A 107019-nucleotide genomic window follows, 5' to 3' on the forward strand; every position below is an offset into this window, starting at 1 on the left:
ACATGCCTGGCAAACATGCAGATCCAGTTTTGAAGGAATAAATCCTTCAACGTTCCTCGGTAGCTCAGTTGGTAGAGCAATCGGCTGTTAACCGATCGGTCGGCGGTTCGAGTCCGTCCCGAGGAGCCATATATGCGGAGAGTTACCCAAGAGGCCGAAGGGGACGGTTTGCTAAACCGTTAGTATGCGCAAGCGTAGCGAGGGTTCGAATCCCTCACTCTCCGCCATATCTTTTCAAACAAATAGTTTCATGGCGGTGTAGCTCAGCTGGTTAGAGCGTTCGGTTCATACCCGAAAGGTCGGGGGTTCGATTCCCTCCGCCGCTACCATACTAAACTGCGGTCGTGGTGGAATTGGCAGACACACCATCTTGAGGGGGTGGCGGGGCGACCCGTGCGAGTTCGAGTCTCGCCGACCGCACCATATCTTAATACTTTGGCCCGTTGGTGAAGCGGTTTAACACAGCAGCCTTTCACGCTGTCATACAGGGGTTCGAATCCCCTACGGGTCACCTATAACACCCAACTCGTTGTTGGGATACCCGCAAAGTATTCGGTGTTGCTACAACGCAACTTCACTTTGCGGGGACTATGGAGGCTTAGCTCAGCTGGGAGAGCATCTGCCTTACAAGCAGAGGGTCGGCGGTTCGATCCCGTCAGCCTCCACCACTTATCATATGGATGGTCAGCGAAAACATTACTTTTTAAGAGAGTGCTGACATTGATCGTCCGAATCGTCGCGGGATGGAGCAGCTCGGTAGCTCGTCGGGCTCATAACCCGAAGGTCGCAGGTTCAAATCCTGCTCCCGCAACCAATTTTTCTACTCGCACTGCTCCATAGTGAAGTAGAAGCGAACATATGGAGCTGTGGTGAAGTTGGAGTTCACGCCGGTCTGTCACACCGGAGGTCGCGGGTTCGAGTCCCGTCAGCTCCGCCATTTTTCAGATAGAGAAATGGCTGGGAAAATTTTAAGGCTCGGTAGCTCAGTCGGTAGAGCAGAGGACTGAAAATCCTCGTGTCGGCGGTTCGATTCCGTCCCGAGCCACCATTTACAGATGATAACTTGCCGGTATAGCTCAATTGGTAGAGCACCTGACTTGTAATCAGGGGGTTGTGGGTTCAAGTCCTATTGCCGGCACCACCATTGGGGTATAGCCAAGCGGTAAGGCAACGGACTTTGACTCCGTCATTCCTAGGTTCGAATCCTAGTACCCCAGCCACTTGCGAGCCATTAGCTCAGTTGGTAGAGCATCTGACTTTTAATCAGAGGGTCGAAGGTTCGAGTCCTTCATGGCTCACCAGTTTTTACAACTGAAGAAATAAACAGCACGATAGAAATATCGAGGCCTTTTCTGTTTTACATGCGGGTGTGGCGGAATGGCAGACGCACCAGATTTAGGTTCTGGCGGGCAACCGTGGGGGTTCAAGTCCCTTCACCCGCACCATAGGCGTCAAACCCTTGAGAAATCAAGGTTTTTTTATTTTCGCCAGAAGTTGGTGTGGGAGAAAATAGTCCCCGAAAGTGTCGTTGGGGACGAAATGGGGACGAACACCTCAAATCGACTGTTTTTTGGGGTCGAACTGGTCGAATTTGTCCGCGAGGTCCCGACTCACTTGTTTGGTAACGTGTGCGTAGATATCTGCCGTCGTTTGGTGTTGCTTATGCCCCAGACGCTCCTGGATCGCTTTCAAAGATGCACCCTGATGGATGAGCAATGTAGCTGAGCTGTGTCGTAGATCGTGGAACCTGATGTATCGCAGCCCGTGACGCTTTACGAATTTACTCCACCACTCGGAAGGGTAGGTAAAGTATAGCGGCTTTCCGTAGCCGGCGTGAAATACATATTCACGGTCACCCCCCTCCCATCTGTCCCGGATTTTCATCTTTTCTTCTCGCCATTGTAAATGGTATCGGCGCATTTCCTCCATATACCAACCTGGCATCTGTACGATGCGATCTTCACCGTTTTTCGGCTCTTTTTCATATACCTTACCATCTGCTGTAAGTGGAATACTCTTTTTGATATGGATCGCATTTTCAGCGAAAAGTACCTGCGGCCACTCTAGTGCAATCAATTCACCGCGTCTAAATCCACCGATTATTGCCCCGAGGATGAGTAGTCGCCACATCAATGGCTCTTCATTCAGCGCTTTGATCACCTCTTGTGCCTCATCAGCTTCGTAGAATTGAGCTTTTTTCTTTTCTGCCTTTGGTTTCTTAATTTCCTTTATCGGATTAGATTTAATGAGTTTCCAACTTTCCGCTTGGGCGAATATATTCCGCATGACCGAGTAGATGTATTGAATGGTACGTCCAGATAGCATTTGGCCGCGGTCGTCTTTCCTTGATCCAGGATTGGAGAGACGATCCAAAAGGGTGATGATGTGCATCGGTTTGATTTCATCAAGTCTTTTGTGTCCGAGTGCTGGCAGGATGTGATTCCGAATATGACCCAAGTACTCTTTTAAGGTTTTTGGGGCAAGCTGCTTTTCAGCGTACTTGGTTCTCCACTCTTCAATAAAGGCGGCGAAGGTCATCTTCTCAGGAGTGATGTACTCACCGGCCTCAACCTCAAGCTTGAATTTAAGCCACTCACTTTCCAGATACTCTCTAAGTTTCTTTTTTGTTTTCAATAACGCTGGATCTTCAACCTTAATGACTTTTCTTTCACGCAACCGTTCTCCATTAGGTCCATACCCCAATTCAACGGTTAAACGCCAAGAATTAGCGCCGCGCTTTTCAATACTTGCCATGTTTGGTTCACCTCCATGGATTCATCTGTAGGATTTCTTCGAGGTCTGCCACCTGCAACATCAGAAATTCGGCATCCCAATAATCTAGCATGTTTTCCGTCGCACGCCTACGGAGAGGGTCAAGCCGAATCCCGAACTTCCCTGGTTTATCTTCGCTCACGGTCAGATCTGCAAGCGTCACCGTTATCCCCATGCTGTCCGACGAGAAATCTTCCGCTCCCTGTCGTTGGAAGGGAGCAGCTATGGGGATATAGGCTATATCTTTGTTCCAATCAAGTTCCCCCTTCCGAAAATTGATGACGTACCAGAGCGGGGCCAGCTCCCCCTCGAAATAATCGTAAAAAACTGCAATTTTCATCGTATTACAACTCCTTGTCCTTTTTGAAATTTTCTTTTTATTGCAGTCAGAAAGAGCCTTTTTGTTTCGTCTGACCAGTTTGTGGGATCTGCTTTGCTGTACTGACTCTGAAGATAGGTAGCAATCCTCTGACTGTATTCTTCCTGGCTGATACGGCCTCTTATCTGATTGAATCGACGGGTCGCCAGAGAAACGGGAACATTGAACGTATGAGCCAAATACAAAGGAATTTCATTCTCGTAGACCGGCAAAACAAGTTCCTGGACCATGAAGAAGGGAATTGCTGCATACTGCTGGAACAGGGAGGCTTGCATCTCCTGTAGGTCCCGGAAAGTCTTGGGGAGAGTCCTCTGATCACCTACGTGACGGAGTGGATGGCATAACTCATGAAAAAATTCACTCCGCAAAGAAGGCTCGTCCAAACGAGAGTCGAGAATGATCATAAAGTCATTAGAGCCATCGTCAATCCAACGGGCATGTGATCTTGTCGGAAAATAGGAAATTTCACCCCCAAAAATGTTTGCAATCCGGTGAATGTCAAGGTCTTCTGGCGTGAAGATGGAATGTGCGAGGTATTTTTCAGCAATCCATTCCTCAAGTGGTGTCATTTTGTAGAGCGACAAATCCACACAAACCCCTCCATAAACAAACATTTGTTCGTAATTATGGGTGAAAATAATAGCCCAAAGGGCTATGAAGGCTAAACTAGAATAAAGGATTATTTTTCCCGTTCCTTCGCTCGTCTTTCTTTCATCCTACGGAACAGTTCCAAGCTTTCTTTCAAATACTCGGCTTCCTCTTCGGTAAGATCTTCCCCGCCAGTAATAAAGGCAAGTCCCATGCGTGCGTTTTTATCGTCCTTTTTGTCGGAAGGGGCAGGATCGTCAGTACGACCGAGGAGATAATCGACGGAAACCCCGAAGTAGTCGGCAATCTTTTCTAAGCGCTCACGCCTCGGAGTGTTATCATCAGACGATTCATAACGGCGGATCGTCGATTCCGGAATTTCTAAGGCTGCTGCAAGGGCCTCTTGTGTTAACCTTTTTTTTGACCGAAGTTCCTTAAGTCTATCTTTAAACCCCATTATTATCACGCTCATTTCTTGCCTCCATTCTACAAAATAACGTTCATAAAATAAACGCTCAATATTTGAACAAAAACCATTGACATGCTCATTTATCGAGCGTATATTATAATTGCAAGGTTCAAAAAATGAGCTTAACAAAGTGAGGTGAAAGGAAATGAAAAAACTCGCCCCTCGCCAGAATTTAATTAAGTCACGTAAAGATTGTGGGATGACCCAAGACGATCTGGCAGCCATGGCAAATCTTTCTCGTGCAATGCTTTCAAATATCGAGCGAGGGTATACATTACCGTCATTGCCAACTGCATATCGGATTGCAAAGGTTTTGAAACGTTCAATTGAGTATCTTTTTTTTGAAGATAACGCTCAAAAAATGAGCGAAGATAAATCCGCCTGATAGGTCAATCCATAAAGTAGGTGATACTCATGAATCAAGGAATACTGACCCCCGCTGAATGTGCGAAATACATCGGCGTCCACCGTGACACGATTTACGCGATGGTTCGCAAAAAGGAAATCCCGCATTTTCGGGTTCGCTCCCGCATTTTCTTCCGAGTTGAGAGCATCGACGCCTGGATGCGTGAACAGGAACAGAAAAACACCAAGTCTTCGGCCTAGTAACTCAACATCTTTTTGAATATTCTAGCTGTTTCTCTTTCTTAGTTCTATTCCTGCTTTTTCCTACTCGCTGTTTTCATTATCTCCACTTTACGCGATTGTCATACTGCACGGAGAAGTATGATGCCCGGTATTTGATCCAGATCTGTCACCCAACAACGGAATCCGAGGAGGGAGATCCATATGGAACGTTCCCTGGTAGAGGAGGCATTCATCGAGCTGCAAGATGCTCAGTCCAATTTGAAGGAAACAGGTTTCTCGTCACCCTTTTTGCTTACGGAACCTGGATTAAAAAAAGCTGAATCCATATGCACAGATACCAAAAAGTAGTGGTTACTCAGGGGAAGTTAGTCTTCCCTATCGTTTTTCTTACAAGTTGAAACTGAGTAGTAACAAAAGGACACGATCATAAAGGCGCTTGTCCATTTGTTAGTGGTCAGATTCGGAAAAAAGTGAGGAGGGGTCGTTATGCAATACGTTGAGCTGATGGTTTTGAGCGGTCGGGAACACAACGTTTTGAATCTTCTCAAGAAGAAAATTGAAATGCTGGCTGAGTCCGATGATTCATACGCGTTCCTGAAGGATGTGGTTGTATGCCACTTCCGGAAGGGGGTCTCTCAGGTTTCTCACCGCGTCAAATATAGCTATGAGAAGGGGGTGAAAAGCTACCTGTTTATCGGTGCCGATCTGATGAATTGGACCACCGATCAACTGGAGAAGTTGTATTACGTTTTAACAAGCGGCATCCCATTTGTGATCGGGTTGGTTCGGAAGTGGCAGCAGATTCAACAACGGCTGTTTACTTCTCAGGAAGAGATTGAACGTATGGCTCGTAACCTCGGGACAGAATTGGAGCCGGAGATTCGCCTGGTGTTACCTGAAAAAGAGACTGACACTGTTCAGGCGGTTGAGATCCAGGCTGCAGTTGAAGAAGCCAAGGCTGAAAACGTGGTTCGTAAGCGCGTGTCTTTCAAGGAGATGGTGGAGCGCTTCAAACAAAAAGTGAGTTCCATTGGGCAGAGGATAGAGGAAAGGGAGATCGGTCGGAAATCCAAGCGGGTTCTTTCTCTTTCTTACGACTTTGTTCTTGATTTGATTAAGCGACACTTGCCCCAGGCGATCCAACCCAACGTGTTCATCCCGACAGAATGGCTAATCAAGTGGCTGCCGGTACTCATTGAAGAAGAGATGAAACATCAAGGCTCAGTGGCTTAACGGCGGAAGTGAGAAGAAGAAGGAGTTGAGACAGTGAAAAACGGTAAAAACCTGACGCGAACGCAAAAACTCGTACTTCTTAGCCGCGACCTAAATCCGAAGGAATGGCTAATAAGCAAAAAGTTGCCCGATATGTGGCTGCTCGTTCATCGACGGACAAAACAAACATTAGCATTATCGCTCAATAGTAGTTCAGATGCGAGTTAAATTCCCCTGTAGACAACATTTCATCAGCTTGTTGGATATTCTCCTGACATTGTTTAATCTGTACAGCTTTTCGAGGTAAAAACAGTGGAGGGAAATAACAATGGATTCCTTTAAACCAGCGAAAATAATTGTTAGCATCCTTTGGCTTGTTACTGTGATCATTATGTTTTATTGGGGAGACAGATGAGGACATGTTGTTTGATCCATAGTGTAAGCCTGTAACCCGAGTTGATTTCGTTACCAAACTTAAAACTACTATATCAAAAAAGTGACACAACGAGGAGGTGTAACATTGAGTGGGAAAACCGGAACATTAGTCCGTTATAAGTTTCGGCAACCGAACAACGACTTCATTGTTGCCATTCTTAAGCAAGACGATGGCGAAGAAATTACCATCATCGGGACTATTTATGGGGTTGAGCCAAACGAGAAAATCACAGTATACGGCGATTGGTTCAAACATCCCCAGTTTGGCGATCAGTACCGTGTCGAGCGTTGGGAACGTCCGATTCCGAAAAGCAAGGAACAGGTAATTGCTTTCCTTTCATCGTCCTTGGTGAAAGGCTGCGGGGAGAAAAGAGCCAAGCAGATTGTTGATGTCCTGGGTGAGAACGCATTAGATATTATCATGAAAGAAGGAGAAGCTTGCTTGCTGCCGATCCGTGGAATTGGTCAGCAAAAGGCATCTTCTATTGTCTCCAGTGTCCGGGCATCGTTTGAGGTTCAACAGATCATGATGGAGCTGTCACAGTACGGGATAAGTACAAGTATTGTCGTGAAAGCCTACAAAGAGTTTGGCTCCAACACGTTGGACATTATCAAGCGGAATCCGTACCAGCTCACCAAACTGGATCTCATCGGTTTTCTTAAGGCGGACGAAATCGCAAAAAGAATAGGCATCATGCCCAATTCGATGTTCCGGATTGAATCCTGTGTGGATTATGTTCTGAAAAAGATGTGCTTCGATTTTGGCCATTGCTTCATTCCAGAAGCAGAGTTGATCGATGAGGTTCTGAAGGTTCTCAACCACAACACGGACGTTCACATTACGCGGGACGAGGTAGAACAGGGGATCTTTCAACTAGAGGAAAACGGTCGCCTCATCATTGAGGAAGAGGGAGTCTATCCTCCTTTTTTGTATCGCTCCGAAAAGAGACTGGCCCAACTCCTGCTCAAATTTATGCGCAGCGGCAGTAACAACGTAAACATGGCTACTATCGATACTGCCATCAAAGACTACCAGGTTCGTTCCAAAATCGTATTGGCAGAAGGACAACGTGAGGCGATCCGGAAGTTGTTCACGGAAAACCTGTTGATCTTAACCGGTGGTCCAGGATGCGGGAAAACCGCAAGCGTAAAAGCCGTCATTGATGTGTATCAACGGCTTAACCCAGTGGCAAGTATTGCTTTGGCTGCACCGACAGGACGGGCCAGCCGCAAACTGACGGAGGTAACCGGACTAGATGCGGCCACCATTCACAGACTCATTAACTTCCGACCAGGCGAAGAGCCAGAATTCAACGAAAGCAATCCGCTTGAAGCAGATTTACTTATCGTCGATGAAATATCCATGATGGACATACAGCTGGCCGATCTGTTGTTTAGAGCGATCAACCCGAACAAAACGAAAGTACTACTGGTAGGGGATCAGGATCAGCTCCCTTCCGTGAACCCAGGAAATGTACTAAAAGATATGTTGGACGCTGGCGTTCCGCACGTGCGGCTCACAGAAGTCTTTCGCCAGGCGCAAAACAGCCAGATTGTTACCAATGCTCACCGGATCAATAAAGGCGAGTCAATTGTCATTGATCCAGCGAAACAAGACTTTTACTTCATCCAGCGGGAAAAGCCGGAAGAGATCGCTGCAACGATTCGGAACAGCGTCGTGAGGTTTACGCAGCTTGGATACACCGCTGCAGATATTCTTGTCCTCAGTCCCATGAAAAAGGGACCGATCGGAACAGAAGAGCTGAATCGTGTGCTCCAGGAAACCCTCAATCCCTCTGCCCCCAATAAGGAAGAAATCGTGGTCGGGAAAACAGTCTTTCGAGTCGGGGACAAGATCATACAGACCAAGAACAACTACACAAAAGAGGTTTTCAACGGCGATATCGGTACAATAGATCGGATTGATTACCTGCTGGACAAAGAAGGGCACGTAACGGAAGAGAAAGGTCTGCATTGCACGATCAACGGCCAAGCGATGACATACACAAAGGAAGAATTACATGAGCTTCAACTGGCCTATAGTATCACCATACACAAGTCGCAGGGAGGGCAGGCTCCCATCGTCATCATACCGGTATCGACCAGTCATTACATCATGCTTGCGAGAAATCTCATTTACACGGGAATCACCCGAGCCGAATCCAAAGTAGTCTTGGTGGGAATCAAAAAAGCCTTGCAGATTGCGATTAAGAACAACAAGATTGTGGCACGTAATACGAGACTAACCAAACGAATCGTTGAGGACATTCAGTTATATGGACTGAACAAGGCAGCCCCGACTCTTCCTAATTGGGAGGAGAGAAGGGCTGTTGATTTTTCCTAGCTTATAAAGCTTGGGATGCCATTCATTACAAGAGAAAGTGGGTTAACTTGGATACCGCCGGCCAGCATTGCCGAACAACTCAAAGACGTGCCGGTAGAGTCGAACTTGCATGTCCGGGAAAACGAAGGCTACTTCGCCGGGATTCAGCTCTAGCCGGTCATCCTGCTCGATCACAAACGGGATGTCCATAGCGGCCAGGGCCTCACGAAGGTAGCTGACCTCAGACCAAGGGACCGGATAGTAAAACGACTTTTCCATACGATCACGCTCCTTGTGGTGAGCGTAGCATACCGGGTTGGGACAAAAAAGAAGCCCCCGCGCAGGGAGCCAAAGATGGTGTTGTCGAGAAAATTATACTACAGACAATGACGATCACGGTCCCAGTGGGAAAAGAGCCCGCCATGGTCCTGGTGGATCCGAAACAAGGGAAAGCCAAGATCGTACCACTGGTGCCACACGGCGAAACCGTGGTAAAATCAAGTCAAGTCAGGGAAAGATTGCAAAGGTGGACTATCGGGAAAGTGAGCTATTCTAACAGAAAGGATTCACTATGAGTAAGGGAAGAATTATATTTGGTTTACTCTGTTCCATATGGATGTTTTTTGCTGGAGCCATTAGTCTCTACTTATCATTGGAATCCGGCGGTCAAACAATAGGAATTCCTTACTTTTTACCAATTGTTCTTTTTATCGGTGGCATCTGTAACAGTAGTTACTTTGTATTGAAATACCGACAATTACTGCGAAACAAGAATTAGCTTGATACCGAGATACGGGAGGGCGTCAGATTCATACCTCAGCGGGTATGTTCTGGCATCCTCTTTTAGATTGGATACGCGCTGTGTGCATTGAGCGAAATGGGATGAGAATGCTATGTGCTAGCGCACGGAGAAAGTATTTTCTTACGAGGATATCGCAAAAATGTTCGGGATCACAAAAAGCAGTGATGCAACGCATACAATGTGCAAGCGAAAATATGCGAGCGACTGATGAACAGCTTATTCCTTATGGGATAAGTTGTTTTTGTCGATATAAGGGGTGGAAGGTGATCTCATGTCATTAGATTTAAGTGCAAATGCGCCGTGGATAACGACTGCGGCGGTTAAGTTTGGGGTGTTTGCGATAGGGCTTGCTGTTGCCCTGGCGCTAGTAAACACGCTGGCGCCAAGGTGGACGCGGGGGATTTTGAGCGCCGCCGTCATGTTGGGAGGAATCTACCTGTTTGCTATCTGGCTGAGCTGAACCGGACTTTTTTTGTCACACGAAAGCCACCTATAAGTGAAGGGAGCTTTTTCTTTCGCGAGAACCCCTTCCAAACCGCCCGGTTTCCCGGGCGGATTTTTAACTACTAGCTGCCGAATCTAATAAAGAAAAACAGAAATGCTACTGAAAAAGAAATTAATGTCGCCAATTGTTTGTTGATTCGTGGAAAAAGAATTACGATGCCGAACATGGTCACAATTAAAGGAACAAGAGTCCAAAGAGCAAAAGTTATTAGGCCTCCAACCAATTTGTCAGTAAATAGTTGAATTTCTGGCATATTGTCACTCTCCTTTGTTTTTTCTATCGGCAAAAACAGAATGGGTTTTGATTGCGGGAAAACATTGTCGACTAAGTGCGCAAGATCATCAATCAGTGACAAGCATTTGCCCTTAAGTGTAATTGATGGAGGGAGGTTTGTTTAATGAATAAAGTGAAATTAAGATATGCTATTTTAAAAGAGATTTATAACGGAAACACAACACTAACCGAAGCCGATCTATGTGTGGGTAGAGAAGAGTTTGATGAAGCAGTAAACTTTCTTTCAAGAGAGGGATATTTAACTGGTATTATATGGGCAGATGACAGACCTCATTTACCCAAAATAGGTCTTGTTCTAACCGAAAAAGGCGAAAAATATCTTGAAGAAAATAGTGTATTAGCTAAAACATATAAAGGCTTAAAAGAAATCAGAGAATGGATAAAATTTTAGCACCCACGCGGTGCTTTTTCTTTTGCTATGCATTACCATCTCTATCACGTTTGTTGATTGCTACAATGCTTATAGGTGATGGGGATGTTTCAAGAAGTAATGCTGCTTGAACAACGAGAAAAACCGTTTAACGACCCTAATTTCATATACGAGCCGAAGATTGACGGTCACAGATTGCAACTAAACTTTACCGACGGGAAGACAACCTTGTTTACCCGACATAATAACGATTGTACGCGCCAATATCCTGAGTTACATCATATTGAGGTTGACGGAGACGTAGTCCTCGATGGTGAGGTTTGCTGTATAAACCCCGAAACCGGAGCAATCGACTTTGAGTTAGTGATGAGTAGATTTCAGATCAAAGACCCGGCCAAGGTAGCTACAGCGATGAAGAAGCTGCCTGTATCCTATGTTGTTTTCGATATCCTGTTTTACAACGGACAGGACTTGCGCGGGCTACCACTGATGAAACGGAAGAAAATACTGCATAATGTGCTGCCGGATACGTTGCAGATACACAAGATACCGTTCATCGAAAAAGACGGAATCTCCCTGTTCAACGAGATTAAGAAGCTGGACATGGAGGGGATAGTCGCCAAGCGTAAGGATAGCTTGTACATCGGCAAACGATCTTCCGACTGGATAAAGGTGAGCAACTACCAGTACACAGATGTGTATCTCACCGGATACCGGAAAGGAGAATTTGGTTGGCTGGCGTCAGTCATGGAAATGGACGGCAAACTTAGACCAGTCTGAGTGATTGAATTAGGAGTGCCGCCAGTACACAAGCAGGCGTTTTACGGCGTCTGTGAGCAACTGGTTACTGGTGAGGACAAGGAGTGTGTCTATTTGGAACCAAGATTGCAGGCAACGGTGAAGTTCCGGAACTGGACAAAGGCGGGACTGTTACGGTCGCCGGTGTTCGTTGATTTCGTAATACAGAAAGCAGGTTGATCATGAGTCATCCGTTTTATAGGGTGGCTTTTTTGTTTCGGGAGGTGGGTGACGTGTAGTGCGGCAATTTGTAGACCCGGATACCGGGGAAGTGTTTTTCAAGGAACAAATTCTGCGTCGCCCTGACGAGATCGTCAAGGTGTTCAGGCCTGCCGGTCGCAGCGCAAAATTTGTGAAGATCAAAGCCAGCCAGAAGGCGAAGAGACGGCTCAGAAAACTGGCACTCGTCGAGCTGTTTTTTTGATGAAGGTGGTATGGAGAATAAAACAATAAGAACCATAAGAAAGGAGGAAAGAAAAAGGGACTAGATGCAGCTAGTCCCTTTTGAATCTCGATATGAACACAAACAAATTATACCAACTTTATGTGTATTTGGTCAACCATTCCTTTGTTCGTATCAGTGATGTTGCAGATGTTTTTGCAGTTCACAGAGCTACCGTTTGGAGGAATATACGGAAACTTGAAATTGCCAATCTGATCCAGACACAACGGACATGTGAAGGGGTCAAAATCGAAAAGGTGGGTGAGTGGCGGCAGGATGCTACCCAGGTTAAAGTAGTCCCAAGAAAAGCACGGGACAGTAATGTTGCATCCAAGACTGTCCTTAAAGAAAAGATTAGGATTCAGGAGGTGGGGGGCAGAGGAAACGCCAGAACGGAACAGGTCGTTCCTAATGTTGCAATGGAAATGGAAAGCAATGTTGCATTTGTCCCCAGCTGCAATTGCGTGGACAAAGCAGGCAATGTTGCATCCCAAGAACCGGCTGCTGCTAATGTAAGTTATATAAAGAATCATATAGTACCCCAGTTGGTTACGCGCGCGCGTGTGAATCCTGCAACATTGGTCAATCAGCAGTCGGGGGCCACGGCTCTAAAACCAATTGATTGTGAAAAGGGGGAAATCACGGCGGTCTCTCTCGCGAGTGCATTGATTTTACCCTCGAAAGTTTCCACGGACCGAGTTCGAGCTGCTGCAACATGGATACGAGAATGGATTGACCTCCCGGTATATTTCCGTCATCTTGGGATTACGGTTCAAAGAGAAAACCGGTCGGGTGAACATCCTTGCTTGTGCCCGCTACATGGGGATACCGAACCAAGTATGTATGCCAACAGCGAAAAAGGCATCTGGTACTGCCATGCCTGCTCCATTTCTGGCGATGCTGCGGAAATGGTCCGACACATGTACGGTATGCGTTTTGGAGATGCGGTACGGAAGGTGCTTAAGGACGTAAGACAGCTATTGTTCAAAGGCGAAACCCGAGTGCTTTTAGCAATACCAGGGGAGGCTTATCGGGCTTGGATTGATTTGGGAAAATACAAGAGACCCCGCAACCAATCTTCGCGTAAGCAGAAGACGACTACTGTTTCAAATAAACTTCTCAAAATGCAACGATGGGAGCTGGCGCATAAGTATGCTGCCGATCTTTGTCTCTCCCAAGATGCCAAGAACTATCTAAGAGAAAGGGGATTGGATGCTAATACCATCCGAACGTATGGCATTGGATGGGATCAGAAGACCAACAGTATCGTATTCTCCAACCGAGACGCAGTAACAGGGGATGTGCTTGGGTTTACGTACAGATCCATTGCACCCACTTCCAAAAAACGATATCGCAATACTCCTGACGACAGCCTCTTTCAAAAAGGGGCTGTTTTGTTTGGCCTTTATGAAGTGCTAAAAGAGGCAAAACGCAGCAAGACACTTTATTTGGTAGAGGGGGGATTTGATGCAATCTTAATGCGCCAAGAGCTTCGGGTACCAGCTGCGGCCATGCAAGCTTCACATCTATCAATCGAACAAGCGTGCCTGATAGAACGGGTTGTTGGGAAAGATGTGAAGATTTACGTTGTCCGAGATAATGACGAGGCGGGCGGAAAAGGGGTTGAACTGACCAAAAAAACGTTACAGAGTAAGGGTTTCGATTATGAGGTGTTGAGACCGAAGAATGTTTTTAAGGATATTGCCGAGCAACTTCAAACTGAAAAACAAGAGAGGATGAGGAAAATGGGCAAAATCAATACCATGAAAGATTTGCTGGGGAAACTCCCATTATCGGTAACTGTTCAGAAGGTGAATCAAATCCTCGAAAATATAGAGCCGAGCGTTTTATCTGCTGATGAGCGATTGGAATATCATCTGCTGAACAGAGTAACAGAACACTTGGAAGCAGCTTTGTATGATCTTAGCTATTTGAACAAGAAGGTTACCGCTCAGGGACGTTTGTACAAAAACAGCAGCGGCAGATATGCCATCAATGAGGATCATTACTTCACCTGCGGAGAGACCATCGAAATATTGGTGAACGAAGAAGAGGACGGTGGATATTGGGTACGAACCAGGATTGAACATAATGGGGAAGACTATTATGCGGTAGATCGGCCAAAGATCAGACTCCGAGGTACGATGGCGAGAGTTCGATATCTGCAAGGATGAAAAAAGGATGGTGCAGACAAGATGTATACAGGTTGCTTTGACATTACCCGAAACAAGAAGAATTTGTATGCTATTGCGTGGTTAATTTCTCCAGAAGGAGAAAGGGTGTGGCAATTTCAAGAGCGTGTTGAAGGGCTTGATCGGAACGAGGCGTACTATCATGCGCTCCAGGTGTTGCTTGAAGAAATACTCGCCCGTGGCATTACAGCGGTAAAGTTACTCGGTACAAATTCCCTTGTCATGAAACAGGCAAGTGGCCAATGGCAGGCCAAAAAAGCACGTCTGTTCAACTATTGTGTAAAGGTAAGAAGCATACTTGCAAATCTTCAACATTTTCGGTTTGAGCGGTTGGATCGAGAGCAGCAGGAAGAGGAACAGGGGATGTTATTCGATTCTGTTACTCGTGTAGGAGGGGGAAATGAGGCGGAACAATTTGTCATGGTGAGTTTCTGGTAAATTGGTACTTGAAAACATTCCCATGATGATTTATGCTATGTATTGACAATATGAAAGTGCTTGAATTATACGCACATTCGGAATCGCTTGGAAAAGCGATATTTTTATTCCTTTCGTCGCTTAAAATATCCATTTTTGTATGATGATTGGGGGTTTTGTGGTTGAAATTAATACCCGTTACCTTACGTGACTTTCCGTATCTACAGCCGGTGGAGTGGACGTTCAAGAAAAAGGGGTATCGAGGAAAGGTTACATTTCGCCGTGATACCCAAACTTACGTTATTGAGATTGAATCTCCAAAAAAGTATCGTTCATTGGATGACGGAAAGGAATTCACATCACTTGAGGAAGCAAGAAAAGCGGCAGAATCCAAAATTGACATGTTCGATACCGTATTTGGTCGGTTACTAGCTTTGAAGTAAGAGGCCCTGTTGCAAAGGGCTTTTTGTTTTGGGCACGTTTTGTGAAAGGAGGATTAAATTGATGGGAGTTCTGTTTGAAATCAACAACCATGTGCAACGATTGCTTGCTGAGCGAGCCAAGTTGAAACGAGAATTGCGTACATGCCCGCCCGAACGAGTGGCAATTCTACGAGAAAAGTTAGATGACATCAATAAACAGTTACTCAACCTGAAGGAGAGCCTTCAATGCTAGGACGCACACATATGACTGTTGCGGTTGCTGCGTACTGTACGTACAATCTACCGCGTCAATGGGATGAATTGCCGCTGTGGGCTATGGGACTGGGAACAGCGATTTTTTCGTCATTACTACCTGATATAACGGAGCCAAGAAGTCGAATGGGTGGGATGTTGATGCCCTTCATTCCTTCCTGGCTCCGTCCTGTTGTGTTATTGGTTTTAGGAGGGATGCTGGTCTATTACGGATGGGTGAATCGAGAACCGTTATTCATGGCTATTGGGGTTGTTCTGCTTTTGCTGGTGCTTGTAAAAAACCGGGAAAGCCCTACACATGGCTTTGTGGGGATCGGAGTTGTCGTAGCATGTGCATGGTTGTATCAACCGAACTTGTGGATGCCGGTCCTGATTGGGTACGGTTCCCATCTTGCCTTGGATTTTATATCTGAGAAGATCGCGCTGTTTTCGCCGTTGAGCTCAAGACGCTACGGTGTAACGCTTTTTCAAACAGGTTCAACCGCTGAACGGCTGCTTGTCCAATGGGGGGCCACTGTCTACACAGCGTGGATTATTATTCAGTCATATCTCCCTGGTTAGGAGCGCTACATTTTGAATGCCTGGTATCCAAACGATACCGGGCTTTTTCTATTAGTGAGAGGCTTAGCAATACATGCTTGAAGGGAGGGAGGAATTTTGAGCAGCTAGCCTCGACATTTTCCCAATTGCTGAAAAAGGAAAGGTGAATTAGCATGAGCTGGACTGTCAAATCAGTCAAGATCCTGATGCTTGTTGCCATTTTGTTCTCGTCACTGTTAGTCCCGATTACTCAGTCTCAAGTGGCGTATGCAAATGTAAACAGCAAGCCAAATTTTGACCCATTTGGACTTGCCGAAGGAAATCCCGAAAATGATTTTAGCCAGTTGATCAACAAAATCTTCAACTGGGTGATTGGGATATCATTGTCTGCATCCGTCATTTCCGGTGCATTGCTGGGGTTTTTTCTAAATTTCATTGCCTTCGGGCAAAACGCCAGACAGACGGCCAAAACATGGGGGTTTGGCATTATCATTGGACTGCTGTTGATTGCAAGCCTGGTTACGTTAGCCAAGGTGATCTACAACATGCTTTTGACATAATAAGGATGGTGTGAGTCATGCGTGCCCGAGTACCGAAAGGGATAAAAAATGACATCCCGCTTTTCGTTCTGTCCAACACACAATGGATCATATGCATTGTGTCGTTTACCGGATTGCTTGCCAGTGTTTCCATTGGATTCTACGAGATTGCCCCCTTGTTTCCCATCGCGGGGGGCTATCTCATGTTTCGAAAAATCAATGGGGAATCTCCATGGATCGTGTGGTGGCGACGGTTTTTGTTCCGGTTGAGACCGAAAAGAGTGACCCGAAGGGAAAGGAGAGGATACATTGGACTCCAGAAAGAGCATTAGTTGGCCGGAGTATCTGGAACTGGAAGATATTCAGGATGGACTTGTAATCTTATCAAACGGCCGTTATCGGAAGTATTTAGAGATTTTTCCCATTCCGTTGACCCACTGTTCGGAAAAAGAGATGCGGAATGTGTACTTTGGCTGGCAGGACTTTTTGCGGACGTTGGAGATTGAAATTGCTTTGTACATTCAAAGCCGTCAGGTCGATCTCGAAGAAGTCATGAAAAGACAAAAAGAAAATCGGTTCAACTTTATCCGTACCTATAACGCTTCCGGTTCAACAACGGAGGCGTTTTTGATGGAGCAAGAACACTTCAATCGGGAGTTGCTGGCATCGAGAAACCTGCCGGTTCGCCGAAACTTTCTTGTGTTTCCTTTAGATGACCCAACCCGCTCTCCGGAAAAAGCCAATGACTTTCTCAGTGATCGTATCGAGGAGTCTTTGGGGCGTATCCAACGGTTTGTACGGCGATACAAACGTCTGGAGACACCGGAAGTTTACGACATTCTGCATGCTTGGTGCAATAAAAAACAGTCCAAGTACATCTCGGGTGTTGATCTCTATGAAAAGGGGTTTGACAGCTTGTTTGTGAGAGGGGTGCCCGCGTTTGCTTAACCTGAAAACAAAAGTCAAGTTCACTTGGTCGGCCAAGAAGGAGAAGGATGATGAATATCGTCCGATCCACGATTTTATTGAAGTGTTGGCTCCAAACTTTGCTGATCTCTCACCTGCTACGTACATCCAGGTAGGAGAGAGGTACATCCAATCGTTTTTTGTAGACGGGTGGCCGTCTGAAATTGACTTTGGATATCTGCACCCACTTGTGAGTTTCCCTGGGGATATTGATTTCATCCAATATATCGCCCCTGTTGACAAAGACAGGATTTTGTCCTGGCTAACGACCCGTATTGAGGGAATCGAATCCAAACTTATTGATCGTGCCAAACAAGCGTCCAGCCGTGGTGTGCTGTCCAAACAAGAGGAACTGGCCATGCTTCAGCAATTACGTTCTGATATTGATAACAATCGAGATCGCATAATCTACTTCGATAACTTTATCATTCTGGCTGCCACAAGCCAGGAAGAGCTAGAAAAAAAGGCAGACCGCCTCATGTCAAAGTTCGGCGGGACCAAGGACTGCCTGAAGCCAGCAGACCATGAGCATGACCTGATGTTCAAAGCGGTCAGTCCTCTGGCCATCAAGCGAAAAGAAGCGTGGAAGGAGATGAATTTGGCTGCGGGAACCAACCTGTATCCCTTTACCGTATCGGATTGGCCGCATGAGGATGGCCCGATATTGGGATTAAACTACGACGTTGGTTCTCCGGTCCTTTTCGATGGTTTCAATAAACAGCACGTCAACAATTTTGGTATCTCCCTTATTGGTGTTTCGGGTACCGGTAAAACCGCTATGCTTCAAAAGATCATTACAGGAGAGGTTCCTTTCGGCGTTTACCATGCGGTGATCGATCAGGAAGGAGACCTGAAAAGAACCATTGAAACCTTGGGAGGTATCTATCTGCCGATCAGCCGTTACTCCGATTTACGGTTCAACCCAGCAGACATCGAAGTAGAACACCACAAGGAACGCGGCTTCATTGTAGACCTGCAGGGGAAGGTCGAAGATATGGTCAACCTGTCAGCTGCAATGGCGGGTCTGACAGAGAGTGCCGATCATAAAGTGATCGCAGCATATATGGATCGGGCGTGGCGCAGGGCTTATGAAAAGTGTGGGATTACGGAAGATCCACGCAGTTTGTATCATGACGCATATTTTGATCCTCAGAATAACCAATTCGTCACAAAGCAAAAAAAGAAACCGCCGCAATTTGGGAACTTTTATCATGAGTTTTGTTTGCTGGCGGAAGGGATCAGCGAGTTGCAAGGTACCGTATTAACCCTTGAACGATTCACGGATAAGGGAACCCTTGGGATTTTTGATTGTCAAACCAATGTGGAACTTGGAAAGGCACCTTGTGCAGGATTTGGTTTGAGGGATCTTCACAATTCGGAATTATTACCGATTGCCAACATTGTGGTTCTTTCTTATCTGGAGAACCGCTTTTTGAAAAAACGCGATTTGGATGATGGCTCGTTGTTCCGCGTTGATGCGGACGAGTGCCAGGAACTGTTCAAAAACCTGTATTCGGCCAAGGCGTTGGAAACCTATTTCCGGCGGTTCCGCAAGAGAAAGGGAGGGCCGATTGCGGCAACGCAGAACTTCCAAAAGTTTTATGAGAATGAGCACGGCAGGGCAGTCATTCAGAACAGCGACACGAAAATTATCTTTGCTCAACACGAAGGCGATCTGCAGAGATGTGCCGAGCTGTTCAAACTAACCGAAGGGGAACTGGAATTTTTGGGAATGGGATTAGCTCACCACGCGATCATCAAGCAGCCAAAATACAGTGTGCGTGTGGTGACGCAGTTCTCTCCCTGGGAACAGGAGATTTTCTTCCCAGAGCATGGGGGGTGAGCAAACATTGTGGAGACGAGTCGTAATCCTTACTGTGGCCATTGTCATGCTTACCGGTGTTGGCCTGACGACATTTGGTGTGTATAAAGCAGATGCCGGTAAAGGTGGAGCTGTAGGGAGCTGGATCGGAAATCTTTTCAAAGACGGTTGGTTTGGAAAAATTTCAGATAAGGCAACGAAAGTGGGGGAAAAAGCGAAGAAGGTTTATGACAAGGCAAAATGGGGAGCGATCCTCACCGGTATTGGTGTTTCAGCGTATGATATTGCCTTTAATGACGCCAACTTCCTGGGGAGTAGTGTAGGTTTCGTGGTTCAGAAGGTAGCCGCATGGCTCGAACTCTTGATTCCGCCGCCGGAGCGGCAAATCTTTAACTTTGAAATTGTGAAGAGCGAAGACGGTACAGAAGAGGTGCGATTTAAGGACAAAGACCGTTTTGCCTACTATCGCTTTAATGAAAGTACATGGCAGATCATCAAGTACATCTACTACTACATGATGGGAATCTTTTGGGCAGGAGCTGTCATTATCGTAGGGTATCAGGCAAATTACCTGATGTTTCCGAGCGGTGTTCAGGATCGCATTACTGCCCGAAGCATTATCTCCACCATGGTTCTTTCAGCGTTGGCAATCCTGTTTATCCCCTTTCTTGTCGGGATCTATTCCGATATTGCCATGCTATTTGTCGCCCTGTTCGCCAATTTGGTCGATCCAGAAATTGTCGTGCAGGGGTTATTGAATTACAGCATTGAGGACAAGTTGACGGAAGCATTGCTGAAGTTGATCTCTCTGGCTCAGCACGGGATGATCTTTTTTATTTACTTCATGCAGAAGATTGTCATCATGGGGTTATTGGTGCTGTTCCCGATCATTGCGATGCTGCAAAATTTTCCCTCCAAGCGTCACCTGTTTGGATTGTGGAATCGGGAAATGCTGACCAACCTGTTCACGCAGCCGGTTCATGCCTTGCTCTACTGTTTTGCCTTCAATCTCATGCAGGATGCCCCTGATGTGGAGAAGATTGCCTATTCAGTCGTATTATTGCTTGCGATTATTCCAGCTGGGGCTTTTGTGCGGGAAGTATTTCAAGGTGGTGGATTTGCTCAAGAGGGAGCAGGGTGGATGCGGAAGATGGCCTATCTGACTCTTTCGGGTCTTGGAATTGCGGGTGTCATGAACACAGGGAAGTTAGCCATGCAAAGCTTTCACGGGATGCGTGACGCTTATCAACAAAGCGGCTTGGCTCAACCCGGCGAAAGTCTAAGGCAGTCCATTGGAAATACCCTGCGGCGTGGATTCCAGTTTAGTGCAGGCGCTTTTGGAGGATTAGCGGGAATGGCATTGGCCGGTGCGCCCGGTATGTTAGCGGGAACGAAAGTGGGTACCAGACTGTCAGGATATGCAGCCAACCAAATCACCGCGGCAGCGTCGTCACCGGAAGTACGAAAGGGTCTCCACAGCGTAGCATCTCGTCTTCCGTTTTTGGATCGTGATTACCATCGCCAAAAGGCAGCAGCCTACCAGCAGATGATGGAATTACCACAAAAGTGGGCAGAAGCCCGTCAGCGTGAAGAGGAAGCAGCATTTGCTCTCCGTCAGGTTGACAGCCAGATTAGCCCGGTTTTTGCAGCGAAGCAGGATCACATGCAAGCCAAACGTAACCTTGATGCTTTGTATCAACAAATGGAGCCGGAAGAACGCGTAAAAGCAAGAAACCTGTTACAGCAGCATGAAGGGGCGTATCATCGTTCACGGACGCAGCTGATTCATGCCAACCAGACGGTTCAGGATGCCAAGCAAACGTACGAAAGGGCGTTGGCAGATTACCAAGCCATCAAACCAAATACACCGGAAAAGAACATGGCCCGCCAGCAGGTGGAACAAGCCTACAAGCAGTTACAGCAAACGAAACGGGCTGTAAATACCGTTTATCGGAGCGAAGATGTTCAATCAATCATGAAAGCCGGTTATCGCCCTGGTTCTTCCCTTGCTCAATATTTGGAAGCAGGCTATCAGGTGAATCAGGCTGCACAGAGAGTACAGCGAGCAGAATCTCATGCAGGTGCTCGATACGAGGAGTTGGAACGAACCTATCAAGGAGCAGCGGAAAACTATCAACAAGCGTTGGCTGGAAGGATGAACGCGGAGGGGCAGAAAATGCATCTTGAAAAAGTTACCGGGAAGCTGATTCCTTTAACCTCTTCTGGTCCATCCGTTCCTGTGAGGAAGTACCGCATTGAACCGGTATTTACGCCAGCGCCGCAGCAAACAGCACTCCGGCCCGTATCTCAAGGGAAAAGTTCACTCCAACATTCATCGGGAGAGGCATTTCGGCAGCCCTATCGACAAACGTCTGTGAACGTTGAACCCGCATGGTTCGCTGATCCGGTTACCGAAAAACAAGCGTACACACTAGAAAAATTGGGGGTTCCAGCAAGCACAGTAAAGAACAAGGGGGAGGCACACTTGATTATCAGCAGTTTCAGAAAAGGTGAAGAGGGATTGGAACTCCAAAGGAGATTCCGTAAAGAATGATGGAACGGTTGAAAAAGGTGGGCGCGCTCATGGCCCGCCTTCTTTTTCGTTATGTCAAACGAATGGTGTTCTCTCTCATTTTGAGCATGATACCACTGCTTTTTATTGTGCTTCTCGTGATGTTAACCCTAGACTCGATGTTCAATCTCACGGGGGGAATGCTGAACTTTACCGGAAGAGATGATTTTGATCCGAAAATCGGTCTGGAAATCAAAGCGGCGTATGAGCAGAAAGCAGCTACATGGAAAGAAGGATTGACAGAAGAGGAAATTGACCAAGTCTTCCAGCATGATCATCAACTTTCATGGGGCATCATGGCTGCTATCGACAAACTAGCCTACAACTTCGACGATCTATCCCAAATGGAAAAGTATCTGAACCAAACCTACGAGCTGGTCAAGCCGGAGTTTCGCTTCCGAATCGCTTGTGATGGCAAAACCCTTCTTGATTTTGCTCATACCTACATCGGGACCTATCAGTATCATTACCAACCCGTTTATGAGCAGCATTCGGACGGCACCCGAACATGCCGTGAGGAGTTAACACGCGTAGACACGAACTTCACGTATGGAAAGTTGAAACAGGCGCTTCGACACTATGGCTTGGAGGATAACCAGAATATCGACATCGTTATTTTCCAAGCCTATGGATTTGATCGGGATCTGAAAGATCCCCGCGTGAAATACCTGTTTCCTCCGGAAATGCAACAAGTGATTGCCCGATCGCCAATTGGTTCTGCCCCCAGAAATGAGGTGGGAGAAATCGATTTGTATGCTCTCCTGCCGGAACGAACGCCAAAAGAATTTATTGAATCCATGATTGCAAAAGTTCAGGTCTACGACAATTCGTGGCGTATCAATAAAGGCAGGACACCACTTGGTACACTGCCACGAAGAGGAAGTGATACACGGTTCGGAACGATTGCGGTTGCCGAAGATAACCCATACGGTCTTCAACTCGGCATGAAAGTGTATATTCCGAGGTACGGCTACGCGATTGTGGAAGAATACTCAGAAAACATCAATGATGACATTCTAGCGGATCGTTTTGTCGATGAGGTAGCCAAGTTTTTATTTATATCCTATGATCTCCTCACTTCCTGGATAGACGACATCACCAATCGAACCAAGAAAGAGGAAGTCGTTTACCTTTTCATGGGTGGAGAAGATACAGACGAGGAGAAGTTGGTCAAAGCTCAAGTTGCCCTAGGTAGTGGATTCACGTATTACTACCAATCAATCCCCATCTACATTCTCGACCCTGGCTTTCAAATTGAGCCGCCAAACTATGAAGTGAGGGAAAAAACATTTTGGGATGGCAGTACATGGCCCATTACCAGCTGTTTTTGTTACCGAGAACTATTTGGCAAGCGAGAGTTTCACGATGGGGTTGACTGGGGAGTACCCGAACAAGTTCCAGTTTTGGCGATTAACTCAGGGATCGTGCAGGTTGCGAAAAGTTCGGACTCGGCCGGAAATTACGTTGCGTTAAAACTGGATACACAAGTTCATGAAAAGAATCGTATACAGGACATTGTTGTACGGTATCTGCACCTAAGTAAGTTCGTGGTTTCTTCCGGTCAGAGAGTCCGGCAGGGAGAATTGATTGGGTATGTTGGCAGTACGGGGAGAAGTACCGGCGCCCACCTTCACATGGATGTCACCATTGGAGGGAAACGGCGGGACCCACTCAAGTGGATCGACTTTTTAAAAGCAGACGGTCTTCTGGATGTTTACGGGGAGCAACCTGATTTTGAAGGAGGCGATATTTCCAATCCTGATGATGAATAGAGAAAACGGGTCGGTATTCTAAATGCCCGAGCGAGATGCCTTTCATTTTGGAAGAAAAAAACGTCGGGTCTGGATCATCAAACATTAGGAGGGACATATGAAAAAGTGGGGATGGTTTCTCATGATTGTTTGGTTGCTGTTTAGCTCGGTCGCATACGCCGAGCAAGGACAGCAGCCCCAAAACGACGTCGCTAATCATATTTTATCTGGATTGGAGGAAAGTCAAAAAGGGACGTTTATCATTAAGGAGTCGTCCTCCTTGGAAAACGATGCGTTCCTGGATTGGTTGGAGAAAAAAACGGAAGTCATTCGGTCATGGTTAACAGAACTATCTCTGAAACTATCGGTTACATTTCTCTTGATGGTAGGACCGTTTCTCATTTTGGGATCGGTGCTGCTGTTTTTTTTAGGACTAAAAAAAATACTGGCATGGATTTGGTCCTTTCTTTTCTTTGTCGCACTAGGATTGTTTTTAACAATCCATGGCGTCCCATTATTACGCAAATTCATTGAATTCCTCCAGTGAGGTGATGGTCTTGAAAATTGTTTTTGCCACAGGGGATGAAGCGCTGGATGATTATGTGAGCAAAAAGGATGGCATTTTGGAAGTCGGCAGGGCATTGTATGCGGAACAGCTTGTCACCATGGTTCCTTCATTGAAACCAGACGTTGTATTGTTCTCGGAAACCATTCCGACTTCCCGTTTTGATCAGAATGCGGGACATGTGGGGGCGGAAGCAAACATTCTCAAAATAATGGAGTCAATTGTCGAGGAAGGGATTCGTGTTGTCATGATCCTCAATGAACGCCCGCCAGGTCATCCCTTTTTGGCAAGGCTGATTGGATTGGGAATCTACGATTTGATCATGGGGGATACCATCAAGGTGGATCAGGTGATTGCCGCTCTTCACCATCCTGGTACTCGTAAACAGGTGAAACACCTTCTTCGTCAGGAAGAGGAGCTTACATCGGAGGATACCTACCGAGCAAAAGAAATTAAGCTGGTAGCGACTGAAGAGAAAAATCAGGAAGGTTCTCAACGTCCGATAAACCAACGGGTATTCCGATTTTCCAAGTCTGTGACGGACGTAAGAGAAAAGCTAAGAGAGAAATGGGAAGCACGTGAGAAAGAAAACAAAACCGCTCCCGAAAGATCAGTGATGGCCGAGAAATCAGCTGTAGAGGCTCGTAATAAAGAACCAGAAGCGACTCCGGAGAAAATCATTGTGCTGTATTCACCTGAATCGACTGGAAAAACATATGTCGGCGTGAATACGGCTATTGCTGCAGCCAAACGATTACGTGTTCCCGTTCTATACAAGGATTGTACGCCGACATGCAAGACGAAACTGTGGTTTAACGCGCCAACGTTTCCGTTTACGCTATCCGACATCCCCCTTACGGTTGCAGGTAGGGATGCTAAGCCTTCTGCCAAGATTGGCGTACTGATTGTGGAAGCAGCAAAAAAGGATGATATCCCACCAGGGGCTGTTGTGTATGTAATCGTAGATTCAGATTACGCCCGGCAGGTGATCATCAGCAAGGCGCTGGATGGAATTCAACCCGCCGGAGTGATATGGAATATGGCATATGATGGGGCTTGTCACCCCCAAGAACTGATTCCTCTCCTCCTTGCGTTGGCGCTTCCGTATGACCATGCAGCCCATCTGGACATTGCGAACGGCATCCCCCGAGCGTTTTCAGATGAGGGGCTATGCGATCAATTGGTCAAGATCGTTCAAATGGACCCACTCCATCAGTACATGAGAAGTGGTATCGGATGAGGATGCACGAGATGCGTGTATGGCAGAAACGGGATTATCGGTTGTTCAATGGGATGATGGCAATCGCTGTCATCTGTTTTTTAACCCACTACTATGTAGGGATGTTTCTTTTGTGCCTGGCTGCAACTCTGTATGTGGGAGCCGTTGTTCTAGTTTTTTTCGGTGTCGCCAAACGGCAGGCGATCAAGAAGAAATACTATCGTGAAGCCAAGCAAATGGGCCTGGAGAGAACATTTGTGATCCCCTACAACGAGTCCGACGACGAAATTTGGTTTGAAATTCACTTGATAGAACCAGGTGTAAAGCGAAGAAGTACGCCTGTTCGGGTATTGAGACAGTACATCCGTGATTTGCAGCGGTTGTACAGCTTCGCTAAAACGTATCCGAAAAAGAGGGTGGTTTTCGTCGGAACCACCCATCAAACGTTGACGATTGCAGCCATGAAGGAAGCCAAACGGCTAGGTCTTGCTTATGAAGTAGCGCCCATCATACATGACCAATCAGCTCCGATGACAAAAAGAGAGTGGAGAGGTGTACTACGGAAGATGTATGGCGACGAACAAAACATACGAGCCCCGGCGAAAGGGGAGTGGCGCACACTCATTGTTCGTGTGGAAAATCCTTGATGACTGAAAAACGAAAGGAAGATGATTATGCTCGCTACTCAAACACAGCGTGTATTTTCTACAGTTCCCTTGAAAAATAAAGACGTAACAGTTGTTTCACCCGATCAGTTGCTGTCCCATGTGCAGGAAACTCCAAATGCCATCGTGTATCTTCTCTGGCCAGAGGATAAAGTTCTGCTCCCTCTTCTGCGGGATCATGCAAAGGTGTATGTCCTTGGGAATTTTAAGAGCGAACAATACGTCGAAGAAATGAAGGATGCCATGCGGAATGGTGCCCACGACTTCCTGGATCGTACGGATCATGTTTCCACAGCTTCATATGATACAAACGATTCGGAAACGGAAACGAAGCCTGTTGAACACGTCATTCGCTTGGTACCCAGGACAAGACCATCTTCTTCGGTTCCCCGGAGCAAAGAACAATCAAAGTTTTCGGAACCGATGGAACATGAAGAGCAGCAAAGGAAGGAAGAAAAACAAGAGTTCCATCCTCCGATTGACCAGCAACCTGAGACTGTATCCGTCAACTTCTCACGTCTGGATGAACTTCACATTCGGCCCATCGGGGGACGACAGATGTTTGTGGTTACCTCAACAAAGGGGGGAATCGGAAAAACAACCATCGCCATGAACGTGGCCCGGCTGTTGCATGATCATGCAAACGGTCGGGTCATTCTTGTTGACTTGATGCACCCACACGGCAACGTGACAACAAGAATGCGAATCAAGTCGGAAGTAAATGTGAAAACGTGGGAGCCGTACTTCGAGAACAACGCGCTTGTAACGGATCAAGTAATTCTCACCAAACTGGTGGTTAAGCACCCCAACGGCCTGTATGTACTGCCTGGTGTGAATGTAGGCCAATCTTGCTCTCCCGAGCTTGTCGGCTACATTTTGACCCATCTCACTCGGACATTTGACTACGTGGTGATTGATATCGGGCCAGAGCGGCAAGACCTTCTCAGTGTGGCGATGTCGATGGCAAACAGGACCCTGCTGGTCGTTGACTACGATTTGGCAACCATCAAGGATTCACAGGAATATCTGGATCTTTGGAGCAGACGGCAACTATTCTTAGAAAAAATCAGTGTGTTGGTCAACTTTGAGCCGACGAAGAAAGACCGGAATACCCTGACGAGGGAAAAATGCAAAGCCTACCTCAACGGGTTGTCCATCATCGGGTTTCTGCCGGAGGCGGCCGGCATGCGGGCCATTCACAATGAGGGGAAGGTGCTGGTACAAGAAGATAAATCCCATCCCTTCTCTGTTGCCCTCATCGGAGTTATGGAGTCGCTCGTATCCGGATTTACGCTTAAAGAGAAACGAGGGTTTTTTGCAAGGCTGTTTGGAGGGAAAAAATCATGAAGAAGTTTTTAGCAGTAATTTTGGCGCTTTCCCTTGTGGGAAGCGCCCACTCTTTTGCGTTCGCGGAAAAAAAGGCTACGGTATCCATTCCGGAAGGGACGAGCGCTTATAAAATCGTGGACAAGGAGGGGAATTTTGTAGATTTGGAGTTTACGTACAAAAAGGATGTAATAACGGTGGTGGTTACGGTTCCCAATACCGAAAACGATCCCCAAATTATAACGGTTCCTCTTGAAAATACTGAAAAAAGGGACGAAGACAGTGCTGACAGTACCGGCGGAGATCTGAAGAATGATTCGATATTCAGTGTACCCATGGATTCTGTAAACCATTGGGCGAGAAACGACATTTTGCTAATGAACCAACTCGGGTTACTGAAAGGTTATCCAGATGGAACGTTTAAGCCGGAAAAAACCATCACGAGAGCGGAATATGCTGCGCTCTTGGAGCGTGTGTTAAAAATGGCATCAACAGTTCCTAAGTCAGTGGAAACAACGGTCTTTTCTGATGTAAAACCAGATGATTGGTTTTTCGGGCCGGTTTCTTCTCTGGTAGTCCGTAAGAACATTAATCCGGAAGTATATTCGGAAGGGCATTTCTTCCCTAATGCTGCGATCCCGCGTGAAGAGATTGCCCTCTGGACAGCCGTAGATGTTCCTGAAATCTCTTCGCAAGATGTGAAGTTCAAGGACGAGAGTGCCATGAAGTATCCAGTTGACGTGAAGAAAGTGGCTGCTGCTGGGCTCTTAAAGGGCTTTCCTGATGGATCGTTTCGACCCAACGGTAACACCACTCGTGCAGAAGCCGCGACTATGATGGTTCGTTTTTTGAAGATGAAAGGAATCATCAATGAACAAAATGAGCGGAAGATGTAGAGAAGGGGAGTGAGACAATGAAAAAATGGATAAAGCAAGCTACGGCTGCAATTACCGCTGCAGTATTACTGTTCTCGTCTATGCCTCTGAAAACGGAAGCTGCAACGCAGACGATCAGTTTTCCTTCCAGCCCAAGTAGATCACAGTCAAAAACCATTACCATCCCTAACCTTAAGAGTGTTACCAGTATAAGCGTAGATACAGGGACAGTTTCATACACGGTCAATGGAAATAATGTAACCATTACCGTGAACAATGGGGCTCCGACTGGAAGCCACACACCGTCTAAGACGGTGACTGACTCATTGACGAATACAACTGGTTCGTTCCCTAGTAGCATCTCTTACAATTCAGGAGGGTACTCGGGAACACTTTATAAAAGCGGAAGTGTAACCCAAGTCCAAACAGGAGGGACTTATATTCCCGCGGACTCTTTTGTTGCGGAGGAAACGAGAAGCTTTTCAAGGAGCGGTGATCCGTGCAATTTACCTCCTTTTAATGCGCCAGATAATATCCCTTATAACTCGGGAGGCTACACGGGAACACTTAAATGGGTTGAGAAGACGAATTTCAATTATGTAAGATGTCCGGAAACTGATGGAACTGATACGTTATATGCAACATCTTTGACGATTAGGTACAAGGGAACAGTTACTAGACCTGAAATCGATACACGAACGTATTCCTATACGCAGAACTATAGTGGGACCGTATACGGATCAACAACATATTATTATTCCTACAATGTAACACTCACTTATGTAGATAACACGAAACCAACTCTTACGCTGACAACGGTGGACAATCTCACCTTATCTGAAGTTTCCGGGTTCAACACTTACACAATTTCCGGGCAAATGAATGATGCCGATGTTGGAGATGTGATCACGACGAAGTATCAAATTGACTCGAATCCCGCGCAAATCATTGCTACAAATCCTTCTACTGGATCACCACAGTCATTTAATAAAACCATCACGATTGACTCAACAATCCCGGAGGGAAACCATGTGTTGAAGGTGTGGGTTGAAGACGATAAGGGAGGAAATAGCAGTATTGAATCAAGGAATTTTGTGGTGGACAAAACCCCTCCAGCAGCACCAACTTTTTCGGAAGATCCGATCGGACAGGCAGTCTCCAAAACAGTCACGATCAACTTTCCATCGGATGCAAATGTAAAAGAGTACAAGATTGATAATGGGGACTGGACGACCTATACCGAACCGCTCACGCTGACAAAAAATGCAACCATCTACGCAAGAGCAATCGATATAGCGGGTAACGAGAGTGTCGCTTCACATTCCGTTACGTCGATCGGTCCGCCCAATCCAATTGTGAATGTCGTGGAGTTGTCGGAAGACAGCGTAAAAGTAACAGACACCCAAACATACCCTGACCCTGTAGAACGTCAGTTTAGCATTCTAAAAGATGGTCAGAATATCCAAACCTCAAGCTGGACAGACGAAGAGGAATATACCTTCTCAGGGCTTGCCCCTAACACCATATACGATGTTCAAGTCGATGTCAGATTCAAATGAGGAGTGTGGTTATTGTGAAAAAAGTACGTCAGATAGCAATTCTAACGCTGTTAGGTTGCTTTTCTTTTGCTCAACTTTCATTTGCTGCAAGTGCGGTTTCTACGACGATTGTTAACGTGGTAACTTTGGCAAAGACTCCTACTAACTTGACATTGGACACGGAGGCAGCGACAGACACGTCGCTGCCTTTGCGTTGGGATGCGAATGGAAACCCTTCAAATACCGGGTATACTCTCGAAATGTCTGAAGATCAAACCGACTGGACGGTTGTGCTGGACAAGGGCATTGACGATATGGAAGAAACGGTTACAGGGTTGGTGGGTAATAAGATGTATTATTTTCGGGTTTCGTCGTTCAACCAGGATTCGCCTCCAAAAACAAACGGAGAGTACCTGACCGGTCAATTCCTGACAAAACCTGCTAAACCTGCAACACCGACCGGAAGTGTCGATGGCCAAACCATCACGGTCAACTGGGAGAACGAGCCTGGTACGACGACCAAGCTGTTTGACAGCAACGATCAGCAGCTCACGATCAATGACGGGGACACAAGCAAAACATTGGCCGACTTAACACCGGATACCGCCTATGAGTTTTACATTGTTCATTCCAATGCAACAGGTGATTCAGTGCCATCAGATAAAGTGAAGATCTGGACGGATGCCAAGGAGCCAGCTAATTTACGAGTGACTGACAGCAGTGAAACGTCTTTGACCGTTGCGATTGATGCAAACGGGAATCCGTCTACAACCCAATACAAATATCGTATCAACACAATCGATGGTACGGCTATTGATGAAAGTGACTGGACTACAGACCTGACCTACAACTTTGGCTCTTTATCTCCCGGAAGGTATCGGGTATACGCAAAAGCCCGAAATAACCCGCAAAACCCGAATGCGAAAGAAACGGCCGAGATCGAGCTGGTGACGGGGACTGTACCAGCTGCACCTACGGTTAATACCGTTCCGACGGAAGACTCGATCACAGTAACGCTTACACCGAATTCAGATTCGACGAATGTTGAGTTCCGAATTGTCCTGCAGGATGAGAATGGCCAGGAGGTTGCGACTACAGATTGGGCTCAACAAGGTACGGGATGGGCTGCCTCCGAACTGACGTACACGTTTACCGGTTTGCAGCCCAATCGAAAATACAAGGTGCTTGGGGAAGCACGATATGCAGAGTAAGGAGGTTTCATGATGAAACAGCGCTGGAGAAAGGTTGGCTTGGCCCTTGTATTCCTTGCAGGCCAACCTGCTCATACGATTTTTGCGGCCAATCCGTCTGTAGTGGCTGAGCAAGAGGAATGGACACTGGCAACTGTACCTAAGTTGTCTGTAGCCGGGGTGTCTGGAAATACACACACTGTTCAAATTGACACGAATAACCCATCGGGAACGGAAATGAAAATGGAGAAGTCGGGATCTCCCGACTTCTCTGTTTTTGATGTCGTGCAAGATTGGACCCCACACAATGACGGAGATACGTTTACCCTTGACCTGCAAGATGCGGAAACCGTGTATATCCGTATCAAAGCACGAAATGGGAAAGGGCTTGAGACTTTGTACTCGGAGCCTCTAACACTCATTCAGGCTCCAGCCATGCCTACCTTGGCTTCTCAAGATAGTACGGATCGTAGTATAACCTTGGTTGTCAACCCTGTACAGGGGGCACATGTTTACAAAGTGAAACGCTCCGATTGGGATGAGGCGAAAGTGTTTACAGACACGACTTTTACAGATGACACGGTTTCACCAGGAAGGCCGTACACGTACGAGTTTTGGGCTGAAAATATTGTCATGAGCAACAAGAATATGATTACCATTTGGACCAAGCCGGCGCCGCCGATCTTGAAGGTCCAAAACGTGACCGCAACGAGCATTACGTTAAAAGTTGACCTCAATGGGAATCCGGATGATGTTTTAATAGAGGCTAAACGTGAAGGAGGAAATCCTGTTGTAAATGGAACCTTGATCGAAGAAACCGGACTCAAGGAGAATACGGAGTACACCTATGAGGCCCGAGTTGAGTCTTCCAATCACGAGTATTCCGAATGGGTTTCAGAAACATTCCGAACGGGAATGATTCCGGTTACTTCTGATCCCGATCAGGAATTTGACAAAGCAGCGGGGGACATCTTCTCCGAGGTTGTGTACCAGGTGGACGCTGACGATACAGGGGCATGGGTCGATGTAATTGTGAAAAACACACGTGGAATGGATGTTCAGGGGACAGTCAATGGGGTTACTCAATCCTTGGGTGACGAATCCGTTCGATTTGGTGATCTTGAGTGGAACAAGGATTATGTTCTGACAATTGTAGTCAGTGACGGTACCAGAAAGAGAGAAAGGCAATTTACAATAAAAACCCCGGAAAAACGTACATCAGAAGAGGAGACATTCAGGAAAGAAGCAGCACAGATTATTCAATCCATCAACCTGGTCGCCGATGGTCAGATCAACTCCGGAAAAGCCTGGATCGAAGTTGAGGTACCACAATCCAACTACGCTGTGGTCGCAACCATCGAAGGGGTTTCCCAAGAGATTACGAAGAAAGCACGCTTTGAAAATCTGAATGACAAAACCGCCTATGTCGTTTCTTTCGAGGTACGTAATGGCAAATACTCGTATCGTGCACAACGGGAGATCACCACTCCGAACCGGACAGCTCCAGAGGTGGTAAACATCTCGAAGAGCGGCGGTCATTTGCAGATTGAGGTTTTGACCCATTCAGAGCTGAAGAATTGATCGACAGCGCCCTTGTCAGAAAATGACAAGGGTATTTTTTAATCATTAAAAGAAAAAATGATTGCAAACATTGGTTGGATATGGTAATGTGGGTATTGACAATAAGTAAGTGCTTGAATTGCGCTTTTATATTGATTGTGGTGTCCACAACGAAAAGCTCTCAGGATCGTAAAAGCAGTTTACCCGGTATATCAGGTGGAAGGGTGATCTGCTTCTACTCTCGAGTGTTTTATGATATGCTAATTACAACAGTAATTGTACACACTAAAAAAGACCAACAGCGCGGCAACGCTGTCGGTCCTGCACAATAGTCGTTCCCCGCAAGGGGCGGCTCAATACTTGGTGTGAAATAGACCGCTGAGCTGCTAACTCAAGGGCGGTCTATTTCCTTTTGTGGAAAGACAGTATGGCTACGAGCAACATGCCAAAGGCAAGCATCAAAGAAAGAGCTTCGTATACTGTCATTGTCTCACCCCCTTCCCTGATGGGGTAGAGAGTGAGCCGACCACCCTTGAGGAGCCGTTTCTATTGTGCAAGAAAATTATACCATACCGGAACAAGAAAATGGCTTTATCTGGAACGTCAAAATGGACTTTTGCAGCAAAAAGAAGTATAATAACCACCAAAGAGGATCATACAATAACAAAGACCGCAGGTGCTAGCAACACCTACGGTCTTACACAATAGCCGCCCTCAAAGGCGTCGGCTCATATTCTGGGGAAGTAGATCACCATGCTGCCAAGCTCAAGGGTGATCTACTTTTTTCTTCCGATGTTCAGCAGTGTTACGACCAAAGCGATCAACGCAACAACAAATGTTCCAAACTGGATCATCAGATTCATTGCGTAGTGTGCTGACATCATGGATCTCACCCCCTTTCCCTGATGGGGTAGAGAGTGAGCCGACCACCCTTGAGGAGCCGATTCTATTGTGCAAGAAAATTATACCATACCGGAACAAGAAAATGGCTTTATCTGGAACGTCAAAATGGACTTTCATAGCAAAAAGAAGTATAATAACCACCAAAGAGGGTCATACAATAAAAATGACCGCAGGTGCTGGGAACACCTACGGTCCTGCACAATAGACGTCCCCCAACAAGGGGGCGGCTCAAATCGTTGGTGAGTAGACCTCCAGGCCTACCAAGCTCAAGGGAGGTCTACTTCTTTTTGTGGAATGACAGCACGGCTACGATCAGCAGACCGAAAGTAAGCATTAATGAAAGTGCTTCGTACACTGTCACGATCTCACCCCCTTTCCCTGATGGGGTAGAGAGTGAGCCGACCACCCTTGAGGAGCCATGCTATTGTACAATGAAGATTATACCATGGATTGAGATTTTGAGTACCAGCCTCTGGCAAAACGCCAGGGGCTTTTCATTTTTATAGAAAGAGTTTTCGCAACTTCCAGAGGAGGGAAAAGTATGAAATAATATAACGCTAGGAAAAATCGGGAGAGAACAAAAAAAATGAGGTGATTTCATATGAAAAAGATTCGTTTTGTTAAGTATCTCCTTGGAGCAGCTCTTATGACCGCTGCCATCAGTCCGGTCACAGTTCGCGCGGACAGTAAGGACATTCAGGTAAAGGTGGACAATGTCTCTGTCCATTTCCCAGACGCAAAGCCTTTCATTGATCCATCTACCAGTCGGACGATGATCCCGGTTCGCTTTGTTAGTGAAAAACTGGGCGCCTCAGTAGACTGGGATGGAGCAAAACAAACCGTCATTATGAACAAGGACGGAAAGCAAATCTCGCTCAAGATCGGGGAAAAGAAGGCAGTCGTAGCCGGTCAAGAGATCACTTTTGATGCAGCTGCCACGCTGCAAAACAATCGTACGTTTGTTCCGCTGCGATTTGTCAGTGAAGCCTACGGCGCAAAAGTAGACTGGTTGGCAACTGAACGACTTGTACTGATCACCACGAACCTGTCTGATGGGAATGGAACCCCAGATACAGCAACACCAGGCACCGGCCAACCAGGAACAGCCAATCCGGGAAGTGGGAATTCTTCAGTTACGCCCGGCAGTTCAGGTGTAGGGTCGAAAGTTGGTCTGGATGAGCAGTTTACGGTTGTAGCTCCTTCTTATCCTGACTTCCTTCTCCCCAAAGATTCTACAACTGAGCCGGCGGTTGAAGCCTTTCTTAACAGCTTGAAGTTCGAAAACGGAGTAATAACAGGTAAAATTCCTCAACTGCCGGAAGGGCATGTTATGGCGCTTACGTATACGGATGATAAAGACAAAAATCTGAATCAGAATTTAACGAAAACTAAAGAAGGTGAATCATTCTCTATTACGGTCAGTGAGAATGGTGGACAAATAAACTTTGCTATTTTCCAAGGGAATGTTGGGAAAAATGGAGTGTTTGTATATGTCCCGGAGATGAAAGTCGAATGGGGTGCTAAGAGATGAAACCACGAAGAATTATTTGTTTGGCACTTACTTTTATTTTCTTGACTTCGACGATGGTCTCGGCAGCTGCAACTTATCCCTATGGGAAACATTATTATGGGGAAAAAGACATTTACTTGCAAGGTGATTTATCTTCTTCCGGTCTATCAGGTGTCCAATGGAGGCCTTCGATCGCCTATCGGCACGATCTGAAAATCAGGAACGTTATTACCGGAGTGGAAACCCCAACTAGCGGTTACTTGCAAACGGTCCAATTCGACATCCAACCACTTCCTGGTATAGAACCAGAAGACAAGTTTAAAGACAAGTCTGGGTATCACTTAATTCCACTTGAGGAAGAACTCATTAAAGACCTGGTGGCTAAGGCGAATGGTAATGCCCAATGGGTATGGGAGCAAGTCAGCAAGTCTAATCCTCACCCGATTGTAAAACAATACTTGGTTAACAACGTCCCCTATATCGACATAGGGGCCGTTTTTTATTTATCCGGTGGTGGTTTGAACAATATAGCCCGAGTAGAAAATGGAGATGGAATTACATCGCCATTGTTCCAAACTCACTATGACAGCACACCATGGCCTTCCATTCCTATCCTGGAACAAAATTCGGATGGGAGTCTTCGTATTAAAGCGTTGGCCCACTCGATTTATGATACGGCGATCACTGGAGTAATCACCGTCAACGGAACGGATACGAAGGAGCTCTTTTCGAGAAATTCGCCGGTCAACAACTACACCGTTACCTATGAGGGGAATGTTCCCTTGTCTGAACTGCCCGGTTTAAAACAGGGGCAAAACCAAGTAACACTGACGGTCAGCGACAAGTTTGGAAGAACAGCTTCCAAATCGGTTGTTATCCAAAATGGAATCACACAGGGCTGCCAACCCGTTCTTGTGAAGATGAGGGATACGACGCAGAGAATTTACTTCCCGGATGTATCAGATGGATCGACTATCAAATACGGGGGGCCGCTCGTCTGGGGGATGCAGTATAACTCAGCAGTTTGCTCTGTACTTGAGTCGATTAACAAGAACAATGGGATCGGGGAAAAACTGAATCAACCGATTCGGGTGTCGGACATTCAAACCAGCATCTTTTTGAATCGTTGGGAATTTAAGATTGGCAAAAGCAACAATGGGGTCATCCTGGAAAATCTCTCGAAAGAGACGAGGCCATTGGTAGCCTACCTCGTTGAGACAAAGGGAGAAAAGTTCTTGAAACGATATGAGGTGAATAAAGGCCAATCGGTGGAGATCGTTCTTCCAGAGAAGAAGTACAAGGGTGAATATTCCATCCAGTTCCCGTCCCCATTGGTTGACAGCGGTTTTTGGGCTAAGGCCACCACAACGAGTGAAGGACTGCCAGCCAGCTACACTTATCCAGATGAGGTAAAGGGAGCCATTCAAGCGATTGTTAATTTCCAAAAGTGAGAGGTGGGATAGTTGAGGAACAGAAGGAAAATCCTGATCCCGTTAATCGTAATTGTGTTCCTGCTGGGTACGATTTTCCCCGCGTCAAGTTTTTCAACAAGTCGGCCTCCTGTGATCTACTCGCTGACGATCAATGGGCAAAATGATTCGACAGTATATGTAGACGTAGGGGAAGTTAGTTATTCAATTTTGTTGGAAAGCTTCTCAGCGAACAAGAAGGCGATAGTCTCCCTGGAGTACAGGAACACTGAGACCAATCAAACGACAACAGTTTTTGAAGAACAATGGCTTGAAGAAAAGGCAAACTCCGGGACTTTTTCTCTTCAAAAGGGAACGTATGAGGTCACGCTTCATGCGAAAGATGAAGAGGGGTATATAGCGCAACCTTATACGGTAACGGTTATTGCAGGCAGCGAAACGAACTTGAAGCTGCTTGAGGTGAGTCCCAATCCGATCCTGATCAAACGAGATAAGGAGACGCGAGATGTTTCGGTAATCGTGGAAAATCAATCACCAAGTCCGAAAACAACGAATGTAGCATGGAAATGGGAGGGTGATCCACAATGGCAGGAAGTCAAGCAAGTAACTTTGCTGGGGAGGTATGAGAATCTGGGGCGCCAAACCATACCGTTTTCCATCACGTTTGACATGCAGGGGAAAAAGGAAACAGCGATTGAATTCGTAGTGAATCCCGATCACAATCCTTTGGAACAAGACTACGGGGACAATCACGCGAACATGATCGTTCAGTTTGACTTCGCGGATTTAGAAATCGGGGAAGGCATTTTGACTGGTAAGACAGCCACTGGAATCACAGTCGAGTTTCCTGTGAAGCAAAAAGATTTGCCGGGACGTACTCAAACGCTGGTCACATCCATGGAATATGGATTGGGGGCAGAAGCAACAAGATTGGGCGAGGTATCGAATATCTCACTCGGGGTTGGAGAAGAAAAATTCATTTCGGCAACGTTTCCGCTGCAAAATACCGTATATGCTCGGCTCAATCCACATGAAAATGCGCCTCCGGTTGAGTTCTATGGGTTCCATAACAACTTGGAAGTCACTACGCTTGATTTGACGAAGAATGTGAATCTGTACGTCAAATCAGTCAAAGGTGGGGTCTATCGTCAGGGAGACAATGTTACGACGCTTGTACTGGTAGGGAACATACCAGATAGCGTTATGCCCGAAACAGTCGATCTCGTTCTGCGTTTCGATGGAAAGGAAGTTGGCCGACGAACTGTTCATCTGAATCCAGGCGAAGAGCGGGAAGTTCCTTTCGAGTGGAAGACGCCGGTAACTGGAAGATCTGATAGGGTGACATATAAACTGGAGGCCGAGATCCACCCTCAACCACGGAAATTTGACGAGATTACGTACACGGACAATATCAAATCAGCAAGTGTCGTATTGCTTCCTGAAGAAGTGGTCGGGGCTGCTTGTCGCGGGACAGTGATCCAGACGACAGCGGTATCAGGCACCTATGAATATTATTGCAATTGTACACCTGTTGGCTGCAGCATCTGCATCGGAGAGTATTATGAGTCCATTGTTGTTACACCAGAGTATCAGACGGCAACCGTAAAAGCGGGGATGGGTTTTGCCTACAAGTTGAAAACAGAATACCATAACTCCAATCCGCACAATGGAAGAAAACATGATTTCTCTCGGATCATGGCGGAATTCGATTCAGAGGAGCATCAGGGGGATACGGTTATCCTGCCGGCAGTCGAGTTGGTTCCTCAAAATCCACCACCTGAATCATCGAACATCTGGCAATTTCCACGGGCCAAGATTGAACGGGGACAGAAGGACATAGAGGCTATCGAATACTTTTACACACTCGATCCTTTGGCAGTCGATGAAAGTCAGTACGTGGATGGGCAAAACAAGTATTACACCAGCTTTTATCAAAAGGATGGCACGTATCCGTTTGCGGTGAAGGGGGAAGGGGCTGGAGTGACCTTTACTACTCATACGGATATTGAAGGCAATACGACGGTAACGCCTGTCTCACCACGTCTTTCTACATGCATCGACGAGCAATACAATATCCTTGGGAGTCCTCACGATGACTACATTTATCGACGAGTTGATCCAAACAATCCATATCCCCACAATATTCAACCGGGATGGGATTGGCAAGGATACGAATGGTACTTCGATGAACTGGCTCCCTGGTACAACAGCAATGGAAAGGACCATTCAAGCGGATTAGGGGTTGAGGAATTCTCCGTCTACCCATAAGAAGAACGAAGGTGATCACTTTGACTGGGATACCCAAGATGGTAGCCTTTTTTATTTGCTTGGCTTTTGTGATTGCGTACTTTCAAGACGTAACCATCGTTGTATTCGGAAAGGAAGACTTTCGAAGTGCGGCGATTGCGGCGGCACGGCAGGCCATTATCAAACATCAGGACTGGGCCGCTCTTCGAGTAGGTGATCCTCCTTATCTGATGCGGGAGGGGTTGGAGGATACCATAAGCCAGGTACTTCAAAACAACCTGAATGTGGGCGCGAAAGAACTACATGTGCGGATGAGTGCACAAACTTCACCCGCGCTTCTTTCTCTTGCCATAGATGCTGACTACAGCAGCTCTCTTCTCAAGCTGATGAAGGAGAATAACATATTGGTAAACGTCCCGGTGCAGACAACAGAGCTCATCGAATCGAAGTACGACGTAAAAAACTATGAGTAAACAGAAAAGGTGGTGAATGGGCGCGCTTCAAGCGCCTTTTTCTTATGCAAAGAACAGTGAGGATTGTCATCCTTCTTATGCTTACTGCTTTGGTTGGAGGGGGTGTTTACTTCGGATATACAGAGTATGAAAAACGACAAAATGCATTGGTTCCGGTATTGACTGTCTCACAAGAGATTCCTCCCCGCACCATGATTACCCAAAAGATGTTTGACGATGGGGTGATCAAGGTGAGTATGCACCCAGCGAAGATTGTTCCGCCAAATGTGTTCCGAAAACCGGAAGACGTCCTGAACAAGTTTACAGCCACCAACTATACGGTGCCTCCGAACAGCTATTTGTACGTCGGCAAGGTATTGACGGCGGAGGAAATGAAAGATGGAGCGGCAATGCTCCTCAACGAAGGGGAGAAGATGATTGCGATCAACACCAATTTGCGCTCTTCCTTAGCAGCCCAGATTACGGAAGGCAGTTACATTGACCTGTGGCTGTCAGCCGTGGCTAAAGAGGACAAAAAGCCAGTAATTGGTCCGTTCCTGGAAAAAGTAAGGGTGATCGGGACGTATGCGACCAGCTCTCAAAAGTCACGGCCAACGACAGATACTGTTACCCGAAACAGCAGTGATGAGCAGCAACCGGTGACCATCGGGGCAAATGTTGTGCCGCAAACGATTCTTCTCGCAGTCAAGAATGAACAGATCGCCTTGATTCAACTTGCTGAAAAACTCGGAACCATTCAAGTAGCCGGAGTGAGTTACAAGGACTATGGCAAAACAACATCAGCTACGGATAACGGGCTTTGGTCAGTCAAGGGTATGCGGGAATGGATGATGGCGGAATTGAGTAACACGTTTCAGGTTCATGAAACTACAAAGGGGGATGACCGATGATTATCAACGCAAGCAGCTATGAGCAGATTACTCTGCTCGCACGCGCTTATGGGATTGTGTGCGAAGAACGCTATGATCTTGGAGATGCACAATCACCTGTCATTCTGTCAGATACCACAGACCCGACCGGCGAAGTGGCGAATACGCTCGCGAGCCAAGGGGTTCCTGTTCTCTATTTGGCGTACGATCCTCCCGTCAACTTGTCTCCCTCGATCTCCATTTTGAAAGGAGGGGAAGTGAGATGGGAGCAAATTTACGCCTGGATTCAGTCTTCCAATCAAACCCAAGAGCAGAAGCAGCACATTGCCCATTTGAACGTGAAGCGAACGGTCGGGTTTTTTGGAATCCAACCGGGAGTAGGAGCTGGTTCGATTGCCCGGGCCTTGTCTTTTTATTCGGCCATGAATGGGAAGAAAACGCTGTACATCGACATGGACATCCGATTTCCCAAGGCTCCGTATCTGATCGGGTATAAAGATTCGCGATACACATTGGAAGGACTGTTGGAGGCACTTCAAAGCAAGGAACGGCCCAATATGGAACCCTACTTTTTGCATAAGTCCAAGATGGGGCAAGTCTCCAAACAACTGGCGGAACACTTCAAGAAGCTGCCGGATTTGTTGTACGTGCTGTCTCCGTCGGCAGACCTTGGGTTCGAGTATTTTCCAACCTTGGGGACGGACCTCAACGAGATTACCGACTACATGAAAAAAATCGTGGAAGGTGCCAAACCATTCTTTGAAAACATCATTTTTTCCATGGGAAGCGACCCGGATGAGCCGTTACACTTGGCTATACTCAGGGCTTGCGATCAACGTGTCTTTGTAACAGATACCAGTCCATCTACAGTTCGGCTGTTTCCACAACGAATCAAACTGCTGGAGAACACCGGTGTTCCAACGGACGGTGCACAGGTGATTCTCAACAAGCTTCCTGAAAAGATGGACATTGACGTATTCGAGGAGTTCCTGCAGCGCAGCGTCACCTATACTGTTCCGTATGATCCGCAGATGATTACCGAGATTCACAAATTAAACTTGCTCGGTGGAAAGTCATTTGAGTCAGCCATCGGTGAAATAGCAGAGGGGTTATTGGGACTAGAGAAGGAAGCGAAAAGACGGGAAGCCGGTTCAAAAAAGACAGGGCGTGTCAGCTTTCTTTCACAATTTTCCCTGTTTCGAGAAAAAACCGTGTGAGGAGGGTCAGCGATGCAAAATGAAAAAATCCTGTTAAATAGAGGACGGGTAAACCTGCAACAACTGCAAAGCCAGCAGGCTGCTACGAAGTCTTCTCGGCCAGACGAAGAACAAAGTGTGGAACACACCAGTTCCGACTACGAATTGGTGCGAAATGAAGTGCGAAACTTTCTCATGAACGAACATAACAAACTTGTCCAGGATGCGCTGTTCAATAAAAAACGAAAGCCGGAGGTAGAGCGGACTATCCGCAACTACCTGCAGATCGAACGGAAGTTTGTGGCCGGCATGAGCATTGACGATGTCGTTCTCCGAATTTGGAAAGACATTTTTTCATTGGGGCCGCTGGATGATGCGTTGGAGGACAACTCCATCACGGAGATCATGATTAACGGGTACGATCAGCCGTGGGTAAAGCAAAACGGAAAAGACCGCCCAGCAGGGGATCTGATTCAATTTGACAATCAGAAGCACCTGGAGACCATCATCGTCACCAAAATCCTGAATTCTTGCGGGAAGTCAGTATCGGATAAGAATCCGATTGTGGATGCGCGGATCGGTGAATGCAGGGTAAATGTGGTATGGCAACCCATCAGTCAAATGAAAGGGCCCATCTTGACCATCCGAAAGTTTCCTCCGATCACGTTGACGGAAACGGAATTTTTGGAAAAAGGAACAGCGTCGCCCGAGATGTTTGAGTTTATCAAACTAATTGTTCAAGGGGGCTGCTCCATTTGCATGGGCGGGAGTACCGGGTCCGGAAAAACCACAACCTTTAAGCTGATGGCAGGCTTCATCAAAAAAGGCGAACGAGTCGTTGTCATTGAAGACACCGCCGAAATGCGATTGGAAAAGTTGTATCCCTATGAGGAAGGCTATCACTTTATTTCGGAAGAGTGTCGGATCATGGAAGATGAGTCGTTGGACATTGTGATCCAAAAGTTGGTCGTTACCAGTTTGCGTCAGACACCAAAGCGGTTGATCATCGGGGAGATTCGCAAAGAGAAGGATCTCTTGGCGGCGATTGAGGCTGCCTTGATTGGGCACCCGTTGTGGTTTACCATGCATGGCCTCAGTGCTTCAGAATTGGCAGAACGGATTAGTATGCTTTTGGCACGGTTTATGGCCAAACAGGACGCCAATCGGCTGTTATCCAAGTCGCTTAACATTATCATGATGCAGAAGCATTTTGCTGAAGATGACCGCCGCCGCGTGTTTGAAATCGTGGAGATTGTTGGCGTTGACAAAGACGGAGAATTGATCCTCAACCCGATCTTCGAGTATGACTGGGATCATAAAAAGTTTGTTCGCAGCAACCCCATTTCTGAACGTCTGGTCAAAATGTTCCAACATGCAGAAATTCCAAGAACGAGATACGAAAAGTATCTCCAACCCGCTGGATGAGGTGGCAACGATGAGCATGGCGATTTTGTTAGCTGTGGGAGCCACGTTATTTTGCTTCCTTCTCTTGCTATGGTTTGAGTCCGGGAAAAGAGAGACGATCAAGTGGATTGAACTGCACAAGCCAACAAAAAGAGAGCGCAATAGTTTTTTTGCCGAGGGAGAAAGGCTGGGGGTTTCGGTTCAGAAACAAGTCATATGGTGGGGACTTGCTTTCGGAATCGGAGTTGGCTTGTCTTTTCTTTTTCTCAACCCATTTATTCCAATACTCGTTTTGGTCGCCAATTACTTCTCAATCAAGATGTTTTACTTAAATAAAGAACGCCATATTCGGGATCTGGCAAAAGAGCAGTTGGGACCGGCGCTTCAAAATTTGGGCGCCGCTTTTCGCATTCAAAAAAACTGGAAACGTGCATTGGAGACCACGATTCCGGGCCTGGACGAGCCGTTGAAAAGCGAGTTCATGCGTGTGTACCAGCTCCACAGCAGTGATGTTTTGATTGGGGAAGCCCTACAGGAGATGATGGAACGGCTCAAAGTACCCGAAATGAACTTGTTTGTGAAGATGGCCGAGATCAGTCAATCGGTTGGCGACAGCGCAGCCGAAGGCGTATTGGTTGCGGGTGCCTTCTTTCAAACCAAGCGATTGGCAAGAATGGAGCTGGCCAATGCCATGCTAAGTGCTGTTCGAGAGAATCGTTGGCTGTCCTATTTGTTCATTGCTGCAGTGGCATTTTTCCGGTTCTTTCAGCCAGAAATATTTGCAGTGTACACAAATAGTTTGGTAGGCCAATGCTTGTTAACCGTGTATCTGGGGATTGCTCTTTTTGTCCCCGTCGTGAGTTATTTCATTATCCGAAAAGAGGTGTGATCGTTGATCTTTCTCGTTTTTGGGGGAGGGTTACTGGCCTTCCTCCTTTTTCTAATCCTGTTTTACCTGTTTCAGCCCTCGTCAACCTATCGGGCATCGATCCTTTTGGAGGAAGTCAAACCCGATCAAACATGGCACCGGTCATTCGAGTTTCTTTTTCCTCTGACCAACAAGTACTTGCGGCGAACCAGAGCTGCGATTGAGCAAGAACTACTGGATGCTGATTCGAGGAAGACACCTGAGCAGATTGTCGTTGAACAATTTGTGTACATGGTCGGTGTGTTGTTGCTGTTTTTTATTGTTCACTTGTTCGTGAAATCTTGGTTCATACTCGTTCTGGGTATGCTTTTAGCCGTATACTTTTTCTTCGAGCCGAGGAGAGAGCTAAAAAACAAAGCGAAGAAATTGCGGGAAGAGATACGAAAGGAAACGCCCAACTTTGCATTGACGGTCAGACTCTTGCTCAAGGGGCAAAAGACCCCAGCAGATGCGCTGCGAATTGCTTGCGAACACGGAACAGGTAGTGGGCTGAGAGCGTATGCGGAAGTACTCAAACAAGACTTGGAGTTTCTGTCACCGCAGGAGGCAGTTCAAAAATTTGCCAGAAGTACAAAGGTGCCGGAATTGATTGAATTCAGTACAGCTCTTTCTCAATACATGACAGTAGGGCCCGGTAAAGATGGTCAGGAAATCTTGGGGCAAATGGAATCGACGTTTCGGGAGTTGGACAAAAAACTCATGGAGCGCGAAAAGCAAGTACGTCCTGCCAAGGTCAAGGCGATGAATATGATCATTGCCTTGGACGGTATCCTGTTTATTGCCACGCTGATGGCGTTGTATTTGGTGAGTATGCTGTCCAAAGGACCTGCCTTTTAAGGGGGGCGAGCAGTTTGAGAGATCCCCCTATGGAGTAGATGCAATCTCTAAGAAATCAAGCCAAAAAAATATGTAGGAGAGGATTACGATGTGGAAAAAAATGATTCAAAAAGGAAAAGTCCTGTTTAAACCGCTCCGCAACGATCGTGGTACGGTGCTGATGGAAAAGAAAATTCTGTTGGTCGTCATTGTCGTAGGTGTTTTTGGATTCAGTTCCCTTGGCTATACGTTCTTAAAAGACTATTGGAGCCAAACATCCGACAACATCAAAAACAACAGCCAAATAAACGAAGAAGTAAGCTGGTAAAAGGAGGCCGGGCAGAAATGCCCGGTTTTTCTATTTATGAAATCAATTCCGAAAGGAGAGGGTGCGAATGCGAAGGTTTCTCTGCCAGTGGTGCCTTGATGAATCGGGTACGGTCTTGATGGAAAAGAAAGTGATTTTGGTGGTCTCTGCAGTGATGATCTTTGGTTTGGCCTCCATGGCCTTACCTTGGATCAACTCGTATTTTTCCGACTATACCACCAGTGTACGACATGCCGGGAAAGTACATGAATTTCGGAGCGTGATCCTCCAATGAAAAAACTACGAAATCAAAATGGGTTTATCAGTATTGAGTATTTGATCATCTTCTCCCTGATTTTTCCGTTCTTCATCCTTATGGGTGATTTTGTTCAATGGGGAGGAAAATGGCTTAATGCTCAGGTTTGTATCAATGACACGGCTCAAAAGATGGGGGAGCATGGCGGGCTGTTGGATGGTACTATCCCCTATTTGCAACAGCGGTTTGCTGATGCCGGACTGGACCCTGCTGAATGGGATTTGACGGTTACAGCTGGTCCATTAGCAAAAGGGGAGGAAGGCGTGATTGCCGTTTCGTCCACCTACACATTTCAGTCTTTGAAGATCATCGGAATCACGGCTCAAGTTCCCTTACGAGCGTCGGCCACATTTACATCACAAATCTGGATGAGGTGAGGACGTGATACTCATTGGGTTCTCTCTCATTGTCCTGCTGATCGCTGCTTGGACGGATTGGAAATGGCGGATCATTCCGGATTGGTTGACCTATCCGTCTATGGTGGTTGCGCTCCTGTTCCATTACTTTCATGACCAATTGGGGCATTCCGTATTTGGTGGTCTTTTTGTGTTATCCATGCTGCTGGGACTCTCATTGTTCGTGCAAGACGGCATTGGGGGAGGGGATATGAAACTCCTTACCTTCTTGGGATTTGCGCTTGGGTTCCCGCTCGTAAATGGGGTGATCTTATTGTCTTTTTTGTCGGGGCTCATCTTTTCCAAAGTGATGAAACAGGTTCATGTACCGTTTGCACCGTTTATCACGTTTTCATTCATGATCCTGCTGCCGACGATTTCGGTAGGGTAATAAGGAGGAGGTGTCGATGGATCTGCCGGTAATCCAGCACGCCAAAGAAATATGCGAACAAGAATTACGAAAAGCGTTGGCAACGGGAAAGCAGGGAGGGATTGAGATTTTTTACCAACCATTTGTTCACGTTGGGACAGGTCAGGTTATTGGAGCGGAAGCTCTCACACGATGGGTACACCCATTGTTAGGGGAGATTTCGCCACGAATTTTTGTTCCCCTAGCTGAATCGAATGGTCTGGTTGCCGAATTGGACCGATTCGTATTAACAGTTGCTTGCAGACAGGCGAAGAGGTGGCTAAATACTTATGGGCCAATACGAATCGCTATCAACATTTCCCCGCATTCCTTCCAACATGCCGACTTTGTTGCGGTTATCTTGAATGTTTTGCAAGAAACTCGGTTGCCCCCAGAGTGTTTGGAGATTGAACTGACGGAGAACATTGCGCTTCGACAAGAACATACCCTTTCTACATTCGCCAGGTTGAAAGGGATTGGAATAAAGATCGCGATTGACGATTTTGGTACAGGATACTCTTCGCTTAATTACCTGCGCATGTTTCCAGTTGACACATTGAAAATCGACCAAGTATTTGTGCAAGATGTGGAAAACAGCCAGCAGGAAGTTCCGATTACTTCAGCCATCATTCGTCTCGCTCACGAATTGAATCTGCAGCTTGTAGCCGAGGGAGTTGAATCGGAAGAACAGAAGAATTATCTCATGCAGAAAGATTGTTTTGTCATGCAGGGCTTTTTGTTCAGTAAACCGCTGCCGGCTGATCAGTTTGAACAATTCTTACAAGCCGATGTGCATTCTGGATTAAGGAGGTGTTGACGATGACAGAAAACCAGTTGCTAGACAAATTGATGAACGGAGTTTCCGAAAAATATGGCCTAACTCCTCAAGAATCAAAAGTGCTGGCCATGCTGCTGCAAGGATACTCCATCCCGCAAGTTGCGGTTCATTTGGAGGTTTCTCCTTATACAGCGGAAAAACATAGCCAGACCGTGCTGAGAAAGCTAAACATTATGTACAAGCGAGAGTTACCATTTTGGCTTCTAAAAGAAATGGAGACAGTTAAAGGAATGGTGAAACTATGACCCGATTGTACGAGTCGAAACACTATGCTTTGTTCTCTGCCCGTTTGACTGAACCCATGAAGGAAGTTCTTTGCATTATCGGAGAGAGTGGAGAGATCAATAAACAATCGATCATTGACACGAGCAGATACAGCAAAACAGTCGTCCATGCTTGTGTTGAAGCGTTGTATTTTTCAGGACTTCTCATGTTGAGGACACCAAGACGAGAAACGCTCTACTCACTCTCCGAGGAAGGACAAACGTTTGTAGATTATTTGTTGCTGACTTCAAACGAGGGGGGATACCATGAGTCTGATGAACAGTAAGGAATTGGAGTTCATGACAAGCAACGGCCTCATCCAAGATGTGTCCTTGCGATTTGGTGTGATAGGCGCCGGTCAAAAGGGGAACAAGGATGCGGATATCTTTGCTGGTTATCGCTTTGCGGATGGGACACAATGTTACCCAACGTTGGCAATCAACTTTGCCCAGGCGGATATGATTCACCTGAAAAACATCCCGGAAAAGGATCGCATTCACTTTGACGGAATGAAAGGAGCTGCCCGTACTCCTTCTCTTGTGGTCGAGTTATTCGATCCGACGTTGAATCCCAAGGCGAATGAATTGAGAAGCCAGTTGGCTGCTGCCATGGAAAAGAAATTTGCAAATGTGGAGCATCTGATCATTTCACTTGGCGCTGGGGGTGGGGTGGGAACCGGTTGGGGCTCTTTAACCCTCAATTTGATCAAGGAAGGATTCTTTCCTGTTCCGATCACCTTACTCATTTCGCTGCCGATTGACGATCCTGATGAAATCGCAAATGCCTTGCTGCTGTTAAAGGAGATTCAGGATTTTCTCAAGATACAGGAAGATTTATTTGAATACTCTGACACAAAGCCATTAGCCAGCGTGATTTTAACCGACAACAAAAAGATTTACCATGATTTTGAATTGAAGAAGGGATCGCGGACACTCCAACATACGAACCTGTCCTGGAAAGACGAGGGGAATAATGCGGTCATTAGTACCATCCACGAAGCCAATCTCATCCCTGCCAATTTTGGAAGCGACAACGTAACCTATGACCCTTCAGACTTCATCAAGCTGATGCAGCTCTCCGGCAAGCTTCTTACGATAGCGAAAGCGCGGTTGGAACCGGATTTTACCATCGAAAAACTGGAAACAAAGATGAGATCGAGTATCGAGAAGGGATACTTTGCTTGCGGGCACCAGTACCAAACGGCGACGATGTACGGCGGTTTTATTTTGCGACCGTCCAATGCGGACTTTTTCAAGGATGTCATCACGGAACGGACGATCAAGAAAGTGATCAGTGACTACAATCCGATTACGCAAATGAGAGGTAAGTTTGGCGACCCGATCTGGAATGAAAATTACGCGGTCATCTACACTTTTTTTGCTGGGATGGGGATGCCAAGCCGTTTCGCCGAGCTGGCGACAGAACTTCAACAGATCAAGGAAAAACAAGAGCAGGTTCAACAAGAATCGGAACTGGATGTTGATGTGTCTGCCGCTATCAAAAATGTGAAACAGTCAACGTTCAACCCCTATCAGCCGAAAACGAACAAATTCGGAGGGGGTGGTTTTGGGGGAGGATTTCAGTCAGTGTTCAGTCGATCACAGTCAGCCGTCACCAAAGACGATGAGAATCAGAAGGAGAAGAAAGAGGAGCAGCCGAACCGCTTTGGCCAACGACCAGGAAACCGTTTCGATGCGCTGCGGAAGATTCGTCTGCATGAAAACCAGTAATAGCATACAACGGTATCCCTACGGATACTGTCGGTATCCTATACCAATTGCAACAGAGAGCCGAGAATACAGCATTTTAGGGTGAACGGTATGTATGCCGATAGTATCCCAACGGATGGTGACGGTATTCTCTGCCCAATTTATTGATAAGGTGGTTTTATGTGGGAACGTACAGGGGTGGAACAAGCCTATGAACTTCTCCTGCAAGCGCAGTATCAGCTAAAGGAATGGATGAAAGAAAGGAATCCTGTGGAAAATCCATGCTCTTTTCAACCGGTGTTGGAACCATTGGAAGACCATTGTTTTCGGTTGGTCTATCCGGAATTGGCTCCTGTGTTCAGTCGATTGAAGAACCACGCACCAGGGTTGCGAGAACAGATCAAGCAGGAGTGGTTGGTAGGAACAGAAGAAGCCTTGCGAGCATTCTGGCAGCCGGACCGCAGGAAGGCTTGGGATGGTTTTAATACGAGGGATGGAGTGGGAAGTTACTACTTCCAGGAGCCCGTGGCGGTCTGGATTCGGAACCATTATCCCGCCAATCTTCTCATTGACCTGGACAACCACGTGTACAAGTGGATGATCGATGCGTTGGTAAACGCCTATTTCATCCCCGACGACAACAAAAGTCGGGTGTCTCTTTTGTTTGACTATGAACCAAACGTCGATCACCCCCACACGGAAATGTACGTGCTGCCCAGACGAAAATTAATGGATTTCTTGGCGGTGTAAAACCCGAAAAACAGCGGTGGCATACGTATGGAATCAAAGCGCTCTTTCGTATTGAATCAAAAAAATCTACAGAAATTTCCATATGACGTTAGCGGCTATCCTATGGATTCAAATTAGAATCCATACGATACAGAGAGTGAAAACAGGGGTTCGTGAGAATCATTTGATTCCCTATGTTTAAACGGTGCTATTTAAGGAAAGCAAAATTCAGATGCCGGGTGTCGTGAAGATTCTTTGGTTCCATATCTGTCTTTCGGGGGTTAACTACAGGGAAGGAGTAAAAAGACAGATTCCATATGAAAAAAGTGTCCTTATCCCATGTCCTTCTAAGGGTTTTGGAGATTGGGGGTCGGGGTTGTGCAATCAAAGGGCAATTCCGGTGGGATTAGGGGCTAAGGCCGGAGGCTGAAGCCCCTAATCTGGCCATGTGACCAGCAGCCGGGAGAGGTCAAAATGCAGGTGGAAGAGCTGCAATTCCACGGGGATAGAAAGAGGGAATGTTGGCTGTTTGAAAGTTGATCGGTAAACGGAAACGGGCGAGCAAGTGAGAGAGTGCCCAGCACTCGACGGTTGCGAGCCGTACAGCAACGAAAAAGGGGGAACGCTTGTGAGAACACCAGAGATCACGTCAAATGACATTGCGCTGTTTCGGATGATATGGGCCTATCGTGGTTGCACCTCAGATGTGTTACGAGAACGTATTTTCGATGGCCGAAGATACGGGTATACACGAATCGCAACGTTACAAGAGCGCGGTTACATTGCCAAACGAGCAATCTACAACCGGGAGTGGCCGAGGGGATACTGCTGGTATCTACTGAAAAAAGGACTGGAAGTGTTGGCTGATGTAGAGGGGTGGAGCCTGGAACGGTTGGAGATTGAGATTCGCCGATGGGAAGAATGGCGGAATGACAGTAAAGTAGCGCAATGGAACCGCCTATGGATTATGAACGTAGCGGTAGCGTGCGAAAAAGCAGGATGGGTGTGGATACCAAAGTATGAATTTGTCGGTTGGGGCCGCCAAGATCGAGAGCAATCTCGTATTGGCGGCATCCTCATTTGGGAAGAGCAAAAGTATGGCTTGTTCGTGATCGAACCGCAGGGAGGGAGATTGCCGATCTACCGGGCGAAAGAAGAATCCCGTCGGGTACGAGGTGTCGTGGACGGCGTGATCGTTCTCAGTCGAAATGGGTGGTGCATGGAACAGTGGGGCCTTCCTGATTATTGGGAGTACGTTCTTCCCTACGATGAAGGAATTGCCATTTTGAGCCTTGGTGCAGGATGGGAAGCAGCCATGAGAGCAGCAGGGGGGAACGTCTGGAAAGCGGAGGGGGCCTTATGACGGGTGAAGGTAGAGTATCGTTTCTCGTCATCGTCGTAGCAGGTTTTGTTCTCGCGAACACCCTTCCGATGACCTGGATTCCTCTCTTGCTTTGGTTGGGGATTCTGTGGATACTGGGGATAACTCTGTGGGTATGGAAAAAACAGGAGACGTATTCCGGCTGGTGGATGGGCGCGGCCTATTGGATTCTTATGGGATGGAAGGGAGATGAAGTCCGTCTCGCCTTGTACCAGGTAGCCTTGGAGTATTGGAACGGGGATGGGGCGATGAACTGGTTGTTGATTACGTTAGCGGTGACCGTCTTATATGCCGTGGTCGGCATCAAGATGTGTCACCGCTTTGCGGTTGCCCTTCCCAAATGGGTAACGTCGTCCATGGGGACGTTGACCCGCTCGGTAAAGAAGGCCATGGGCCAAGATTGGGAGCTAATCGAATTCCAGCTGGGGGTAGATCGTACAAGCGAGATCACAAGCGAACCATTTCGTCCAGGTGGGGAATAAGGGGATGAGTTGATGCATTATCGGGGGAGAAGTTGAATCTCGGAAATGCTTATTAAACTTAAACCAATTTAGGACCTGAGACTAGCTATTTTCCTCTATGAATTAATGTGTCAGTTAATCTGCAACCATTGGATATTACTGGATACCTCAGTTATAATAGAAGAGAACATATAAAAAATGAAAAGATCGATAAGAAGACAGAGAAATCGGGGGCATTATGAGCAATTCAGTCGTAGCACGCATGCAAGGTGATGATTATCAAGCACTATACTTTTGGCTAATGGCTTGCCGCTTATTTCAAGAGCACACTCGGGTTAATTCGGTTGGCTATGAATATGATTTAGCAAAATCTTTTGATGACGTCGTGGTCATCTATGATCCACCTTCTATAGATGAGCAGGGTAATCCATTACATATGGATTTCTATCAGATCAAGTATCATGTAGCACAGGAAGGAACGATTACTTGGCAAAGTCTATGCGATCCTGCCTTCATCAATGCCACCTCCGTGTCCTTTTTGCAAAAATTAAAGAACGCGTACCAACTCATGAAGCAACAAGGGAAAAATTGTCGGTTTCATTTAGTAACCCCATGGATAATTAATCCGACTGATCCCCTGCGTATCCTTATTAGTAACACGGGTGGAGCACTTCGCCTCAGTAAGTTAATGGAGGGAAAAACAGACGCGAGCCAGATGGGTAAAATTAGAGCAGTTTGGCGAGAACACATGGGGTTAGCTAGTGATCAGGAATTACTAGAAGTACTCGCATCTTTGCGACTCATTCTAGGCTCAGGAACGATGGTCCAACTAACCGAGCGATTGAATGATCGCCTTCTTGCTGTCGGTCTCCAACCAATAAATGAAGCGGTAAATACACATACTTATGTGAATCTTATTCAAAATCTTTTTAAAAAAGGAAAAGTCTTATTCCAAAAGCAAGAACTATTGGAATGTTGTAAAAGAGAGGGGCTATGGAGAGGAGTAACGGCTAGTAGCACTTCAGCAATTGAAGTAGGAATAAGAAGTTTCTACAGGTGGGCAGAGAACATGGAAGACGAAACGGAAAATATGCTGCCGTTGGAAAAATATTTTGAAGGACGTTATTTGAAAGAGGGTTATAGTTGGCAAAACATCGCTTCGGAAATAGAAGAATTTATTAAAAGGTCATTTGTTCGGGGAAAACAGTATAATCTTCACCTGGATGCCCATGCCAGTATTGCTTTTGCTGCTGGGTACCATTTAAACGTTAGTTCAGGTGTTGATGTAGCGCCGGTTCAAAAAGTATTCAGAGGCGGAAAACAAATATGGCGCCCGGACGAACAAAATCAGCAAAAGGTCTATCCAGATTGGGAGTATGCCGAAACAACGCTATCTGGGAAAGGGCACGACGTAGCAATTGCCATAGGCGTCAAACATGACATAACTGAAGATGTGTTGGTTTATATAAATCAGGCCAATCTTCCCGTTGGTCGTATTATTACATGTTTGGTAGAAGGTGGTCCAAGTGCATTTGCTATTCAAGATGCAAATCATGCATTGTTCCTTGCCGACCGGATAACAGCGAAAGTGAAATCAAGAAACATACATGAACGAACAGGTCATTTGCATATATTTTACGCTGGTCCGAACGCACTATTGTTCTTTATCGGTAAACTTGCGAAATCTTTCGGAAAGTGTACGATATATGAATATGATTTCGATACTCAAATGCCTGGGAAGTACCAGCCAGGAATTACTTTTCCAAAATAAAAGGAGGATCCAATTATGAAGTTACCGACCTATTTCAGCGATTTTTTGCGAAACATTCGATTAACTCCGAGTCAAATTAATGATTTAATTACAGGGCATACAACTCTACGAGATAGATTAAACAAAGACGAAACATTATCTAAGATAATTGTGAGTACGTTTCTTCAAGGGAGTTACAGAAGATCGACTGCTATTCGACCAAAAAATGAGCAACGGTCTGATGTAGATGTAATCGTCGTAACAAGATTATCTCAAGATGAATATACCCCTGAACAAGCGATGAAGGTTTTTGAGCCATTTTTGGAAAAGTACTATGCAGGCAAATATCGCTATCAAGGGCGTTCCATTGGCATAGAACTTAGTTATGTTGACCTTGATCTCGTGATCACTTCAGCTCCATCTGAGGCTGAAGAAGGTATCCTACAGTCTGAAGATTTGTTAAACACATATTCTATTGAAGACTATGAAGAAATCTCCAAATCAGTAAGTACCCCCATCCCCTTTTTTTTAACAGAAAGTACTACTGAACCCGAATGGAAAACTTCTCCTTTATTTATTCCAGACCGGAATGTAGAGAAGTGGGTCAAAACACATCCTTTGGAACAAATACGTTGGACGTGGAATAAGAACGCAAAATGCAATAAGCACTATGTTAATGTAGTAAAAGCATTAAAGTGGTGGAAACGAATAAACGACCCGGAAAATAACCCTAAAAGTTACCCATTAGAGCACTTAATCGGACAGTCTTGCCCTGATGGAATTGAATCAGTAGCTGAAGGGGTTACCTTTACACTTGAATATATTGTTGACAACTATAAGGAAAAGCCTTTTTTAAGTGATCACGGTGTTCCCGAGCACGATGTTTTAGGAAGAGTAACTGATGAAGAATATGAAGCGTTTTACGAAAAAGTTAAGGATGCAGCTATTATTGCTCGTAAGGCACTTGATGCTGAAACAGTAGAGGAGAGTGCCGAGGAATGGCGTAAACTTTTCGGGAATAAATTCCCTGAACCGCCGAAGAGATCAACAAATTCAAGTAACTCTACTGGTTCTCAGGGAGGTTTTACTACAAGAACTGATAAAACAATTCCTGGTGGTGGGAGATTTGCTTAATTTGATTAGAAAAGAACCTTCAGAAGCTCTTTTGATAGGAAGAAGAGCTTTGGAAGCAGTGAATGGAGTAGAATTACTTCATGATTTTCGTTGGGACCCATTGTTTAATAAGTGGGTCCTTTTTGCCGCTTTAACAGTGGATACCGACCCACATGGCCGAATTCCAGTTCAGACGAAATGGTACATTCATGTTGATAACAGCTATCCACAAGGCGAAATAGAATTTTTCCCCGCTACAGATGACGGAATCTCATTAACCTTTCCACATCAAAACTATAATGGAGATACGGAGACGGACAGACCATGGCGAAAAGGGAAAATATGTCTTGATCCAGTCATTAGAGTATTTGGAAGGACGGGATATGATTTTGGACCACATGATGAAGAAAACCGTCTCGTTTGGCACTTTGAACGCGCAAAAGCATGGATACTTGCGGCTTCGAGAGATTCCCTGCAATCAAATGGAGATCCTTTTGAATTACCCCAGTTTAGAACTGATGCATCATCAATAATCGCCTTTTCAGAAAGCCCTACAACCTTCGACAAGTGGAATGAAAGTAGCTACACATACGGATTAGTTGAATTTGTAAGAATAAAAGACGATCCGAAAATATTTGTAACGAAAAGTTTTAAGACTCTAGGTGGAAGGGAAGTGTACAAGCCAAAGTGGGGGAAAGCTTTTTCGGTTGAGAATGCAAATACTAGAGGCTTATGGATTAAGCTCAATGCGGTACCTGTAATTGATCCTTGGCAAGCTCCGATGTCTTGGCATGAGTTGTGCCAAGTATGCAATTCACAAGGAATCGATCTTATGGAGATCATAAAAAATGCCGCACGTTTATTTCGGGACGGGAGACCTCATTATGTGCTGTTAGGATTCCCCATACCAGAAAAAGTCGGTGAATTACCTTGCATTAGATTTTGGCAAGCTTTTCAGCTTCCTGTATTGTCTAGTGGAAATCGAGTGCCTAACGGTTTTCGAAAAGGTGAAAAAGGTTACTGGTACAGAGATAGAACCCAAATTTTAAGGGGAAGCGAAACGATTACATGGATTCATTCAGAGAACTGGCACAGAAATGAGATTTTTAATCGTGGGAAACTACCCCCAGGCATAACCAATACATCGATATTACAAATTGGAGTGGGAGCGTTGGGTTCCGTTGTTGCAGAACAACTAGTGCGCGCTGATGTTCAAAATTTAACCTTAATGGATGGAGATAAACTGCACATAGGAAATTTAACACGCCATACACTTGGATTGTTGGATCTGAAAGATAATAAAGCCGAGGCGGTTGCAAAGCGTTTAAATCAATCAGTACCTCATAGCAATGTTAACTCGATTTCTGGGTACTTACCATGTGATTCTGCTGAGCTATTAAACCAATATCAGGTCATCTTAGATTGTACTGGGGAAGATGATGTGCTGTTTAAGTTGGAAAAAACCACGTGGAAAAAACCAAAAACTTTCATTTCAGCATCTCTGGGTTTTGCTGCCAAGCGTTTGTTCATATATTGTCAGAAAGGTGATGAGTTTTCAACGGCTGCATTTTTTCGTATCATGAAACCTTGGTTGGAAAGAGAAAGGGAAAGTTATGATATTGAAGAGATGCCTCGAGAAGGAATTGGATGCTGGCATCCTGTTTTTCCTGCGAGAATCGATGATATTTGGATGATGTCTGGAATTGTAATAAAGAGCATTGAAAAATTTATTCAGTCTCCACCGAAAAAACCAACGCTACTGGTTTATGAGCAAAAATGGCAAAATGGATTCTTCCATGGTGTAGAATTGGTCTACCAGGAGGATGAAAATGAGTAAAAGACTATACTGGAACGAGACCGCTGTTATCGGCTTATCTTTGGATGCAAACCACGAGCGAGAAATGTTACAAGAGTGTACAAAAAGTTTTCCTAATGAAACAGGGGGAATACTTATAGGGTTATACAAGCAAGATAATACCATTGCTGAAGTCACTAAGATTTCCGGACCACCTAAAGACTCTAAGCACGGAAGATATACGTTTTATAGAGGCACTCTCGGTCTCATTGAGCTGCTCGATGAATATTGGGAAAAACATCAGCAATACTACCTTGGAGAGTGGCACTTTCATCCCAATGGAAAACCAGTACCGAGTCATCAGGATATTTTGCAAATGAAACAAATAGCAAATTCTAAGCGATATAATTGTCCAGAGCCTACATTGCTGATCGTAGGCGGGCATCCAAAAAAACAATGGACCACAAGTGCATATGTTTTCCCAAAAGGAAAAGAGTGTATCACTCTACCTGTATGGGAGCTAGGTAAATAATGATTGCCCCAAGAAATGCAACTCTCTTTTCAAGAGGATTATTGAAATCTTATTAACCGGCATGGAAAGAATTGATACACTGTCGGTTACAGGACTATGTTTGAAAGTATAGTTAATTGTTATTCAACTTCCTCGGTCTATAGTGAACTAACAACGCAAGCAGTCTAAAACTTTGTCTTGTTTTAGACTGCTTTTTTAATGCGTGGGTCGTTCAAGTCTAAAACGAATTTTTTCAAGCGGTCGATATTGAAAGGAGGCGAAACAAACGAACATGGTTGTCACCTATGGCGGACTGGATGTGTTTTTGCACACCTTAGTTGTGGGACCAACCGGGAGCGGGAAAACAAGTTACTTGCTCTCTCCCATGGCCATGCAAATCTTGGAGTCGTATAAGCGTGGAAACCGTGTCGGGATGCTGATTTTGGAGCCAAGCGGCGACTTTGTGGAGGATATTTACCAAGGGTGCCTTGCCTACGGTATCCCGGTTTGGCGAATCGATCCAACGTGGGACGGAAGCGATGGTTTAAACCCGCTTTTGGGCGAACCTCAAGTCGTCGCGGAAATGACGAGGACCGTATTGAAAAGGCTTTTTGGCAAACAAGAAGCCTTTTTTGCATTGGTGCAGGAAATGGCTGCACGAAATGCGGTCTTGCTTTTGAAGCGTCTGTACGGAGACGATGCCGATCTGCTGCATATTGTCCGCGCGCTCCGAAATCTCAAAACGCTGAAGGAACACATCACGGATTATGAACGAAAATACAGGAGAGATGACCTTGTGGAGTTTTTTCAGGTTGAGGTTTTCGACAGTGAAAACTTCACCAAAATCTCTACGGGCCTTCGGATGCAGCTGGAAGACTTGGTTGGGAACGAGCTGGTGTTGAAACTGCTGACGAAAAAGAAGGACGAGAGTGTCCGGTTTGAGGATCATTTGGCAAACGGAGGGGTGGTTCTCATTAACTCCGCGTTGGGAGAGTTGGGGAATCTCAGCAGCATTTTCGGCCAGTTTGCCATTATGACATTTCAAAACGCTGTTTTTCGTCGGCCGGGGAACCAATGGACGAGGCGCCCACATTACACCTTCATTGACGAGCTGCCGGAATATCTCAATCCGGATTTTCGCCGACTATTGACGTTGGGGCGGAAATATCGAAACGCGTGTACGATCGCCATCCAGAATATTTCCCAGCTGAAGGTAGACGGATATCCCGGCTTGGAGGATACCATTATGACCAACTGCCGGAACAAATTGATTTTCGCCTGTGAACACGAAGCGGATGCAAAAAAGTTCAGCGCCTTGTTTGGGACGGAAAAGCGCGTTAATCAGACCAAAATGTACGACACCCATATGGGAATAAAAGCAATCACGGCGGACAAAGTGACCCAGACGGAAAAGGAAGTACCGCGGTTTACTCCGACACAGCTCATGGAATTGCCTGCCTATCACTTTGTCGCCAGGCTCGTAAAGAACGGGCAGTTGCAGGTACCCAAGCTCGTGAAGGGGGAACTGGTTCGAATACCAGAAGGGAAGGAGGAAGAAGAAAAACGGAAGCCATTCGCGTGGTTAGAAACAGTGAAAAGAAAACGAAAGGAGGAGATGATCTCGACAGATGTTCCGAGTGAATCAGAGGAGGAAAAAGCAGCAGTCTCACAAGAGGGGGGAGATCAGCCGACAAAGAAGATCACGATTGTGTTTCCAGAACAGTCCAATGTTTCCGGGGAAGTGAAATGGTTTACGTTACGAAAAGCCAAACGAAAAACGGGATAACGTGGCTTCCCTTAAGTGAAGTGGGGTATCCAAAGAATGAAATGGCGATTTTGGTCCCTGGTTTTGGCAGGAATCACGATAGGATCGGGTTTAACCCTTTGGGAAGCGTTCTCCTAGCGGGGGCTTCCAGCATATTTGGTAAAGGTGGGTATGACATGGCAAGACAAGCGGCTGTCAACGAGCAACGGATGGTGGCTACCAAGAAGCCAACAACCCGGAAGCAGAGATCAACAAAAGTCAGCGAGGAGGTTCCGTTCGTTCCATTTCTCCGAGTGGACATAAAAACGGGAGCATTCATTCTGGACGAGCGAGAAGAAAGATATTGGAAGATATGATCAATAGCTACTCTCCCATAAGGAAGAGGGCTATTTTTATTTTCTCAAATTCAAAAGAGGAGGAATTACTCATGTTGGCAAACATTTTCGAGCGCAAAGGGGATCAGAAAAACTTCTGGGCGGAGCTGTTCGCTGCCAAACAAAACAACATGGCCATTCAGGCAAATGTTGTCGGCTTGGAAACACACAAATTGAACGGAGAATCGGTTCGCTGCTGGGTATTGGAAGTAGAGCCAACTGGGACTGTGAAAGGCATCGTTCCGCGAATGGAAACAGGCGTAGAAAAATCATCCGAGATGAATGAATTCCTGGGGCAGACCATTCCGGTCATGATCCTGCACATTGACCAGGACGCCGAACAAGTGCTGTGCAGCCGTATCCGTGCCATCGAACTGATGCAGGAAATTGCCTTACGGCGGGTGAAGGTAGGGGATCAATACACGGCTACGGTGACAAAAGTATCGCAGAACCGTATCGTGGCAGAAACCTCCGGGTTTTCATTTACGTTTACCAATTCCGACTTGAAATTGCCATTTAAGGATTTGCGAGACGTGTATCAGGTAGGCCATACAATCACCGTTGAAGTCAAGGAGATCGTCAGGGATGGGCAAGCTTTACAACAGAGTGAAGCGGCAGCCGGGGAAGATCAAGGCGAGAAAGTGCCTGCTTCGTCCATTCGGCTTGTCGTGGTACCTGTTCTCCAGGATAAATGGGATTTGATTGGCACAAAGTTCAATCTCCGTGGTGTGTACAAAGGCGTGATTAAACGCCAATTCGACGCTGGGTATTGGGTCGAACTGGTTCCTGGATTGGATGTGTATTGCCTGCATCCGAAGCGAAGCCTGCACAAAGGCTTGCTCAAAGAGGGACAAGTAGTGTTCATCCAGCTGCAGCGGATCAACAACAAAGAGCGGCGGTTGAGCGGCGAAATTACCCGTGTGATCGGGTGAGAAAACATGTTCGGGAAATCATGGACATTCAACTGGGAACCTACGCAAACCTCATCTCTGGAGGTTCAGTCTCCGCTGCTGGAATGGGTGAGAACCATCGGGATCATCACGGCCACTTCCGCAGACTGGTTTCATGCCACCAAGAGGGAAACACGGGAAACGATCAAGCAGCTTTTATCCGCTGGCATCATTATGCGCGGCCAAGCCCAATCCGAGGATAACCAAAAGCTCACCGTTTACGCTATCGAACCTCTTGCCGGAGACGCGGCCGTAAAAAAACTGATCCTGGAGCGAGTCTTGGATCACTGGCTGGACTACGTGGAGCCCATTGATATTCAGACAAACCCAAGCGGGGGCACGATCCGGATTGGAGACGAACTGGTGGACATTCGGATTTTGTATGGGGATGTCCACCCTCCCGAACGGGAGCGGGTCTTATGGTTCGGAGGAAATTGGGACGAGTTTCGATCTGTCATTCAGCCGGGACACTTTGCAGCGACCCTGGACGTATGGGAAAAGGGAATGGTGATGAAGTGGGAACACAATTGGACGCCCGTTCCTCTGTCCCTCTTGACGAAGGGATAGAGCATTAGGTAAAATATGGGCAAACCAAGTCCAATATACGAATCATCAGAGGCTTTTTCCGTGAAGCGGATAGGGGTTCGTATACAATCCACCATGTTGAGCATGGGAGATTGCGAAGAAACGGGATACCTCATACCGTTGGGTAGTTGGCAATACCTTTTCCCTATGAGGTGAATGGTCTGTGTTGAGCGCAGTACCTGATGGACTATGTGAGGCTTTGACCCATGGTGCGCCTCTTCCAATCCTGCGAAGGGAAGCAGATTGGACAACATGGGCGGAAAAGATGTCGTGTTTGTCATTACCTGGCAAAGACAAGACGACATGGTGGTTACGAGAGAGCTAGGCACGGACTCGTAACTGGCGCAAACTGCGGACGTGTTGGGCATGACCGTGGAACTTGGCGCAAGAAGATTTTTGTATTGAAGCATAGGCGTAGTGCGCTTTTTGCAGGATTGTTTCGTGCAAAAAGAGGTACTACGCCTTTTTGCGTTTTCAGGACATCTCCTCTGAGATACAATGGGTAGAAAGACGTTGTATCGAAGGAGGTGGAATACACATGCAAAAGGAGAGGGATGACATGGACACTCTTGAAAAAGAACTGGAAGAGTGCTGGAAAGAGGCTGCAAACACGAAGCCATTAAGCGATGAGGAACTGGATGCGATCATTAAAGACGTTCGCAGATCCATCCGTAAGGTGGTGGAACAATGAACGTGGTAATCGACACCAGCACAATCATTCGCGCGACGTTGGAACAAAATAGGATGGCTCAAAGGGCTCTTTCGTTGTCCATTCGGGAACATCAGGTACTACTGACGGATGAGATGGCGAAAGAGCTTGCTGCCACGATTGTCATCGTCGCAGAAAAGAAAGGGCAAAACCCGAAACCACCATTGAGAGTAGCGGCGACTTATTTGCTTCGGGCCAATAGGGTACGCTCAACAACCGTGTATTCCTGGTGCTACGATCCGGATGACTCCATGTTTATTGAGTGCGCAATTGATGGTGGTGCACAAGCGGTCGTCTCCAATGACCGGAGTTTAACGACACTCCATGAGTACGTCACCGATGAAGAGGGGAAAAGACTCATCCAAGAGATTGAGTTTTTGACCCCGGAGGAGTTTGTAAGTAAATACAGCCTGTCATGAGTTTTTTCATCAGGCACAGGAAACCAAGACTTTTCAACCGCTAAGGTTAGGAAGTCTTTTTTTATTTTGTCCCTCGTGCGGGCGTACCAAAAGCACGGGCCGAGAAATCGGCGGAAAGGAGAAGAAATGAATCGAGTCGTCTTGATTGGTCGGCTGACGAAAGATCCAGAGATGCGCTACACGACAAACGGGATCGCTGTTACGACGTTTACGTTGGCTGTGAATCGCCCGTTTGCCAATCAAGAAGGAGAAAGGCAAGCGGATTTTATCAACATCGTAACCTGGCAGAAACTTGCCGATCTGTGCGCAACCTACTTACGCAAGGGCCGACAAGTTGGGGTGGAAGGAAGGCTGCAAACTCGGTCATACGAAAACCAGGAAGGACGAAAGGTATACGTGACGGAGGTTGTGGCGGACCGTGCTTATTTCCTTGAGAAAGCAGAGGAGACTCGTACGGGCAATCAGCAACCAAGCCATGATCCCTTTGCCCCTGGAGATCCATTTGCCGATCCGTTCGGTGGCTCAGGAAAACCAATCAATATTACGGATGACGATTTGCCGTTCTAGGGAATGGGTCATCGCAGGACAAAAAAGACTTCTCTCTGATGGTTCGGGAGAAGTCTTTTTGTATACACAAAATCCCTCGTGCGGGAGAAAACAATAGCACGTTGGCCGAGAGGCGAAGAAAGGAGATGCTATGAATAACCAACTGACGGTCATCGATGGACAGGAAACTCGCTTGATGGAGGGCTACAGTTCCCAAGAGATGCACGCTGTCTTGCAGGAGATGAAACAAAAACTCAATCTGACGCAGCAATTCTTCAAGGAAGTCATGATTGAGGGGCAAGATTACGGCGTTCTGGAAGGTACTGCGAAACCAACGCTATTGAAAGCGGGTGCCGAAAAACTATGCGAACTGTATGGGTTCTCACCGATCGTAAAGATGATCGAAGAAACGGCGGAAAGAGATACCGGCTACTATCGGGCTCGGGTAACGATTAGCCTGATTCATCGTCGCAGCGGTGTAACCATTGCTGATGGTGTTGGGGAAGCCAATACCATGGAAAGTCGATATCGCTGGCGTTGGGTCTTCGAAAACGAGTTGCCGAGGGGGATTGATAAAAACTCCTTGGTACAGAAGAGTTTTCCGAAAAAGAACGGAAACGGAACCTATATCAAATACCGGATCGAAAATGAGGATCTCCACTCATTGTGGAACACTGTTCTGAAGATGGCCAAGAAGCGCGGCCTAATTGACGCTGTACTTTCTGCAACCCGTTCTTCAGGTATCTTTACCCAGGATGTTGAGGACTTGAAGGATTGGGCTGAAGCGGCTCCATCAGATGAACCCAACCAACGACGTGAGAATGGAACGCCCGGTCACAACAGGAACGAAAGCAGAAGGACGTCAAACCGGCCGCAAGGACAAGAAGGGAAGCCGGCGCCACAAAATCAATCCGGTACTCATAAGGAACATGCTGCCATCACTCCGTCCGATACGCCCCGTTGGATTACAGGTACTGTAACGGATGTGCAAGGAACAGCCATCAACGACACCCCTTGCTTTATTTTGTTCCTGCATAACGGCAGCAAAGTCCTGATTCCGGAAGATCATCCGGTGGCCCAACAAGACTTAAACAACTTGATGGGAGGACAATTGTTAAAGTTCCTTACTCGCACGATGGGGGATTTTGAGGCAATTGCCGGCCGCAGCGGCCAAGAGATTCAGGAGGTGCGCAGTGCATGAGCATTTTTCCTGAAATCCTTGACGTTGCTGATCGTTTTAATCTCTTGGCACAGCAAAAGGCTGCGCCGAGAGGTGAGATTCGCGTCCATTGCCCGTTCTGCGCTGAGATTGTCGGTATAGCGGATCGCGGGTTCCATCTTTACCTGAATCCGGTCAAGAATACGTATCACTGCTTTCGCTGCCAGGAAAAAGGGGGCGTGGCCAAATTCATCGGTCTTCTGGAAGGAAAAGGCGAACAAGAAGTGATCGATGAATACAAGGCCAAACATGAAGCCGCCCGAAGGAAAAAGCGGAAGAAAAAGACATGGGAAGATCATCCTGCAATGAAGCTTTCCGCACACCAATGGAAATTGATGGGCTTTCTCGGGAAGATCGACGGGAAAATGTTTCACACCAGCCCGAATTATGCACGTGCTGTTCTTCAGTGGGCATGGCGGGAGTGGCAACTATTCACGTCTGAGAAATCAAAGGAAGCGTTCCATGTCCTTCTGCTTGGCAAATACCTGGCGAATGAAAAAGCCGCGGAGGATTTCGTCAGGAAAACCGAGAGAGATACCGGCATTGAAAGCCTTTGGGAGCGAGCCGTGAAGATGCATCAGCTCCCCAAGGATTTGTGGGCGGAATGGGCCAAACGAGCGGATGTCATCGTTCGCGAACTTGTAGAAGCAATTCGGAACGAAGAGAAAGCGGCGGATTTGGAAGGGACCATTCAGCGAGAGTTGCAAAAAATGAAGGAGAGAACGGCGTGACCTGGAAATGGAGTTATAGCCGACTCTTCAAATATGACTCCTGCCCCCACGCGTACTATTTCCGGTACGTGTTGGGGAGGCCGGAGAAGGAAACGGAAGCAATGGCGATCGGGAAGCAATTCCACGAAGTCATTGCTTCTTCTGTTTTACGGCAGCCTCCGCCGGCGGGAATTCCGAAAGACGTGCAGGAGTTGGCGATAAAGGCGTATCGACTGTTGCAGACCCACATTTTCAAAGGGGAAATTGTCGCGGTCGAGCGTGAAATCATCACTCCCATTACGGAGACGGATCTGTTCCATGTGGTGATTGATCTCATTGTCCAATACGATATGTTTTCCCTCTCAATTTACGACTGGAAAACATCCTGGGCAGTTTATGAGGTCATGCAGAAGCCCAAGCAACTGCTTCTCTATGCTTGGAGCGCATGGCAATCCGACCTTTACGCTTCGGAGGTCGCTTATCTGTTTCCGAGAAAGTATGAAATCAAAACAGCACAGGTAACGCCTGAAGCGATTGCGGAAACCCTTGATTGGGCCAAGACGCAGATTCATCAGGCGAGACACGCTTATCAGGAACTAAAAAAAGGGACCCCACCGGAGATAGCATTCCCGCCCAAATTAGGAAGTGGCTGCACCAACTGCAGCTATATCCGCGAATGTCCCATGACGAAAAAATACCAAGTTCATTGAGGAGGAATGAATCATGAATTACATGCACAATGCAGGAGAAAATTTCAAGCGGATTTTAGACGAACTGAACCGTCAAGCACAGCTAAAAGAAGATTTCGTTGTACCGGCCAATCAGATTCGGATGCGTGACGATGGACACTTTACGTTCCAGACACTCTTTACGAATGAGGCCGCCAGCCCGGCAACCGAATGGGCCGAAAACCAGATGTATCAAAAACTGGAGCTGCCGGCTCGCTTCATGCGCCGCTGCCCAAGTTATTTGAGGGCAACGAACTTTAACTACTTCACAGAGCGGCTGCCAGCGGACGAGGAATGGCTGTTACGTACGTATCGGTCACGGGCCAATCAACTGGGCCACATGATTCGTGGTGCCTTGTCCAAGGATTATAGCCGGTTCGATGATGAACAGTTCTTGGGCATGATCGAATCCATGATCGGGACAGAAGAAGACCATCGGATTTCGTACTGGTACCGCGATGAGCGCGGCATGCACCTGCGGATCGTGTTCCCTGATCTGACAAGAAACATCGGTAGGACGCTGGAGGGACGACCGGATGTCCACATGGTGGGGGTTCACTTGTCCAACTCCGAGGTGGGCGCCCGTTCGGTTACGATTCAGCCGATGGTATACCGCCTGGTTTGCTCGAATGGCTTGATGCGCTGGACCAACGATGGGGAAGTGTTCAAGCAGCGTCACATTCACCTGCGGGAGCGCGAGATGTACTCTCGGGTGGCCGAAGCGTTTACGGCTGCCGTCAAAGCCGGGGATGACATGTTGGAACGGGCTTTGGCCGCCAAAGAGGTGAAGGTGGAAAACCCGCTGGATTTCATCAAAACGCTGGCCAAGGACAAAAAATACAGTCAGTCCATGACAGATACCATCACCAGCACCTACATGGCAGAACCCGGTGACAGCCTGTTCTACGTGATGCAGGCCATGACCCGCGCCGCCCAAACCCTTCAAGGGGATGCTCGGGTGGAGTTGGAACAAGACGCCGGCGAACTGCTTGCTAAGGTGGCTGTCTAACAGAACCAAAACGAAGAAGCCGATCTACATGGGTCGGCTTCTCCCATGATCAAAATGAAGGAGGAATATTGTATGAACGGTCAAACAGTGATATTTCCATGGGATGAACCAATGGATATCGAAGCGGCAGCTTTGATTGATGAAGGAGCAATCCCGAAGGATCTCCCGGAAGAAAATAAAGAAGAAGAGTATAAACAGGCTCAACAATTGGCGGCTGAGATTCTTCATCTGGAAGCGATATTAAAGGCCAAGAAGGAAGAGTTGAAGCAATATGTTGAGCAGAACGGAAAAGTCGTGGTGGGAGACACCCAGTTTGATTTTGTCCCGTCGTATTCGTGGGAGGGGAATTGGGAAGCTCTTGCCCGACATATCCGGGAAAAAGGGTTGAATCCGTTTGATTTCTTCAAGCTGGGATCAACTGAGGCAACGAAGCTCATGAAAAAGACGGGATGGGACGAAGAGCAGATGAAAGAACACGGTGTCTTTCGTGTCATGTCCGGTAAGCAATTCCGCTCCTCCAAGGTGAAATAACGGAGAAGGGAATATTAGAAGCTTGTATGTTAATTGCAGCGGAAACTGCAAAGGACCGTAAGCCAGTATCTCAAATGAGGTGCTGGCTTCTTTTATTTATCCGAGGGGAGGATTGCCAGTCATGAAATTGGAAACGTTTGAGGATTTCCAACAAGCCATCTCCGAAGGAAGATTAGTCGACGTATCGGATACGGCTAAAGAGATTGGGATCAGTATTCCGGTAGCGGTCTCTTCTGCCTTATGGAAGACCTATATTGAACCGGAAGAGTCGATTACAGTAGGACAAACGAAAAACGAACGAATCTGGAATGTGATTAGTTTGCTGCTTTCAACCCTAAAAAGCGGGATGAAACCGTTCGACGATAGCTCTTCTCTCATGGTTCGGTACCAGGTTCATTTCGTAATCAATGGAATCCTTACCATGTCAACACTTAAGGCGATCATTCGGAAAACCGCAGAAAGGAAGTCATTCATTCAGATCATGTTGGAGGATGAAGCTGAACAAAACAATCCTGACAGAAAATACTTTTGCAGGGAGTGTAGGTTTACATTGTATCTCGAAACAAAGCCAGAAAGTTACATCGAATGTAGATGAGCTAACTGGTATGAAAAAACATTACATTTCGCCTACCACCGAGGCGATAAAACGTGTGGCTCAAACTTTGGGCCACACGGCCCGGTTTGAGTAGGGAGGTAATGGTGAAGCAAATCGAAATGTTTCAATACGATTTCATCGTAACTGAATTTGTCAAAAAAGCCAAAGAAAGCATCACGTTCTACGGGACGAAGGAAGCGAATTTGAACGATCTGTTGACGATCATTATTGGAAACGAAGCAGATGCTGCAAACATTCAAAAGTTAACTGGCATCGGGATTCAACAACTCGCTTCGATGTCTGCCCAAGAAATCATGGAACTTGTGTCTATCAGTGAAATGGCAGCACAGCGGATCGTCGCCTCCTTTGGTTTGGCACACAAATATGTAACCAGTCCAAGAGAGAAAAGGATAGCCATTCGTCTCCCGCGTGATGTAGCGGAACTAATGATGCCTGAAATGAGGTACTTAACGCAGGAACATTTTATATGTCTGTTTCTGAATACAAAAAATCGTGTAATCGGTAAGCAGACGATCTTTATAGGAAGTTTGGATTCATCGGTTGTGCATCCCCGTGAGATTTTTAAAGAAGCAATCAAGAGGAGCGCGGCATCGATTATTTGTCTGCACAATCATCCGAGCGGAGATCCAACCCCAAGTAAGGAAGACATTTCGATCACGCAAATTTTGCGGCAAGCAGGAGAGGTGGTTGGTATTAGCCTGCTTGATCACGTCATTATCGGGGATGGAAAGTATATTAGTTTAAAAGAACAGAGGTACTTTTAGTACGGTAAGGTAACGTATTTGCCGAAAAGATTCTACCTATCACCGGGGTAAGAAAACGAGTGGCTCGAACTATGGGGCCACTCGGCCCCGGTTCGAGTAGGAGGAAGCATGAAGACGAAAATCGTGATTAAGGATTCAGAACGTTTAGTTGCTGATCTGTCGAAAGCATACCGAGCAGTTGCAAAACAGACGACGATTCCGATTCTAACCGGTTTTCATCTCCAATTCACGGGAGAATCTTTGACCATTACCGGTTCTGATACGGATAACACCATCCAGATTACGGAGGATGACAATTGCTCATCGTCTCAACCATGTGCGGTAGTCGTACCGGCAAGAATATTCCTGGACATTGTGCGTAAGTTGCCAGCGGGTGAGATCCAACTGAAAATTGGGGAAAATGAGATCTCCATTACCGCGGGGAAATCGACTTTCGAGCTAAAGACGATGAAAGCTGATGAGTACCCATCCTTTTCGTTGGACGATACCGGCGTTTGTGTTGAGATACAAGCATCTGATTTGGCTAACGGGTTACGTTTGGAGTATGCCTGCTCGGTATCTGCTATGCGCCCTACCCTACAGGGCATCCATATCGTTAGCAAGGAAAAGGCAGTAACGTTCGTCGCAACGGATTCTCATAGGCTGGGATCTTGGACCGTTCAGCTGGATCAAGAACTGAAGTTACCGAAGATGATTTTGCCTGCCACGGCTGCAGAAGAGATGGTAAAGCTAATTGAGGACACGACCGATAAGGTCACCATCCACTGCACAGAGAACTCGTTACGACTCACTTGCAAGAACGTAACGTATGCTTCTAGGCTAATTTCCGGTACTTACCCGGAAATATCCAGGGTAATCCCAACAATTATTTCGACAACATTTGTGGCAAATCGGGATGAGTTAGTCAAGGTACTGGAGCGGGTGAGCATCGTCTCCAAGGAAGGAAAAGCCAATATGTGTCGCTTACAGGTGATACAATCCGCAATGCCTTCTCTTCTCATTTCGGCCAGTCAGGAAGGGATGGGAAAAGTACAGGAGGAAGTGTTTGTCTCGGATCTCGAAGGCGATACTTTTGAGATGAAGTTCAGTACGAAGTATCTCCTGGAGGCACTACGACATATGAAGGCAAAAGAAGTCATGTTTCAAGCATCTGGTGCAAATGCACCGTTAATCATACGACCGACAGGTGATGAAACAGGGTTTGCCTTAATATTGCCTGTGCGATCAGCATAATTTGCAGAGCAGAAGGGGATCTCATTCCCCTTCTGTTTCTTTGAAAGGATGCATTAGCGATGAAGAAAAGGAGATTTTCAACCAATGAGTTCCTAAAACAACTTCAGGTTCGCAGCATCTCATCAAATAGTCCACGTAGGCAAACTCCAGGTATGTTTCGCATCGTCGAATACCTGTATGCCGGCGCCGATGCATCGGAAGTCGATTTCGACAGCTTTACATTGGACGAACTGGATTACGTGTACAATGAAGCCCATTCTCTTTATTCGATGGAAGACATCTATGATGAAGAAACTGAGCGGGCCAATTGGTACAACGTAATCTATGAGTATGTCAGGAGCACGCAGAACATTTACACACTGCTTCATTCTAGGAAGAAACAGTATGCAGAAGAAGACGATTTTATCTGAGGGAGAGCATTGATATGTTTAGTATCGAGGATTGCCAAGTCATTCAGTCGTCCTTGGATAATTTGCTTTCGTTAAAGCTCCTTCACGATGCTGGGTATCGGGTATCCGACATGGGGTGCTGGGTAACGGATTATGCGTTTGAAAACATGGGGGGAGATATCTTTATGAAGGCAACGGAGCGACTGTTTGGTGCTTGCGCTGAGGAAGAAGAGGAAGACGGGTCATATGACATCCGGAAGTTTGTCATCCTATGTCCAGACGTCGAAGAACTTCTTGGGGTGTTTACAAAAGAATGGGTCGAAAGACAGCTCCGATGGAATAAGAGAGTTGTCTGCGACTGGACGGGAGCTGAGATGATCATCGAACTGAAGAAAATGGGCTTTATCATCGAGATCCACGAAAGTCCGTCCTATTTCAATCAGTTCATTCAAGAGCTCATCCAGATCAGGAAGTTACTCGATAGGTTGTTGGTGTATGCCCAATACTTAAAAGGAAATAGAGGTGCGAGGTATGCTGCATTTTACTGTGAAGTTTAGTGATGATTTTACGCAGCACACACCATACTGTACTGTCCAGGTTACCTCATCGGAGGGCGTAAAGGTAGACGAATACGTGATGAGTTTTGATGATTTTGTCGAGTCCATCCGAAATTCTGAATCGGAGAATTTAAAGCCAATGAGAATCCTGGGGGTTCAGAAACGGAAACGACTACGAAAAATCATCGGAAGAAAACGGATGAAAAATCCGGCGATACGTATCGAGACTCCTACCTTGCCCGTCAACTGTGTCAAACACATTTGGATTAATCGAGCGCAGAAGATCCAGATGGTATTTATCGAGGTGCCTAAAGGAAAATGGGACATTGCCTATTACAACACCACTTTTGAACAGGTGGGATTCCCGCGGATGTTGTTTGGGTACCGAATCCGGGATGGTCGCATTCAACAGCTGCACATCTTGGCCGTCAAGGACAAGGGGAGGATTCGCGAGGACACCGAACTATACAAGTTTCCTTACGCGAATGTATCGAATGGTGTGGTTTGTATGGGGGGAAATACGTTGCCGGTTATCAAAGACTTGGCTCAACTTGCTACTATGCACCAGGTCTTTTTTGCGGCTCCCAGTTCTACCTGCTATTACAACACGAACCGGAACGAATCCGGGATCAGTGATTTGCGGGAGCTATACAATCGCATGCAAGGGCAGGATTTTCCAGAGGAATGGTTAACATCCAAGCAACGAACGTTTGGACAATACTGCCAAGAACTGTAGATCAAAGACTTTAGCGAAAGCTATAGTCTTTATTTTTTTTTTGAAATGAATCCAAGAGGAGGCATGGAAAGCATGACTGACAAACTGTTTCAAGAAACTTTGTTCAGCTTTTTAGGAGAAGAGGAACCGGAGGCCATCCAGGACACAGGAAAAGGCAAAAAGACGACGGCATCCACGAAATCACGGGTAGCTTCCAAGGACCAAAAGAAAACGGCTGTATCTGTCACGAAAAGTGAACCGGAAACATGGGAACTAAACACCGAGACGATCATCCGGTATGGCGGGGAGAACATTCCTCTGACCGATTACTTTACACCGGAAGAAATCACGAATGGTCTTCCAGACAGTTCTCCAACTGATGAACAAACTACAGGAGACAACGCCGAAGTGAAATTGAGGAACATTACTGGTGAAGACGTGCGGAAGCGGTTGGAGAACGACTTTGGCGAACTAACTGAAGAGTTAACAACGATGACATTCATTAAGGAAAAGAATATGATTATCCCTGTTCTAACCGCACGAAAGAAAGGAAGCGGCATGATCTTGGATCGCCGACATGGTGTTTATCTGAAGTTGGAGGATGCTGTGGCAAATCGCCGGTCCAACATGTATGTTCCCGGAGCTGATGGTCATATGTACCATATCCGCGAAACAGAAGCGTTAACGATCTGCAAAAGGGCTCGGAAGGTTCCTAGTGTTCCGGCGTTGGTAGAAGGTGTGCGTCTAAAATTCCCCAGGATTCCCTGGGGGATTCTGACGCAGTTTTTGATTGTTGCCCGTTACTTCGCCCGGACACATGGCGCTGAGGTTCATGGCGAGATTTACTGGGGAGAAGAAGGGTACCAACTAGTGATTCCGGCACAGATTGTGAGCAGAGACATGTGTGAACCAACTGAGCAAGTTGCTTACGTGGAAAACGTCGTGAAAGTGATGGAAATCCACTCTCACCATACGATGGAAGCCTACTTTTCTTCCCAAGATGATCGATCTGAGCAGGCGCCGATCCTCTATGCGGTTGTGGGAAGGGTGCTGGATTTCTTCCCACAAATTCTGGTGAGGACGTGTCTGGACGGGGAGTATCTGATCATCAATCCCCATATTGTCTTTGAATCACCATTGGAGTCTCCGACGAACCTGGACTTTCCTCAAGTGTTCGTGAAAGGAGCAGGAGACGATGATACGGTTTAACGAACGGAAGAAGATCTTTTACTATATTGTTCAGATCGGCGCAGGCGCAAATGGCGGATATATTCTGCAGCAATGCGCTCAAATGATGAACATATTCAAGGTACAGGGGTTTTACCTGGTGGCCGATCCGGATACGGTAGAACAAAAGAATTTGGCCAATCAACTCTTTATACCAAAGGATGTCGGACAGAAGAAAGCTGCGGTACTGGCTAACCGGTACCGCAGCCATTATCAAGTGCCGATCGCTGCGTTTGATGAACGGTACATTGAGGATGAAAGAACGTTAGAACGACTGTTTCAGTTCACGGATTATCGCGGGTGTTACAGTTGGGACACGTTTTTTCTTCCGATATTGATCGGCGCAGTGGATAACAACTACACACGCCAGGTCATGCACAGTTACTTTCTAAGTCAAGAAAAGTTGCTCTACATCGATGTGGGAGTGGAAGCTGCATGGGTTCCTCGTGACGGCCGGCTACGAGAAGTGTGGACGGAGGAGGAGAAGCAGCGTCACGCGAATACTGGATGGACAGGACAAGTAGTAGCCGGATTGAGATTGAACGGAAAAACGTTTCTGGAACCGGTGGCCGGCAGCTTTCCGGACATATTGGAGGATGAGGACGAGATCGCTCCTTCTGAAATGGCGTGCTCACAGGTAATCTCGTCCGAGCCGCAGCGGTTAATTACCAACAGGTTCGCGGCGCAAGCAGTGGCAGGTTATCTAAATGAACTGTTTGGGGAGAGAACCTTGTCTACGCACGTGACATTCTTTCACGCAAAGAAAATGTATATGCGTGGGGAAAGGATTCAAGATGGGTGAGAGTGTCCAGAAATGGGCACTCTTTTTTTGTGTTTGTAAAGAAAATGTAGTACTTGTGGGAAATTGTTTCGGTTCATCTGGATGTTACGCGGTAGTGTTAATGAGGTCTGCAGCGGTAAGAATTGCAGGAAAAAATATTGAAGATATCAAATTACTCAAAAAAACAATCATAAAGGAGTCGAGTATGTCCACAACATATAACGAACGTCAGGCACTACATATGACATTGCAATCTCTGCTTGAGCAACGACTATCTCTAAGAAGAGAGTATATGGAACGAGACAAAGAACTGGGGGAGGAGATCAAGCAGCTTTTGCACCGAATCCGTGAGTTGGACGAGCAGTATGGTGTACCTTCCAGCAAGGATGATCGGCAAGGAGAAACAACAAGTGGATCGGCGGTTCTCCATGAGATACCGACAAAGCGAGCGAGTAAAGCTCGAAAGCCGTATCAGCATCATGATTATCCGGGAATAGCTAGGAAGGTAGAAACGATTTTGGAGGAAGCGGCGGAACCGCTGACACTGACAGAACTATACGGGGAGCTGCAAAAACGCCAGGGAGTGGAATGGCCGAATCTGTACATCATCATACAAAAGGCGCTGAAGCATTCAGAGAAAGTCAAGATCGAGAAGGAAGGCAGAAAACTGGTGTTTTCGATTCGGTAAATTCTCTGATATGAGGCCTTGCCAGGGCACCGGAAAGACTGCATGTAGTTCGTCGCCTGGATGACAGTTGCGGGCGGATCGCTGGTAACGGAAACGGGCGACGCAGGACCCGAGGAATGAAGAAGGGCGTCTGCTCTTTGATCGGTTGATAACGACAGCGCGTGGCAACCAATAAAAGGCGACCTCGGCCAGATCGAGACGGAGTGGTGTCCTTCTCGTTGCCGAAAGCGGCCCAGACTGGAAAGCAGACAGCTGCGCCGGATGAGTTCAATTCGATTGGGGAGAAAGAGGCACGCCGATGTTTCTTGACGGTGGACCTGGATGGTCTCCAAAACTGTTAGACCCCAGGGAAAATAACTTACCGATGCTCCACTAATGTGGAGATTTTTTATTTGCATGTTCGTCCTTGTTCGCATATAATACAAACAAATGTTCGTATAATTGGGAGTGAGCTTCCATGCTGTCTGACATCGAGCGAAAGGTTTTGCGCATTATCGCCAACTTTTCCGTTGGTCGTCGGCGCACGCCGACAGTGGATGAGCTGTGAGTAAAAACCGGGCGCAGTCGTAGCGGCGTGATGGAGGTACTGGCCGCGTTGGCTCGGGAAAAGAGTATCGAGTGGATGCGATCCAGCCCCGGACGACATCACATTGCTGGAGGCGTGGGAAAGAAGGGAGTCAATAAGCTGGAGAGTAAGATAGGATAGATAACATGTTTGCTGCAAGTCGATTTGTTCTGCCTATATCTTGATGAGATTGTACATAATTCACTTAAAAGTAATTAGATGCTGTTAGGTAAATCCTAACAGCTTCAGACTGAAGACAAACCTATTGCATCGAAGGAGAAGCATGTTTCCAGGCAGAGCAACTTGTGAGCCCTACCGAGCGGAGCAGCGATTTGCGGGGAACAGGATCGCCACCTTTGAATGGGCTGCGCAGCGATGCGGCTTTGGCGATCCCCCGCAAATCGCTGCGGAGCGTGCAGTCTATTCTTCCCGGCTGGGCGAGCACGGAGCGGATGCCGGAAACGTGCTTCTCCCCCCAGCAGTTACTTTGTCTATCCCGAAAATAATGCCCTGAAAAAGGCGCTACGGCCTGACTTTCGCTTGTCGGCACTTTCGTGATTACCTGGAGCTAGTCCCGCCCACGAACACAGGTGGGCGGCGGAAGGAAACTGGGTCATATCCGTACCGATTTCCGCCAAATTGTGTTCGGCAGTGCGCCTAGCCACTCCGGGAATTCAACGAAAAAAAGCGTGTAGACCTTGTACCTCTCGGTACTTTGTCTACACGCTGATGCTGTTAGGTAAATCCTAACAGCTTTTTAATTTATGCACACATACATTCAAAAGTTCATTTGAATGTATAAGGAGTTGAGTCCGTATAATTGTGTAAAAATGGAGTCTCTTAAAAATAAGAGAGCCATTTCAAAAACCCTCGGTTAGAATGAAGTTTGCAGACACCATTCTTAAGAGAGGAGTTTTCGTTATGGCTCAATACCAGATTAGCGTAGATTCCAAGCTTTTGCATCAGCTTTTTTTAGGGAATTCTCAGGATGCGGGAGTGGCCAAACTGCTGGAATCCGTATTGAACCAAGTGCTGGAAGCCCAGGCTACAGAACAACTGAGGGCGGAACCCTACGAACGGACGGAAAATCGCCAAGGTTATCGGAACGGCTCATATCCCCACCAGTTGACGACTCGCGTAGGAACGATTACGCTTCGAGTCCCCCGGATTCGCGGTGGGAAGTTCTCGACAGAGTTGTTTGCCCGTTACCAACGCAGCGAACAGGCTTTGGTGCTCGCCTTGATGGAGATGGTGGTCAACGGAGTGTCGACCCGTAAGGTGGCCCAGATCACCGAGGAGTTGTGTGGCACGGAGTTTTCGAAATCCACGGTGTCAGAACTGTGCAAACAGCTCGATCCTGTCGTAACGGCATGGAACAACCGTCCGCTTCATGACACTTCGTTTCTCTTTGTCATCGTTGATGCCTTGGTACTCAAGGTGCGCGAAGACGGTCGGGTGCGGTCACGAGGTGCTCTCATTGGCATGGGTGTCAACACCGATGGCTACCGGGAGGTATTGGGTGTGATGCTTGGTGACAGTGAGTCAGAAGCCAGTTGGAGTGAGTTTTTTGGCTGGCTGAAAAGCCGCGGGTTGCGAGGCGTTGATCTCGTGGTGTCCGATGACCATGGTGGATTGGTTCGAGCCATTCGCAAGCAATTCCAAGGAGTCACCTGGCAGCGGTGCCAAACGCACTTCCTGCGCAATATTTTGGACGCCACGCCGAAAGCACTGCAAGACGAGGTGTATAGTCGGGTTCGGGCCATGTTGGATGCCCCGGATATGGATACAGCACGGTTGCTCCTAAACCAGACGATTGAAATGTACGAAACGAAAGCACCAAAAGCGATGGCCGTTCTGGAGGCGGGCTTCGAAGATGCTACGGCTGTATTGCTGCTGCCCCAACCATATCGGAAACGGCTTCGCACGACAAACGGCCTGGAGCGTCTGAACGAGGAAATCCGTCGCCGTGAACGAGTGATTCGGATTTTTCCGAACCGTGAATCGGCTCTGCGGCTGATCGGCGCTTTGCTCATGGAAATCGATGAGAAGTGGGCTAGCGGCAGAAAGTATTTGGATATGGTCGAATATCTGAAGTGTCGTGAATCACAGGCCGCTAACATAAGTGCCAAAGTCACGCGCATCGGCTAACGGACGCCTATCGCAGCCTGTCAAGGCCGCGAAGCGTTCCATGTAGCCTTGACAGGCTCTTTTCAACAAACTTTTGATAGGCCCAGCAATCCGTTGCTGGGGCTGCCACACGGCGAGTGACGGGGTGCAGGGGGCGTGCCCCCTGCGTCTCCCCCCTCCGGGGGACGGAAGGGGGCTCATTCTAACCAAGGGCGAATTTACACACAAATATGGACTTGATCTGTATAAGGATAATGGTTTATGATAATAATGATCAAACGATGGTTTGATTGTCGGAGGTGATTTCATGAAAGAAAAAGATACATGTGAAATTTATTGTTATGACGAATCCAAGGTTCGTCGTGTCCAAGAGACTCTTGGTCAACAAGACATCCCAACTATGGCAAAGATGTTTAAGGTATTAGCGGATGAAACACGCATGAAGATAGCGTTCGCGTTATGCCAAGAAGATGAACTCTGCGTATGTGATGTAGCCAACATCATCGGGTCTTCGATGGCAACGGCTTCCCATCATTTGCGGATGTTAAAAGAATTGGGATTAGCAAAATATCGCAAGGAAGGGAAATTGGTTTTCTACTCGTTGGAAGATGAACATGTACGACAGCTTGTTCAAATTGCTTCGACACATAGTCAGGAGGTCGTGACCCATGGGAAGTAATGCAGAGCAAAAAAAGGTCTATCGGGTTCAAGGTTTTACCTGCACCAACTGTGCAGCCATCTTCGAGAAGAACGTCAAAAACCTGCCTGGCGTTCAAGAGGCACAAGTGAACTTTGGAGCTTCGAAGGTAACTGTTTTTGGAGAAGCAACTGTCGAGGAACTAGAAAAAGCAGGGGCATTTGAAAATCTGAAGATTATATCCGAAAGTGAACGGGTTGAAGAAAAGAAAGAACCGTTCTGGAAAGCGCACGGTAAAGTAGTGCTTTCAGCTGTCCTTCTACTCTTTGGATACCTGTTGGGTCAGCAATTCGGGGAAGAACATGTCCTTACTGCTGTAGTCTATGCTGCTTCCATTCTCATCGGCGGCTATGAGCTTTTCATTAAAGGGATTAAAAACTTGTTCCGTCTCCAGTTCGATATGAACACTCTCATGACCGTAGCCATATTAGGGGCGGCGGCGATTGGTGAATGGGGTGAAGGAGCAACAGTAGTCATCCTCTTTGCGATCAGTGAAGTATTGGAGCGTTACTCCATGGAAAAAGCTCGACAATCCATTCGTTCGTTGATGGACATCGCTCCGAAAGAAGCGTTAATCCGTCGTGGTAGCGAAGAGCTAATGGTTCATGTGGACGACATCCAAGTGGGCGACATTATGATCGTCAAACCAGGGCAGAAACTTGCCATGGATGGGGTTGTAATCAAAGGAACATCCACCATCAATCAAGCTGCTATTACAGGGGAATCTGTACCTGTCACAAAAACCGTTGGTGATGAAGTGTTCGCAGGTACGCTAAACGAAGAGGGGCTTCTTGAAGTCAAAGTAACAAAACGGGTTGAGGATACGACGATCTCCAAGATTATTCATTTGGTGGAAGAAGCGCAAGCGGAACGCGCTCCGTCTCAAGCATTCGTTGACCGATTTGCAAAGTATTACACGCCAGCGATTATGATCTTAGCACTGGGCATTGCTGTTGTTCCTCCGCTTCTACTTGGAGGCGGTTGGGGTGAGTGGATCTACCGAGGATTGGCGTTACTAGTGGTAGGATGTCCGTGCGCGCTGGTGATCTCCACACCTGTATCGATTGTCACTGCCATTGGGAATGCCGCAAAGAACGGTGTCTTGATTAAGGGTGGCATTCATTTGGAGGAAGCAGGACGATTGTCTGCAATCGCTTTTGATAAAACAGGAACTTTGACGAAAGGGGTACCAGTGGTTACGGACTTTATCACCTATGGTGGTCAAGAGAAAAATGAATTGTTGGCTATTGCAGCCGTCATCGAAAAAGGGTCCCAACATCCACTGGCTTCAGCAATTATCCGCAAAGCTGAAAACGAAAACGTCGATTTGTCATCCGAAGTAGAAGAGTTCCGATCCATTACTGGTAAAGGGGTAAAGGCAAAAGTAAAAGGGGAACTGTACTACATCGGCAGTCCGAATTTGTTTTCCGAGTTGAATACGTCGAACCTAACCGAAAAAATAAAAGCCGAAATCGAAGGTTTGCAAAAACAAGGAAAAACGGTTATGGTACTCGGAACGGAAAATGAGATACTTGCCCTAATTGCCGTTGCCGACGAAGTCCGGGAAAGCAGTAAAAACGTAATTCAAAAACTTCGAGAGTTGGGTATAACGAAAACCGTTATGCTTACAGGGGATAACCGTGCAACCGGGGAGGCAATTGGAAAACGGATTGGAATTCATGAGGTAAAGGCGGAACTGATGCCTGAGCATAAGCTGGAGGCCATTAAACAGCTGAAAGCACATGGGAAAGTAGCAATGGTGGGCGATGGTGTCAACGACGCGCCGGCACTTGCCACTGCTGATGTAGGGATCGCCATGGGTGGTGCCGGAACCGATACGGCTCTAGAAACAGCCGATATCGCACTAATGGCCGACGACTTGACCAAACTGCCGTTTACAATTAATTTGAGTCGAAAAACACTCAGTATCATCAAACAAAACATTGCTTTCTCGCTTTTAATTAAGCTGGTAGCACTACTGTTAATTGTTCCAGGATGGCTCACACTGTGGCTTGCCATCTTTGCCGACATGGGAGCGACTCTTATCGTTACGTTGAACGGATTACGCTTACTAAGGGTAAAAGAATAACTGTGTAAAGTGACTAAGAGGTTACGTCGGGACAATGAGTTTGATCCGAAGGGTAACCTCTTTTTGTTTGGAACGATGGTTGCAGAAAAGATGGGGTTGAAGAAAAGTAAAAGGGAATGGTAAAAAGCGCCCTTATTTCAAGGCGATTCAGCGTGTAGACCTTGATATCCGGACTTGCATGTTATTATTGGGGGGATGTTTTTGATACGAAACTTCTAACTGGAAAATTTCTATCCATTTGATTAGTAAAAAAAGAAGGCTCCTCAACATGAAGAGCCGATAGCATTAGGAGCTATAAGATTTTTTCCATCGCCATCACGTCAACGAACTGGCCGTCCAGAATGCCCTGCTTTTCAAACACGCCGACTTCCCGGAAGCCCCTCTTTCGATATAGTCCCTGCCCGAGGCCATTGAAGGGGAATGTAAAGAGAACGATTTTATAGAATCCGTTGTTTTTCGCCTCTGTTTCTAATGCTTCGAGTAAATGGTTACCCACCCCACGGCCTCGTACACGGCGATCTACATAGACGGAAAGGTCAGCTACGCCGTTATAGGCACAACGATGAGAATAACGGTTCAAGGAGGCCCATCCTACAACTGATCCCTCCACTTAAGCAACAAGTACGGTATATCGACCTTGATGTTCTTGAAACCAGTTGTCCATATAAGTTAAGTCTTTTGTATCCAACTCCAACGTGGCAATCCGGTCCTCAATTCCCTGGTTATAGATGTGAAGGATGGACCCCAGATCGTGATGCTGAGCTTTCCGAATCGTAACCTGTTTCATGGCCTTTCCCCCAAAATCCTGTTTCTTTATTTTTGATCACAGCAGTTCTCTTTGTCGTTCTTCACTTCTTCAATATTTACATTACAGCACGATTCTTTGTCGCTTTTCACTTCTTCAATCTTCACATCGCAGCAAGATCCTTGCTTACCAAAGATTTTTTTCAACAAACCCATAGATATCACCTCTTTTAAATGAAGTAAAACAGGAAGCCGGATAGGGTAGCCATCATCATAACAGAAGCCACGAAAGCGACAACCAATCGCTTCTGAAAGATGGTATTCAACAGTGTTACTTCAGGCAAACTGGCTCCGGCAGAACTGATCATCAAGGCCATGACCGGTGCAATTGCCATGCCTTTGGCAATCAGGATCTGGGACATGGGAATCATCATCGACAGACGAACGTATAACGGAATTCCAATGGCTGCAGCCACAGGAACCAACCACCACTGGTTACCGCCAAACATAGAGGAGATCCATTCAGTTGGAACCACGCCATGAATGACCGATCCAATAGCCGCGCCAATGATCAGATAGGGGTAGACGGTTTTCATTAGCCCTACCGTCTCCGACCAAGCTGCTTTCCAACTGAATGTGTTCGTTTTTTCTTCAAAACCGGTCATAACCACTCGCTTCACAGCCTTTTCGAATCCAAGCTTTTCAAGGGTAAAACCGATCATGACCGACAATACAGAGGTAATCACGGTATAGGCTACAGCTACTTTGACACCCAGCATGGCGCCCATCAGCGTGATAATGGTCGGGTCAAGGACAGGGGAGGAGAACAAAAACACCATCACGATGCCAAAACGAATTTTCTTATTCAATAGGTTCACGACAACGGGAATGGTGGAGCAAGAGCAAAACGGCGTGACAAAAGCAAAGAGCAGAGCTGCCAGCGCGCCCAAGACAGTGTTTTTGCCTGATAAGTACTGATTCAATTTGTCATAAGGAATAAATCCTTGAATCAGATTAATCAGGAGCGAAATTGCCACAAATAAAAGGGTTAACTCAATGGCAATCGAGAAGAAACTTTCCAATACATCCCAAAACATGATCATCACCCCTGTCTTTTTATTTGCAAAATGCAAGTATTAAGTTGAAAAGAAACTACCCCAAGGGAGTAGTACAACACTTGTCGGTTTTGGCCATCGCCTCATTCAACAACTTAATGGAACGAATGACAGTCTCTTTTTCAAACTCGTTCATATGCGAAAAGATTTCATCCAAGTAAGCGTTCATCTGCTGATCGATTGTCGCGGCCACTTCTTTTCCCTCTGGTGTAAGGGAAAGGATATGTACCCGTCGATCTTCCGGATCGGGTGTTTTTTTCACCAGATTCATTTTCATCAACGTTTGGATCTGCCGGCTAAACGTTGTAATGTCTGTCCCCAACGCTTCTGATACTTGTTGCATGGATGGTTTGTGCTGCCGTTCGATTTCATATAATATGTGGCTTTGAATTAAGGAAATCTCCCGGCCGCCTGAGATGCAGCAGTATTTATTGAGAAATCCGAAACGGCGGGTCATGATTTGGAATAGTTCTCGAAGGTTTTCCATGGAAAAACACCTCTGCTACAGTTATATACGTTTTATTTGCAAAATGCAACTAAAAAATTATCACGAAAAAAATTTGATCGATATCACATAATAAAGTGAACTTGGAATCAAAAATGCCCAAATGTGGGGGAAAGCCATTTTTTATATTGAAATAACCATATGGTTATAATAATATGATGTCGAGAGAGGAGGGTGTGGAATTGGACATGGACACAAAGCAATTAGTCAATGCATTGAAAGCATTAGCTGACCCGACAAGGCTAAAAATCATCGCCTTGTTAAATACCCGCAGCTGTTGTGTCTGCGAACTGGTCCCCATCTTTGGGATTTCCCAACCGGCTGTGTCTAAACACTTGAGCCGTCTAAAAAGTGCAGACCTGGTGATTGAAACAAGAAAGGGGCAATGGGTCTTTTATTCTATCAACCAAGAACGGTATGAACAAGTATGTCATGCATTGGGCAACCTGCCCGATTATTCCCATGAATTTGAGAAACTGGGAGAGCAGGGATTGTTGGTGACCTGCGAATAGAAAAAAGATGGGAGAGAGATCATGTTTGCCATCTGGAGTGCCTTTCTGATCTTCGCCGTGACGTTGACCTTCGTCATTTGGCAGCCGAAGGGACTGAACATTGGTTGGTCCGCAACGGGCGGAGCGATCTTGGCTTTGTTGTTTGGCGTTGTAAGCGTTACAGATGTTGTTACGGTAACCGGCATTGTATGGAACGCGACACTTGCCTTTGTGGCTATTATCTTGATTTCTTTGATTTTAGACGACATCGGCTTTTTTGAGTGGTCAGCCTTGCATATGGCTCGCTTAGCAAAAGGAAACGGCCGACTGATGTTCGTGTATGTGGTTCTCTTGGGAGCCGCCGTTGCAGCCTTTTTCGCCAATGATGGAGCAGCGCTGATTCTTACGCCGATTGTTCTTGCGCAAGTGAGGGCATTGAAGTTTCCAGACAAGATGATTCTTCCCTTTATCATGGCCAGTGGGTTTATTGCGGATACCACTTCGTTACCGCTTATCGTCAGCAATCTGGTCAACATCGTTTCTGCCGATTACTTTGACATTGGATTCATTGAATATGCGTCACGCATGATTGTTCCTAACTTCTTCTCACTGGGAGCCAGTTTACTTGTCTTGTACTTGTACTTCCGAAAAGATATTCCCAAGCAGTACGATCTATCCCAGCTGAAACAACCCCATGAAGCGTTAAAAGACGTTCGCCTGTTCCGGTTGTCCTGGGTCATTCTGGCTATTCTACTTGCAGGCTACCTAATGAACGAAATCGTCGCCATTCCGGTTTCGGTTACAGCAGGAGTGGCAGCCATCATCTTTATGTTGGCTGCACAAAGGAGTAAGGCCATTGAGACAAAACGTATCATTAAAGAAGCCCCCTGGGCGATTGTTGTTTTTTCCATTGGGATGTACGTTGTCGTGTATGGCTTGCGTAATGTCGGTCTGACCGACATGTTGGGGCAGTTGATCCAAACTTTTGCCAATCAGGGACTGTTTGCCGCAACGGTTGGCATGGGTTTCTTGTCCGCAGTCCTGTCTTCCATCATGAACAACATGCCCACCGTCATGATTGACGCGCTGGCCATTCAGGGGACACAGACGTCCGGCGTCATCCGGGAAGCATTGGTGTACGCCAACGTAATCGGCAGCGACTTGGGTCCGAAAATTACCCCCATTGGCTCACTGGCGACACTGCTCTGGTTGCATGTCTTATCCCGTAAAGATGTAACCATTACATGGGGAAAATACTTCAAAACCGGAATCGTTCTGACGATCCCGACGCTGTTTATCACGCTGGTGGGACTCTATTTGTGGTTGCAAATTGTTGCCTAATAACCGACATCGATAACATCGTAAAGGAGATTGAAACACATGGAAAAAAAACCACTCGTGTACTTTCTGTGCACCGGAAACTCTTGCCGCAGTCAGATTGCAGAAGGCTTCCTGAAAGCATTAGGCAGTGACCGTTATGAAGTAAAAAGTGCCGGTCTGGAAGCACATGGGCTGAATCCCCGCGCCGTACAGGTAATGAAAGAAGCCGGTGTAGACATCAGCAGTCAAACATCCGATGTGATTGATCCAGAAACCCTCGCTCGTGCTGATTATGTGATTACGCTTTGCGGTCATGCCGATGAGCATTGCCCGATGATCCCCAACAAGAACGCAGTAAAATGGCACTGGGGTTTTGATGATCCCGCGAAAGCTACGGGAACCGAGGATGAAATCATGGCAAAATTCCGTACCGTTCGTGATTCCATTAAAGCCCGAATCGAACAGTTCCTTGCTGAAGGCAAATAAGGAGGAACAACATTAGAAGCATCATTATAGTTTTAACGTATCTTCTTCAGTGCGGAACCGACAAAGGTAAAAGAGAACTACGCCAAATTTGAACTGGACTCGCCAGCCCTGCATTTTTTCCTGAATGTACGTCCTTTTTGAGAAATAAGGTGTACTAAACCACTTGGGCTTCCAAGTAGATAACACAGAAGATGTGGTTGCAATGGGGCAAAAGGCTCCGTCAGGAAAAGCTTCTTACCATCGATGAAATGAATACGACTTGCTTCTATACCGTGCAGGATAAAGTGCGGGTGTATGATCCTGATTGAAATGCATGGGAGATATTCTACACGAAGGAAGATTCCGAGACCGGGATTTATCTCTATGCTGTGCACCACCATCTACATCAGCACCAATTGAACCTAGTTCAATCACATACCCCTCTAGCATGAGGGGTATTTTACTAAACACCTCAGGAGGAATAATCATGCAAAAAGTCGTTGTCCTTGGAACTGGTCCTGCAGGACTTACTGCCGCAATTTATCTTGCTCGTGCAAACATGAATCCGCTTGTCATTGAGGGAAATGAACCAGGAGGTCAATTGACCCTGACAACGGAAGTAGAAAACTTCCCTGGGTTTCCTGAAGGAATTATGGGACCTGAACTTATGCAAAACATGCGTAAGCAAGCGGAACGGTTTGGAGCGACATTTCAAAGAGGTTGGGTAACGAAGGCAGACCTTACGAAACGCCCTTTCACGCTAACGATAGATGGATCGGAACAAATTCAAACGGAAACCTTGATCGTCTCAACGGGTGCCTCTGCAAAGTTGCTCGAAATTCCAGGTGAGAAGGAGAATATCGGACGTGGTGTAAGCACATGTGCTACCTGCGATGGTTTCTTCTTCAGAGGGAAAAAGGTCATCATTGTCGGTGGTGGTGACTCTGCGATGGAGGAAGCCAACTTCTTGACGAGATTTGCAACAGAGGTAAGAGTTGTTCATCGTAGAAGCGAACTTCGAGCCTCAAAAATTATGCAAGATCGAGCTCGTAAAAACCCCAAAATTACCTGGAGTTTGAATTGTACTCCCATCGAGGTTATTGCAGGAGAAAAGGGAGTAACGGGTCTCAAAGTAAAACATAACGACACTGGCACTGAAGAAATCATCGAGACTGAGGGTATTTTTGTTGCGATCGGGCATCGACCAAACACTGCTTTCCTCCAAGGTCAAATCAAAACGGACGAAACAGGCTATATTGTCGTAACCCCTGGTACAACGGAAACCAATATCCCTGGAGTATTTGCGTGTGGTGACGTCCAAGACCATCGTTATCGCCAAGCGATTACTGCAGCTGGAACGGGATGTATGGCAGCACTTGATTGTGAGAAATTTCTCGAAGAAAATGCCGTTCACGATTGGAGCATGCCCGAACCGAAATCATATCAAGCATTGGTGGATGATAATATTTTCTTTGGTGGGGCAGCGGATGTTGAGTCCATGATTAAACAAGAGGGAGTGGAAGTGGTAGTAGATCTACGTGGAGAAGCAGAGAAACCCGCATTTTCAAATCCTGATGTTCAGTGGATACAGATTGTACTCGGTGATAATGCCATCACGAATCAGGATGTTCTCTTTAAACAAGCGATCGACGAAGTAGTGAATGCCTATAAAAGTGGAAAGAAGGTTGCGTTCCATTGTAATGGTGGGCGCGGTAGAACGGGAGCAGTAGCAGCGGGAGTGCATCTCACTCTTGGCTTAAGCACAACACTCCAGGAGGCAGAGGAAAAAGTAAAAGATATTCGTCCCGCAGTCAACATCAAACCTGCACAAAGAGAAGCTTTGGAAAAGTTGTTTGAAGCATGACGGGGTTCTCTTCATGTTGGGAAACAAGAAAATCATATATTTTCTTTGTACCTGTAATTCGTGCCGCAGTCAGATGGCAGAGGGTTTTACACGTCATTATTTTGGCGAAGATTTTGCCATTTATAGTGGTGGATTATATGCGAAGGGAGTCCATCCTCTTTCGATAAAGGTTATGCAGAGAGAGGGATAGACATCTCCCAGCAAACATCTGGCAGCATTAACTCAGAAATTCTGATGAGAGCATCGCTAAGCGGAACGCTCCTGTCCGACACTTCCAAATTCGATCTACACGTTTCATTGGGGAATCGAAGACCGGACAATGTGGGTCTGTCAAGGTTTTTGTGTAAACTCGATCAACCGATATATGAAATGGTTTCATCCCCCTAATTGGGACATCTTTTTCGAAGCCAATAAAGTCAAGGGCGTAAGGCGTAGCGGACCCTTGACATATTGGTAGAGAGAAAGATAATCCCTTCGGGGATGAAGCCTTTCATTTGTTAGCGGATGTACGGCTGTACTCGATCCTCAAAGAAAACAGATAGCTGCAAGAGAATCTGGCCCCAGTTCTGGACTCGTCCCGTCCACTTTCGCAGAACATCCATGGTTACGAGATATAACATCTTCAGAAGGGCCTCGTCTGTGGGAAACATGGCTTTTCCCTTTGTAACTTTTCGAAGCTGTCGATGATAACTTTCTATGACGTTGGTTGTATAGATCAGCTTTCGAATCTCAGGAGGGTATTTAAAGAAAGTGGCAATCTCGTCCCAATTATTCCGCCAGGAACGAACCATCAAGGGATATTTACTGCCCCAGGTTTGTTCAAACTGCTCAAGTTCTTCCAAAGCAGCTTGCTCCGTTGGAGCTTTATAGATAGGTTTCAGCTCGGACGTAATCTTTTTTAGATCCTTATAGGAGACATACTTGATGGAGTTTCGGATTTGATGGATTACACATTTCTGAATCTCCGTCTTCGGATAACATGCCGAAATTGCCTCCGTAAAACCGCGAAGGTTATCGACGCTCGTAATGAGAATATCCTGGACTCCACGATTTTTCAGTTCATTGAGTACATGTAGCCAGAATTTGGCCGATTCATTCTCCCCAATCCAGATTCCAAGCACATCTTTATGACCGTCAAGGTCAATACCAATTACCATATAGGCGGCTTTATTGACGATAGCTCCGTCTTGCTTTACCTTAAAGTGAATTGCGTCTAGGAAAACAACAGCATAAACCGATTGCAACGGGCGATTTTGCCACTCTTTGATCATCGGAACGACCTTATTCGTTACATTGGAAATGAGTGTTGGTGAGACGTCGATGCCATAGAGCTGCTGCAGATGGTCTTGGATATCGCGTGTAGATATTTTTCGCTTTGATCCACTGCTTGATTTGCTCTTTTGACATCATAAGAATCTCCCAACCTTTCTACTCATAATTGTAGTTTAGAGGTTGAGAGTTTACACAAATTATTTTACAGACTCGACAATGTTTGTTGGATGTGACGAAGAGGTCACTTCAAAATTTCGGGAAATTCGCGATGAAATTGCAGAGAAAGTGAAGGCTTTAGAGAGAATCCTAAATCGTATAAAAACAGCTGAGGAGTAATCCTCAGCTGTTTCATTATCCGCAGCAAGAAGAGTTGTTTTCTTGTACATTAGTTGTGCAGCAGGAAGAGTTGCTCTCATTTGTTTCGTTACCGCAGCAAGATTCAGAATCTTTTTCTTGGTTTTCATTAGTCACTTCTGTAATATCAACACCACAGCAGTTTCCTTGCCCTTTCGCAGAATGACCATTTACTAATTTTTTAATGAAGTTTGTCATAATAAATTCCTCCTAAACGTTTTTATTTGATTCCCGTAAGAAAGGGGGAATCAACAAGTTGATTAACAATGTCAAATACAACCGCGAATCCTTTTTCGATTGGCTTGACATGAAGATTGTCCGGGTTATCGTTTAAGGTGTGAATGTTCGTCGAATCAGGTAATGTAGGTTTTTGACCTAATCCGATAGTGGGAATTCCCTTTTGAATAAAAGCTACAGAATCATCTCCACCTGCGATCCAACGAACGTCAATACCGTGATTCTTGATTACATCAGAAGCTAGTTCGGTTAACCAGTCAATGGAAGCTTTATGACCGGTTCGAAGTGCAAAAAGCTCTGGCTCAAAGCCCAAACAATCGAGATTTATGACTGCAGATAAGGGTACAGGTGGGTTCGATGCAAGATGCTTTGCACCCCACAAACCAGACTCTTCCCCTGTTAAAAAAGCTACCAGAATGGTAAAGGGGAGTGGTTGTTCACGCTTAGCAAGCATTCTAGCAACCTCAAGCATGACCGCAACACCGGAAGCATTATCAATAGTTCCAGGGAAACGAACTCCTTTTGGATCATCACCAAGGTGATCGTAATGGGCGGTTAAGGCAAGGGTGTATCTTGTATCAACACCTGGAAGGATCCCAAGCACGTTTTTGCAGGGAAGCGTGTTCATTTCCAGGGGGATCTCAATCGAAACCTGAAGCCCCTGTTTCCTAGAAAATTCCTGTGCAAGAGATCGCCGGATGCGAAGTACGGGAAGTTTGTTTTTATTCGAGCCATGAACGGTTTTGTGAAAGGACTCCGGTTCTCCCGATTCGATCAGAAGGGCAGCAACGCCCAGACTAGCCGCATAATCAATCGTTCCCCTTACATCAAAATCGTTGGGACGCTCAGGTATTAAGACAATTTTTCCAGCCAGATCTTTGGGCGAAACGTCATCTCCATCGCGAATGGTGATTAACTCTCCAGTTACGGACCCTCCGGATGAGAAGGGAGAGTATTCAGCAAAGTCAATTCGATGGTGCAATCCTTTCCCGCCAATGGTAACAAATGCAGGAGCCATCAGTCTGGAAGCCGGAACATTTACCTTTGAAAAGTAACCGTCTTCCCCAGCAGGGGAGAAGCCAGCGCTTTGTAATGAAGAGGCAAGGAATTCTGCTGCCTTACGAGCTCCTTCCGTCCCCGAAATACGACCAGAAAATTCTGCGCTACTAAGAACGTACATGTCATGTATAATCCGATCCATCATGGGTATCTCCCTAGCACACATCTTCTGGCAGTATCCCAGTGGAAGTTTACTTTGCACCGGAGGATAACCCGATTCAACAGCTTATTAATATCGTTAACAATGCGCAGCACAATGTGTATTTTGACTATTTCTCATTTACTGATGACAATTTACGCACAGCGTTGATAAATGCAAAAAATCGTGGAGTGAACGTGGAAGGAATCTTTGATATCAGTCAATATGGATCAAACGGTCCCTACGGAGAATTTGCCTACCTTGCTCATGCAGAAATTCCGGTGAGTATTGCTGATGTTCCATATGGCGGGAAAATGCACAGTAAGGTGTTGATTGCAGACAAAGGCTATACGAGTGCCGTTGTCGCAACTGGCTCTTTCAACGCGAGTGAAAATGCGAATGATTCAAACAGCGAAAATTTAATGATCATCCGAGATAAAGCGACTGCAGATAAATATTACAACGAGTTTTTACGGATTCGTGGTTCTTATGGACGCGGAACAGCTTCAATCGATAAAGCAAGTGTACCGGCGGGCTCGACACAGACCATTAAGGTCACGTTGCGCGCTCCATCAACATACCCAATCAATAAGGTAAAAGTCATGGCGCCTCCAAAATGGCCAGATCCTACGGCATCGACAGTTACTGCAGTTAAGAGTGACGGGACTGATCTCACCAGCAAGTTAACTTTCTCCGGTAATAATGTTTATTTGAATAACGCGGGATTACTAGGGAATCAAAGTGTCACCTTCACCTTTAGTAACTGGACGGCACCAACCATCGCAGGAGATTATACCTGGTATGTTGAGACCGTTACGAGCCGTGCATCCGACCAGTATGATTATCTGCCAGTAAATTATCAAGCTGCCACGTTGACCGTGCAGTGAGCAATTGTCCCTCGCTACAACGAGGGATTTTTCTTGCGTTAAATGGATAAATCAGGTGCTGTCAGGCAAAAAATATGTTCGGTTATAAAACATGAAGTGAGGTTGAATGTAGTGAAGAACCAGATGTTTATACAAAGCTTAATTGAAGCCAGCAACAGAAGGGCAAGAGAAGAAAAATCATTGGAGGAATTATTCAAACGACCGATTCTACACAGGCAAATCAACGGTAACGAGGTGTATGTGCCTTTAGACTTGGTGCGGTTAGGTTGGAAAGTTGAATCATAGAGGGAAATCACGATCTTCTATGGCCATGATGTAGTTGGCCTTCTGCTCACTAATCTTCTTCTGGCTGCCTGCTCCTTGTTTATCTTGATCCTCTAACTGACGTGCACCTTCTTGTGTGAACTGCTCTTTCTGGGTAGGTGGAGTTGTTTCGCTTTGACTATGAACCGTTCGAACATGCACTAAGAAGCAGCGCAAAGTAGTATAACTAAGGGAAAGTGGTGGACGGCTCATGCCAATTAACCCCTTCCATACCCCGAAGACTTTGATTAACCAGTTTATTTTTACACCGCGGGAAATCGCAGCGATGAAGACTGTTAATACAATGGATGAAAGGTAATTTTAGCGGTCCGTGAGATAACAAAGGAGTTCATGGGACGAATACAAAATTTCAGATAAACATCTAACGAAAATGGGCCAGAGGCTGAGCCTCCGGTTTTTCTTATTGAATAAGCCTAATCATCATGGACAAGATACTACTGCTAAGTCAATTAGGAGGTGATTATATGATAAACCAGCAGCAAATGTTAGCGGCGCACGAGTCGCTTGAAATACATGAGGTGCTCAACTTCAAGACGCTTTGTTTAGCTAAGTCCAAATTAATGCAAGGCTTAGTGTTCGACCAGGAACTTAAAGACTTGATGCAGAAGGACGTACAGCAGTCCATTCAAGCTATTGCCGATCTACAAGCTGTGTATGCCAAAGCTCCATTCCAAGCGCCGGTCCCTGAATTCCGACCGACACCAATCTTGAAATGAGGTGGCAATTATGACATTGGATCGGGTAGATTCCATTAAGATGGATTATGTTGATCCCGCTAACTCGCTAAATATGCCAGAGATGGCGGATATGACGTTTGCGATGGACTTTCTTATCCGCGTCAAAGAAGGGGTTCGAAACACGGCGACGGCTTTAACGGAAACCGTCTCCCCTGATGCCAGAGCCCTGCTGCGCACTCAGCTCCATCAGAGCATCGCGCTGCACCAGGAAATTACGGACCTTATGGTCCGCAAGAAATGGTTTCATCCTTACGATCTCCGAGAACAGTACCAATTGGATCAGTTGTCGGCTGAAAACACGGTGGAGATCGGCAAGCTGAAACTGTTCCCGGACGACACGAGACGCAAAAGCATGTTCGATCGCACGCCGGACGAGCATATTGGAGGAAACATGGCATGAAGGCAGTTACGTACCAAGGCATCAAGAATGTCGTAGTGAAAGAGGTCCCAGATCCGAAGATTCAGAAGGCCGACGATGCGATCATCAGACTGACAACTACAGCGATTTGCGGCTCGGACTTGCACCTCTTTCATGGGATGATCCCGAATTTGCAGGAGGATTATGTCATCGGGCACGAGCCGATGGGTGTCGTAGAGGAGGTCGGTCCCAGCGTTACGAAATTGAAAAAAGGCGACCGCGTGATCATCCCGTTCAACATCGCTTGCGGTGAATGCTTTTACTGTAAGAATCACTTGGAAAGCCAGTGTGATAATTCGAACGAGAATGGGGAGATGGGCGCCTATTTCGGCTATTCCGGAACGACTGGCGGGTATCCTGGCGGACAAGCCGAGTATTTGAGGGTCCCTTATGCGAACTTCACACATTTCAAAATTCCGGAGAGCTGTGAGCATCCCGACGAGAAACTGTGCCTAATTGCCGATGCGATGACGACCGCGTTCTGGAGTGTTGATAATGCCGGCGTGAAGGAAGGGGACACAGTCATCGTAATCGGCTGCGGTCCGGTTGGGCTGCTGGTGCAGAAGTTTGCTTGGTTCAAAGGTGCAAAGCGGGTGATCGCGGCTGACTACCTCGACTACCGTCTTCAGCATGCGAAACGGACGAACAACGTGGAGACAGTAAACGTAGAGTCGGAGGAGAACATCGGTAACCATCTGAAGGAAATGACTAAAGGTGGTGCGGACGTCGTCATCGACTGCTCGGGAATGAGCGGCAAGATGTCTCCGCTGGAGGCCTTGGCTTCCGGCCTTAAGCTTCACGGTGGCGCTATGGGCGGTCTCGTTATTGCTTCGCAGGCTGTACGCAAAGGCGGCACGATTCAGGTAACAGGTGTATACGGCGGACGGTACAATGCATTCCCGTTAGGCGACATCTTTCAGCGGAACGTCAATCTTCGCATGGGCCAGGCGCCAGTTATCCACTACATGCCGTATATGTACGAACTGATCGATACCGGCAAGGTTGATCCGGGCGACGTCATTACGCACGTAATCCCGCTGAGCGAGGCAAAGCGTGGATATGAGATTTTTGACACGAGACAAGACAATTGCATCAAAGTAGTGCTCAAGCCATAATTTTATGATTGGAGGTACGCGTGCCATGGTTTATGCTATGCACGAAACGCTCGAAGTTCACGAAATGGCGGCGTTCAAAACCGTATGTATAACCAAGTCCAAAACGATGCATGCATTGGTTTCGGACCCGGCGTTAAAGGCTATTCTGCAGCAAGACGTTGAGATCTCGACTCGCCAGCTGCAGGAGCTCGGTGCGATTCTAGCTAAAGCAACCCAATAGGAGATGACAGCATGAACACACTTCTTGAGCATTTGACCGGTCTGCATACGATGACCGATCAAGTTATTGCGATGGACTTTCTGATCGCTGCGAAGAGCGGCGTGAGAAACTACGCTATGGCGGTAACGGAGGCCTACACTCCAGAAATTAAGGCGATGCTCATTAAGCAATTAGAGGAAGCAATCGACATGCACGAGCGAATCTCGATGTATCTGATGGAGCGTGGCTGGTACCACCCGTGGAACGTGAAAGAGCAATACCAGTTCGACCTGCAGAACATCCAGACCGCTTTGAATGCACCTACGCTATAGCACTGGGAAGGCGGTGTATTGAGGACGCTGTCTGGTAAGCACCCAAGAGGGTGCTTTTTTACGCTAACGAGGATCGATAGTGAAATAATTGGTGGTATTGGACTCAAATAAGGATTCATCTTTGGAAGATTCTGGGCTGTCGTTCTGTTTCAGTTGTCCATTCAGTTTCCAGAGCGAGTTTAACCATATCTCCGCTGAACCTAACGACTATTGGAGTTTACACAAAATCATTGACAGACCCCTAGTTTCCACGCCCACACGTGTTTGTAACGATGGCCGTTACCACGTTACAGCTTTGGCTATTCATCCTTTTCTGACCAAACTAAGTAACCTATGCCAAGGGCTAATGCCAGAATGCTAAGGATTAATGGTGTGTTTCCAATATAATCGAGCCACTTATTGAATTCTGTGGAACCAAATGAGCTAGGAGTATTTGCAGAGCTGATACTGTAAATTGCCGCACAAATATATCGAGTTGAAAATAACAAAGCGGATATTAAACAAAACCCTATACCCACAATTTTTTTTGCCATGTGATCTAATCCCACCCTTTAATCACATTAAGTAGGGAAGCCTTTCTAGTTATTCATGTCTAATTAGCATAACATAAATTTTTACATAAAACAAAAAAGGGGGAATTCCCCTTTTTTAATCGAAAACAGCGAAGCAAACACCAATCGGTTTCCATGCTTCACCACTACCAAGATAGTTATCTGATCCGAAGGTCGCCTCATCATATACGTCAAAGTACTTGATTCTATAATACGGATAAGCAACCAGCTCTGTAAATCTTCCGTTCGTGTCTACCGTATTAGAATCTGTTACAGTATATTCACTTGTAACGTTAAACCCTACTCCAGCAGAAACAATTTCTGCACTGACCGAAACGTTTGCACTAAAGGTAGCCGCAACCTTTTCTGAAACTGTCAAAGTTAAGGTACCTTTGGAACCGCTTACTCTTTGAATTTCTTCAACGCCGCACGCATACGAAGTATCTGTCACAGTCACATAATCCGGTTTTAGATCTAAGTCCTGTGTGGTAACTTCGCCTTCACGATTGTTTTTGCCATCACGACTGTCTTTGTTGTATTGGTAGACTTTTTCGTCATTACTTTCTTCGAGAGGTACTCTAATTATCACACTTTTGGCCTTGAGTTTAGGGTCAGGTTTTTTTAATCCTGCTTTTTTAACAAACTCTTCCGGATTTTTAATAACAAACTCTTTATACCCTTTGTCTTTAAACACCTTAGCCTCGTACGCATCAGATGCTAAAAACTCATCGACACTCTTGCAGTTTTCAGAATCCTTCCCCTTTTTTGTTTCAGCTGCATAACCTTTTTCGATTCCGCCTCCCAATAATACACTAAAAGTTAGAGTCATGATGCCAAGCAATGAAAAAGCTTTTTTGATTACTGCTTCTTTGATCATTGTTTCTACCTCCCAACATATACAAATTTACGAAATTATAATAAAATACTGGAAATATATTTGTCATTACTTAGAAATTATGGTTTTATAAGGAAAATATTTTGATTACTGCTATCCTCTTTTTGTTTGAAACGATTACCGGACAGGGGCGATGGCTTTCTATACGAATCGAGACTTGAAAGTTTCGTGTCGAATCAGATTTCCGATAGTCAATTAGGATGGAGTCCTGATATAGTAATCATGTGTTAAAAAGCACGTTTGATTAAAGTGAGACAGGGAAGGTGTGTTGCTTTGGGGATTGTAGATTTGTCTAACTTAACTTGGGAACAGTTTTGGATTGGTGTTGCCTACCTTTTGACTACCGGTTCGCTTGCCAGTTTAGGAGTTGTTCGACTGTTTCAACAGTATACACGAACCGGAATCATGTTATTAGGAGCCGCTGGAGTTTGTACTGTCATATTCTTTGTGTTTATTTCCGATAACCATTTTAAGTTGGGCTAATAGTGATGCTACGGAAAAGACGATCACAGTGGAACGATGATCGTTTTATGATTTGTATTATACAAGCAACCTATAATGGACTATAATGGACTATAATGTACATAGCTTGTTTGACAATTGAATATAGTGGAAAAAAGGTGAAACGCTGCAGCGTTTCTTAAAAGGGAAGAACGGTGCAAATCCGTCGCGGTCCCGCCACTGTTATTGGAGAGCACGCTTAGGTCACTGTGTCCTAACGGGAAGGCTTAAGCAAGCTGGATGTAGTTATTCAGCTACGTGCGTTTGATCCATGAGCCAGGAGACCTACCTTTTTTCTTGATCACAACAGTACCTACGAGGATAGGGAGGTGTGTATAGATGACGCTTGTTTTGTCGCGTCTATAGGCACTTTCTGCACATTTGTAGAAAGTGCTTTTTTGTTCGGGTTCGCCATCATAAGAAAAGGAGTAGAAAGACATGACGAAGGTGACTTTTCTAGGAATCATCGCTATCATTTTCGCTTTGATGTTTTCGAACTCACCTGTAACAGCCGGAGAATCGATAATCGCAAACGTACAGAATGAACAAGGGGGAGACGTACGCCCAGATTTGGATACCGCAGAGGTAGAACTTATGTTTGCCAATATCCAGAACGGTACTGCTCATATCTTCCTTCGTAGTCCTGAACGCAAATTCTTTTCGCCAACGGATTTTCCCATTGTGGAAGGAACGGATTTAATTGACGCGACTTTGCCGATAGAAAACGGGAAGGCAACCTTTCAGTACATGTTTCCCATTCGGGGCGATTATCATCTAAAAGTAGACGTAGTGGATGGTGAAGGAAAAGCTGCAGGAACTCACGAGCTTGTCATTACCATCAATGAGAATCCGGAAGAAGTAAAAAATGCTGTTATTTTTATTGCGATATTGGTTGCTTTTGGCTTTGTTGTCGGCTATGTCTTATCGAGAGGGAGGAAACGTGTCCATGCGGTTTAGGGTTGTACTCCTAGTTAGTGTACTGCTTATGTCAATGACAAGCTCCACTGTTTTTGCACATGGATCCGATCAAGGGGGTGGCGACCATCATGCTCGGGTCGGGGAACTGGCCTATTTTGAAGGGAAACTCGAAACGTCAGGTCAAGAAAGAGGCCCGTATGAAGTTCAGTTCCATGCGATCCGATTGGAGGACAAAGCCGAAATCATGTCAATGAAAAGCAGTTCCCCCGATGGATCATATAAATTTGCTATGCAATTCTTTGATGGAGCAGAACATGAGGTAACCATTTCGCTTGTCGATCCAGCCACAAAATCTATTCTTGCAGAGAAGAAAGTAACCGTAGAGGTAGAGGGGTTTCATCCTCCTTTTGCTGTTAAAGTCAAAACCATGGTGTTTCTACTGTCAGTTATCGCTTTTGGAATGGTTGTGGGGGTAAGTGTTACACGATGGGGAAAAACAAATCGAAAATGGAAGGGAGAGTACCCTGATGTCGCATAAGTTCGAACATGCAAAAAAATACAACGTGAAAAACATGTTCTTTTCTTTGCCGGCCCAGTTAGCCGCAGTTCTTTTTCTCGCCGGAATTGTCCTATATACCACCCTGTTCTCTGGTTATGCTCCCGTACACGATTCCCTTCATGAATTACGACATGCTCTGATGTTTATTCCATGCCATTAAGGTGGTAGAACCATTGAACACCGTCATTGTACAGCTTTTTTCAATGGCCATGCACAGGTTTGCTCAGAGGCGACAAGTTAGATTGCTTGAACAAACGATTTCAATGTTCATTCGCTTATGGGAGAGGGATCCAGAGAGGTTGTTTGTCAACTTGATACAATTCAGTAAGGATTCACGCTGGGTGCTTCGCTACATAGCCGGAAGGGAACTCTATAGATTTTTGCAAGCTGGTGGAAAGAAGGCAGCGGAAATCTGGTTTACTCTGGCGGATGATGACAATTTGTATGTCCGAGAAGGGGCTGCAAAGGGTATTGTGGCAGCATCAGCCGTTAGCTTTGACGAAGTATGGTCCTTCTGGGAAAAAGCTTTCTCTCATCCTTCCGACAAGGTACGTCAAACGGCCGCCCTGACTTTTATCAAGCTTTGGGAAATTCCGTTTGTACGGGAGCGGCTTCTGTCTGTGTACTCTCATCTCCAATCTGATTCATCGGCAAAAGTAAACACAATCGTCAAGACACACATCGCCCCTCTGTTGGGAAAGAACGACAAACCTGTTGTGTTGACAAAACATTATGTCACTACGGAAGAGCTTCCTGTGCCCTCCAGGTTAATCGATCAAGTCATTGGACAAGAGCGGGCCGTAGACATTATCAAATTGGCCGCTCGACAAAAACGTTCGGTACTTCTTATTGGCGAGCCAGGCACAGGAAAAAGCATGCTGGCGAAGGCCATGTCTGAATTACTTCCCGCTTCTTCGTTGGAAGATATCATTGTGGAGTTGAACGAAGAGGAGAGAAATGTTCCACGAGTAAGAAGACTCCCGGCAGGTGAAGCGGAGAGAATTATTAAGCAACGGGAAAAGGATGTTTACACCAGTGTCTTAACTCTTCGTTGGATTGTAGGGTTTGCCTGTACTGTGTCTCTGTTTGTTTCTGTATTTTACTCCGTTACCCGAGATAATCCCATTTACATCATGGGTGGACTGTTTGCAATCCCATTGTTCTATTGGTTCGGGAAAACCATAAAAGCCAAATCCACAAGTCAATTGCCAAAATTCCTGGTAAACCATCGAAACACATCACGAGCTCCGTTCATTGATGCGACAGGACTCCACGCTGGGGCCTTACTCGGAGATGTACGTCATGACCCTTATCAATCCGGAGGATTAGAGGCAATGCCACATCACTTGGTTGAACCCGGTGCAATCCATTTGGCACACAATGGCGTACTTTTTATTGATGAAGTCTCCACTCTCTCGCTGGAATCCCAGCAGTCCCTGCTTACCGCTTTTCAGGAAAAGAAACTGAGCATCACAGGGCTTTCGCCGGGGTCAAGCGGAACAATGATTCGAACAGAACCTGTACCGTGTGACTTCCTGATGGTTCTGGCTGGTAATCTGTCGGACGTTGACAAAATTCATCCTGCTTTACGGTCAAGGATCCGCGGATACGGGTACGAAATCTACATGAAGACAACCATGGATGATACCGAAGAAAATCGCTATAAATTGGCTCTGTTTGTAGCACAGGAAGTACGCAGGGACGGAAAAATCCCGCATTTCACCCGTGAAGCAGTCGAAGCTGTGATAAATAAAGCGAAGGAGATGTCCGGTTATCCAGATAAACTGACGACCCGTCTTCGAGAACTGGGAGGACTTATTCGTGCAGCAGGAGACATTGCTGTACAAGCAGATTCTCCCGTTGTTCTAGAGGAACATGTACAACAAGCACTAATCATCTGCAAGTCAATAGAAGAGCAAATGGATTCAAACCAGACATCCTCCTCCTCGTCGTTACAGGTCAGTTGCAAAGTGTAATTTCACAAACCCTTGGTCTTGTAGTAGGGAGACCAAGGGTTTTGTTTGTTTTCTTAACCTCCTTAAACTTTCGACCAGTAGAATCTATTTAAACTAATCAGCATTCCCCGAAATACCTCCATATTTTCTACACATCTTTTTCGTAAACTGTTCTTGTTCTATTAACTCTTTAATAACATTAGGAGTTACACATGAAAACAAGGGCATTTATTGCTGCACTAGCATTCTTCATTTCATGGAGCTTGATTCCGTACTCAGAAGGCTTAGCACAACAAGAGTCCGTTTCCAAGATTCAAAAGCAACTTGATGAAATTCGCGCTCAAAAGCGGAAGAAAGTCCAATCTATGAAAAACATTGATTCACAAATTCAGACGATACAAAAACAAAGCAAACAATTGGACGATGAGCTGATGGTGATTGACCTAAGAAGAAACGAGCTCCAAACCAAAATAGACCGTTTGGAAAATAGAATAGCACTGACAAAACAACAGATGGTGCAGATACATAAGGAACTGGATCAAGTTTCCAAACGGATTGCAAAACGGGAGTCGGTACTGCGGGCAAGAGTCAAAGCCATGTATGAGCAGGGATCGACAACCTATTTGGATGTAATTTTTGGTTCGAAGAGTTTTAGTGATTTTCTCCTTCGTTGGAAGATAATCCAAATGATTGTTGAACAAGACACAACAATATTGGAGGCTCACCAAAAAGACAAAGCGCTTCTCCGGCAACAGGAAGAAAAAATAAGAGCTTCGTTGTCGGTAATTGAGTCGTTGGTGGAAGAATCTGAGAATCTGAAGATCTCTCTTGATCAACAGTACAAAAAGAGTATGTTGGTAAAAGCAGCATTGAAAGAACAGCAGGCAAAACTCTCTGACATAAGGGAAGAGGAAGAACAAAACTTGCTGCAATTGATCACCGCTGAATCCAAAAAGATCGCGGAAACAAGACAAAAGAATAAGAACGTATACTCTAGTACTTATTCTGGAGGTCAACTTTTTCTCCCGTTGCCACCAAGCAGTTACCGTCTGACGTCTTCCTTTGGTTTAAGAAAAGATCCGATTACCGGGAAGTCGTCAGGGCATAATGGTCTTGATATGGCTGCTCCCAAAGGGACCGATATCTATGCCGCCGAAGACGGCGTTGTAACTGTCGCCAGTTATTTGCGCGGTTACGGAAACGTAATTGCTATCAAACATAATGAAGAAATCACCACGTTGTATGCTCACATCCGCGAAGGAGGCATTATGGTAAAAGTCGGGCAAACGGTAAAACGTGGTGAGAAAATTGCCGAGGTTGGTTCTACTGGGCGTTCTACAGGGAACCATCTCCATTTTACCGTTTACAAAAACGAGCAGGCCGTAGATCCCGACGGCTTTCTGAAGTAAGTAAGACATAAGAAGGAGGAAGTACCGAGTTGAGAATAAAGGCTATTTTGATTTGTATCGTTTTTTTATTTGTATGGACGATTACCATCCCAGGCGTGAAGGCAGATGTTGAAAACGGGTGGTATATAACCGGTATCTCGTATGATGGACCAATAATCGCACAAACGGATACCGTATTTTATGTTGGTGTCGTAGAGGCAAAGGTAAAGAATGGTGAGATGGGAGAACTCGAAAGTGCCACAGCAGTTACCGACGCACAAGTTACAGCAGTTTTCACGAAAGGCCAAGAAAAGATTGAGGCTACTCTTATTCATGAACAGAATGGCGAGTATAAGGGTGTAGTCGCATTGCCTACTGCCGGAGAATGGATCGTAAAGATAAAAGCCGTCCGCGGTCACTCTGAACAAAGGCAAGTAAATCCAACCGATCAAAAATATGAGGCTGAATTCACAACCCCGTTAAAGGCTAAAGATCCGGAAAACAATTGGATGCCCGTGTATTTGTTCATACTCGTGTTTGTAGTAGCAGGAATATTGATGTTGATGTGGGTAAGAAAACGGAACCCATGACAACTAGGATGGCACGGATGATTCGTGACCATCTTTTTCTTTCCGGCGCTCCATAATTCCTACATATTTTGATTCTATACTTACCTTACAAGAAACGGATAGACGGGTTAGGAGGTCACTGTGGATTGGATTACAAACGTAGAAGCGATCGCGGAATGGTTACGGTCCTGGGGAGTGATCGCTATTGCAGGCAGTATACTGCTCAATGTGGTCATCAGTATAACGGGAGTGCTGCCTTCCATTTTTTTATCGGGAGCAAATGCAATCGTATTTGGTCTGATGGGAGGTTTTCTCGTTTCTTTGGTGGGTGAAGTGACGGGAGCAGTACTGGCATTCCAGCTCTATCGTTGGGGAGTAGGTAAGTCAAGAAAACTGAGGAAATGGTCGGAAAGCAATTGGGTACAAAGAGTCAACCAAGCTTCCCGGCTAAAGCAAATGGCAGGCATAGTCCTACTGCGGGTTAACCCCCTTTTGCCGTCCGGATTTGTCAACTTCGGTGCCTCTCTGACAAGGATATCTCTTTTGGATTTTCTGTTGGCTACATTGATCGGGAAAATTCCTTCCTTGGTTTTCGAGACGTTTGTTGGGCATGATATCGTATTTCTCTCGGAAAACAAATCCCGTTTGGCCGTATCGCTGATATTGGGAAGCCTTGTCTTCTTGATATTCTGGTCAAGACGTAAAAAGGGGGAGCATTTATGAAAAAAAGTATTGCGATTCTGTTTATTATCATGTTGGCGGTAATTGCCATCTACAACAATAACCAGACAAAAAACGGTTCACCTGACCAGATTCCCAAGATAGGATTTACAGCTCCTCATTTTTCACTGTCGTCACTGGATAACCAAACCTACCAAGTTGCCGGGAAACGCGATAAGCCGGTTATTCTGAACTTCTGGGCGTCCTGGTGTGGTCCCTGCCGGGAAGAGGCGCCATACTTAAAAGAGTTATACGAGAAGTACAAAGATCGTTTGGATTTCTACGCGATTAATCTTACAGCCAATGATGATGTTGAATCTGCAAAAGCGTTTGTAAAAGAATTTGGACTCTCGTTTCCTATTCTGCTGGATGAAACGGGTAAGATAGCAAATCTGTATCAGGTGATTTCCATTCCGACCACATACTTTATTAACACAAATGGCATCATCACACAAAAAATCATTGGTGCAACGGATCCTGGATCGTTTGAACAATACATGAAAGAGTTGGTTCGGTAACATGATGATTCGTTTATTACATCAGCTCACAAATGTCGAATGGCTTTCCATGACCTTTTCCGGATTGGTCGCTTATTTCGTGATATCGAGGCTGTTAAAAGGGGAACCGTCTCGAGAACCCATAACAGACGCTCTATTCAAAAGCGGTTTAATTGTTTTAGCCATTTGGAAGCTATCCCCACTCGTTTTACAGCCTACGTTGCTGTTGGACGAAACCTTGAACCTATTTAGTTTTTTGCTTTCCACCGGTACGGATCCAGGATTATACCTAGGTGTTGCTGCAGGAGTATGGTTTATAACCTACAAAATTCGAAAAGACAGCATACCGGCAGAAAAAATAACGGAAGTATTGCCATTCGGACTATTAAGTGGATTTGTGGTGTTTTTCCTTCTGAACCGAAGTGTCGGAACGGTGACTGAAATGCCCTGGGGAATAGCAGTTGATCAATCTTCGTACCGATATCATCCATTAGGTCTGTATCAACTCATTTTTGGAATTGCTACTGGACTGTTGATGATATGGGCGAAAAGAAGAGGAAAGTCTGTATCATTTGGTTCATTTCTGTTGTACTTTAGTTTGTTTCAGATGACGTTGACATTCTTCCAGTATACAACACCATATTTTCTCGGTCTGTCTCTTCAGCAGCTTTTCTTCATTGTAGTTGCCGCTTTAAGCATTATATTCAACACGCATAAAAAAGAAGGGAAGGATATAACATGAAAGTCGTTCTGTTTTATCTTGGCGATTATCCAGTCCGTTCCTACGGACTCGTGGTCGTCCTAGCCATCCTCTTAGCTGTCGGGATCGCGCGATATCTGGCCAGAGATACCGTATATCGTGATCATATATCCCCGTTTGCAGTTACAGCGGTCATTTCTGCTTTAATCGGGGCAAGATTGTGGGAGGTTCTGTTTTTTCAATGGGCGTATTATTCGACTCACCCGCTGGAGATAATCGCAATTTGGAACGGTGGTTTATCCATACAGGGAGCGATTATCGGCGGTATTGCTTCCGCGATTTATTATACGTGGCGACATAAGTTGTCCTTTTGGGACTTTGTTGATACGTTGGCCCCTGCAGTTGTCTTTGGACAAGGAATAGGGCGGATTGCTTGTTTTTTGAATGGCGATGCATTTGGATCGCCGACCGGGAGTAATTTTGGAATCGTCTATCCGGAAGGGACGATTGCCTATGAACGCTACGGATCGCAACCGTTGTGGCCGGCTGAAATTTGGGAAGGACAATGGGATTTTATTATTTTTGGTATCTTGATCGCAATGAAAACAAAAAAACTTCCGAAAGGCATTCTCTTTGTTACGTACCAATCCCTGTACGCATTAGGCAGATTTGCTCTTGAATTTTTAAGAGGAGACACACCTAGGTATTTGCTCGACTGGACGGCTGCGCAATGGACTAGTTTCGCAATAATCGTATTGATGATAATGTTTGCCATCGCCATAGTTTTTCGTGAAAAAAGGGGCGACGTCTCGTAACGTATGAACGGGATAGACTGTAATAGGGAGGTGTCTTGAATGTCTTCCACTATACTCATTGTAGATGATGAACCACAGGTTCTTGAGATCCTCTCCTCATATTTAAAAAAGGACGGGTATCACGTCATAACATCAGAAAACGGGAAGGAAGCAATCGAGTTAGCATTAACATACCCTATTGGATTACTTGTTTTGGATCTGATGCTCCCAGATATTAACGGCGAAGAGGTATGTAAAGAGATCCGAAAACATTCTCGGGTTCCCATCTTGATGTTAACGGCGAAAAGCGGTGAATCAGACCGAATCAAAGGATTGGAACTTGGTGCAGACGATTATCTGGTAAAGCCATTTAGCCCACGTGAGTTAGTTGCTCGAGTTAGAGCCATTTTAAGGAGGAGCGGAGAATACCAAACCCTTAGTGATCACATCCAAATTGGTGAGTTGGCAATTTCACTAACCTACAAAACTGTCACGAAGAATGGGATACCTGTAGAATTAACTCCTAATGAATTTCGTTTACTCACAACATTAATCCGGCACCCTGGACGCACTTGGAGCAGGGAAGAACTAGTTTCGGAGGTTTTAGGGCTTGATTTTCATGGTAGTGATCGAACGATCGACACCCATGTCAAAAACCTGCGGCAAAAAATCGAGGATGATCCGAAACAACCTGTATATTTGAAGACCGTATACGGTTTAGGCTATCGGTTTGAGGATCCTACAAAGAATTGAGGGTAGCAGATGCGAAAAATTTGGGTCAAGCTAGCTCTCGTACTAATGATTGTAAGTGCAAGTGGTATTCTGGTATCGATGTTATTGTCCATTAAAGAAATGGATTATCACTTTTCCTTTTATCTGCAGGATTTAAGCAAAAAGCATCGTGAGGAAATTATCTCACTTGTGCGTGAGGAATATCAAAAAGAAAACGGATGGGGAAACGGCGTCTTTTCAAAATTGGCAGCCTTGGCAAAGGTACTGGACCTTGAAATCACACTTTATGACAAGAATCATCAAATCCTTAGAATGGTAGGTAATCATCGAGAAGGTAATGCTCAACCTTATTCGAATGCAAATACGATTCCTATAACGCTTGGTAATGAAAGTATTGGGTACATCTATATTTTACACAATGCTGATAATTCGGCCATGTCGTTGGAAGAACATTTTCAGATTGCTCATACAAAAGCAATGCAATGGACAATGTTGGTATTACTATTAATCGCATCGATCACTAGCATCATCATAGCACGTCGAATTGTACAGCCTATCGTACACATGAGTAAGGCAGCGGTATCAGTTGCAAATGGTAATTATTCTGTTAGGGTACCGATTCCGCAGGACCAGAATGAACTGTCTGAGTTAGTGTACACATTTAATCAACTGATTACGAGTTTACAAAAACAAGAAGAGCTAAGAAAAAGATTGACTTCAGACATTGCCCATGAATTGCGCACGCCATTAAATACATTGTTGGCCCAAATTGAGGGAATGATCGACGGTGTATGGGAGGCAAGTCCAGAACATCTGGAATCCACTAGATCCGAAGTACTTCGTTTGACGAGGCTAGTAAGCGATCTAGATCAAGTCGTTCAAACGGAAGCAGGTGCCTTCCGCATATCTAAGGAAGAACTGGATGTTAGCGATGTCGCGAAAGAGATTGTGGAATCCATGAAGTCTTCGTTTCAGCGAAAAAATATTCTGTTGATTCCCAGGCTGGAACGGTTGGCGTTAGTTGTGGGTGATAAACAAAGGTTAGCACAAGTTTTTTCCAATCTGCTCACCAATTCGCTCAAACATACGGAGCCAAATGGAGAGGTAGTTGTTTCCGTCGAAAAAGATCGTGAGACGGTGCTGATAACAATACAGGACAATGGTATCGGTATTCCCGAAGAAGATCTTCCGCATGTCTTTGAAAGGTTTTATCGTGGCGATCGGTCACGCAACAGGGAACGGGGTGGATCCGGACTTGGACTAACCATCGCAAAGGGAATCGTGGAAGCCCATCAAGGAGAAATTAATATTGAAAGTGAGTTGGGGAAAGGAACTATAGTAACGATCCGATTACCATCTTTACGCAAGTGATAAATGCGAATTGCCTAGTTTTCGCGTGCTTGATGATTTAGCAAGTGAAATTCGACAAGCAGTCAATCAAGAATTATTCCAACAAGTATTGAACCGGTTGTCCAGCGATCAAATACATACATTGAACGAATTGCTAATAAGAAGCGAAAACCAGCATTACAGCGAATTTAACCGATTTAAAAAACTTCCCAAAAAGCCAACCTTGAAAAACCTAAAGGACCACATTAATCATTTCATTTGGCTTCAATCCCATGGTGATATGACCCCATTTTTGAATGGGATCGCACCATCCAAGATCAAATACTTTGCGGCTGAAGCCAAGTCATTAAGTGCATCGGAACTGAAAGATTACTCTGAGCCGAAGCGCATTACTCTTCTCATTTGCTTAATTCATCAGGCTCAAGTCAAAACCAAAGATCATTTGGCTGAAATGTTTCAAAAACGGGTTGGGAACATACATAAGGCCAGTAAACAAGATCACCAGGACATGAAGGAACAGAAGCAAAACGAGCTGGAAGACCTGGTTTCGATCTTTAATGATGTTTTACTTGTCATGGCCAGCGGAAATGATGACACAGCCAGTCATGAAAAAGTAAAAGAAACGATCGCCTCTTATGGAACTATCCAGGCATTGTTGGATAAATGCGAAGCAGTGGCTTCAATTAAGGGAAATAATTACTATCCATTCATCCAGAAACATTATCAAAAAAGTCGATCCACTCTTTTCAGTTTCGCTGATCTATTGCAATTTACATCCACTTCTCAAGATCAAACCTTGGTGCATGCACTTGAATTCGTGATGGAAAACAGGCACAAGCGCACGGATTGGCTGCCCGATGAAGTGGATCTTTCCTTTGCTCCTGATCAATGGCGCAGGATGATTCGCGTAAAACAAAGGGTTGGCGGTTGGCTCATTCATCGTCGGCATTTGGAGGCTTGTGTCTTCTCTTGCATTGCCACAGAACTAAAATCTGGTGATATATGTGTCCCGGGGTCCGAATCGTATGCTGACTATCGGGAACAATTGCTTCCTTGGGAAGAATGCGAACCTTTAATCCCAGAATACTGCCGGGAGTTAGGTTTCCCTGAGAATGAAGTGAACTTCGTAAAAGGATTAAAATCATGGATGATCCAAGTCTCAAAACAAATTGACCAGGAATTCCCTGATAATGAGCATGTTAGCATCAACGAAGACGGTGAACCCGTGTTAAGGAAAGTGCAGAAACGCGAATATAAAAAGTCATTGAAGGAATTAGAGGAGCTTATTAAAGAACGTCTCCCTGAAAGAAATCTAATTGACATCCTATGCAATGTTGAACACTGGGTCAACTGGACACGCCATTTCGGACCATCTTCCGGCTCCGATCCAAAGCTAAAAAATCCGCGTGAGCGATACATCTTAACCACTTTTGCTTATGGGTGCAATTTAGGCCCCGTCCAAGCCGCCCGTCATATGCGAGGGGATGTCACTTGGAATGTCCTGTCTTATGCGAATCAAAAGCACATCACGGCAAAAAAGATTGACCAAGCTATGAAGGACATCATTAACCATTACCATCATGAGTTTGATCTACCCAAGCTGTGGGGAACAGGCGAATCCGCCGCGGCCGATGGAACCCCATACGACATTTATGAAGAAAACCTCTTGGCCTAATATCATATTCGCTATGGGAGCTATGGAGGGATTGCGTACCATCACATAGCAGACAATTACATCGCTCTTTTCAGTCACTTCATCCCCTGTGAGGTTTGGGAAGCCGTTTATATTCTTGATGGTTTACTGAAAAACAAATCCGATGTGCAACCAGACACCATTCATGCCGACACACAGGGGCAATCTACGCCTGTATTTGGCTTATCCCATCTGTTGGGTATCAAACTGATGCCACGGATTCGGAATTTCAAAAAGCTTACTTTCTTCCGCCCCAGTCCTGCAATGAAATATACGCACATTGATTCTCTCTTTAGCGATTCGATCGACTGGGATTTAATCCAATTGCATTGGAAGGACCTTTTACAAGTAGTCTTGTCAATTAAGCATGGGAAAATCTCTTCTGCTATGTTGTTAAGAAAGCTGGGGAATTACAGCCAAAAAAACAAACTGTATCAGGCATTTAGGGAACTGGGCCGCGTCGTACGCACGGTTTTCTTGCTCCAATACATTGCCGATATTGATCTCCGCAGGAAAATCACAGCCACTACAAACAAAGTAGAGGCTTACAACGGATTTTCCAAGTGGCTGTTCTTTGGTGGAGATGGCATTATTGCCGACAACGATCCTGAACAACAGGAAAAGTCCATTAAATATGGAGATCTGGTTGCAAACGCGGTTATTTTCCAAAACGTCGTTGATTTGACCGCGGTGGTACGTCAATTGAGGCGAGAAGGGTATTACGTAGACTCAGACGATCTGAGTGCACTCAGCCCTTATCTAACAGAGCATATCAAACGGTTTGGTGATTATGTTATTGATTTGGATAAACCGCCTCAGCCTTTAGATGGGAAGCTGGAATTAGAGTTGGAAATTGCTTGAACGGAGGGCCTTTGCGCCCCTTTTTTATTTTTTTCAATTTTTTCTATTTTTTTCTATCTATCATGCCGCTTTTGTGCGTATCTCGGAATTTCCCCCATTTATATGTTGATTCAGTACTGGAATATTTTTAATTCAAGGGAGCAAAATAGGCATTGACCCTGTACTTAAGTACAGGGTTTATACTAAATATGAGGTGAAAAACAAATGCAGTATCGCATTGGAGAACTCGCAAAGAAATGCAATGTTAACAAAGAAACGATTCGTTATTATGAACGAATGGGCATCATACCAGAACCTTTTCGTACAGATTCAGGATATCGTGTTTACTCAGAACATATTGTTGATCGTTTGAACTTTATTAAGCGTATGCAGGGATTGGGATTTACACTAAATGAAATTGATAAATTGTTAGGTGTTGTTGATCAGGATGAAGCAAAGTGCCGCGATATTTATGATTTCACTGTCAAAAAGTTAAAAGATATACAACGTAAAATTCAAGATCTTAAAAAAATCGAACAAATGCTCATTAACCTAAAAGAAAGATGTCCCGAAAACAAAGAGATTTATGAATGTCCCATCATTGTGTAACCGTCAAGTAGTTTT

At 46.0% G+C, this 107019-nt stretch carries 114 protein-coding genes, 13 tRNA genes, 5 pseudogenes and 1 riboswitch; of the genes and pseudogenes, 112 read left to right on the forward strand and 20 right to left on the reverse strand.

What is annotated here, in order from left to right:
* Positions 1 to 53 precede the first annotated feature (53 nt).
* The 13 genes from EDM57_RS11935 to EDM57_RS11995 all read left to right on the forward strand — a co-directional run bounded on the left by EDM57_RS11935 (position 54) and on the right by EDM57_RS11995 (position 1445).
* Positions 54 to 129 (forward strand) — tRNA-Asn (locus EDM57_RS11935).
* A 7-nt stretch (positions 130 to 136) separates the two neighbouring features.
* Positions 137 to 227 (forward strand) — tRNA-Ser (locus EDM57_RS11940).
* Positions 228 to 252: 25 nt separating this feature from the next.
* Positions 253 to 329, forward strand: a tRNA-Met gene (locus EDM57_RS11945).
* Between the two features lie 9 nt (positions 330 to 338).
* Positions 339 to 423: transfer RNA gene (locus tag EDM57_RS11950), tRNA-Leu, on the forward strand.
* A gap of 14 nt (positions 424 to 437) precedes the next feature.
* A tRNA-Glu gene (locus EDM57_RS11955) sits at positions 438 to 511 on the forward strand.
* A gap of 81 nt (positions 512 to 592) precedes the next feature.
* Positions 593 to 668: transfer RNA gene (locus EDM57_RS11960), tRNA-Val, on the forward strand.
* Positions 669 to 737: 69 nt separating this feature from the next.
* Positions 738 to 814 (forward strand) — tRNA-Met (locus EDM57_RS11965).
* Between the two features lie 46 nt (positions 815 to 860).
* Positions 861 to 937 (forward strand) — tRNA-Asp (locus tag EDM57_RS11970).
* 35 nt (positions 938 to 972) lie between these two features.
* A tRNA-Phe gene (locus EDM57_RS11975) sits at positions 973 to 1048 on the forward strand.
* Positions 1049 to 1065: 17 nt separating this feature from the next.
* Positions 1066 to 1141 (forward strand) — tRNA-Thr (locus EDM57_RS11980).
* A gap of 4 nt (positions 1142 to 1145) precedes the next feature.
* Positions 1146 to 1220, forward strand: a tRNA-Gln gene (locus EDM57_RS11985).
* 5 nt (positions 1221 to 1225) lie between these two features.
* Positions 1226 to 1301, forward strand: a tRNA-Lys gene (locus EDM57_RS11990).
* 62 nt (positions 1302 to 1363) lie between these two features.
* Positions 1364 to 1445, forward strand: a tRNA-Leu gene (locus tag EDM57_RS11995).
* A 109-nt stretch (positions 1446 to 1554) separates the two neighbouring features.
* On the opposite strand, the gene EDM57_RS12000 is transcribed toward EDM57_RS11995, so the two are convergent.
* The 4 genes from EDM57_RS12000 to EDM57_RS12015 form a co-directional block, all read right to left on the reverse strand.
* Positions 1555 to 2754 carry a tyrosine-type recombinase/integrase gene (locus EDM57_RS12000; RefSeq protein WP_122904993.1) on the reverse strand — a complete coding sequence of 400 codons (1200 nt, stop codon included), beginning with the start codon at positions 2752 to 2754 and terminating at the stop codon, positions 1555 to 1557.
* Positions 2755 to 2761: 7 nt separating this feature from the next.
* Positions 2762 to 3112 carry a hypothetical protein gene (locus tag EDM57_RS12005; protein ID WP_024983301.1) on the reverse strand — a complete coding sequence of 117 codons (351 nt, stop codon included), beginning with the start codon at positions 3110 to 3112 and terminating at the stop codon, positions 2762 to 2764.
* Positions 3109 to 3741, reverse strand: a complete 633-nt coding sequence (locus EDM57_RS12010) for an ImmA/IrrE family metallo-endopeptidase (RefSeq protein WP_170163430.1) — start codon at positions 3739 to 3741, stop codon at positions 3109 to 3111. The genes EDM57_RS12005 and EDM57_RS12010 overlap by 4 nt, the downstream gene beginning before the upstream one ends.
* An 89-nt stretch (positions 3742 to 3830) precedes the next feature.
* Entirely contained in the window at positions 3831 to 4211 is a 381-nt protein-coding gene (locus EDM57_RS12015) for a helix-turn-helix domain-containing protein (protein ID WP_051567337.1), read from the reverse strand.
* 142 nt (positions 4212 to 4353) lie between these two features.
* Here EDM57_RS12015 and EDM57_RS12020 point away from each other — a divergent pair, with 142 nt between their 5' ends.
* From EDM57_RS12020 to recD2, 6 genes are all read left to right on the forward strand, one after another.
* On the forward strand, positions 4354 to 4593 hold the full coding sequence (locus EDM57_RS12020) for a helix-turn-helix transcriptional regulator (RefSeq protein WP_024983298.1): 240 nt from the start codon (positions 4354 to 4356) through the stop codon (positions 4591 to 4593).
* 29 nt (positions 4594 to 4622) lie between these two features.
* Positions 4623 to 4814 (forward strand): helix-turn-helix domain-containing protein, encoded by a 192-nt coding sequence (locus tag EDM57_RS12025; protein WP_024983297.1) that lies wholly within the window; start codon positions 4623 to 4625, stop codon positions 4812 to 4814.
* A 183-nt stretch (positions 4815 to 4997) separates the two neighbouring features.
* Complete coding sequence (locus EDM57_RS23315; protein ID WP_170163431.1) at positions 4998 to 5144, forward strand: hypothetical protein; 147 nt, start codon at positions 4998 to 5000, stop codon at positions 5142 to 5144.
* A 138-nt stretch (positions 5145 to 5282) separates the two neighbouring features.
* A complete protein-coding gene (locus tag EDM57_RS12030) occupies positions 5283 to 6029 on the forward strand; it encodes a hypothetical protein (RefSeq protein ID WP_122904995.1) in 747 nt (248 codons plus the stop codon).
* A gap of 33 nt (positions 6030 to 6062) precedes the next feature.
* The gene (locus EDM57_RS24050) at positions 6063 to 6236 is read left to right on the forward strand and encodes a DUF6906 family protein (RefSeq protein ID WP_425455801.1); all 174 of its coding nucleotides are present in this window, start codon (positions 6063 to 6065) and stop codon (positions 6234 to 6236) included.
* 292 nt (positions 6237 to 6528) lie between these two features.
* A complete protein-coding gene (gene recD2, locus EDM57_RS12035) occupies positions 6529 to 8787 on the forward strand; it encodes an SF1B family DNA helicase RecD2 (protein ID WP_170163432.1) in 2259 nt (752 codons plus the stop codon).
* Between the two features lie 42 nt (positions 8788 to 8829).
* Here recD2 and EDM57_RS12040 read toward each other — a convergent pair whose 3' ends face one another.
* Positions 8830 to 9045, reverse strand: a complete 216-nt coding sequence (locus tag EDM57_RS12040; RefSeq protein ID WP_122904997.1) for a hypothetical protein — start codon at positions 9043 to 9045, stop codon at positions 8830 to 8832.
* 143 nt (positions 9046 to 9188) lie between these two features.
* Between EDM57_RS12040 and EDM57_RS23320 the strand changes: the two genes are divergently transcribed.
* From EDM57_RS23320 to EDM57_RS12155, 21 genes are all read left to right on the forward strand, one after another.
* Positions 9189 to 9341 carry an XtrA/YqaO family protein gene (locus EDM57_RS23320; RefSeq protein WP_246005798.1) on the forward strand — a complete coding sequence of 51 codons (153 nt, stop codon included), beginning with the start codon at positions 9189 to 9191 and terminating at the stop codon, positions 9339 to 9341.
* A 1129-nt stretch (positions 9342 to 10470) separates the two neighbouring features.
* A complete protein-coding gene (locus tag EDM57_RS12055) occupies positions 10471 to 10758 on the forward strand; it encodes a YjcQ family protein (protein WP_122905000.1) in 288 nt (95 codons plus the stop codon).
* Between the two features lie 84 nt (positions 10759 to 10842).
* Positions 10843 to 11517, forward strand: coding sequence for an ATP-dependent DNA ligase (locus EDM57_RS12060; RefSeq protein WP_342771482.1), 675 nt, complete (start codon positions 10843 to 10845; stop codon positions 11515 to 11517).
* A 256-nt stretch (positions 11518 to 11773) separates the two neighbouring features.
* Positions 11774 to 11959, forward strand: a complete 186-nt coding sequence (locus EDM57_RS12065) for a hypothetical protein (protein ID WP_122905001.1) — start codon at positions 11774 to 11776, stop codon at positions 11957 to 11959.
* A gap of 80 nt (positions 11960 to 12039) precedes the next feature.
* Positions 12040 to 14151 (forward strand): DUF5348 domain-containing protein, encoded by a 2112-nt coding sequence (locus EDM57_RS12070; protein WP_122905002.1) that lies wholly within the window; start codon positions 12040 to 12042, stop codon positions 14149 to 14151.
* 21 nt (positions 14152 to 14172) lie between these two features.
* Positions 14173 to 14607, forward strand: coding sequence for a reverse transcriptase-like protein (locus EDM57_RS12075; RefSeq protein ID WP_122905003.1), 435 nt, complete (start codon positions 14173 to 14175; stop codon positions 14605 to 14607).
* A gap of 161 nt (positions 14608 to 14768) precedes the next feature.
* Positions 14769 to 15029: a hypothetical protein gene (locus EDM57_RS12080; RefSeq protein WP_122905004.1), complete on the forward strand. Its 261-nt coding sequence runs from the start codon at positions 14769 to 14771 to the stop codon at positions 15027 to 15029.
* A 225-nt stretch (positions 15030 to 15254) separates the two neighbouring features.
* Positions 15255 to 15842, forward strand: coding sequence for a metal-dependent hydrolase (locus EDM57_RS12085; protein ID WP_122905005.1), 588 nt, complete (start codon positions 15255 to 15257; stop codon positions 15840 to 15842).
* 152 nt (positions 15843 to 15994) lie between these two features.
* The gene (locus EDM57_RS12090) at positions 15995 to 16381 is read left to right on the forward strand and encodes a hypothetical protein (protein ID WP_122905006.1); all 387 of its coding nucleotides are present in this window, start codon (positions 15995 to 15997) and stop codon (positions 16379 to 16381) included.
* 288 nt (positions 16382 to 16669) lie between these two features.
* On the forward strand, positions 16670 to 17308 hold the full coding sequence (locus EDM57_RS12100; RefSeq protein WP_122905008.1) for a hypothetical protein: 639 nt from the start codon (positions 16670 to 16672) through the stop codon (positions 17306 to 17308).
* On the forward strand, positions 17301 to 19169 hold the full coding sequence (locus tag EDM57_RS12105; RefSeq protein ID WP_122905009.1) for a VirB4 family type IV secretion system protein: 1869 nt from the start codon (positions 17301 to 17303) through the stop codon (positions 19167 to 19169). The genes EDM57_RS12100 and EDM57_RS12105 overlap by 8 nt, the downstream gene beginning before the upstream one ends.
* A gap of 7 nt (positions 19170 to 19176) precedes the next feature.
* On the forward strand, positions 19177 to 21702 hold the full coding sequence (locus EDM57_RS12110; RefSeq protein ID WP_148039105.1) for a GumC domain-containing protein: 2526 nt from the start codon (positions 19177 to 19179) through the stop codon (positions 21700 to 21702).
* The gene (locus EDM57_RS12115) at positions 21699 to 23492 is read left to right on the forward strand and encodes a M23 family metallopeptidase (protein ID WP_122905011.1); all 1794 of its coding nucleotides are present in this window, start codon (positions 21699 to 21701) and stop codon (positions 23490 to 23492) included. The genes EDM57_RS12110 and EDM57_RS12115 overlap by 4 nt, the downstream gene beginning before the upstream one ends.
* A gap of 97 nt (positions 23493 to 23589) precedes the next feature.
* Positions 23590 to 24018, forward strand: coding sequence for a hypothetical protein (locus EDM57_RS12120; protein ID WP_122905012.1), 429 nt, complete (start codon positions 23590 to 23592; stop codon positions 24016 to 24018).
* A 10-nt stretch (positions 24019 to 24028) separates the two neighbouring features.
* A complete protein-coding gene (locus tag EDM57_RS12125) occupies positions 24029 to 25276 on the forward strand; it encodes a hypothetical protein (RefSeq protein ID WP_122905013.1) in 1248 nt (415 codons plus the stop codon).
* Between the two features lie 11 nt (positions 25277 to 25287).
* The gene (locus tag EDM57_RS12130; RefSeq protein ID WP_148039106.1) at positions 25288 to 25902 is read left to right on the forward strand and encodes a hypothetical protein; all 615 of its coding nucleotides are present in this window, start codon (positions 25288 to 25290) and stop codon (positions 25900 to 25902) included.
* Positions 25903 to 25929: 27 nt separating this feature from the next.
* On the forward strand, positions 25930 to 27267 hold the full coding sequence (locus EDM57_RS12135; RefSeq protein ID WP_170163433.1) for a CpaE/TadZ family protein: 1338 nt from the start codon (positions 25930 to 25932) through the stop codon (positions 27265 to 27267).
* Positions 27264 to 28142, forward strand: coding sequence for an S-layer homology domain-containing protein (locus EDM57_RS12140; RefSeq protein WP_122905016.1), 879 nt, complete (start codon positions 27264 to 27266; stop codon positions 28140 to 28142). The genes EDM57_RS12135 and EDM57_RS12140 overlap by 4 nt, the downstream gene beginning before the upstream one ends.
* 17 nt (positions 28143 to 28159) lie before the next feature.
* Positions 28160 to 29680, forward strand: a complete 1521-nt coding sequence (locus tag EDM57_RS22985; protein ID WP_148039107.1) for a hypothetical protein — start codon at positions 28160 to 28162, stop codon at positions 29678 to 29680.
* Between the two features lie 14 nt (positions 29681 to 29694).
* The gene (locus EDM57_RS12150; RefSeq protein ID WP_170163434.1) at positions 29695 to 30870 is read left to right on the forward strand and encodes a fibronectin type III domain-containing protein; all 1176 of its coding nucleotides are present in this window, start codon (positions 29695 to 29697) and stop codon (positions 30868 to 30870) included.
* Positions 30871 to 30882: 12 nt separating this feature from the next.
* On the forward strand, positions 30883 to 32430 hold the full coding sequence (locus tag EDM57_RS12155) for a fibronectin type III domain-containing protein (RefSeq protein ID WP_122905019.1): 1548 nt from the start codon (positions 30883 to 30885) through the stop codon (positions 32428 to 32430).
* A 381-nt stretch (positions 32431 to 32811) separates the two neighbouring features.
* Here EDM57_RS12155 and EDM57_RS23735 read toward each other — a convergent pair whose 3' ends face one another.
* The 3 genes from EDM57_RS23735 to EDM57_RS24055 form a co-directional block, all read right to left on the reverse strand.
* Complete coding sequence (locus EDM57_RS23735; RefSeq protein WP_156110398.1) at positions 32812 to 32895, reverse strand: putative holin-like toxin; 84 nt, start codon at positions 32893 to 32895, stop codon at positions 32812 to 32814.
* 290 nt (positions 32896 to 33185) lie between these two features.
* Positions 33186 to 33293, reverse strand: a complete 108-nt coding sequence (locus tag EDM57_RS12165; RefSeq protein WP_122905021.1) for a putative holin-like toxin — start codon at positions 33291 to 33293, stop codon at positions 33186 to 33188.
* 296 nt (positions 33294 to 33589) lie between these two features.
* On the reverse strand, positions 33590 to 33718 hold the full coding sequence (locus EDM57_RS24055) for a putative holin-like toxin (RefSeq protein WP_425455802.1): 129 nt from the start codon (positions 33716 to 33718) through the stop codon (positions 33590 to 33592).
* 195 nt (positions 33719 to 33913) lie between these two features.
* Here EDM57_RS24055 and EDM57_RS12170 point away from each other — a divergent pair, with 195 nt between their 5' ends.
* From EDM57_RS12170 to EDM57_RS22995, 43 genes are all read left to right on the forward strand, one after another.
* Positions 33914 to 34843: a stalk domain-containing protein gene (locus tag EDM57_RS12170; protein ID WP_122905022.1), complete on the forward strand. Its 930-nt coding sequence runs from the start codon at positions 33914 to 33916 to the stop codon at positions 34841 to 34843.
* Entirely contained in the window at positions 34840 to 36273 is a 1434-nt protein-coding gene (locus EDM57_RS12175; RefSeq protein ID WP_122905023.1) for a hypothetical protein, read from the forward strand. Before EDM57_RS12170 ends, EDM57_RS12175 begins: the two co-directional genes overlap by 4 nt.
* Before the next feature lie 12 nt (positions 36274 to 36285).
* Positions 36286 to 38520: a hypothetical protein gene (locus EDM57_RS12180; RefSeq protein WP_122905024.1), complete on the forward strand. Its 2235-nt coding sequence runs from the start codon at positions 36286 to 36288 to the stop codon at positions 38518 to 38520.
* A 38-nt stretch (positions 38521 to 38558) separates the two neighbouring features.
* A complete protein-coding gene (locus EDM57_RS12185) occupies positions 38559 to 38972 on the forward strand; it encodes a hypothetical protein (protein ID WP_148039108.1) in 414 nt (137 codons plus the stop codon).
* Between the two features lie 77 nt (positions 38973 to 39049).
* On the forward strand, positions 39050 to 39862 hold the full coding sequence (locus tag EDM57_RS12190; protein WP_170163435.1) for an RcpC/CpaB family pilus assembly protein: 813 nt from the start codon (positions 39050 to 39052) through the stop codon (positions 39860 to 39862).
* Positions 39859 to 41058, forward strand: coding sequence for a CpaE/TadZ family protein (locus EDM57_RS12195; RefSeq protein WP_122905027.1), 1200 nt, complete (start codon positions 39859 to 39861; stop codon positions 41056 to 41058). The genes EDM57_RS12190 and EDM57_RS12195 overlap by 4 nt, the downstream gene beginning before the upstream one ends.
* Positions 41059 to 41070: 12 nt before the next feature.
* A complete protein-coding gene (locus EDM57_RS12200) occupies positions 41071 to 42462 on the forward strand; it encodes a TadA family conjugal transfer-associated ATPase (protein ID WP_024984546.1) in 1392 nt (463 codons plus the stop codon).
* 10 nt (positions 42463 to 42472) lie between these two features.
* Positions 42473 to 43330 carry a type II secretion system F family protein gene (locus EDM57_RS12205; RefSeq protein ID WP_122905028.1) on the forward strand — a complete coding sequence of 286 codons (858 nt, stop codon included), beginning with the start codon at positions 42473 to 42475 and terminating at the stop codon, positions 43328 to 43330.
* A gap of 3 nt (positions 43331 to 43333) precedes the next feature.
* Positions 43334 to 44206, forward strand: coding sequence for a type II secretion system F family protein (locus tag EDM57_RS12210; RefSeq protein ID WP_122905029.1), 873 nt, complete (start codon positions 43334 to 43336; stop codon positions 44204 to 44206).
* An 88-nt stretch (positions 44207 to 44294) separates the two neighbouring features.
* Positions 44295 to 44513, forward strand: a complete 219-nt coding sequence (locus EDM57_RS12215) for a hypothetical protein (RefSeq protein ID WP_024984543.1) — start codon at positions 44295 to 44297, stop codon at positions 44511 to 44513.
* A gap of 270 nt (positions 44514 to 44783) precedes the next feature.
* Positions 44784 to 45185, forward strand: coding sequence for a hypothetical protein (locus EDM57_RS12225; RefSeq protein ID WP_122905031.1), 402 nt, complete (start codon positions 44784 to 44786; stop codon positions 45183 to 45185).
* 4 nt (positions 45186 to 45189) lie between these two features.
* Positions 45190 to 45594, forward strand: a complete 405-nt coding sequence (locus EDM57_RS12230) for a prepilin peptidase (RefSeq protein ID WP_122905032.1) — start codon at positions 45190 to 45192, stop codon at positions 45592 to 45594.
* 16 nt (positions 45595 to 45610) lie between these two features.
* Positions 45611 to 46429: a putative bifunctional diguanylate cyclase/phosphodiesterase gene (locus EDM57_RS12235; RefSeq protein ID WP_122905033.1), complete on the forward strand. Its 819-nt coding sequence runs from the start codon at positions 45611 to 45613 to the stop codon at positions 46427 to 46429.
* A gap of 2 nt (positions 46430 to 46431) precedes the next feature.
* Positions 46432 to 46695, forward strand: coding sequence for a helix-turn-helix transcriptional regulator (locus EDM57_RS12240; RefSeq protein ID WP_122905034.1), 264 nt, complete (start codon positions 46432 to 46434; stop codon positions 46693 to 46695).
* A 285-nt stretch (positions 46696 to 46980) separates the two neighbouring features.
* Entirely contained in the window at positions 46981 to 48444 is a 1464-nt protein-coding gene (locus tag EDM57_RS12250; protein ID WP_122905036.1) for a cell division protein FtsZ, read from the forward strand.
* Positions 48445 to 48603: 159 nt separating this feature from the next.
* Positions 48604 to 49173 carry a hypothetical protein gene (locus EDM57_RS12255; RefSeq protein ID WP_122905037.1) on the forward strand — a complete coding sequence of 190 codons (570 nt, stop codon included), beginning with the start codon at positions 48604 to 48606 and terminating at the stop codon, positions 49171 to 49173.
* A gap of 607 nt (positions 49174 to 49780) precedes the next feature.
* A complete protein-coding gene (locus EDM57_RS12260) occupies positions 49781 to 50515 on the forward strand; it encodes a hypothetical protein (RefSeq protein ID WP_122905038.1) in 735 nt (244 codons plus the stop codon).
* Positions 50512 to 51015 (forward strand): hypothetical protein, encoded by a 504-nt coding sequence (locus EDM57_RS12265; protein ID WP_122905039.1) that lies wholly within the window; start codon positions 50512 to 50514, stop codon positions 51013 to 51015. Before EDM57_RS12260 ends, EDM57_RS12265 begins: the two co-directional genes overlap by 4 nt.
* A 217-nt stretch (positions 51016 to 51232) precedes the next feature.
* Positions 51233 to 52765 (forward strand): SAVED domain-containing protein, encoded by a 1533-nt coding sequence (locus EDM57_RS12270; RefSeq protein WP_122905040.1) that lies wholly within the window; start codon positions 51233 to 51235, stop codon positions 52763 to 52765.
* Between the two features lie 15 nt (positions 52766 to 52780).
* Complete coding sequence (locus tag EDM57_RS12275) at positions 52781 to 53878, forward strand: SMODS domain-containing nucleotidyltransferase (RefSeq protein WP_211338241.1); 1098 nt, start codon at positions 52781 to 52783, stop codon at positions 53876 to 53878.
* A 1-nt stretch (position 53879) separates the two neighbouring features.
* Positions 53880 to 55694, forward strand: a complete 1815-nt coding sequence (locus EDM57_RS12280; RefSeq protein WP_148039109.1) for a HesA/MoeB/ThiF family protein — start codon at positions 53880 to 53882, stop codon at positions 55692 to 55694.
* Positions 55687 to 56184 carry a M67 family metallopeptidase gene (locus tag EDM57_RS12285; protein ID WP_170163436.1) on the forward strand — a complete coding sequence of 166 codons (498 nt, stop codon included), beginning with the start codon at positions 55687 to 55689 and terminating at the stop codon, positions 56182 to 56184. Before EDM57_RS12280 ends, EDM57_RS12285 begins: the two co-directional genes overlap by 8 nt.
* Before the next feature lie 271 nt (positions 56185 to 56455).
* Positions 56456 to 57949 (forward strand): type IV secretory system conjugative DNA transfer family protein, encoded by a 1494-nt coding sequence (locus EDM57_RS12290; protein WP_122905044.1) that lies wholly within the window; start codon positions 56456 to 56458, stop codon positions 57947 to 57949.
* 155 nt (positions 57950 to 58104) lie between these two features.
* Entirely contained in the window at positions 58105 to 58284 is a 180-nt protein-coding gene (locus EDM57_RS22990) for a hypothetical protein (RefSeq protein ID WP_148039110.1), read from the forward strand.
* 71 nt (positions 58285 to 58355) lie between these two features.
* Entirely contained in the window at positions 58356 to 59234 is an 879-nt protein-coding gene (locus EDM57_RS12300; RefSeq protein ID WP_122905046.1) for a hypothetical protein, read from the forward strand.
* Positions 59235 to 59240: 6 nt separating this feature from the next.
* Positions 59241 to 59819 (forward strand): hypothetical protein, encoded by a 579-nt coding sequence (locus EDM57_RS12305; RefSeq protein ID WP_122905047.1) that lies wholly within the window; start codon positions 59241 to 59243, stop codon positions 59817 to 59819.
* 577 nt (positions 59820 to 60396) lie between these two features.
* On the forward strand, positions 60397 to 60528 hold the full coding sequence (locus EDM57_RS23905) for a hypothetical protein (protein ID WP_281274232.1): 132 nt from the start codon (positions 60397 to 60399) through the stop codon (positions 60526 to 60528).
* A complete protein-coding gene (locus EDM57_RS12310) occupies positions 60525 to 60965 on the forward strand; it encodes a PIN domain-containing protein (RefSeq protein WP_122905048.1) in 441 nt (146 codons plus the stop codon). The genes EDM57_RS23905 and EDM57_RS12310 overlap by 4 nt, the downstream gene beginning before the upstream one ends.
* Before the next feature lie 126 nt (positions 60966 to 61091).
* Complete coding sequence (ssb, locus tag EDM57_RS12315) at positions 61092 to 61532, forward strand: single-stranded DNA-binding protein (RefSeq protein WP_122905092.1); 441 nt, start codon at positions 61092 to 61094, stop codon at positions 61530 to 61532.
* A gap of 130 nt (positions 61533 to 61662) precedes the next feature.
* Entirely contained in the window at positions 61663 to 62712 is a 1050-nt protein-coding gene (locus tag EDM57_RS12320; protein ID WP_122905049.1) for a hypothetical protein, read from the forward strand.
* Positions 62709 to 63461, forward strand: a complete 753-nt coding sequence (locus EDM57_RS23325) for a hypothetical protein (RefSeq protein WP_170163437.1) — start codon at positions 62709 to 62711, stop codon at positions 63459 to 63461. The genes EDM57_RS12320 and EDM57_RS23325 overlap by 4 nt, the downstream gene beginning before the upstream one ends.
* Complete coding sequence (locus EDM57_RS12325; protein ID WP_170163438.1) at positions 63458 to 64150, forward strand: PD-(D/E)XK nuclease family protein; 693 nt, start codon at positions 63458 to 63460, stop codon at positions 64148 to 64150. The genes EDM57_RS23325 and EDM57_RS12325 overlap by 4 nt, the downstream gene beginning before the upstream one ends.
* Before the next feature lie 13 nt (positions 64151 to 64163).
* A complete protein-coding gene (locus EDM57_RS12330; protein WP_122905051.1) occupies positions 64164 to 65177 on the forward strand; it encodes a DUF932 domain-containing protein in 1014 nt (337 codons plus the stop codon).
* A gap of 72 nt (positions 65178 to 65249) precedes the next feature.
* Entirely contained in the window at positions 65250 to 65708 is a 459-nt protein-coding gene (locus EDM57_RS12335; protein WP_122905052.1) for a hypothetical protein, read from the forward strand.
* A gap of 121 nt (positions 65709 to 65829) precedes the next feature.
* A complete protein-coding gene (locus tag EDM57_RS12340) occupies positions 65830 to 66303 on the forward strand; it encodes a DUF6573 family protein (RefSeq protein WP_122905053.1) in 474 nt (157 codons plus the stop codon).
* Positions 66304 to 66422: 119 nt separating this feature from the next.
* Complete coding sequence (gene radC, locus EDM57_RS12345; protein ID WP_122905093.1) at positions 66423 to 67088, forward strand: RadC family protein; 666 nt, start codon at positions 66423 to 66425, stop codon at positions 67086 to 67088.
* Between the two features lie 108 nt (positions 67089 to 67196).
* A complete protein-coding gene (gene dnaN / locus EDM57_RS12350) occupies positions 67197 to 68321 on the forward strand; it encodes a DNA polymerase III subunit beta (RefSeq protein WP_122905054.1) in 1125 nt (374 codons plus the stop codon).
* Between the two features lie 59 nt (positions 68322 to 68380).
* Positions 68381 to 68731, forward strand: coding sequence for a hypothetical protein (locus tag EDM57_RS12355; RefSeq protein WP_148039111.1), 351 nt, complete (start codon positions 68381 to 68383; stop codon positions 68729 to 68731).
* Between the two features lie 14 nt (positions 68732 to 68745).
* The gene (locus EDM57_RS12360; RefSeq protein ID WP_122905056.1) at positions 68746 to 69267 is read left to right on the forward strand and encodes a hypothetical protein; all 522 of its coding nucleotides are present in this window, start codon (positions 68746 to 68748) and stop codon (positions 69265 to 69267) included.
* A gap of 79 nt (positions 69268 to 69346) precedes the next feature.
* The gene (locus tag EDM57_RS12365; protein ID WP_246005800.1) at positions 69347 to 70003 is read left to right on the forward strand and encodes a prokaryotic E2 ligase family D protein; all 657 of its coding nucleotides are present in this window, start codon (positions 69347 to 69349) and stop codon (positions 70001 to 70003) included.
* Positions 70004 to 70075: 72 nt separating this feature from the next.
* Positions 70076 to 71191, forward strand: a complete 1116-nt coding sequence (locus tag EDM57_RS12370; protein ID WP_170163440.1) for a Mov34/MPN/PAD-1 family protein — start codon at positions 70076 to 70078, stop codon at positions 71189 to 71191.
* On the forward strand, positions 71178 to 72011 hold the full coding sequence (locus EDM57_RS12375; RefSeq protein ID WP_122905059.1) for a ThiF family adenylyltransferase: 834 nt from the start codon (positions 71178 to 71180) through the stop codon (positions 72009 to 72011). The genes EDM57_RS12370 and EDM57_RS12375 overlap by 14 nt, the downstream gene beginning before the upstream one ends.
* A gap of 271 nt (positions 72012 to 72282) precedes the next feature.
* On the forward strand, positions 72283 to 72678 hold the full coding sequence (locus EDM57_RS22995) for a hypothetical protein (RefSeq protein WP_148039112.1): 396 nt from the start codon (positions 72283 to 72285) through the stop codon (positions 72676 to 72678).
* 827 nt (positions 72679 to 73505) lie between these two features.
* Here the strand turns inward: EDM57_RS22995 and EDM57_RS23000 are convergent.
* Both EDM57_RS23000 and EDM57_RS12390 read right to left on the reverse strand, forming a co-directional pair.
* Complete coding sequence (locus tag EDM57_RS23000; RefSeq protein ID WP_148039113.1) at positions 73506 to 73793, reverse strand: hypothetical protein; 288 nt, start codon at positions 73791 to 73793, stop codon at positions 73506 to 73508.
* A pseudogene (locus EDM57_RS12390) lies at positions 73765 to 73917 on the reverse strand (IS110 family transposase); the annotation flags it as partial. The pseudogene EDM57_RS12390 and the gene EDM57_RS23000, both read right to left, overlap by 29 nt.
* Positions 73918 to 74164: 247 nt before the next feature.
* Between EDM57_RS12390 and EDM57_RS12395 the strand changes: the two are divergent.
* The 3 genes from EDM57_RS12395 (at position 74165) to EDM57_RS12405 (ending at position 78156) form a co-directional block, all read left to right on the forward strand.
* Entirely contained in the window at positions 74165 to 75391 is a 1227-nt protein-coding gene (locus EDM57_RS12395; protein ID WP_122905061.1) for an IS256 family transposase, read from the forward strand.
* A 286-nt stretch (positions 75392 to 75677) separates the two neighbouring features.
* Positions 75678 to 76049 (forward strand): ArsR/SmtB family transcription factor, encoded by a 372-nt coding sequence (locus EDM57_RS12400; protein ID WP_122905062.1) that lies wholly within the window; start codon positions 75678 to 75680, stop codon positions 76047 to 76049.
* Complete coding sequence (locus tag EDM57_RS12405; RefSeq protein WP_122905063.1) at positions 76039 to 78156, forward strand: heavy metal translocating P-type ATPase; 2118 nt, start codon at positions 76039 to 76041, stop codon at positions 78154 to 78156. Before EDM57_RS12400 ends, EDM57_RS12405 begins: the two co-directional genes overlap by 11 nt.
* Before the next feature lie 292 nt (positions 78157 to 78448).
* On the opposite strand, the pseudogene EDM57_RS12410 reads toward EDM57_RS12405, so the two are convergent.
* The 4 genes and pseudogenes from EDM57_RS12410 to EDM57_RS12420 all read right to left on the reverse strand — a co-directional run bounded on the left by EDM57_RS12410 (position 78449) and on the right by EDM57_RS12420 (position 80502).
* Positions 78449 to 78943 (reverse strand): annotated as a pseudogene (locus EDM57_RS12410) (arsinothricin resistance N-acetyltransferase ArsN1 family A).
* Positions 78944 to 78969: 26 nt separating this feature from the next.
* Positions 78970 to 79116, reverse strand: coding sequence for a hypothetical protein (locus EDM57_RS23330; RefSeq protein ID WP_170163441.1), 147 nt, complete (start codon positions 79114 to 79116; stop codon positions 78970 to 78972).
* A gap of 14 nt (positions 79117 to 79130) precedes the next feature.
* Complete coding sequence (locus EDM57_RS12415; RefSeq protein WP_122905064.1) at positions 79131 to 79997, reverse strand: permease; 867 nt, start codon at positions 79995 to 79997, stop codon at positions 79131 to 79133.
* Positions 79998 to 80052: 55 nt separating this feature from the next.
* On the reverse strand, positions 80053 to 80502 hold the full coding sequence (locus EDM57_RS12420; RefSeq protein ID WP_122905065.1) for a MarR family winged helix-turn-helix transcriptional regulator: 450 nt from the start codon (positions 80500 to 80502) through the stop codon (positions 80053 to 80055).
* 206 nt (positions 80503 to 80708) lie between these two features.
* On the opposite strand from EDM57_RS12420, the gene EDM57_RS12425 reads away from it, so the two are divergent.
* The 6 genes and pseudogenes from EDM57_RS12425 (at position 80709) to EDM57_RS24060 (ending at position 84850) form a co-directional block, all read left to right on the forward strand.
* On the forward strand, positions 80709 to 81032 hold the full coding sequence (locus tag EDM57_RS12425) for an ArsR/SmtB family transcription factor (RefSeq protein ID WP_122905094.1): 324 nt from the start codon (positions 80709 to 80711) through the stop codon (positions 81030 to 81032).
* Positions 81033 to 81053: 21 nt separating this feature from the next.
* Entirely contained in the window at positions 81054 to 82352 is a 1299-nt protein-coding gene (locus EDM57_RS12430; RefSeq protein ID WP_122905066.1) for an arsenic transporter, read from the forward strand.
* Positions 82353 to 82391: 39 nt separating this feature from the next.
* On the forward strand, positions 82392 to 82817 hold the full coding sequence (gene arsC / locus EDM57_RS12435) for an arsenate reductase (thioredoxin) (protein WP_122905067.1): 426 nt from the start codon (positions 82392 to 82394) through the stop codon (positions 82815 to 82817).
* Positions 82818 to 83283: 466 nt separating this feature from the next.
* Positions 83284 to 84219 (forward strand): annotated as a pseudogene (gene trxB / locus EDM57_RS12445) (thioredoxin-disulfide reductase); the annotation flags it as partial.
* Positions 84220 to 84660 (forward strand): protein-tyrosine phosphatase family protein, encoded by a 441-nt coding sequence (locus tag EDM57_RS23740; protein ID WP_281274233.1) that lies wholly within the window; start codon positions 84220 to 84222, stop codon positions 84658 to 84660.
* Positions 84661 to 84673: 13 nt separating this feature from the next.
* On the forward strand, positions 84674 to 84850 hold the full coding sequence (locus EDM57_RS24060; protein ID WP_148039114.1) for an arsenate reductase/protein-tyrosine-phosphatase family protein: 177 nt from the start codon (positions 84674 to 84676) through the stop codon (positions 84848 to 84850).
* Positions 84851 to 85157: 307 nt separating this feature from the next.
* Here the strand turns inward: EDM57_RS24060 and EDM57_RS12455 are convergent.
* The 3 genes and pseudogenes from EDM57_RS12455 to EDM57_RS12460 form a co-directional block, all read right to left on the reverse strand.
* A pseudogene (locus EDM57_RS12455) lies at positions 85158 to 86027 on the reverse strand (IS256 family transposase); the annotation flags it as partial.
* Positions 86028 to 86283: 256 nt separating this feature from the next.
* Complete coding sequence (locus tag EDM57_RS23005) at positions 86284 to 86484, reverse strand: hypothetical protein (RefSeq protein ID WP_148039115.1); 201 nt, start codon at positions 86482 to 86484, stop codon at positions 86284 to 86286.
* A gap of 22 nt (positions 86485 to 86506) precedes the next feature.
* Positions 86507 to 87727: a M20/M25/M40 family metallo-hydrolase gene (locus tag EDM57_RS12460; RefSeq protein ID WP_170163443.1), complete on the reverse strand. Its 1221-nt coding sequence runs from the start codon at positions 87725 to 87727 to the stop codon at positions 86507 to 86509.
* 38 nt (positions 87728 to 87765) lie between these two features.
* Here EDM57_RS12460 and EDM57_RS12465 point away from each other — a divergent pair, with 38 nt between their 5' ends.
* The gene (locus EDM57_RS12465; RefSeq protein WP_170163444.1) at positions 87766 to 88608 is read left to right on the forward strand and encodes a phospholipase D-like domain-containing protein; all 843 of its coding nucleotides are present in this window, start codon (positions 87766 to 87768) and stop codon (positions 88606 to 88608) included.
* A 279-nt stretch (positions 88609 to 88887) separates the two neighbouring features.
* On the opposite strand, the gene EDM57_RS12475 is transcribed toward EDM57_RS12465, so the two are convergent.
* Positions 88888 to 89124 carry a hypothetical protein gene (locus EDM57_RS12475; RefSeq protein ID WP_122905072.1) on the reverse strand — a complete coding sequence of 79 codons (237 nt, stop codon included), beginning with the start codon at positions 89122 to 89124 and terminating at the stop codon, positions 88888 to 88890.
* Between the two features lie 272 nt (positions 89125 to 89396).
* Between EDM57_RS12475 and EDM57_RS12480 the strand changes: the two genes are divergently transcribed.
* The 5 genes from EDM57_RS12480 to EDM57_RS12500 are packed head-to-tail and all read left to right on the forward strand — an operon-like array spanning position 89397 to position 91733.
* Positions 89397 to 89648, forward strand: a complete 252-nt coding sequence (locus tag EDM57_RS12480) for a spore gernimation protein GerQ (RefSeq protein WP_122905073.1) — start codon at positions 89397 to 89399, stop codon at positions 89646 to 89648.
* 10 nt (positions 89649 to 89658) lie between these two features.
* Entirely contained in the window at positions 89659 to 90069 is a 411-nt protein-coding gene (locus EDM57_RS12485) for a spore coat protein (RefSeq protein ID WP_425455803.1), read from the forward strand.
* On the forward strand, positions 90066 to 91202 hold the full coding sequence (locus EDM57_RS12490; protein ID WP_122905074.1) for a zinc-dependent alcohol dehydrogenase: 1137 nt from the start codon (positions 90066 to 90068) through the stop codon (positions 91200 to 91202). Before EDM57_RS12485 ends, EDM57_RS12490 begins: the two co-directional genes overlap by 4 nt.
* 25 nt (positions 91203 to 91227) lie before the next feature.
* On the forward strand, positions 91228 to 91422 hold the full coding sequence (locus tag EDM57_RS12495) for a hypothetical protein (protein ID WP_122905075.1): 195 nt from the start codon (positions 91228 to 91230) through the stop codon (positions 91420 to 91422).
* 11 nt (positions 91423 to 91433) lie between these two features.
* Positions 91434 to 91733, forward strand: a complete 300-nt coding sequence (locus tag EDM57_RS12500) for a spore coat protein (protein ID WP_122905076.1) — start codon at positions 91434 to 91436, stop codon at positions 91731 to 91733.
* 299 nt (positions 91734 to 92032) lie between these two features.
* Here the strand turns inward: EDM57_RS12500 and EDM57_RS23010 are convergent, their stop codons facing one another.
* Together EDM57_RS23010 and EDM57_RS23745 are read right to left on the reverse strand one after the other, a co-directional pair.
* Positions 92033 to 92266, reverse strand: coding sequence for a hypothetical protein (locus EDM57_RS23010; protein ID WP_148039117.1), 234 nt, complete (start codon positions 92264 to 92266; stop codon positions 92033 to 92035).
* Positions 92267 to 92381: 115 nt separating this feature from the next.
* Positions 92382 to 93161, reverse strand: coding sequence for a hypothetical protein (locus tag EDM57_RS23745; protein WP_246005799.1), 780 nt, complete (start codon positions 93159 to 93161; stop codon positions 92382 to 92384).
* A gap of 619 nt (positions 93162 to 93780) precedes the next feature.
* Positions 93781 to 93987: riboswitch (cobalamin riboswitch) on the forward strand.
* 131 nt (positions 93988 to 94118) lie between these two features.
* On the opposite strand from EDM57_RS23745, the gene EDM57_RS12510 reads away from it, so the two are divergent.
* The 14 genes and pseudogenes from EDM57_RS12510 (at position 94119) to merR (ending at position 107004) form a co-directional block, all read left to right on the forward strand.
* Positions 94119 to 94637 carry a hypothetical protein gene (locus tag EDM57_RS12510; protein ID WP_122905077.1) on the forward strand — a complete coding sequence of 173 codons (519 nt, stop codon included), beginning with the start codon at positions 94119 to 94121 and terminating at the stop codon, positions 94635 to 94637.
* Between the two features lie 28 nt (positions 94638 to 94665).
* Positions 94666 to 95136, forward strand: coding sequence for a hypothetical protein (locus EDM57_RS12515; protein ID WP_170163445.1), 471 nt, complete (start codon positions 94666 to 94668; stop codon positions 95134 to 95136).
* A gap of 34 nt (positions 95137 to 95170) precedes the next feature.
* A complete protein-coding gene (locus EDM57_RS24065; RefSeq protein WP_425455804.1) occupies positions 95171 to 95317 on the forward strand; it encodes a CbtB domain-containing protein in 147 nt (48 codons plus the stop codon).
* 13 nt (positions 95318 to 95330) lie between these two features.
* Entirely contained in the window at positions 95331 to 97133 is a 1803-nt protein-coding gene (locus EDM57_RS12525; protein WP_122905080.1) for an ATP-binding protein, read from the forward strand.
* A gap of 191 nt (positions 97134 to 97324) precedes the next feature.
* The gene (locus EDM57_RS12530; RefSeq protein WP_122905081.1) at positions 97325 to 98521 is read left to right on the forward strand and encodes a murein hydrolase activator EnvC family protein; all 1197 of its coding nucleotides are present in this window, start codon (positions 97325 to 97327) and stop codon (positions 98519 to 98521) included.
* A gap of 29 nt (positions 98522 to 98550) precedes the next feature.
* On the forward strand, positions 98551 to 99090 hold the full coding sequence (locus EDM57_RS12535; protein WP_122905082.1) for a FixH family protein: 540 nt from the start codon (positions 98551 to 98553) through the stop codon (positions 99088 to 99090).
* A gap of 120 nt (positions 99091 to 99210) precedes the next feature.
* On the forward strand, positions 99211 to 99792 hold the full coding sequence (locus tag EDM57_RS12540; protein WP_122905083.1) for a TVP38/TMEM64 family protein: 582 nt from the start codon (positions 99211 to 99213) through the stop codon (positions 99790 to 99792).
* Entirely contained in the window at positions 99789 to 100307 is a 519-nt protein-coding gene (locus EDM57_RS12545; protein WP_122905084.1) for a TlpA family protein disulfide reductase, read from the forward strand. The genes EDM57_RS12540 and EDM57_RS12545 overlap by 4 nt, the downstream gene beginning before the upstream one ends.
* A 1-nt stretch (position 100308) precedes the next feature.
* Positions 100309 to 101028: a prolipoprotein diacylglyceryl transferase family protein gene (locus EDM57_RS12550; protein ID WP_122905085.1), complete on the forward strand. Its 720-nt coding sequence runs from the start codon at positions 100309 to 100311 to the stop codon at positions 101026 to 101028.
* Entirely contained in the window at positions 101025 to 101801 is a 777-nt protein-coding gene (lgt, locus tag EDM57_RS12555) for a prolipoprotein diacylglyceryl transferase (RefSeq protein ID WP_122905086.1), read from the forward strand. Before EDM57_RS12550 ends, lgt begins: the two co-directional genes overlap by 4 nt.
* Before the next feature lie 39 nt (positions 101802 to 101840).
* Positions 101841 to 102533 carry a response regulator transcription factor gene (locus tag EDM57_RS12560; protein WP_122905087.1) on the forward strand — a complete coding sequence of 231 codons (693 nt, stop codon included), beginning with the start codon at positions 101841 to 101843 and terminating at the stop codon, positions 102531 to 102533.
* A 9-nt stretch (positions 102534 to 102542) separates the two neighbouring features.
* On the forward strand, positions 102543 to 103883 hold the full coding sequence (locus EDM57_RS12565; RefSeq protein ID WP_122905088.1) for a sensor histidine kinase: 1341 nt from the start codon (positions 102543 to 102545) through the stop codon (positions 103881 to 103883).
* A gap of 913 nt (positions 103884 to 104796) precedes the next feature.
* Positions 104797 to 106416: pseudogene (locus tag EDM57_RS23750) on the forward strand (Tn3 family transposase); the annotation flags it as partial.
* A gap of 204 nt (positions 106417 to 106620) precedes the next feature.
* Entirely contained in the window at positions 106621 to 107004 is a 384-nt protein-coding gene (gene merR / locus EDM57_RS12580; protein ID WP_122905091.1) for a mercury resistance transcriptional regulator MerR, read from the forward strand.
* The last annotated feature ends 15 nt before the right edge of the window (positions 107005 to 107019 follow it).

Origin of the sequence: Brevibacillus gelatini (assembly GCF_003710935.1) — a bacterium.
GTDB classification, from domain to species: domain Bacteria; phylum Bacillota; class Bacilli; order Brevibacillales; family Brevibacillaceae; genus Brevibacillus; species Brevibacillus gelatini.

What these genes read in the sequence shown, in the direction of transcription:
- lgt (WP_122905086.1), top strand. Translation starts at nt 101,025, where the DNA reads ATGAAAGTCGTTCTGTTTTATCTTGGCGATTATCCAGTCCGTTCCTAC.
- EDM57_RS12335 (WP_122905052.1), top strand. Translation starts at nt 65,250, where the DNA reads ATGAACGGTCAAACAGTGATATTTCCATGGGATGAACCAATGGATATC.
- EDM57_RS12170 (WP_122905022.1), top strand. Translation starts at nt 33,914, where the DNA reads ATGAAAAAGATTCGTTTTGTTAAGTATCTCCTTGGAGCAGCTCTTATG.
- EDM57_RS22990 (WP_148039110.1), top strand. Translation starts at nt 58,105, where the DNA reads ATGGCAAGACAAGCGGCTGTCAACGAGCAACGGATGGTGGCTACCAAG.
- EDM57_RS12550 (WP_122905085.1), top strand. Translation starts at nt 100,309, where the DNA reads ATGATGATTCGTTTATTACATCAGCTCACAAATGTCGAATGGCTTTCC.
- ssb (WP_122905092.1), top strand. Translation starts at nt 61,092, where the DNA reads ATGAATCGAGTCGTCTTGATTGGTCGGCTGACGAAAGATCCAGAGATG.
- EDM57_RS12370 (WP_170163440.1), top strand. Translation starts at nt 70,076, where the DNA reads ATGACTGACAAACTGTTTCAAGAAACTTTGTTCAGCTTTTTAGGAGAA.
- EDM57_RS12030 (WP_122904995.1), top strand. Translation starts at nt 5,283, where the DNA reads ATGCAATACGTTGAGCTGATGGTTTTGAGCGGTCGGGAACACAACGTT.
- EDM57_RS12365 (WP_246005800.1), top strand. Translation starts at nt 69,347, where the DNA reads ATGAGTTTTGATGATTTTGTCGAGTCCATCCGAAATTCTGAATCGGAG.
- EDM57_RS12090 (WP_122905006.1), top strand. Translation starts at nt 15,995, where the DNA reads ATGAGCTGGACTGTCAAATCAGTCAAGATCCTGATGCTTGTTGCCATT.
- EDM57_RS12060 (WP_342771482.1), top strand. Translation starts at nt 10,843, where the DNA reads ATGTTTCAAGAAGTAATGCTGCTTGAACAACGAGAAAAACCGTTTAAC.
- EDM57_RS24060 (WP_148039114.1), top strand. Translation starts at nt 84,674, where the DNA reads ATGTTGGGAAACAAGAAAATCATATATTTTCTTTGTACCTGTAATTCG.
- EDM57_RS12175 (WP_122905023.1), top strand. Translation starts at nt 34,840, where the DNA reads ATGAAACCACGAAGAATTATTTGTTTGGCACTTACTTTTATTTTCTTG.
- EDM57_RS12420 (WP_122905065.1), bottom strand. Translation starts at nt 80,502, where the DNA reads ATGGAAAACCTTCGAGAACTATTCCAAATCATGACCCGCCGTTTCGGA.
- EDM57_RS12055 (WP_122905000.1), top strand. Translation starts at nt 10,471, where the DNA reads ATGAATAAAGTGAAATTAAGATATGCTATTTTAAAAGAGATTTATAAC.
- EDM57_RS12130 (WP_148039106.1), top strand. Translation starts at nt 25,288, where the DNA reads ATGCGTGTATGGCAGAAACGGGATTATCGGTTGTTCAATGGGATGATG.
- EDM57_RS12395 (WP_122905061.1), top strand. Translation starts at nt 74,165, where the DNA reads ATGGCTCAATACCAGATTAGCGTAGATTCCAAGCTTTTGCATCAGCTT.
- EDM57_RS12305 (WP_122905047.1), top strand. Translation starts at nt 59,241, where the DNA reads ATGTTCGGGAAATCATGGACATTCAACTGGGAACCTACGCAAACCTCA.
- EDM57_RS23320 (WP_246005798.1), top strand. Translation starts at nt 9,189, where the DNA reads ATGGTCCTGGTGGATCCGAAACAAGGGAAAGCCAAGATCGTACCACTG.
- EDM57_RS12515 (WP_170163445.1), top strand. Translation starts at nt 94,666, where the DNA reads ATGTCAATGACAAGCTCCACTGTTTTTGCACATGGATCCGATCAAGGG.
- EDM57_RS12115 (WP_122905011.1), top strand. Translation starts at nt 21,699, where the DNA reads ATGATGGAACGGTTGAAAAAGGTGGGCGCGCTCATGGCCCGCCTTCTT.
- EDM57_RS12425 (WP_122905094.1), top strand. Translation starts at nt 80,709, where the DNA reads ATGGACACAAAGCAATTAGTCAATGCATTGAAAGCATTAGCTGACCCG.
- EDM57_RS12120 (WP_122905012.1), top strand. Translation starts at nt 23,590, where the DNA reads ATGAAAAAGTGGGGATGGTTTCTCATGATTGTTTGGTTGCTGTTTAGC.
- EDM57_RS12240 (WP_122905034.1), top strand. Translation starts at nt 46,432, where the DNA reads ATGACAGAAAACCAGTTGCTAGACAAATTGATGAACGGAGTTTCCGAA.
- EDM57_RS12190 (WP_170163435.1), top strand. Translation starts at nt 39,050, where the DNA reads ATGCTTACTGCTTTGGTTGGAGGGGGTGTTTACTTCGGATATACAGAG.
- EDM57_RS12275 (WP_211338241.1), top strand. Translation starts at nt 52,781, where the DNA reads ATGAAGTTACCGACCTATTTCAGCGATTTTTTGCGAAACATTCGATTA.
- EDM57_RS12250 (WP_122905036.1), top strand. Translation starts at nt 46,981, where the DNA reads ATGAGTCTGATGAACAGTAAGGAATTGGAGTTCATGACAAGCAACGGC.
- EDM57_RS12480 (WP_122905073.1), top strand. Translation starts at nt 89,397, where the DNA reads ATGATAAACCAGCAGCAAATGTTAGCGGCGCACGAGTCGCTTGAAATA.
- EDM57_RS12310 (WP_122905048.1), top strand. Translation starts at nt 60,525, where the DNA reads ATGAACGTGGTAATCGACACCAGCACAATCATTCGCGCGACGTTGGAA.
- EDM57_RS23315 (WP_170163431.1), top strand. Translation starts at nt 4,998, where the DNA reads ATGGAACGTTCCCTGGTAGAGGAGGCATTCATCGAGCTGCAAGATGCT.
- EDM57_RS12510 (WP_122905077.1), top strand. Translation starts at nt 94,119, where the DNA reads ATGACGAAGGTGACTTTTCTAGGAATCATCGCTATCATTTTCGCTTTG.
- EDM57_RS12020 (WP_024983298.1), top strand. Translation starts at nt 4,354, where the DNA reads ATGAAAAAACTCGCCCCTCGCCAGAATTTAATTAAGTCACGTAAAGAT.
- EDM57_RS12140 (WP_122905016.1), top strand. Translation starts at nt 27,264, where the DNA reads ATGAAGAAGTTTTTAGCAGTAATTTTGGCGCTTTCCCTTGTGGGAAGC.
- EDM57_RS12085 (WP_122905005.1), top strand. Translation starts at nt 15,255, where the DNA reads ATGCTAGGACGCACACATATGACTGTTGCGGTTGCTGCGTACTGTACG.
- EDM57_RS12565 (WP_122905088.1), top strand. Translation starts at nt 102,543, where the DNA reads ATGCGAAAAATTTGGGTCAAGCTAGCTCTCGTACTAATGATTGTAAGT.
- EDM57_RS12320 (WP_122905049.1), top strand. Translation starts at nt 61,663, where the DNA reads ATGAATAACCAACTGACGGTCATCGATGGACAGGAAACTCGCTTGATG.
- EDM57_RS12285 (WP_170163436.1), top strand. Translation starts at nt 55,687, where the DNA reads ATGAGTAAAAGACTATACTGGAACGAGACCGCTGTTATCGGCTTATCT.
- arsC (WP_122905067.1), top strand. Translation starts at nt 82,392, where the DNA reads ATGGAAAAAAAACCACTCGTGTACTTTCTGTGCACCGGAAACTCTTGC.
- merR (WP_122905091.1), top strand. Translation starts at nt 106,621, where the DNA reads ATGCAGTATCGCATTGGAGAACTCGCAAAGAAATGCAATGTTAACAAA.
- EDM57_RS12430 (WP_122905066.1), top strand. Translation starts at nt 81,054, where the DNA reads ATGTTTGCCATCTGGAGTGCCTTTCTGATCTTCGCCGTGACGTTGACC.
- EDM57_RS12235 (WP_122905033.1), top strand. Translation starts at nt 45,611, where the DNA reads ATGGATCTGCCGGTAATCCAGCACGCCAAAGAAATATGCGAACAAGAA.
- EDM57_RS12155 (WP_122905019.1), top strand. Translation starts at nt 30,883, where the DNA reads ATGAAACAGCGCTGGAGAAAGGTTGGCTTGGCCCTTGTATTCCTTGCA.
- EDM57_RS12290 (WP_122905044.1), top strand. Translation starts at nt 56,456, where the DNA reads ATGGTTGTCACCTATGGCGGACTGGATGTGTTTTTGCACACCTTAGTT.
- EDM57_RS12495 (WP_122905075.1), top strand. Translation starts at nt 91,228, where the DNA reads ATGGTTTATGCTATGCACGAAACGCTCGAAGTTCACGAAATGGCGGCG.
- EDM57_RS12545 (WP_122905084.1), top strand. Translation starts at nt 99,789, where the DNA reads ATGAAAAAAAGTATTGCGATTCTGTTTATTATCATGTTGGCGGTAATT.
- EDM57_RS12200 (WP_024984546.1), top strand. Translation starts at nt 41,071, where the DNA reads ATGCAAAATGAAAAAATCCTGTTAAATAGAGGACGGGTAAACCTGCAA.
- EDM57_RS12165 (WP_122905021.1), bottom strand. Translation starts at nt 33,293, where the DNA reads ATGATGTCAGCACACTACGCAATGAATCTGATGATCCAGTTTGGAACA.
- EDM57_RS12400 (WP_122905062.1), top strand. Translation starts at nt 75,678, where the DNA reads ATGAAAGAAAAAGATACATGTGAAATTTATTGTTATGACGAATCCAAG.
- EDM57_RS12265 (WP_122905039.1), top strand. Translation starts at nt 50,512, where the DNA reads ATGACGGGTGAAGGTAGAGTATCGTTTCTCGTCATCGTCGTAGCAGGT.
- EDM57_RS12460 (WP_170163443.1), bottom strand. Translation starts at nt 87,727, where the DNA reads ATGATGGATCGGATTATACATGACATGTACGTTCTTAGTAGCGCAGAA.
- EDM57_RS12015 (WP_051567337.1), bottom strand. Translation starts at nt 4,211, where the DNA reads ATGAGCGTGATAATAATGGGGTTTAAAGATAGACTTAAGGAACTTCGG.
- EDM57_RS12195 (WP_122905027.1), top strand. Translation starts at nt 39,859, where the DNA reads ATGATTATCAACGCAAGCAGCTATGAGCAGATTACTCTGCTCGCACGC.
- EDM57_RS12330 (WP_122905051.1), top strand. Translation starts at nt 64,164, where the DNA reads ATGAATTACATGCACAATGCAGGAGAAAATTTCAAGCGGATTTTAGAC.
- EDM57_RS12000 (WP_122904993.1), bottom strand. Translation starts at nt 2,754, where the DNA reads ATGGCAAGTATTGAAAAGCGCGGCGCTAATTCTTGGCGTTTAACCGTT.
- EDM57_RS23010 (WP_148039117.1), bottom strand. Translation starts at nt 92,266, where the DNA reads ATGGCAAAAAAAATTGTGGGTATAGGGTTTTGTTTAATATCCGCTTTG.
- EDM57_RS12500 (WP_122905076.1), top strand. Translation starts at nt 91,434, where the DNA reads ATGAACACACTTCTTGAGCATTTGACCGGTCTGCATACGATGACCGAT.
- EDM57_RS23735 (WP_156110398.1), bottom strand. Translation starts at nt 32,895, where the DNA reads ATGACAGTATACGAAGCTCTTTCTTTGATGCTTGCCTTTGGCATGTTG.
- EDM57_RS23325 (WP_170163437.1), top strand. Translation starts at nt 62,709, where the DNA reads ATGAGCATTTTTCCTGAAATCCTTGACGTTGCTGATCGTTTTAATCTC.
- EDM57_RS12340 (WP_122905053.1), top strand. Translation starts at nt 65,830, where the DNA reads ATGAAATTGGAAACGTTTGAGGATTTCCAACAAGCCATCTCCGAAGGA.
- EDM57_RS12040 (WP_122904997.1), bottom strand. Translation starts at nt 9,045, where the DNA reads ATGGAAAAGTCGTTTTACTATCCGGTCCCTTGGTCTGAGGTCAGCTAC.
- radC (WP_122905093.1), top strand. Translation starts at nt 66,423, where the DNA reads ATGTTTCAATACGATTTCATCGTAACTGAATTTGTCAAAAAAGCCAAA.
- EDM57_RS22995 (WP_148039112.1), top strand. Translation starts at nt 72,283, where the DNA reads ATGGAACGAGACAAAGAACTGGGGGAGGAGATCAAGCAGCTTTTGCAC.
- EDM57_RS12225 (WP_122905031.1), top strand. Translation starts at nt 44,784, where the DNA reads ATGAAAAAACTACGAAATCAAAATGGGTTTATCAGTATTGAGTATTTG.
- EDM57_RS24065 (WP_425455804.1), top strand. Translation starts at nt 95,171, where the DNA reads ATGTTCTTTTCTTTGCCGGCCCAGTTAGCCGCAGTTCTTTTTCTCGCC.
- EDM57_RS12075 (WP_122905003.1), top strand. Translation starts at nt 14,173, where the DNA reads ATGTATACAGGTTGCTTTGACATTACCCGAAACAAGAAGAATTTGTAT.
- EDM57_RS12255 (WP_122905037.1), top strand. Translation starts at nt 48,604, where the DNA reads ATGTGGGAACGTACAGGGGTGGAACAAGCCTATGAACTTCTCCTGCAA.
- EDM57_RS12475 (WP_122905072.1), bottom strand. Translation starts at nt 89,124, where the DNA reads ATGAGCCGTCCACCACTTTCCCTTAGTTATACTACTTTGCGCTGCTTC.
- EDM57_RS12360 (WP_122905056.1), top strand. Translation starts at nt 68,746, where the DNA reads ATGTTTAGTATCGAGGATTGCCAAGTCATTCAGTCGTCCTTGGATAAT.
- EDM57_RS12205 (WP_122905028.1), top strand. Translation starts at nt 42,473, where the DNA reads ATGAGCATGGCGATTTTGTTAGCTGTGGGAGCCACGTTATTTTGCTTC.
- EDM57_RS12270 (WP_122905040.1), top strand. Translation starts at nt 51,233, where the DNA reads ATGAGCAATTCAGTCGTAGCACGCATGCAAGGTGATGATTATCAAGCA.
- EDM57_RS12375 (WP_122905059.1), top strand. Translation starts at nt 71,178, where the DNA reads ATGATACGGTTTAACGAACGGAAGAAGATCTTTTACTATATTGTTCAG.
- dnaN (WP_122905054.1), top strand. Translation starts at nt 67,197, where the DNA reads ATGAAGACGAAAATCGTGATTAAGGATTCAGAACGTTTAGTTGCTGAT.
- EDM57_RS12355 (WP_148039111.1), top strand. Translation starts at nt 68,381, where the DNA reads ATGAAGAAAAGGAGATTTTCAACCAATGAGTTCCTAAAACAACTTCAG.
- EDM57_RS12185 (WP_148039108.1), top strand. Translation starts at nt 38,559, where the DNA reads ATGGTAGCCTTTTTTATTTGCTTGGCTTTTGTGATTGCGTACTTTCAA.
- EDM57_RS12005 (WP_024983301.1), bottom strand. Translation starts at nt 3,112, where the DNA reads ATGAAAATTGCAGTTTTTTACGATTATTTCGAGGGGGAGCTGGCCCCG.
- EDM57_RS23745 (WP_246005799.1), bottom strand. Translation starts at nt 93,161, where the DNA reads ATGATCAAAGAAGCAGTAATCAAAAAAGCTTTTTCATTGCTTGGCATC.
- EDM57_RS12025 (WP_024983297.1), top strand. Translation starts at nt 4,623, where the DNA reads ATGAATCAAGGAATACTGACCCCCGCTGAATGTGCGAAATACATCGGC.
- EDM57_RS22985 (WP_148039107.1), top strand. Translation starts at nt 28,160, where the DNA reads ATGAAAAAATGGATAAAGCAAGCTACGGCTGCAATTACCGCTGCAGTA.
- EDM57_RS23740 (WP_281274233.1), top strand. Translation starts at nt 84,220, where the DNA reads ATGCCCGAACCGAAATCATATCAAGCATTGGTGGATGATAATATTTTC.
- EDM57_RS23330 (WP_170163441.1), bottom strand. Translation starts at nt 79,116, where the DNA reads ATGGGTTTGTTGAAAAAAATCTTTGGTAAGCAAGGATCTTGCTGCGAT.
- EDM57_RS12485 (WP_425455803.1), top strand. Translation starts at nt 89,659, where the DNA reads ATGACATTGGATCGGGTAGATTCCATTAAGATGGATTATGTTGATCCC.
- EDM57_RS12490 (WP_122905074.1), top strand. Translation starts at nt 90,066, where the DNA reads ATGAAGGCAGTTACGTACCAAGGCATCAAGAATGTCGTAGTGAAAGAG.
- EDM57_RS12405 (WP_122905063.1), top strand. Translation starts at nt 76,039, where the DNA reads ATGGGAAGTAATGCAGAGCAAAAAAAGGTCTATCGGGTTCAAGGTTTT.
- EDM57_RS12215 (WP_024984543.1), top strand. Translation starts at nt 44,295, where the DNA reads ATGTGGAAAAAAATGATTCAAAAAGGAAAAGTCCTGTTTAAACCGCTC.
- EDM57_RS23005 (WP_148039115.1), bottom strand. Translation starts at nt 86,484, where the DNA reads ATGACAAACTTCATTAAAAAATTAGTAAATGGTCATTCTGCGAAAGGG.
- EDM57_RS23905 (WP_281274232.1), top strand. Translation starts at nt 60,397, where the DNA reads ATGGACACTCTTGAAAAAGAACTGGAAGAGTGCTGGAAAGAGGCTGCA.
- EDM57_RS12530 (WP_122905081.1), top strand. Translation starts at nt 97,325, where the DNA reads ATGAAAACAAGGGCATTTATTGCTGCACTAGCATTCTTCATTTCATGG.
- EDM57_RS12560 (WP_122905087.1), top strand. Translation starts at nt 101,841, where the DNA reads ATGTCTTCCACTATACTCATTGTAGATGATGAACCACAGGTTCTTGAG.
- EDM57_RS12415 (WP_122905064.1), bottom strand. Translation starts at nt 79,997, where the DNA reads ATGTTTTGGGATGTATTGGAAAGTTTCTTCTCGATTGCCATTGAGTTA.
- EDM57_RS12135 (WP_170163433.1), top strand. Translation starts at nt 25,930, where the DNA reads ATGCTCGCTACTCAAACACAGCGTGTATTTTCTACAGTTCCCTTGAAA.
- EDM57_RS12300 (WP_122905046.1), top strand. Translation starts at nt 58,356, where the DNA reads ATGTTGGCAAACATTTTCGAGCGCAAAGGGGATCAGAAAAACTTCTGG.